At 74.0% G+C, this 97063-nt stretch carries 91 protein-coding genes and 2 tRNA genes; 49 read left to right on the forward strand and 44 right to left on the reverse strand.

Annotated features, from left to right (window positions below; genetic code table 11):
* Positions 1–288: NAD(P)H-binding protein (locus AB0N76_RS13500; RefSeq protein WP_363556459.1), on the reverse strand; the 288-nt coding region annotated here is incomplete at its 3' end.
* A gap of 120 nt (positions 289–408) precedes the next feature.
* On the opposite strand from AB0N76_RS13500, the gene AB0N76_RS13505 reads away from it, so the two are divergent.
* Entirely contained in the window at positions 409–1008 is a 600-nt protein-coding gene (locus AB0N76_RS13505) for a maleylpyruvate isomerase N-terminal domain-containing protein (protein ID WP_363556461.1), read from the forward strand.
* 20 nt (positions 1009–1028) lie between these two features.
* Here the strand turns inward: AB0N76_RS13505 and AB0N76_RS13510 are convergent, their stop codons facing one another.
* The 3 genes from AB0N76_RS13510 to AB0N76_RS13520 are packed head-to-tail and all read right to left on the reverse strand — an operon-like array spanning position 1029 to position 2513.
* Positions 1029–1409, reverse strand: a complete 381-nt coding sequence (locus AB0N76_RS13510; RefSeq protein WP_363556463.1) for a VOC family protein — start codon at positions 1407–1409, stop codon at positions 1029–1031.
* 43 nt (positions 1410–1452) lie between these two features.
* Positions 1453–2043 (reverse strand): GNAT family N-acetyltransferase, encoded by a 591-nt coding sequence (locus AB0N76_RS13515; RefSeq protein ID WP_363556465.1) that lies wholly within the window; start codon positions 2041–2043, stop codon positions 1453–1455.
* Positions 2040–2513 (reverse strand): group II truncated hemoglobin, encoded by a 474-nt coding sequence (locus AB0N76_RS13520; protein WP_363556467.1) that lies wholly within the window; start codon positions 2511–2513, stop codon positions 2040–2042. Before AB0N76_RS13520 ends, AB0N76_RS13515 begins: the two co-directional genes overlap by 4 nt.
* Before the next feature lie 173 nt (positions 2514–2686).
* On the opposite strand from AB0N76_RS13520, the gene AB0N76_RS13525 reads away from it, so the two are divergent.
* From AB0N76_RS13525 to AB0N76_RS13535, 3 genes are read left to right on the forward strand one after another with little or no spacing between them, the layout of a single operon-like run.
* Positions 2687–3472, forward strand: coding sequence for an SDR family oxidoreductase (locus AB0N76_RS13525; protein WP_363556469.1), 786 nt, complete (start codon positions 2687–2689; stop codon positions 3470–3472).
* 55 nt (positions 3473–3527) lie between these two features.
* Entirely contained in the window at positions 3528–3935 is a 408-nt protein-coding gene (locus AB0N76_RS13530) for a MerR family transcriptional regulator (RefSeq protein WP_363556471.1), read from the forward strand.
* A 51-nt stretch (positions 3936–3986) separates the two neighbouring features.
* Complete coding sequence (locus AB0N76_RS13535) at positions 3987–5519, forward strand: AMP-binding protein (protein ID WP_363556473.1); 1533 nt, start codon at positions 3987–3989, stop codon at positions 5517–5519.
* Between the two features lie 180 nt (positions 5520–5699).
* Here AB0N76_RS13535 and AB0N76_RS13540 read toward each other — a convergent pair whose 3' ends face one another.
* The gene (locus AB0N76_RS13540) at positions 5700–6548 is read right to left on the reverse strand and encodes a LuxR C-terminal-related transcriptional regulator (RefSeq protein WP_363556475.1); all 849 of its coding nucleotides are present in this window, start codon (positions 6546–6548) and stop codon (positions 5700–5702) included.
* A gap of 284 nt (positions 6549–6832) precedes the next feature.
* Between AB0N76_RS13540 and AB0N76_RS13545 the strand changes: the two genes are divergently transcribed.
* Both AB0N76_RS13545 and AB0N76_RS13550 read left to right on the forward strand, forming a co-directional pair.
* Complete coding sequence (locus tag AB0N76_RS13545) at positions 6833–7651, forward strand: TIGR03084 family metal-binding protein (RefSeq protein ID WP_363556477.1); 819 nt, start codon at positions 6833–6835, stop codon at positions 7649–7651.
* An 89-nt stretch (positions 7652–7740) separates the two neighbouring features.
* A complete protein-coding gene (locus AB0N76_RS13550) occupies positions 7741–8229 on the forward strand; it encodes a hypothetical protein (RefSeq protein ID WP_363556479.1) in 489 nt (162 codons plus the stop codon).
* A gap of 118 nt (positions 8230–8347) precedes the next feature.
* Here AB0N76_RS13550 and AB0N76_RS13555 read toward each other — a convergent pair whose 3' ends face one another.
* From AB0N76_RS13555 to AB0N76_RS13570, 4 genes are all read right to left on the reverse strand, one after another.
* Positions 8348–9130 (reverse strand): DUF4232 domain-containing protein, encoded by a 783-nt coding sequence (locus AB0N76_RS13555; protein ID WP_363556481.1) that lies wholly within the window; start codon positions 9128–9130, stop codon positions 8348–8350.
* A 68-nt stretch (positions 9131–9198) separates the two neighbouring features.
* Positions 9199–12480, reverse strand: a complete 3282-nt coding sequence (locus tag AB0N76_RS13560) for an error-prone DNA polymerase (RefSeq protein WP_363556483.1) — start codon at positions 12478–12480, stop codon at positions 9199–9201.
* A gap of 62 nt (positions 12481–12542) precedes the next feature.
* Positions 12543–14546: a DNA polymerase Y family protein gene (locus AB0N76_RS13565; protein ID WP_363556485.1), complete on the reverse strand. Its 2004-nt coding sequence runs from the start codon at positions 14544–14546 to the stop codon at positions 12543–12545.
* A 64-nt stretch (positions 14547–14610) separates the two neighbouring features.
* Complete coding sequence (locus AB0N76_RS13570; RefSeq protein ID WP_363556487.1) at positions 14611–15375, reverse strand: hypothetical protein; 765 nt, start codon at positions 15373–15375, stop codon at positions 14611–14613.
* Positions 15376–15488: 113 nt separating this feature from the next.
* Here AB0N76_RS13570 and AB0N76_RS13575 point away from each other — a divergent pair, with 113 nt between their 5' ends.
* A complete protein-coding gene (locus tag AB0N76_RS13575) occupies positions 15489–16610 on the forward strand; it encodes an NADAR family protein (RefSeq protein ID WP_363556489.1) in 1122 nt (373 codons plus the stop codon).
* Between the two features lie 197 nt (positions 16611–16807).
* Positions 16808–18613: a serine/threonine-protein kinase gene (locus AB0N76_RS13580; RefSeq protein ID WP_363556491.1), complete on the forward strand. Its 1806-nt coding sequence runs from the start codon at positions 16808–16810 to the stop codon at positions 18611–18613.
* A gap of 65 nt (positions 18614–18678) precedes the next feature.
* On the opposite strand, the gene AB0N76_RS13585 is transcribed toward AB0N76_RS13580, so the two are convergent.
* Positions 18679–19443, reverse strand: a complete 765-nt coding sequence (locus AB0N76_RS13585) for a hypothetical protein (RefSeq protein ID WP_363556493.1) — start codon at positions 19441–19443, stop codon at positions 18679–18681.
* Between the two features lie 429 nt (positions 19444–19872).
* Complete coding sequence (locus AB0N76_RS13590) at positions 19873–20982, reverse strand: basic secretory protein-like protein (protein WP_363556495.1); 1110 nt, start codon at positions 20980–20982, stop codon at positions 19873–19875.
* Between the two features lie 251 nt (positions 20983–21233).
* Between AB0N76_RS13590 and AB0N76_RS13595 the strand changes: the two genes are divergently transcribed.
* Entirely contained in the window at positions 21234–23522 is a 2289-nt protein-coding gene (locus AB0N76_RS13595) for a protein kinase (RefSeq protein ID WP_363556497.1), read from the forward strand.
* A 45-nt stretch (positions 23523–23567) separates the two neighbouring features.
* Here AB0N76_RS13595 and AB0N76_RS13600 read toward each other — a convergent pair whose 3' ends face one another.
* Positions 23568–26597, reverse strand: coding sequence for a BTAD domain-containing putative transcriptional regulator (locus AB0N76_RS13600; RefSeq protein WP_363556499.1), 3030 nt, complete (start codon positions 26595–26597; stop codon positions 23568–23570).
* Between the two features lie 156 nt (positions 26598–26753).
* Between AB0N76_RS13600 and AB0N76_RS13605 the strand changes: the two genes are divergently transcribed.
* Positions 26754–27347, forward strand: coding sequence for a DinB family protein (locus tag AB0N76_RS13605; protein ID WP_363556501.1), 594 nt, complete (start codon positions 26754–26756; stop codon positions 27345–27347).
* Between the two features lie 49 nt (positions 27348–27396).
* Here the strand turns inward: AB0N76_RS13605 and AB0N76_RS13610 are convergent, their stop codons facing one another.
* Positions 27397–28254 carry a class I SAM-dependent methyltransferase gene (locus tag AB0N76_RS13610; protein WP_363556503.1) on the reverse strand — a complete coding sequence of 286 codons (858 nt, stop codon included), beginning with the start codon at positions 28252–28254 and terminating at the stop codon, positions 27397–27399.
* 161 nt (positions 28255–28415) lie between these two features.
* Here AB0N76_RS13610 and AB0N76_RS13615 point away from each other — a divergent pair, with 161 nt between their 5' ends.
* A complete protein-coding gene (locus tag AB0N76_RS13615) occupies positions 28416–29282 on the forward strand; it encodes an oxygenase MpaB family protein (protein WP_363556505.1) in 867 nt (288 codons plus the stop codon).
* A 34-nt stretch (positions 29283–29316) separates the two neighbouring features.
* A complete protein-coding gene (locus AB0N76_RS13620) occupies positions 29317–29658 on the forward strand; it encodes a hypothetical protein (protein ID WP_363556507.1) in 342 nt (113 codons plus the stop codon).
* Between the two features lie 5 nt (positions 29659–29663).
* Here AB0N76_RS13620 and AB0N76_RS13625 read toward each other — a convergent pair whose 3' ends face one another.
* A complete protein-coding gene (locus AB0N76_RS13625) occupies positions 29664–30152 on the reverse strand; it encodes a MarR family transcriptional regulator (protein WP_363556509.1) in 489 nt (162 codons plus the stop codon).
* A gap of 71 nt (positions 30153–30223) precedes the next feature.
* Here AB0N76_RS13625 and AB0N76_RS13630 point away from each other — a divergent pair, with 71 nt between their 5' ends.
* From AB0N76_RS13630 to AB0N76_RS13640, 3 genes are all read left to right on the forward strand, one after another.
* Positions 30224–31339, forward strand: a complete 1116-nt coding sequence (locus AB0N76_RS13630; protein ID WP_363556511.1) for an ABC transporter substrate-binding protein — start codon at positions 30224–30226, stop codon at positions 31337–31339.
* 109 nt (positions 31340–31448) lie between these two features.
* On the forward strand, positions 31449–32897 hold the full coding sequence (locus AB0N76_RS13635; protein WP_363556513.1) for an APC family permease: 1449 nt from the start codon (positions 31449–31451) through the stop codon (positions 32895–32897).
* Positions 32894–33913, forward strand: coding sequence for an acetamidase/formamidase family protein (locus AB0N76_RS13640; RefSeq protein ID WP_363556515.1), 1020 nt, complete (start codon positions 32894–32896; stop codon positions 33911–33913). Before AB0N76_RS13635 ends, AB0N76_RS13640 begins: the two co-directional genes overlap by 4 nt.
* Positions 33914–33940: 27 nt before the next feature.
* On the opposite strand, the gene AB0N76_RS13645 is transcribed toward AB0N76_RS13640, so the two are convergent.
* Positions 33941–34939 (reverse strand): aminoglycoside phosphotransferase family protein, encoded by a 999-nt coding sequence (locus tag AB0N76_RS13645; RefSeq protein WP_363556517.1) that lies wholly within the window; start codon positions 34937–34939, stop codon positions 33941–33943.
* Positions 34940–35070: 131 nt separating this feature from the next.
* Here AB0N76_RS13645 and AB0N76_RS13650 point away from each other — a divergent pair, with 131 nt between their 5' ends.
* On the forward strand, positions 35071–35778 hold the full coding sequence (locus tag AB0N76_RS13650; RefSeq protein ID WP_363556519.1) for a response regulator transcription factor: 708 nt from the start codon (positions 35071–35073) through the stop codon (positions 35776–35778).
* On the forward strand, positions 35775–37235 hold the full coding sequence (locus tag AB0N76_RS13655) for a HAMP domain-containing sensor histidine kinase (protein ID WP_363556521.1): 1461 nt from the start codon (positions 35775–35777) through the stop codon (positions 37233–37235). The genes AB0N76_RS13650 and AB0N76_RS13655 overlap by 4 nt, the downstream gene beginning before the upstream one ends.
* A gap of 21 nt (positions 37236–37256) precedes the next feature.
* Here the strand turns inward: AB0N76_RS13655 and AB0N76_RS13660 are convergent, their stop codons facing one another.
* A complete protein-coding gene (locus AB0N76_RS13660) occupies positions 37257–37766 on the reverse strand; it encodes an SgcJ/EcaC family oxidoreductase (protein ID WP_363556523.1) in 510 nt (169 codons plus the stop codon).
* Between the two features lie 311 nt (positions 37767–38077).
* Between AB0N76_RS13660 and AB0N76_RS13665 the strand changes: the two genes are divergently transcribed.
* The 5 genes from AB0N76_RS13665 to AB0N76_RS13685 all read left to right on the forward strand — a co-directional run bounded on the left by AB0N76_RS13665 (position 38078) and on the right by AB0N76_RS13685 (position 45619).
* The gene (locus AB0N76_RS13665; protein WP_363556524.1) at positions 38078–38845 is read left to right on the forward strand and encodes a MerR family transcriptional regulator; all 768 of its coding nucleotides are present in this window, start codon (positions 38078–38080) and stop codon (positions 38843–38845) included.
* 397 nt (positions 38846–39242) lie between these two features.
* On the forward strand, positions 39243–40316 hold the full coding sequence (locus AB0N76_RS13670) for a 2-oxoglutarate and iron-dependent oxygenase domain-containing protein (protein WP_363556526.1): 1074 nt from the start codon (positions 39243–39245) through the stop codon (positions 40314–40316).
* Between the two features lie 213 nt (positions 40317–40529).
* Entirely contained in the window at positions 40530–40910 is a 381-nt protein-coding gene (locus AB0N76_RS13675; RefSeq protein WP_363556528.1) for a hypothetical protein, read from the forward strand.
* A gap of 2 nt (positions 40911–40912) precedes the next feature.
* A complete protein-coding gene (locus tag AB0N76_RS13680) occupies positions 40913–44728 on the forward strand; it encodes an AAA domain-containing protein (RefSeq protein ID WP_363556530.1) in 3816 nt (1271 codons plus the stop codon).
* Positions 44729–44875: 147 nt separating this feature from the next.
* Positions 44876–45619: a MerR family transcriptional regulator gene (locus AB0N76_RS13685; protein WP_363556532.1), complete on the forward strand. Its 744-nt coding sequence runs from the start codon at positions 44876–44878 to the stop codon at positions 45617–45619.
* Between the two features lie 15 nt (positions 45620–45634).
* Here the strand turns inward: AB0N76_RS13685 and AB0N76_RS13690 are convergent, their stop codons facing one another.
* From AB0N76_RS13690 to AB0N76_RS13705, 4 genes are read right to left on the reverse strand one after another with little or no spacing between them, the layout of a single operon-like run.
* Entirely contained in the window at positions 45635–47815 is a 2181-nt protein-coding gene (locus AB0N76_RS13690; RefSeq protein ID WP_363556534.1) for a 3-hydroxyacyl-CoA dehydrogenase NAD-binding domain-containing protein, read from the reverse strand.
* 40 nt (positions 47816–47855) lie between these two features.
* On the reverse strand, positions 47856–49070 hold the full coding sequence (locus tag AB0N76_RS13695; protein ID WP_363556536.1) for an acetyl-CoA C-acetyltransferase: 1215 nt from the start codon (positions 49068–49070) through the stop codon (positions 47856–47858).
* A gap of 47 nt (positions 49071–49117) precedes the next feature.
* Positions 49118–50260 carry an acyl-CoA dehydrogenase family protein gene (locus AB0N76_RS13700; RefSeq protein WP_363556538.1) on the reverse strand — a complete coding sequence of 381 codons (1143 nt, stop codon included), beginning with the start codon at positions 50258–50260 and terminating at the stop codon, positions 49118–49120.
* Positions 50261–50290: 30 nt separating this feature from the next.
* Positions 50291–51460 (reverse strand): CaiB/BaiF CoA-transferase family protein, encoded by a 1170-nt coding sequence (locus tag AB0N76_RS13705; protein WP_363556540.1) that lies wholly within the window; start codon positions 51458–51460, stop codon positions 50291–50293.
* A gap of 250 nt (positions 51461–51710) precedes the next feature.
* Here AB0N76_RS13705 and AB0N76_RS13710 point away from each other — a divergent pair, with 250 nt between their 5' ends.
* The 7 genes from AB0N76_RS13710 (at position 51711) to AB0N76_RS13740 (ending at position 59525) form a co-directional block, all read left to right on the forward strand.
* Positions 51711–52193, forward strand: a complete 483-nt coding sequence (locus AB0N76_RS13710; protein ID WP_363556542.1) for a hypothetical protein — start codon at positions 51711–51713, stop codon at positions 52191–52193.
* Positions 52194–52258: 65 nt separating this feature from the next.
* A complete protein-coding gene (locus AB0N76_RS13715; RefSeq protein ID WP_363556544.1) occupies positions 52259–54400 on the forward strand; it encodes a hypothetical protein in 2142 nt (713 codons plus the stop codon).
* 5 nt (positions 54401–54405) lie between these two features.
* The gene (locus tag AB0N76_RS13720) at positions 54406–55473 is read left to right on the forward strand and encodes a hypothetical protein (RefSeq protein WP_363556546.1); all 1068 of its coding nucleotides are present in this window, start codon (positions 54406–54408) and stop codon (positions 55471–55473) included.
* 109 nt (positions 55474–55582) lie between these two features.
* Complete coding sequence (locus AB0N76_RS13725) at positions 55583–56662, forward strand: hypothetical protein (protein ID WP_363556548.1); 1080 nt, start codon at positions 55583–55585, stop codon at positions 56660–56662.
* 23 nt (positions 56663–56685) lie between these two features.
* Positions 56686–57948 carry a histidine kinase gene (locus AB0N76_RS13730; protein WP_363556550.1) on the forward strand — a complete coding sequence of 421 codons (1263 nt, stop codon included), beginning with the start codon at positions 56686–56688 and terminating at the stop codon, positions 57946–57948.
* Positions 57945–58685: a response regulator transcription factor gene (locus AB0N76_RS13735; RefSeq protein ID WP_363556552.1), complete on the forward strand. Its 741-nt coding sequence runs from the start codon at positions 57945–57947 to the stop codon at positions 58683–58685. Before AB0N76_RS13730 ends, AB0N76_RS13735 begins: the two co-directional genes overlap by 4 nt.
* Positions 58686–58868: 183 nt before the next feature.
* Positions 58869–59525 (forward strand): Pr6Pr family membrane protein, encoded by a 657-nt coding sequence (locus AB0N76_RS13740; protein ID WP_363556554.1) that lies wholly within the window; start codon positions 58869–58871, stop codon positions 59523–59525.
* A gap of 44 nt (positions 59526–59569) precedes the next feature.
* On the opposite strand, the gene AB0N76_RS13745 is transcribed toward AB0N76_RS13740, so the two are convergent.
* Positions 59570–59944 carry a toxin Doc gene (locus AB0N76_RS13745; protein ID WP_363556556.1) on the reverse strand — a complete coding sequence of 125 codons (375 nt, stop codon included), beginning with the start codon at positions 59942–59944 and terminating at the stop codon, positions 59570–59572.
* A gap of 29 nt (positions 59945–59973) precedes the next feature.
* Positions 59974–60186 carry a hypothetical protein gene (locus AB0N76_RS13750; RefSeq protein ID WP_363556558.1) on the reverse strand — a complete coding sequence of 71 codons (213 nt, stop codon included), beginning with the start codon at positions 60184–60186 and terminating at the stop codon, positions 59974–59976.
* Positions 60187–60455: 269 nt separating this feature from the next.
* On the opposite strand from AB0N76_RS13750, the gene AB0N76_RS13755 reads away from it, so the two are divergent.
* Positions 60456–61940 (forward strand): S41 family peptidase, encoded by a 1485-nt coding sequence (locus AB0N76_RS13755; RefSeq protein ID WP_363556560.1) that lies wholly within the window; start codon positions 60456–60458, stop codon positions 61938–61940.
* A gap of 44 nt (positions 61941–61984) precedes the next feature.
* On the opposite strand, the gene AB0N76_RS13760 is transcribed toward AB0N76_RS13755, so the two are convergent.
* Positions 61985–63592: an ABC-F family ATP-binding cassette domain-containing protein gene (locus tag AB0N76_RS13760; protein WP_363556562.1), complete on the reverse strand. Its 1608-nt coding sequence runs from the start codon at positions 63590–63592 to the stop codon at positions 61985–61987.
* Positions 63593–64122: 530 nt separating this feature from the next.
* On the opposite strand from AB0N76_RS13760, the gene AB0N76_RS13765 reads away from it, so the two are divergent.
* The 4 genes from AB0N76_RS13765 (at position 64123) to AB0N76_RS13780 (ending at position 68703) form a co-directional block, all read left to right on the forward strand.
* Complete coding sequence (locus AB0N76_RS13765) at positions 64123–65379, forward strand: hypothetical protein (protein ID WP_363556564.1); 1257 nt, start codon at positions 64123–64125, stop codon at positions 65377–65379.
* A gap of 129 nt (positions 65380–65508) precedes the next feature.
* Positions 65509–67146: an ABC-F family ATP-binding cassette domain-containing protein gene (locus tag AB0N76_RS13770; RefSeq protein WP_363556566.1), complete on the forward strand. Its 1638-nt coding sequence runs from the start codon at positions 65509–65511 to the stop codon at positions 67144–67146.
* A 69-nt stretch (positions 67147–67215) separates the two neighbouring features.
* On the forward strand, positions 67216–67917 hold the full coding sequence (locus tag AB0N76_RS13775; RefSeq protein WP_363556568.1) for a nitroreductase family protein: 702 nt from the start codon (positions 67216–67218) through the stop codon (positions 67915–67917).
* Positions 67918–68052: 135 nt separating this feature from the next.
* On the forward strand, positions 68053–68703 hold the full coding sequence (locus AB0N76_RS13780; protein WP_363556570.1) for a GNAT family N-acetyltransferase: 651 nt from the start codon (positions 68053–68055) through the stop codon (positions 68701–68703).
* A gap of 20 nt (positions 68704–68723) precedes the next feature.
* Here AB0N76_RS13780 and AB0N76_RS13785 read toward each other — a convergent pair whose 3' ends face one another.
* A complete protein-coding gene (locus tag AB0N76_RS13785) occupies positions 68724–69680 on the reverse strand; it encodes an aldo/keto reductase (protein ID WP_363556572.1) in 957 nt (318 codons plus the stop codon).
* Between the two features lie 127 nt (positions 69681–69807).
* Here AB0N76_RS13785 and AB0N76_RS13790 point away from each other — a divergent pair, with 127 nt between their 5' ends.
* A complete protein-coding gene (locus tag AB0N76_RS13790; protein ID WP_363556574.1) occupies positions 69808–70488 on the forward strand; it encodes a class I SAM-dependent methyltransferase in 681 nt (226 codons plus the stop codon).
* Here AB0N76_RS13790 and AB0N76_RS13795 read toward each other — a convergent pair.
* Positions 70441–71199 carry an AraC family transcriptional regulator gene (locus AB0N76_RS13795; protein ID WP_363556576.1) on the reverse strand — a complete coding sequence of 253 codons (759 nt, stop codon included), beginning with the start codon at positions 71197–71199 and terminating at the stop codon, positions 70441–70443. The genes AB0N76_RS13790 and AB0N76_RS13795 overlap by 48 nt on opposite strands.
* 81 nt (positions 71200–71280) lie before the next feature.
* Positions 71281–71790 (reverse strand): SMI1/KNR4 family protein, encoded by a 510-nt coding sequence (locus tag AB0N76_RS13800; protein WP_363556578.1) that lies wholly within the window; start codon positions 71788–71790, stop codon positions 71281–71283.
* A gap of 239 nt (positions 71791–72029) precedes the next feature.
* Between AB0N76_RS13800 and AB0N76_RS13805 the strand changes: the two genes are divergently transcribed.
* The 8 genes from AB0N76_RS13805 to fxsT all read left to right on the forward strand — a co-directional run bounded on the left by AB0N76_RS13805 (position 72030) and on the right by fxsT (position 78915).
* The gene (locus AB0N76_RS13805; protein ID WP_363556580.1) at positions 72030–73577 is read left to right on the forward strand and encodes a carbohydrate binding domain-containing protein; all 1548 of its coding nucleotides are present in this window, start codon (positions 72030–72032) and stop codon (positions 73575–73577) included.
* 101 nt (positions 73578–73678) lie between these two features.
* A tRNA-Arg gene (locus AB0N76_RS13810) sits at positions 73679–73752 on the forward strand.
* Between the two features lie 6 nt (positions 73753–73758).
* Positions 73759–73831 (forward strand) — tRNA-Ala (locus tag AB0N76_RS13815).
* Positions 73832–73870: 39 nt separating this feature from the next.
* On the forward strand, positions 73871–75334 hold the full coding sequence (locus tag AB0N76_RS13820; protein WP_363556582.1) for an SDR family NAD(P)-dependent oxidoreductase: 1464 nt from the start codon (positions 73871–73873) through the stop codon (positions 75332–75334).
* Positions 75331–75561: a DUF2283 domain-containing protein gene (locus AB0N76_RS13825; RefSeq protein WP_363556584.1), complete on the forward strand. Its 231-nt coding sequence runs from the start codon at positions 75331–75333 to the stop codon at positions 75559–75561. The genes AB0N76_RS13820 and AB0N76_RS13825 overlap by 4 nt, the downstream gene beginning before the upstream one ends.
* 15 nt (positions 75562–75576) lie before the next feature.
* The gene (locus AB0N76_RS13830) at positions 75577–76050 is read left to right on the forward strand and encodes a hypothetical protein (protein ID WP_363556586.1); all 474 of its coding nucleotides are present in this window, start codon (positions 75577–75579) and stop codon (positions 76048–76050) included.
* 83 nt (positions 76051–76133) lie between these two features.
* The gene (locus AB0N76_RS13835) at positions 76134–76658 is read left to right on the forward strand and encodes a hypothetical protein (protein WP_363556588.1); all 525 of its coding nucleotides are present in this window, start codon (positions 76134–76136) and stop codon (positions 76656–76658) included.
* Positions 76648–78915, forward strand: a complete 2268-nt coding sequence (gene fxsT / locus AB0N76_RS13840; RefSeq protein WP_363556590.1) for an FxSxx-COOH system tetratricopeptide repeat protein — start codon at positions 76648–76650, stop codon at positions 78913–78915. Before AB0N76_RS13835 ends, fxsT begins: the two co-directional genes overlap by 11 nt.
* On the opposite strand, the gene AB0N76_RS13845 is transcribed toward fxsT, so the two are convergent.
* From AB0N76_RS13845 to AB0N76_RS13865, 5 genes are all read right to left on the reverse strand, one after another.
* Complete coding sequence (locus AB0N76_RS13845; protein ID WP_363556592.1) at positions 78912–79247, reverse strand: DUF6191 domain-containing protein; 336 nt, start codon at positions 79245–79247, stop codon at positions 78912–78914. The two genes, fxsT and AB0N76_RS13845, sit on opposite strands and share 4 nt — an antisense overlap.
* Positions 79248–79325: 78 nt before the next feature.
* On the reverse strand, positions 79326–79466 hold the full coding sequence (locus AB0N76_RS13850) for a hypothetical protein (RefSeq protein ID WP_363556594.1): 141 nt from the start codon (positions 79464–79466) through the stop codon (positions 79326–79328).
* Between the two features lie 79 nt (positions 79467–79545).
* Positions 79546–80652, reverse strand: a complete 1107-nt coding sequence (locus AB0N76_RS13855) for a restriction endonuclease (protein ID WP_363556596.1) — start codon at positions 80650–80652, stop codon at positions 79546–79548.
* A gap of 66 nt (positions 80653–80718) precedes the next feature.
* Positions 80719–81735: a WYL domain-containing protein gene (locus tag AB0N76_RS13860; protein WP_363556598.1), complete on the reverse strand. Its 1017-nt coding sequence runs from the start codon at positions 81733–81735 to the stop codon at positions 80719–80721.
* Positions 81736–81819: 84 nt separating this feature from the next.
* Positions 81820–82287: a hypothetical protein gene (locus tag AB0N76_RS13865; RefSeq protein WP_363556600.1), complete on the reverse strand. Its 468-nt coding sequence runs from the start codon at positions 82285–82287 to the stop codon at positions 81820–81822.
* A gap of 238 nt (positions 82288–82525) precedes the next feature.
* Between AB0N76_RS13865 and AB0N76_RS13870 the strand changes: the two genes are divergently transcribed.
* Positions 82526–83086: an NIPSNAP family protein gene (locus AB0N76_RS13870; RefSeq protein WP_363556602.1), complete on the forward strand. Its 561-nt coding sequence runs from the start codon at positions 82526–82528 to the stop codon at positions 83084–83086.
* A 90-nt stretch (positions 83087–83176) separates the two neighbouring features.
* On the opposite strand, the gene AB0N76_RS13875 is transcribed toward AB0N76_RS13870, so the two are convergent.
* The 6 genes from AB0N76_RS13875 to AB0N76_RS13900 form a co-directional block, all read right to left on the reverse strand.
* A complete protein-coding gene (locus AB0N76_RS13875) occupies positions 83177–83542 on the reverse strand; it encodes a DUF1801 domain-containing protein (protein ID WP_363556604.1) in 366 nt (121 codons plus the stop codon).
* Between the two features lie 47 nt (positions 83543–83589).
* Positions 83590–84771 (reverse strand): hypothetical protein, encoded by a 1182-nt coding sequence (locus AB0N76_RS13880; protein WP_363556606.1) that lies wholly within the window; start codon positions 84769–84771, stop codon positions 83590–83592.
* 156 nt (positions 84772–84927) lie between these two features.
* The gene (locus AB0N76_RS13885; RefSeq protein ID WP_363556608.1) at positions 84928–85596 is read right to left on the reverse strand and encodes a class I SAM-dependent methyltransferase; all 669 of its coding nucleotides are present in this window, start codon (positions 85594–85596) and stop codon (positions 84928–84930) included.
* Positions 85597–85677: 81 nt separating this feature from the next.
* Positions 85678–86187 (reverse strand): hypothetical protein, encoded by a 510-nt coding sequence (locus AB0N76_RS13890; RefSeq protein WP_363556610.1) that lies wholly within the window; start codon positions 86185–86187, stop codon positions 85678–85680.
* A gap of 99 nt (positions 86188–86286) precedes the next feature.
* A complete protein-coding gene (locus tag AB0N76_RS13895; protein ID WP_363556612.1) occupies positions 86287–87135 on the reverse strand; it encodes a helix-turn-helix transcriptional regulator in 849 nt (282 codons plus the stop codon).
* Between the two features lie 9 nt (positions 87136–87144).
* Positions 87145–87657 carry a DUF6879 family protein gene (locus AB0N76_RS13900; protein WP_363556614.1) on the reverse strand — a complete coding sequence of 171 codons (513 nt, stop codon included), beginning with the start codon at positions 87655–87657 and terminating at the stop codon, positions 87145–87147.
* Between the two features lie 265 nt (positions 87658–87922).
* Here AB0N76_RS13900 and cutA point away from each other — a divergent pair, with 265 nt between their 5' ends.
* Positions 87923–88249: a divalent-cation tolerance protein CutA gene (gene cutA, locus AB0N76_RS13905; protein WP_363556638.1), complete on the forward strand. Its 327-nt coding sequence runs from the start codon at positions 87923–87925 to the stop codon at positions 88247–88249.
* A 45-nt stretch (positions 88250–88294) separates the two neighbouring features.
* On the opposite strand, the gene AB0N76_RS13910 is transcribed toward cutA, so the two are convergent.
* The gene (locus AB0N76_RS13910; RefSeq protein WP_363556616.1) at positions 88295–88468 is read right to left on the reverse strand and encodes a hypothetical protein; all 174 of its coding nucleotides are present in this window, start codon (positions 88466–88468) and stop codon (positions 88295–88297) included.
* Positions 88449–88937 (reverse strand): ATP-binding protein, encoded by a 489-nt coding sequence (locus tag AB0N76_RS13915; RefSeq protein WP_363556618.1) that lies wholly within the window; start codon positions 88935–88937, stop codon positions 88449–88451. Before AB0N76_RS13915 ends, AB0N76_RS13910 begins: the two co-directional genes overlap by 20 nt.
* Positions 88938–89080: 143 nt before the next feature.
* Here AB0N76_RS13915 and AB0N76_RS13920 point away from each other — a divergent pair, with 143 nt between their 5' ends.
* Both AB0N76_RS13920 and AB0N76_RS13925 read left to right on the forward strand, forming a co-directional pair.
* Entirely contained in the window at positions 89081–89953 is an 873-nt protein-coding gene (locus AB0N76_RS13920; protein ID WP_363556620.1) for a helix-turn-helix transcriptional regulator, read from the forward strand.
* Positions 89954–89955: 2 nt separating this feature from the next.
* Entirely contained in the window at positions 89956–90198 is a 243-nt protein-coding gene (locus AB0N76_RS13925; protein ID WP_363556622.1) for a DUF397 domain-containing protein, read from the forward strand.
* Positions 90199–90231: 33 nt separating this feature from the next.
* On the opposite strand, the gene AB0N76_RS13930 is transcribed toward AB0N76_RS13925, so the two are convergent.
* On the reverse strand, positions 90232–90783 hold the full coding sequence (locus AB0N76_RS13930; protein WP_363556624.1) for a VanZ family protein: 552 nt from the start codon (positions 90781–90783) through the stop codon (positions 90232–90234).
* Positions 90784–90908: 125 nt separating this feature from the next.
* On the reverse strand, positions 90909–91709 hold the full coding sequence (locus AB0N76_RS13935) for an SDR family oxidoreductase (RefSeq protein WP_363556626.1): 801 nt from the start codon (positions 91707–91709) through the stop codon (positions 90909–90911).
* Between the two features lie 141 nt (positions 91710–91850).
* On the opposite strand from AB0N76_RS13935, the gene AB0N76_RS13940 reads away from it, so the two are divergent.
* Both AB0N76_RS13940 and AB0N76_RS13945 read left to right on the forward strand, forming a co-directional pair.
* On the forward strand, positions 91851–92444 hold the full coding sequence (locus tag AB0N76_RS13940; protein ID WP_363556628.1) for a helix-turn-helix domain-containing protein: 594 nt from the start codon (positions 91851–91853) through the stop codon (positions 92442–92444).
* Between the two features lie 327 nt (positions 92445–92771).
* Positions 92772–93371, forward strand: a complete 600-nt coding sequence (locus AB0N76_RS13945) for a choice-of-anchor C family protein (protein WP_363556630.1) — start codon at positions 92772–92774, stop codon at positions 93369–93371.
* A 143-nt stretch (positions 93372–93514) separates the two neighbouring features.
* Here the strand turns inward: AB0N76_RS13945 and AB0N76_RS13950 are convergent, their stop codons facing one another.
* The 3 genes from AB0N76_RS13950 to AB0N76_RS13960 all read right to left on the reverse strand — a co-directional run bounded on the left by AB0N76_RS13950 (position 93515) and on the right by AB0N76_RS13960 (position 96987).
* Positions 93515–94144 carry a hypothetical protein gene (locus tag AB0N76_RS13950; RefSeq protein ID WP_363556632.1) on the reverse strand — a complete coding sequence of 210 codons (630 nt, stop codon included), beginning with the start codon at positions 94142–94144 and terminating at the stop codon, positions 93515–93517.
* Between the two features lie 114 nt (positions 94145–94258).
* Entirely contained in the window at positions 94259–95779 is a 1521-nt protein-coding gene (locus AB0N76_RS13955) for a nickel transporter (RefSeq protein WP_363556634.1), read from the reverse strand.
* Complete coding sequence (locus AB0N76_RS13960; protein WP_363556636.1) at positions 95776–96987, reverse strand: tetratricopeptide repeat protein; 1212 nt, start codon at positions 96985–96987, stop codon at positions 95776–95778. Before AB0N76_RS13960 ends, AB0N76_RS13955 begins: the two co-directional genes overlap by 4 nt.
* Between the last annotated feature and the right edge of the window lie 76 nt (positions 96988–97063).

Raw genomic sequence — 97063 nt, forward strand, 5'->3', positions numbered from 1 at the left:
CCAGAGCACCATCATGACGAAGAATCCCTGCACCAGTACGACGCACAACAAGGAGATGGCCGCCCAGAGCGGGAACTCGACCGCGCTGACCAACACGTCCTGCCCGGCCGCCACCCGGGCCACGTCGGCGGGGTCCAGCACGTCGCCGGTCACGACGGCGGCCGCCGCACCGGCGTACCGGGAGCGGTCGCGGACCACGGCCGTCACCCGGTGGCCGCGCGCGAGCGCCTCCGCGACGACCGCGCTGCCGATGGTGCCGTTGGCGCCGAACACGGCGATCCTGGCCATGGGGGTACCTGCCTGTTCTCCGGGTGGTCAGCGGGATTGCGGAGTCGTGCGGAGTCAGCAGTAGCACCCGGGGCGGGTGGTGATCTGGTGGACACGCGGGGCGGGTGGAAGGGTGGGGTGATGACTGCTGATCCGATGAACGGCGATGATGTCCGGGCGGCGCTCGGCGAGTTGACGGCCGTCCTGGGGCCGGAGGCCGACCGCGCGGGGCCGGCGGACGCCCGCTGGGACGCGCCCGCCGGGCCGCTGGAGTGGAGCTGCCGGGACACCGCCGCCCACATCGCGCACGACCTGCTCGCCTACGCCGGCCAGCTCGCCGCCCGTCCCGCCGACCGCTACCTGCCGCTGGACCTCACCGTGCACCCGGACGCCGGGCCGGCCGAGGTGCTGACCGTCGTCACGGCCTGCGCGCACCTGCTGGCCACCGCCCTGGACGCCGCCCCGCCCGGACTGCGGGCCTACCACTTCGGGCCGTGCGACCCGTCCGGCTTCGCGGCGATGGGCGTCGCCGAGACCCTGCTGCACACCCACGACATCACCCTCGGGCTGGGCCTGGCGTGGCGGCCCGCGGAGCGGCTCTGCGCGGCGGTGCTGGACCGCCTCTTCCCCGACGCGCCCGCCGGCGACCCGGTGGACGTCCTGCTCTGGTGCACCGGGCGCGGAGAGCTCGACGGCCGCCCGCGCAAGACCTCGTGGGTCTGGCGGGCGGCCGTGGAATAACGGACGGGGAGGGGTGGCGGTCAGCCGGTGGCGATCCGCTCGGCGGCGCTGCGCTCGACGCAGAATTCGTTGCCCTCGGGGTCGGTGAGGGTGGCCCAGCCCTTGCCGTCCGGCGTCCGGTGGTCCTCGAACAGCGTGGCGCCCAGGGCGAGCAGGCGCTCGACCTCCTCGTCCCGGGTGCGGTCCTGCGGCTGGAGGTCGAGGTGGAGGCGGTTCTTCAGGGTCTTGCCCTCGGGCACCCGGATGAAGAGCAGCCCGACCCCCGCCGACTCCACCAGCACCTCCGGGTCGCCGGGGCTGTCCTCGTCGCTGACCTTGCCGTCCAGTGCCTTCGCCCACCACTCGGCGAGGGCGTAGGAGTCGGCGCAGTCGATCGTCACGTGTCGTACCAGAGAAGCCATGACGATCACTCTGGCGCCGATTCGCGGTCCGGTCCAGCCGTTATCAGGGGATGTCGGCCAGGCGGTCGGGCAGGTGATCGTCGGCGAGGCGGATGTGCCGGTGGCCGTCGAGCGGGAACGGCGGGAAGGCGGGGAGCAGCGCGTCGAAGCGGTAGCCGGTCTTCTCGGCGACCCGGCAGGACGCCTCGTTGTCCACCTGGTGCAGCAGCTCCAGCCGGACCAGCCCGTCGGCCGCGAAGGTGTCGAACGCCCAGCCGGTGAGCGCCTCCAGCGCGCGCGACGCCACGCCCCGGCCGCGCGCGGCGGCGGCCGTCCAGTAGCCCACCTCGGCGACCGGGGCGCCCGGCTCGGCGCGCTTGAGCACGACGTTGCCGACCAGCGAAGCGGCCTCCGTAGCGGTGTCCAGGACGGCGAAGGAGTAGCGGGTGCCGTCCGCCCGGCCGCGTTCCTGGGCGTCGAGCCAGCGGGCGGCCTCGTCGAGGTCGGTCACCGGGACCTGGCTGAAGTGGCGCAGGACCGGGTCCCGGTAGACCTCGATCAGGGCGGGGCCGTCCGCCGCCCGGAAGGGGCGCAGCAGCAGGCCGTCGGCGACGGGCGCGCCGAGTGCGGTGGCGGGTGGAGGCGTGGTGGTCACCGCAGGCCCTCCCAGCCCCAGCGGGGGGTGGGACCGGGTTCGCCCAGGTCGGTGCCGGGCGGGGAGGCGGAGACGTCCTTGGCGATCTTGGTGCCCCAGTCGAAGTACTCCAGGACCCGGCGGTGGAGCAGCTCGTCCGCGGGCAGCTCGGCGCGGACGGCCTCGGCCATCAGCTCCAGCCAGCGCAGGCGCTGCTCCTCGGTGATGGCGAGGCCGAGGTGGGCGCGGAGCAGCGACTGGTGTCCGCCGAGGTCGGTGGTGAAGCCGTCCGGCCCGCCGAAGACCTCGCCCAGCCAGACGGCGACGTGCTCGATGTGGGTGGGCGTGAAGTTCGCGAAGACGGGCGCCAGCAGCGGGTCGGCGAGGACCCGCCGGTAGAAGGCGTCGCTCAGCCGCCGGAGGCCGTCGAGGCCGCCGACCGCCTGGTAGAGGTTCTCGCCGTGGCGGCTTTCGGAGCGGTGTTCGCTCATGGGTGGGTTCTCCCCCGTGGGTGGGTGTGCTGCCGACCTTCCTAGCAGCGGTGCGGAGGGGGTGCTTCCCCCGTCCCGGGGGTGTTCGCCGCCGGCTCAGCAAGCGAAGTGGCCGGCTCCGGTTCCGGGGCGGCTTGACCTTGCCGCTGACGGCAGGGTCGGAGGCTTGCGGCATGAGCGAGATGAGCGAGAAGAGCGGCATGAGCGAGAACACGCGGGTGGTCGTGGTGACCGGGGCCGGGACGGGGATCGGCCGGGCCACCGCGTGGGCGTTCGCCGACCAGGGCCCGGAGGTCCGGGTGGTGGCGGTCGGGCGGCGGGCCGAGCCGCTGGCGGAGACGGCCCGGGGACGCGCGGCGGGGCGCGTCGTGCCGCTGGTCGCGGACATCACGGCGCCGGACGGGCCGGAGGAGATCGTCCGCCGGACGCTGGAGCGGTTCGGCCGGCTGGACGTGCTCGTCAACAACGCGGGGATCGCCCCGCCCGCGACGCTCGGCGGCTACACCCGGGAGGGCCTCGGCGCGCTGCTGGCCACCAATCTGACGGCGCCCGTCCTGCTCGCCCAGGCGGCGCTGCCCGCGCTGACCGACAGCCGGGGGGTGATCGTCAACGTCAGCACCGCCGTCGGGCAGCGCGGCTGGCCGTCCAACTCGGCGTACGCGGCGGGCAAGGCGGCCGTCGACACCCTCACCCGCAGCTGGGCGGTGGAGCTGGCACCGCGCGGCATCCGGGTCGTCGCGGTGGCGCCGGGCGCGATCGAGACGCCGATCGCCGACCACGCCGGCCTCGACCCGGAACGGCGGGCGGCCCTGCGCGCCTGGCAGCTCGGACAGACCCCGCTGGGCCGGATCGGCGACGCCGCCGAGGTGGCCTGGGCGATCGTGCAACTGGCCTCGCCGCAGGCCTCGTTCGTCACCGGAGTAGTCTTGCCGGTGGACGGGGGCGCCGTGGTCAGGTGACCGGCGCGGCGCCCGGACGGGACGGTGCGGACGGTGCGGACGGGGGGCCGGGCGGGTGCGGATCGGCGAGTTGGCGCGGGCGGCGGGCACGACGGCGCGGGCGCTGCGGCACTACGAGCAGGCCGGGTTGATCGGCTCCGGGCGCGCGGCCAACGGGTACCGGGTGTACGAGGAGTCTGCCGTGGTGCGGGTGCGCAACATCCGCGCGCTACTGGAGGCCGGGTTCACCCTGGAGGACGTGCGGCCGTTCCTGGGCTGTCTGGACCGGGACGCGCTCGGCCCGCCGTCGCCCGGCGCGCTGCGGATCGCCCGGGACCGGCTGGCGGTGCTGGAGCGCCGGATCGCCGCGCAGACCGAGGCCCGGGACCGGCTGGTCGCGGCGCTCGCGGCGGCCGAGGCGAGGGTGGTGGAGGCGGGGGCGGCAGCGGCAGGAGGGGCCGCCGGGGCGGGCCCGTACGGGTGACACCCCCGATCGGGGGTGTGCAGGGGGTGGCGGGCGGAGGACAGTGGGCGCATGCAGATTCCACTCTCCGTGATGGACTTCCTCGACCGGGCCGAGCTGGTCTACGGCGACCGGGTCGGCATCGTCGACGAACCGGTGCAACCGGCCGAATCCTGGGGCGAGCTGACGTACCGTCGGGTCGCCGAACTGGCCCGCGCGCAGGCGGCCGGACTGGACCGGCTCGGGGTCGGCCCGGGTGAGCGGGTGGCGGTCGTGTCGCACAACTCGGCGCGGCTGCTCACCTCGCTGTACGGCGTCAGCGGGCACGGCCGGATCCTGGTGCCGGTGAACTTCCGGCTCAAGGCCGAGGAGGTGTCGTACATCGTCGAACAGAGCGAGGCCTCGGTCCTGCTGGTCGACCCGGAGCTCGCCGAACCGCTGGCCGGGGTGGTCGCCAAGCACAAGTTCGTGATCGGCGCGGACAGCGACGCGCTGCTGTACGACTTCGAGCACGCGCCGCGCCGGTACCCGATCGACGAGAACGACACCGCCACCATCAACTACACCAGCGGAACCACCGCCCGCCCCAAGGGCGTTCGGCTCACCCACCGCAACATCTGGCTGAACGCGGTGCTGATGGGCCTGCACTTCGGCGCGAGCGACCGGGACGTCTACCTGCACACCCTGCCGATGTTCCACGCCAACGGCTGGGGCCTGCCGTTCTCGCTCACCGGTCTGGGCGCGCAGCACGTGGTGCTGCGGAAGGTGGACGGCGCCGAGATCCTGCGCCGGATCGACCGGCACGGGGTGACCTTCCTGTGCGGCGCGCCGGCGGTGGTGCAGATGGTGCTGGACGCGGCCGCCGACTGGGACGGCCCGATCCCCGGCCGGGACCGGGTGCGGATCATCGTGGCCGGCGCGCCGCCGCCGACCTCGGTGGTGCAGCGGATCGAGTCCGAACTCGGCTGGGAGTTCACGCAGATCTACGGCCTGACCGAGACCTCGCCGGTGGTGACGGTCAACCGCACGCGCGCCGAGTGGGACGGCCTGCCGGCGGCGGAGCGGGCGGAGAAGCTGGTCCAGGCGGGCTCGCCGGCGATCGGCAACCAGGTGCGGGTGGACGGCCAGGGCGAGGTGCTGGTCCGCTCCAACGTCGTCCTGGACGGCTACTGGCGGCAGCCGGAGGCCACCGCGGAGGCGATCCGGGACGGCTGGTTCCACACCGGCGACGGCGGCACCCTGACCGACGGCTACCTGACCATCTCGGACCGGAAGAAGGACGTCATCATCAGCGGCGGGGAGAACGTCTCCTCGATCGAGGTGGAGGACTGCCTCTACGACCACCCGGCGGTGGCCGAGGTCGCGGTGATCGGCGTACCGGACGCCAAGTGGGGCGAGACGGTGAAGGCGCTGGTGGTGCTGAAGCCGGGCGCGGAGGCCGGCGAGGCGGACCTCATCGCGCACTGCAAGCAGCGGCTGGCCGGCTACAAGTCGCCCACCTCGGTGGAGTTCCGGGACGCGCTGCCGCGGACGACCACCGGGAAGCTGCAGAAGTTCCGGCTCCGCGAGCCGTACTGGGAGGGGCGGGACCGGAAGGTCAACTAGGGCGTGTCTGACAATTCGCGTCGGATCAGCGCGCGGCGTTTGGGTGCGTGCATCGCAAGGCGGAGGAGGGAGTCCATGCGGAGCATCGGCGACCGACGACAACGCGGCGAGGTGCGTGCCCAGGCGTCGCGCGCCCGGCGGGAATTGTCAGACACGCCCTAGGGCAGGAGCTCCGTGAGTTCAGGCGAGCAGGCCGGACTCCCGGGCGGTGACGGCGAGTTCGGTGCGGTTGCGGACGCCGAGCTTGTGCATGGCGCTCTTCAGGTAGCCGGTCACCGTGTTGCAGGTGAGGCCGAGCTGGGCGGCGATCTCCGGGTTGGTCCGGCCGGTCGCCGCCCAGCGGAGCACCTCGTGCTCCCGCCGGGTGAGCGGGACGGACGGGGTGAGCGGAGCGGCCGGGGCGACCGGGGTGAGCGGCGGTCTTCGCGCGGAGGCGGCGGACGGCGGAATCCCGGCGGGTCCGCGCCAGGCGGCGGCGCCGGCCAGGGCCCGGGTGGCGGTCTCGGCGAGCCTGGTCACGGCGGCGATCCGGACGTCCCCGAACGGGACCACCGCGCGCAGCGAGGCGTACACCACGCCGTGCACGGTGCCGTCGTGCAGCAGCGGCACGGTGAGCATCGCGTAGAGGTCCTCGGCGGTGACGGCCGCGTCGTAGTGGTGCGAGATGGTGGTCGCGGCCCGGTAGTCGGGCACCCAGTTGGGCGTCCGTTCGGCCAGTGCCCGGCCGCCGAGGCCGGTGCCGGCCGGGACGGCGAGGTCGTGCAGCAGGTCCGCCCGGGTGCCGGCCCAGTGCCGCAGCACCATGCCCTCGCCGGCCGGGGCTGTCGAGCCGGCCCCGGGCAGCTTCGGTTCCGGCACGCCGACCAGGCCGACGTCGGCGCCGCAGTCGGCGACCACCCGGCGGGCGAGGTCGCCGAGCACGGCGTCCCGGACCAGTTCGGCGGCCCGGGCGGCGAGGTCGTCCGGGTCCTCGGACGGGTCGTCGAGGGCCCCGGCGCGGCGCGGCGGCGCGGTCGTGGCGGTCGTCATCGCGCGATTGTCACACGGGGTACGGGCGGCGGGGAGGGGGTCGGCACGGGTTTCGACGTGCGTGTTCCGTGGAGTCCGGGGGGAGTTCGCGCGAGTTCACGGGAGTTCCCCGGAGTCTCAGGGCGTCCCGGGGCGTCCCGGGGAGTTCCGCGGAGTTCCGGGCGGGGGCGGGCGGGGCGGCGTAGGGTGCGGGGCGCGAAGTTACCGGCGAGTCACCGGAGTGGTGGCCCGAGACTGCGAAGGGGAGATCGATGATGGACCCGAACGTTCCCGCGGGATCGGCCGTGACGGCCGGACTGTTGGCCGACCTGCGGGCCGAGAGCGAGGTGCTGGACGGGCTGGTCGCCGGGCTGGAGCCGGACGCCTGGGCGCTGGACACGCCCGCGCAGGGCTGGACGGTGGCGCACCAGATCGCCCACCTGGCCTGGACGGACGACTGGTCGGAGCTGGCCGCGCGCGACCCGGAGTCCTTCGTCGCGGAGTCCGCCCGGGTCTTCGGCGAGCTGCTGGCGGCCGGCGCGGACCCGGTCGAGGACGGCGCCGCGCACGGGGCCACCGAGGAGCCGGCGGCGCTGCTGGCCCGCTGGCGGGCCGGGCGGGAGCGGCTCGCGGCCGCCCTCGCGGCGGTGCCGGCCGACGTCCGACTGCCGTGGCTGGGGCCGCCGATGAAGCCCGCCTCGATGGTCACCGCGCGGCTGATGGAGACCTGGGCGCACGGCCAGGACGTCGCGGACGCGCTCGGCGCCGTCCGGGAGCCGACCGCGCGGCTGCGGCACATCGCACACCTGGGCGTGCGGACCATGGGGTTCGCGTTCACCGTGCACGGCCGGCCGGCGCCGGAGGCCCCCGTGCGGGTGGAACTGGCCGCGCCGGACGGCGGATCGTGGACGTGGGGGCCGGAGGGGGCGGCGGACCGGGTGAGCGGCCCGGCGCTGGACTTCTGCCTGCTGGTCACCCAGCGCCGGCACCGGGACGACCTCGCGCTGACCGCCGTCGGCGAGGTGGCCACGGCCTGGCTGCCGATCGCGCAGGCCTACGCGGGCCCGCCCGGGAAGGGGCGCGACGCGGGCGGGCCCCTTCCCGGGACCGGGTCGTCGCTTTAGCCGATGATTCGTCAAGTAGGCCTGCTTTTCAGCTAAACCACACGTTTCGGCGATATGCAGGGTTCGTCGACGAATGATGGAATTCCGGCATGACGAAGCGAATGCACACGGTCCGTAGGTTCCTGGCCGGCGCCGTCGGCCTCCTCGCGGTCGGCGGCCTGGTCGCCACCCCCGCCCAGGCGGCCGCCGCGCTGCCCGCCGTCGCACCCGGTGTCGCCGCCGCACCGGCCTCCGTCCGGGCCGGCACACCGGCCGCCAACCAGGTGCTCACCTTCTTCGGGGAGTACCGGCGGGCGGTGCTCCGCGGCGAGGACCCGCGCGCCGTCCGCGAGCGCTACCTCATCCCGCCGCTGAACTTCCGACTGGACGCCTGGGCACAGCAGAACGACGCCGACCCGGTGTTCCGGGCCCAGAACGTCCCGGCGAACTGGTCCGTCCAGCAGGTGAAGGAGGAGGCCGGCTACGCCTCGGTCCGGCTCACCGAGTTCTGGCGCGAGGGCGGCAGCCAGGAGGTCTGGTACGTGGTCCGGCTCGGCGACCTGAAGATCGTCGACCTCGACGACCGGCCGGCCTTCTGACCCGGCCCCTCCCCCGCGCGGCCGTCCGCCGGACGGCCCCGTGAACTCCGGCGCGGCGCAGGCACCCCCACGACTGCGCCGCGCCGGTCGATCGTTCCCGGGCTCAGCCGGTCGATGGTCAGCCGGTCGGCCTGGTCCAGGGGGCGACGCCGAGCCGGCCGGTGGTGCCGAGGTCGAGTTCGGCGGGGACGGTCAGGCGCGGGCGGCCCGGGAGCGGCGCGACGTCGAGGAAGCGGCCGTTGTCCGCGCCCTTGCTGCCCGAGGTCACGGTGTTGCGCCAGACCAGCTGGAACTCGGCGTACTCCTGGGGCTGGAGGGTGACCGGCCTCGGGGCGGCGTCGAAGTTCTCCAGGGTCGCGATGCCCGCCGAGCCGTGCTTGACGGTGACGGCGAGCGGCGCCCGTTCGGCGTCCAGGACGCGGACGGCGGGGTGGCCCTTGAGGGTGTAGGGGCGGGTGCCGCAGTTGGTCAGCCGGACCGGCAGTACGCGCAGACCCATCGCGGCGTCGGCCGGGCCGACGGTCAGCGCGACGCCCTCGGGGGAACAGGCGGACGCCGGGGCGGTGGCGGATGCGGTGGTGGGTGCGGTGGCGGGCGGCGTCGCGAGGGTGCCGAACGGTGGGGCGGTGGGGGTCGATGCTTCGGGACTGACGACGCCCGGGGCAGGCGCGGTGGTGGGCGCCGGCGGGAGGGGCGCGTCCCCGATCGTGCGCGCCGGGCCAGGCGCTCCCCCACCGGCCCCGGTCGCCGGGGTGCTGCCGCACCCGGCCGCCAGGGCGGCGGCCGCGAGCAGGGCCGCGGCCCGGGCGAGGTGCGACGTCCGGCGGGCACGGGCCCCGGCGGCGGTCGAAAGCGGCGCGGAGGCCGGATGCGGCGCGGAGGCCGGCGGCGTCGGGTCCATGGGGACGATCATGGCACGAACGAAGCCGCCCTTCCCCGGCCGACGGCCGTCACAGCCCGATCCGCAGCTCACAGCCCGATCCGCAGCGGGGCGAGCCGGGTGGCGACCAGGTTGGTGGCGCCCCGGTCGCGTTCGACGTTCCCGTACACCAGCAGCCCGGCCCGGTCGAGGGCGGTGCGGCGCTGGGACTCCCAGACCGGGCGCCCGCAGATCACGTTGATCAGCCCGGTCTCGTCCTCCAGGCTGAGGAAGAGCACGCCGCCCGCCGTCGGCGGCCGCTGCCGGTGGGTGACCAGTCCGCCGACCACCACCGCCGTTCCCGCCGGCACGTCCGGGAGTTCGTCGGCGCGGAGCGCCCCGCCGCGTTGCAGCCGGTCGCGCAGGTGCTGGAGCGGGTGGCTGGTCGCGGAGGTGCCGGTGGCCCAGAGGTCGGCGATGGTCTCCTCGACCGGGGTCATCGCGGGCAGGTCCGGCGCCTCGGTGCCGGGCGTGGTGCCCGGGAGGAGGTCCGCCGTGACGCCCGCGAACGCGCCGGCCGCCCAGAGCGCCTGTCGCCGGCCGAGCCCGAAGCAGCCGAACGCGCCCGCCGCGGCCAGCGCCTCCAGGGCCGACGCGGGCAGACCGGTCCGCCGGGCGAAGTCCTCCAGGTCCGCGTACGGCCGACCGGCCGCGATCGCCTCGGCCTGCGCGGTGCCGATGCCGCGCACGGTGTCCAGGCCGAGCCGGATCGCGGGCTGCGGCTTGCCCGCGGTGAGCGGCGGCACGGGCGTCGGCCCCCGGTACGGCTCCAGGGTCGGCGCGGGACCGCTGGCGTTGACGTCCACCCCGCGCACCCGGACGCCGTGCCGCCGGGCGTCCGAGATCAGGCTGAGCGGCGAGTAGAAGCCCATCGGCTGGTTGGCCAGCAGAGCGCAGGTGAAGGCCGCCGGGTAGTGGTACTTGAGCCAGGCGCTGGCGTACACCAGATAGGCGAAGCTGATCGCGTGGCTCTCCGGGAAGCCGTAGTTGGAGAAGGCCTCGATCTTGGTGTAGACGTCCTCCGCCACCTCCGCCGGGATGCCGCGCTCGGCCATCCCGCCCAGCAGGCGCTCGCGCAGCCGGGCGACGCGTTCGTGCGAGCGCTTGGCGCCCATCGCCTGGCGCAGCCGGTCCGCCTCGGCCGGGGTGAACCCGGCGCAGTCGATGGCGAGTTGCATCATCTGCTCCTGGAACAGCGGCACCCCGAGGGTCTTGCCGAGCGCGTTCTCCATCAGCGGGTGCGGGCAGCCGGCCGGCTCGACCCCGGCGCGCCGGCGCAGGTACGGGTGGACCGAGCCGCCCTGGATCGGGCCCGGGCGGATCAGCGCGACCTCGACCACCAGGTCGTAGAAGTGGTCCGGCTTGAGCCGGGGCAGGGTGGCCATCTGGGCGCGCGACTCGACCTGGAAGACGCCGACCGTGTCGGCCCGGCGCAGCATCGCGTAGACGCCCGGGTCGTCGTCCGGGATGGTCGCCAGGTCGTGGCGGGCCCCGTGGTGTTCGGCGATCAGGTCGCAGGTGTCGTGCAGGGCGGCGAGCATGCCGAGGCCGAGCAGGTCGATCTTGACCAGCCCGGCGCCGGCCACCGACTCCTTGTCCCACTGCAGCACCGACCGCCCGGGCATCCGGGCCCACTCGGTCGGGCAGATCTCGGCGATCGGCTCCCGGGTGAGCACCATGCCGCCCGAGTGGATGCCCAAGTGCCTCGGGAGTCCGTGCAGTTGGCCGGCTAGGGAGAGCACGTCGGCCGGGATGACGGTGTCCGCGCCGGGCGGCGAGTGGAAGTCGGCCTGCCGGCTGAACGCGTCCACCTGCCCCTGCGGGTAGCCGAGCACCCGGGCCGCGTCGCGCAGCGCCAGGCGGGGCCGGTAGGTGATCACATTGGCCACCTGGGCGGCGTGCTCGCGCCCGTAGCGGCGGTAGACGTACTGGATGACCTCCTCGCGGCGGCGGTTCTCGATGTCCAGGTCGATGTCCGGCGGGCCGTCGCGGGCGGTGGAGAGGAAGCGTTCGAAGAGCAGCTTGTAGTGGACCGGGTCGACGGCGGTGATGCCGAGCGCGAAGCAGACCGCCGAATTGGCCGCCGAACCGCGCCCCTGGCACCAGATCGCCTCCCGGCGGCAGAAGTCGACGATGTCGTGGACGATCAGGAAGTAGCCGGCCAGGTCGAGGTCCTCGATGACGTCCAGCTCGCGGGCGAGCTGGCGGCGGGCCGGGCCGTTCCCGGGGCCGAACCGGGCCGGGCCGGCGGCGGCGACCAGGGCGCGGAGATGGCTGATCTCGGTCTCGCCGGGCGGGACGGGGTAACCGGGCAGCTCCGGGTCCAGGGTGGCGAAGTCGAAGGCGCAGGCGCGGGCGAGGTCCACGGTGGCCTCGCGGACGCCGGGGAAGCGGGCCAGCCGGGCCGCCATCTCGCGGCCGGAGCGCAGGTGGGCGGTGCCGGCGGCCTGCGTCCAGCCGGCCGCCTGCCGGAGCGTGCGGCGGTCGTGCAGCGCGGCCAGGCCCTGAGCGAGGCGACCCTGGGCCGGGCCGGCGTGGTGGGCGTTGGTGGAGGCGACGACGGGCAGGCGCAGCCGGGTGGCGAGCGCGGCAAGGGTGTCGTTGCGCAGGTCGTCGCCGGGCAGCCACTGGTCGATCAGTTCGACGTGGACGTTGTCGCGGCCGAACGCCTCGGCGAGGGTGTGAAGTTGGCGTTCGGCATGGCGGTCTTCCGGGATGAGGCCGGGGGCGGCGGGCGTCCCGGACAGGGCGGCGGGGACGCGGCCCAGGCGGCAGCCGGTGAGCACCGCCCAGTGGCCGCCGTGCGCGTCGGCGAGGGCGGCGAAGTCGTAGACCGGCTTCCCCTTGGCCCCGCCCGCGAGTTGGGCCGCGCCGATGACGGCGGAGAGACGGCGGTAGCCCTCCGGGTCACGGGCCAGCACCAGCAGGTGCTCGACCGGGCCCTCGTCCTTTCGTCCCGCCCTGTCTGATTGATGATGGATCGTCAGTTCGGCGCCGAAGACGGTGGCGACGCCCGTCCCCCGGGCCGCCTCGGCGAACCGGACCACGCCGTAGAGGCCGTCGTGGTCGGTGAGCGCGAGCGCCTCGACCCCCAGCCGGGCGGCCTCGGCGACCAGCGCCTCGGGGTCGCTGGCGCCGTCGAGGAAGCTGAAGGCGGAGTGGACGTGCAGCTCGGCCCAGGCGGGCTGCCCGGACAGGGCGGGTTCGGTGGGAGTGGGCGCGGGCGGGTCGGCGGGGCCCGGGCGCGGGTGCAGCGGGACGACCTCGCCGCCGCCGGCCAGGCGTCGGTGCAGTTCGCTCCAGGGGAGGGTGGGGTGACTGGTGAATCCCATCGGGGGTGGTGCCTTCGTGTTCTCTCGTGTTCCTACCCCCCTGTGGCGACGGCCGGCAGCCGTCAGTCGTAGCCCGCCTCCACGGACCAGGCACCCCCCTCCACCGTCAGCAGCAACGCCCGGCCGCCCGCCACCGTCACCTGGAACCGGGCCCGGCGGCGGGCGCGCGCCTGGTCCCACCAGTACTCGACCGCCGGCCAGGGCCCGGTCCAGCCGTCCACCGCCAGCTCACGCCCGCGCACCGCGACGGTGGCCGGCCGGGCCGACACCCCCGCCCGGCCGTCCACCGTCACCGGCCGCCCGTCCGCGTCCAGCACCGCCGCCGGCACCGGGGTGCGGTGCACGACGGCCGGCCAGACGTCCCGCAGGCCGCCGACCCGCCCCGGCCAGGGCGCGTCGGCGGGCGCCGCCGGGTCGTACGGCTCGCCCCACGGCACCCGGACCGCCTGGTCGCCCGGGCCCCGGCCGCCGGCCGGCTCGATCCGGCGCAGCCCGGCGTGCCCGAGCACCGCCTGCACCCGGGCCACCGCGCGCTCCACCCGGTCGTCGGCCACCGCCTGGCCCCAGAGGGCGAGTTGGCGGCCCTGGTCGGGGGTGAGGTCGTCGGGGACGAGGCGCAGCGCGGTGAACCCGCCGGCGGTGAACCTGCCCGGGTCCGGGCCGTCCGCCGGATCGTCGGCGGGGCCGTCCGTGAAGGTGCCGGTGCTCTGCCAGGCCTGGAGCTGCCAGCGGACCCGCTCGGCGAGCGCCGTCGCCGAGAGCCGGCCCTCGTGCCGCCACAGCCGCCCGACCGTCCGGCCGTCGGCGCACGCCACCTCGACGGCGACCCGCTGGCAGGTCAGCCCCGCCCCGGCGAGCCGCTGGTGCAGCCGCTCGGCGAGGGCGCGGGCGACGAACACCAGCGGTTCGGCGAGCGGCTCGGGCGGGTCGAAGCGCTCCTCGACGGACAGGTCCGGCCCGTCGGTGCGCGGCACCAGCGGGCGCGGCTGGAGCCCGCGGGCCAGCCGGTGCGCCGTCGTCCCGGCCGGGCCGAACCGGTCCGCCACCGACTCGGCGGGCAGGGCGGCGAAGGTCCCGACGGTGGGCAGGCCCAGCCGGTCCAGCAGCTCGGCCAGCGCGGCGTCACCGAGCGCGGCCACCGGGTAGGGCGCGAGGAACTCCGCCGTCCGCCCGGCGGGCACCAGCACCCCGGCCCGGGCGGCGAGCACGGCGGCGAACAGGCCGTCGGCCACGCCGACCTGGCCGAGGGGGGACGGGGGTGCGGGCGGGGAGGCGGGTGCGGGGGCCGACGGGGTCGGCGGCGCGGACGGACCGGCCTCGGCGGGAGTCGGCTGAGCCCCCAGCGCGGGGGCCGGCGGGTATGCGGGTGGGCGGGCGAAGCCGCCTCGGGCGCCGTCGCGGGCGGGGGGTGCGGCGGCGAACAGCTCGTCCACCCCGGCGGTCCGCCGCCGGAGCGGCGCGGGCGGACCGGCGGCGGCCGCTACGTCGGCGGGGTGTGCGGCGGACGACGCGTACGGCGCGTCCGCCGGGTGCAGCGGGACGACCTCGGCGAGCCCGCCCCCGGGCCCGCCCTCAGGTCGGACGCCGGCCGTCTCGGCGTCCGCCGGGTGCTCCTCCGAGCCGACGGCGGTCGCCGCCAGGGCGGCCGTCACCGCCGCCTGCACCTTCGCCGCCAGCGCCTCCTCCCCGCCGAAGTAGCGGGCCGGACCCTTCACCGGGATCGCGCACAGCCCCGGGCGCAGCACCTCCACCCGAGGGGTGAACGCCTCCACCGCCGCGACCACCGGTTCGAACCGCCGGGTCTCCGCCTCCGGATCGCGGTCGCGCAGCTCCAGCGCCGGACAGAGCCGCTGGGCCAGCTTGAGCCGCTGCCCCTGCCGCACCCCGGCCGCCCGGGCCGCCGTCGAACAGGCCAGCACCCGGCCGCCCTCGACCACCGCCACCGGCGCACCGCCGTCCCCGTGCCCGTCGCCTCCGTGCCCGCCGTCCCCGTGCCCGTCGCCCGGGCGTCCGACCGCCACCACCGGCCAGTCCGGGCACCAGACCACCAGCACCCGCGGAGTCACCGCTTCACCCGCCCCGCCCACGCCACCCATGCCACCCGCACCGCCCACGCCACCACCGGCCATCTCACACCACCGCCATACGGTCGAGGCCCGTCCCGGCCCCCGACACCACGTCCTCCCCCGCCCCGTACACGTCCTGGTACCCGCCGTCCGCCGCAGGTCCGACGGCCGGCTCCTCCACGGTCCGCACCGCGCCCCGCGCGTCCGGCAGCCAGAGCCGGGCCGTCCGCCCGAGCACCGCCGAGCCGCGCCCCTCGGCCACCACCTCCACCTGCCGCCCGGTGAGCTGTCCGTGGCCGTCCCCCAGCCCGAACCACCGTCCGGAGCGCACGCCCAGCCGCAGCCCGGCCCCCGGCCAGGGCCCGGCCACCAGCAGCACGCACCCGCTGCGCCGCAGTACGGCGGCCAGCCGGGCGGCGAGGTTCGGCGGGACCGGGCCGTCCGGGCGCAGCATGATCAGTTCGACGGCGCCGGCCAGCACCGACACCACCTCGGCCCAGTGCGGGCCGGGGTCGTCGGCCACCAGCAGTCGTCGCAGGTCCAGCCCGTACCCGGCGGCCGCGGCCAGTCCGAGGTCCGGCAGTCCGACCGCCGCCGCCCACCCGCCGTCGGTCTCCCGCACCCCGGCGGCCAGGGCCAGCAGCAGTCCGGCGTCCCCGCCGGCCACCGACACCGCCGTCCCGCGCCGCAGCCCGCCCTCCGGCACCACCCCGTGCAGGGCCGGCACCACCGGCAGCAGCCCCCGCCCGGGGGCAGCCGTCGACGCCACCGGGCGGAGCGCGGGTCTCCGCTCGACGGTGGATTCGAAAACAGATTCGAAAACGGGCACACCCCCAGGATCGAACATTCGTTCGCAAAGATTCAAGTCCGATTACGCCACCCCACCGGTCACGCTCCGTATATCGGGATCCGGCCGGGCGGGGGCTGCGGCACAATCCCGGGATGATCGGCAAGCGCATCACCCATCGCATGTCGGACGGCGTCCGCATACCCGGAACCTGGCGGCACGTCTTCATCCGCAACGGCGGCCGCTACTTCCTCACCGACCTCTTCGTCTACGCGGACGGGCTCATCGACTGCTGGGGCCTGGTCACCGTCGAGGAATTCGAGGAGAAGCTGCGCACCGACTGGGTGGCCACCAGCCTCCCGGAGGGCGGAAAGGCCTCCGTCCACGGGCTGGCGCACTGGAAGTTCAGCGAACCGCGGAGCCGGCACACCCCCGAGCTGCTGCTCGCCGAAATCCGCGACACCATCGACCAGTTGAACCGCCGACCCGACTCGACCGGCCGTTGCCTGGCCGCCGTCGACGTCTTCCTCGCCGACCGGACCGAGGAGAACCGGGCCGCGGCCCGCGCCGCCTTCCTGGCCGTCCCGGAGTCCCAGCGCCGCTACGCGCTGGGCGACATGGACCGCAAGGACCGGCCGCTGCGGGTCCTGGTGGCGGGGCCCGGCGAACAGACCTACCTGTCGTTCGACGGAACGGTCACGCAGGAGGACTACGACGAAGCCCTCGCGTACTTCGAGGAGCGGGACCGCCTGCGGGCCGAGCGGGCCACCAGGGTCCCCGCGGACGGACCGGTGACGCCGCGCGCCCCCGCCGTCCAGCTCTACCACTCGTTCCCGAACGAGCCGCTCGACGACCCCGGCAGGCTGGGGCTGCGCCACGACTACCCCGCCCCGATCACCGTGGGCGGGGCCACCTACCCGTCCGCCGCCCACGCCTACTGGGCCCTGTCGGCCGCCGAGCCGGGCACCCGGCAGGCGGTCGCGGCGGCGGGGACCGCCACCGCGGCGCGCAGGCTCGCGACCGCGGCCCCGCGCCGCGAGGGCTGGGAACACGCCCGGACCGCCGTCCTCACCGGCCTGCTGCGCGCCAAGTACGACCAGCACCCCGAGCTGGCCGAGGTCCTGCTGGCGACGGACGACGCCACCCTGGTCTACGACGACATGGACTCGACCTTCTGGGGCGACAACGCCGGCCGGGGCCGCAACTGGTCGGGGCGGCTGCTCGAACTCGTCCGCTCCGAACTGCGGGCGCGACGGGCGGGGATCCCCGGGATCTGAGCCACCGGGCGCGCCGCCCCGCCGAGCCGTTCGAACCCGGCCGGGCCGTTCGAACTCCGCCGGGCCCGGCCGGACTTCGTCCGTGCACCCCCCACGGCAGGTATGTCCGATCCGTGACATCAGCGGCGCCCCGGCCGGGGGCCGGAACCAGTACGGTCGGCTCGGATCAACGGAAATGCGCTGAGGGAGCGTGGGGGATGGAGCCACTGGAGCCGGATGATCCGCGCCAGGTGGGCACGTACCGGTTGTTGCGGCAGCTCGGGGCAGGGGGGATGGGCCGGGTCTATCTGGGCCGGTCGGCGGGCGGCCGCACGGTGGCGGTCAAGGTGGTGCGCCGTGAACTGGCCAAGGACGCGCAGTTCCGGGCCAGGTTCCGGCAGGAGGTGACCGCCGCCCGGCGGGTCGGGGGCGCCTGGACGGCGCCGGTCCTGGACGCGGACACCGAGGGCGCCGAGCCCTGGGTGGCCACCGGGTACGTCGCGGGCCCCGCGCTCGGCGCCGCGGTCCGCGGGTCCGGGCCGCTGCCCGAGCCGGCGGTGCGGGCCCTCGGGGTCGGGCTCGCCGAGGCGCTGGCCCACGTGCACGGGCTCGGGCTGGTCCACCGCGACGTCAAACCGTCCAACGTGCTGCTGGCGCTGGACGGTCCGCGGCTGATCGACTTCGGCATCACCCGGGCCCTCGACGCCACCAGCGAACTCACCGACACCGGCCATGTGATCGGCTCGCCGGGGTTCATGTCGCCGGAGCAGGCCCAGGGCCTCGCCGTGGGGCCGGCCAGCGACGTGTTCACGCTCGGTTCGGTGCTCGCGTTCGCCGCGACCGGCGTGCCGCCCTTCGGCGAGGGGGTGAGCGGGGCGGTGCTGCTCTACCGGGTGCTGCACGAGGAGCCTGAACTCAGCGCCCTGGAGGGCCCGCTGCGGTCCATCGTGGTCAACTGCCTGGCCAAGAACCCGGCCGCCCGGCCGACGCCGCGCCAGCTGCGGGACCGGCTGGACCCGGACGGCACGGCGGCCGCCCGGCTGTCGCGCGGCGGCTGGCTGCCGTCCGCGCTGGCGGCGGCGGTCGGGCGCAGCGCGGTCGAGCTGCTGGAGCTGGAGACGGACGGGGGGACGGTGCACGGCGCGTCGGCGTCGCCCGTTCCGACGCGGTCCGTTCCACCGCCGCCCGCGCCGCCGCAGTCCGCCCCGCCGCAGTCCGGGTTCGGCCCGCCCGCGGCCCCCGTGCCGCCGCCCGCCCACGTGGTCCCCACGGTCACCGCCCGGACGCCGCCGACGCCCGCGCCCGGGCCGATACCCGGGTCCAGACCCGGGCCGAGACCGGGGCCGATACCCGGGCCGGGCCTGCCCACGGCTCCCTGGCCCGGCGCGACGGCCCCCGTGCCGTCGGCCCACATGCCCTCGGCCCACGTGCCCTCGGCCCACGTGCCGTCCGCGCCCTGGTACCCCGGTCCGGGGGGACCCGGGGTCGCGGTGCTCGGGACCGTGCCGGGCCCGCCCGCACCCGCGCCCGCACCCCGGAAGCGGCGGTACGGCTGCGCGTTCGTCGGCGGCGCGGTGGCCGCCGTCCTGCTCATCGGGCTCGTCGCCTACGGGATCGACCAGTTGGGCGGGAGCGACGCGTCGGACGGCACGACCAGCGCGGCCGGCGCGGGCGCCGTCACCCGCGTGCCGGCCGCCTTCGTCGGCGTCTGGACCGGCGAGGTCCGGCCGGAGGGCGGCGGGACGTCACTGCGGCTGGCCCTCACCATCTCCGCGGGCGCGGTCGGCGACGAGGCCGGCAAGAACCGCCTGGACGACACCACCGGCTGGTGCGAGTCCGCCTGGCGGCTCGCCGCGGCCTCCGACAAGCAACTCCAGTTCACCTCCCGGGTGCTGAGGACCGGGGGCACCATCACGTGCTCCCCGAGCGCCGACGCCCGCATCCTCACCCTCCAGGCGGACGGCACCATCCGCTTCACTTCGCAGAACGGGACGTTCATCTCCACCCTGCGGAAGGTGCGCTGACGTCCATCGGCCGTCGCCACCCTCCGGGAGGACGGCGACGGCCGGCGGGCGACGGGACCCGGCCCCTACCGACGGGTCTCCGCCTGCGCGCGCAGTTGGCGGGCGTGCTCGGCGGTCTTGTCGAGGTCGTAGCCGGCCGCGCCGTCGTTCTCGGTGAGGACCACGTAGGTGTTCTCGTCCAGCCACGCGCACTGGGTCATGCCGTGGACGTCGAGGTCCGTGACGGTCGGCGGGTCCGTCTTCATGAACGCCACCGCGCAGCGCAGCACTCCGCCGAGCGGGCCCGGGTCCATCTCCTTGACCTCACCGTGGGTGATGCGCATGCCGAGCTGGTCCACGTTGGCCGTCGGCATCTGCGCCAGCACCTCGGCGCGGTCCTTCTGGGAGAACGCGGCCTCGCCCTCGAACGCCACGACGCTCACGTAGTTCTCGCCGAACGCGCCGCTCTGGTAGACGGCGGTGCTCGGGTGGAGGTTGGGGTCGTCCGCCGCCGCGGCCTTCGCCTGCTGTTGCAGCAGCCGCCCCGTCTCGCCGTTGTCGTTCCTGGGCATGCCCAGGAACGTGCCGGGCAGCCGGATGCGGTTGAGCGGCTGGTTCGCGGCGGGGGGATTCTGCTTTCCGGCACCCGTGCCACCGGCGGCGGCAGCAGCACCGGCACCGCCGGCCGCACCGCCGTCGGCCGGGGCCGGGGCCGGGGCCGCGGTTCCGTTCCCGGCCGCGGTGGGAGCGGAAGCGGCCTCGCCGCCGGCCGCGGCCGACGGCGTGGAGTCGCCCGCGTTCACCGCGAGTGCCGTGCCGGCGATCGCGGCGACCAGACCGAAGGCTGCCAACCCGATCCAGAGCCCCTTGCGGGAACCGTGGCTCGGGACCCCGGAGGGCGCCGGCGGCGACTGCCACCCGGTGGGAGGAGGACCGTACGCGGGCGGCGGGGGCGGTTCCACCGGCGGTCCGGCCTGGGCCGGTGGGACCGCCGGAACCGGTGGGAGCGGGGGCGGCACCGGAGCCCCGGTCCCGGTCGACGGCTCTGCCGGTATCCCGCGCGGGTCCTCGTGCAACGCGAACTCCAAACTCTTCGTAATGATGTGACGATGTTATGGATGATCGGTGTAGCTACAAGGAATATGCCCAGGTCCCGGGCTCCCGCGCCAGGCGGGCCGATCCTCTGTTGCCGACCTGTAGCAGGAGGGGCGCCCGCACACGCGTGTGCCGAACGACACCGAGGGGTGTCGTCCGGCACACGGAGCATCAGGACCGGGGGACTACTTGGGCATCTCGTCCCAGAGCTGCTCGGGGGTCTTGCCGGTGAGCTGGACCCAGATCTCGCCGTTGCCGTAGGGCCGGGTGTTCAGCAGGTACGGCAGGTCGGGCCGCCCGTACCTGTTCTTGACGTAGTCGATGAACTTGGCGGTGGCGCTGTAGCCGCTCTTGTACCGGTCGCCCGGGGCGAGCGGGTGGACGGTACCGGGCTGGAAGTTGTAGTAGCGCACCCAGTCCGCCAGCCCCTCCTCCAGCCACCCCGGGCGCTCCGGGTGGCCGAAGAACGCCACGTGCGCGGCCTCGTGCAGCAGGAAGCCGGTGTCGTTCGGGTTGCCCCGGGTGTAGTTGATGTTGGCGTGGATCTCGGGAATGGCCCAGGGCCGGGCCTCGGCGGGGTAGTCGGTGATCGCCGGGTCGAGGACGATCTTGAACCGCGGGGCGGGGGTCCAGGCACCCTTGGTGACCAGGCTGGAGATCGTCGAGTAGTAGTCCGCGATGGTCTGCTTCTGCCGCTCCAGCCACGGGCCGAGGTCCGGGGCCCGCGAGTAGTCCAGGTCGATGACCGGGCGGCCGGGGGACGGCGGGGTGGTGCCGGTGGTCCGGTCGAGGTTCCAGTTCTGCGCCGGGTCGCCGGCGTTGCAGGCGGACACCTTCGCGTTCAGGTCCGCCCCGCGGGTGAGGCAGAGGTTGGGGTCGGAGACGTTGCGCAGCAGCCAGCCCTTCCCGTTGCCCATCCAGGTGTTGTGCAGGCTCCACCGCTGGTTGTCCGCGCCCACGTAGTTCCAGGAGCCGACGGTGTTGCGTCCCGTGTCGCGGTCGATCGCGTTGTTGGTGCCGGGCACCTTGACCGACCAGGTGCCGGCGCCCTCGTCCTTGATCGTCCAGACCTGCTGGGCGGAGGACTCGTTCCAGTCCCGGACCACCACGTTGGAGCCGCTGTTCCGGCTGTCCCATTGGAGGGCGCCGCCCGCCTGGCTGGAGACGCGGTACTCGGCGCCGCTGACCGGCAGCGGCAGGTCGGTGGCGCTGGCGGTGCCGGCCCCCAGGGCCGTTCCGGACACCACGGTCGCCGCGACCAGGACCGCGGCGGCGACCGTACGACGGTTGATCATCTCGGAGCCTCCTTTCGGCGGCTCCCCGTCGGAACCGGCCTGCTGTCATGTCACTGCTCGGCTGCACATAGGGTGTTGACAGTCCGTTCACAGAACCATCGACGGACGGCCGGAGGCTTCGGCGGGGAGCCCTTCGTGCTCACGCCAAGTCAGCATTTATCGCCGGCTGGCAGGCTCGGTCGACGCGACCGCGGGGCCACCCTGGGCCCCCCGGCGGCGGTCGCGACGACGCAACGAAGTCAAGGAGAAACATGCGTGGCACCACGCTCGGTGACCGTTATCGGTTGGACGAGTGGCTCGGCGGCGGCTCGATGGGCGATGTCTGGCTCGCCGAGGACCAAGTGCTCGACCGCCGGGTGGCCGTCAAACTCCTGAAGCCCGCGCTGCTGGACGAGCCCGGCTTCGCGGAGCGGTTCCACGACGAGGCCCGGGTCATGGCGCGGCTGCAGCACCCGGGCATCGTCGGCGTCTACGACTTCGGCCCCGGCCGGACCGCCGGGGACGTCCCCTCCTGGGCCGCGGCGCCGGACCCGGCCACCCGCCCGGTCGCCTACCTGGTCATGGAGCTGATCGACGGCGAGCCGCTGAGCGCCGTGCTGGAACGGCGGGGCCGGCTGACCGTCCCGGAGAGCCTCGACCTGACCCTGGAGGCGCTGGCGGCCCTCCAGACCGCGCACGAGGCGGGCATCGTCCACCGGGACGTCAAGCCCGCCAACATGATGGTCCGGGACGGCCATGTGGTGATCACCGACTTCGGCATCGCCCGCCCCGGCTGCGACCCCCGGCACACCGTGCCCGGGATGGTCCTCGGCACCGCCGCCTACCAGGCGCCCGAGCAGGCCTCCACCAACACCGTCACCGCCTCGGCGGACCTGTACGCGCTCGGGGTCGTCCTCTACGAGTGCCTGTCCGGGCGGCTGCCGTTCGAGGGCGAGACCGCCCTGGAACTGATCCTCAAGCACCTGACCGACCCCGTGCCGCCGCTGCCGGAGGACGTCCCGGCCCCGGTCCGGGCCCTGGTGGAGCGGGCCATGGCGAAGGACCCGGCGCTGCGCTGGCCGGACGCCGCCACCATGGCCGCGGCCGTCCGGGCGGCCCTCGCCGGGCAGCCGATCGTCGGCCCGGCGGCCGGGGTGGCCGCGGCGGCGGTGCTCCGGTCGAGCGGCGCGATGGCGGCGCTCCGGTCGACCGGGACCACCGAGCTCCCGAGGGTGTCGCCGGCGGCGCTCCTGGCGGCCGGCTCGGCCACGGGGTCGATGGCGGGTTCGGTGACGGGGTCGGCGATGGGCTCGGCGATGGGCTCGGCCGTGGCGCCGGCGGTGGCCGGTACCGCCGGCGACCGGCCGCGCCGGACGGCCCGGTTGCGGTCGGCGCTGTTCGGCAGCCGGCGCCGGACCGTGCTCGTGGTGGCCGCGGCCGTGCTCTGCTGCACGCTCACCGCCTCCGCGGCCGTCGTGCTGCACCGGGACGAGGAGCCGACCGGGGCCCTGGCGGCCGGCGGGGGCGCGCCGGTGGCCTCCGTCCAGCCGGGCCTGCCGCCGACGATCGCCGCGGGCCTGGTCCCCGACCCGGGCGCGCCGTCCCCGTCCCCCTCCCCCGGCGCGCCGACCCCGTCCGGGCCCCCGGTGGCGCCGGACGCGCCCGGGGCGACGGTCCCCGGGGCTCCCGGAGCCGCGGTCCCCGGAGCGGGTGGGGGCCCCGTCGGCCGGGACGCCACCGCGCCGAACGGGTCCGTGAGCGTCCCCGGCGCGCCCGCGCCCGGTGCGCCCGCCGCCGGAGGCCCGGGCAGCGCCGCCGGTTCCGCGGGCGGCTCCCCGGCCGGATCCCCGGCGGGCTCCTCCGCCGCGGGCACGCCGGGCGGCTCCGCCGGGACGTCGCCCGAGCGGCCTTCGCCCCCGGCCGAGCCCGCCTACACGGCCGCCCCGCCACCGGACCCGGCCTACACCGCCAACCCGCGGCGGACCGTCCCCCCGGACACCACCGCCCCGGTGTACACGCCCGCCCCGACGTACACGAACACCCCGGTCTACACGGTCCCGCCGAAGCCGGTGTACACGCCCCCGGCGCCGTACACCCCGCCGCCGGGCCAGCCCACCGATCCGCCGATCAAGCCGCCGACCTTCCAGACCGGCCCGCTGCCGACGCTCGCCAGGCTCTCCAACGCCGGCTCCGTGCTGTACGACCAGGACGCCCTCGACCGGGACGGCAACCCCGTGGTCACCACCCCGACCGGCGGCGGCCCCGGCAGCGTCTGGCAGCTGACCCCGAACGGGTCGGACGGGTACTCCCTCGCCAACGGCGCCGCCCGGTACGGCAAGTTCCTGGAGCTGGACGGGACGAGCGCCCAGACCCGGCTGACGGCCGCGCTGCCGTCCGGGCCGAACCAGGTCTGGTCGTTCATCCCGGTGTCCGGGGGCTACCTGGTGACCGTCGCCCGGAGCACCAACCGCTGCCTGTCCGCCGCCGGCCTGGGCCTGCCCGCCACGGTCCGCGCCTGTGCGGCCTCCGCCGACCAGATCTGGACGGTCACCGCGGCCTGAGCCCCGGCCCCGGGGCCCCGGGGGTCGTCCCCCCGGGGCCCCGGCTCAGGCCGGGAGCCAGGAGGGCCAGACCTTGCGGGGCGGCCCGGCCGGGTGGTCCTGGCCGAGCAGCGCGACCAGGCGCTCGGCCTCGGGGGAGCCCATCGGGGCCAGGATGTCGTGTGCCTCGGCCCAGCAGGCCCGGGCCCGGGTCAGGTGCTTGGGCCGCCCCGGGCCGTGCTCCGGGTCGCCGTCCGGGCGGTGGCCTGCCAAGGCGTCGCCGAGCGCGGCCAGCGCCAGGCCGCGGCCGCGCTGGTCGCCGTCCAGGGTCATCGCCTCGATCGCGCGCGCCGCCACCGCGACCGCCTCCGCACCGCGCCCGGCCGCGCGCAGCGACTCGCCGAGCCGCAGCAGGATCCGGCCGGTCCGCCGGTGGTCGTGCGACCCGGTCAGGTCCAGCGCGGCCCGCCAGTGGGCGGCCGCCCGGTCGTGGTCGCCGCGATCCCGGGCGATCGAGCCGAGCGCGTCCCGGGCCAGCGCCTCCAGTTCGCGGTCGGCCAGTTCATGGCTGACCAGCAACGCCTGGTCGACCACCCGGCCCGCCGCGTCGAACCGGCCCTGCCGGGCGAACGCCCCGGCCAGCTCCAGCAGTTCGGCGGCCAGCGCCCGCCGGTCGCCGACCCGCTGCCAGACCGCGACCGCGGCCGAGAACCCGGCCACCGCCTCCTCCGGACGCCCGAGCTGGACGAAACAGGCGGCGAGCGAACCGTGGACGCGCGCCAGCAGCGACTGCGGCAGCCCGTGGGTGGTGCACAGGTCACGGGCCCGGAGCAGCTCGGCGAGGGCCGAGGACGCGGAGCCGACCTCGGCCAGCAGCCGGCCGAGCACCAGGCGCACCCTGGCCTCGGCGACCCGGTCGCCCCGCTCCAGGGCGACCCGCAGCAGGGCGTTGGCGGCGTGGCCGAGCGGCCGGGTGGCGCGGCCGGAGTCCGCCACCAGGCAGACGCCGAGCAGGAGTTCGGAGAGCCGGTCGAGGCCGGGCGCCGCCCCCGCGGAGCCGCCGGGGAGCTTCGCGCACTGGCTCACCAGCGCCCCGACGGCGACGTAGTCCCCGACGGGCGCGCCGACCGCGCCGCCCGCCGCGGTCACGGCCGCCACCCGCGCGTGGTGGTGGTCCACCAGCCGGCTCAGCGCGGCCGCGCGCTGCGCGTCGTGGCCCCCGCCGCCGTCGTGGTCCACCCGCTGGGCGAAGGCCCGCAGCAGATCGTGGTAGCGGTAGCGGTCGGCGTGCGCCGAGGCCTCCAGCATCGAGCAGTCCACCAGGGACTCCGCCAGGCCCTCGGCCACCGCCGACGGCCGGTCCAGCACGACCGCGACCTCGGCGGACGACAGGTCCGGCACCTCCGGGACGGCCAACAGGCGGAAGGCGCGGGCCTGTTCGGCGTCCAGCTGGTCGAAGCCGAAGCGGAACGAGGACTCGACGGTGAGGTCCCCGCTGCGCAGCGCGTCCAACCGGTAGCGGTCGCCGCCCAGTTGCTCCACCAGCCGGGCGACCGTCCAGCCCGGGCGGCAGGCCAGCCGGGCCGCGAGGATCCGCACCGCCAGCGGCAGTTTCCCGCAGAGCCGGACGAGTTCGCGGGCCGCCGCGCCCTCGCCCGCCACCCGTTCGGAACCGACCACCCGGGTCAGCAGGGTGACCGCCTCCTCGGCGCGCAGCACCGGCAGTTCGACGAAACGGGCGTTGGGCAGCGTGCCGATCCGGGTCCGGCTGGTGAGCAGGACGGCGCACCCCGGGCTGCCGGGGAGCAGCGGCCGGACCTGCTCGGCGTCGCGCGCGTTGTCGAGCAGCACGAGGACCCGCCGCCCGGCGAGCAACGACCGGTAGCGGGCGGCCCGTTCGGCGGGGTCCGCCGGAATCGCCTCGCCCGGGACGCCGAACGAGCGCAGGAAGACCGCCAGCGCCTCCTCGGGGCGGGTCGGGCGGCCGTCCGCGCCGTGCAGGTCGAGGTAGAGCCGGCCGTCCGGGAACTCGTCGGCCAGGCCGTGCGCGACGTGCACGGCGAGCGCGGTCTTGCCGACCCCGCCCATGCCCGCGACCGCCGCCACGGGCACGCTGGCCGGTTCCCGCAGGGCCGCCCGCAGCGCCTCGGCCTCCGCCGAGCGGCCGGTGAAGTCGACGACGGCGGCGGGCAGTTGGTCGGGCTTGAGGATGCTCGACGGATCCAGGCCGACCACCGGGACGGGGCCGGTCGGCGAAGCGGGCGCGGCGGTGGACGCGGCGGCGGACGCGGCGGGGACGGCGACCGCGGGCGCGACCACCCGGCCGGCCGGCGCCGTCAGGCTCTCGTCCGCCGCGAGGATCCGGGCGTGCAGGTCGCGCAGCCCCGGGCCGGGCGCGACGCCCAGTTCGGCGCGCAGCCGGCGGTCCGCCGCCCGGTACTCCTCCAGCGCGTCCGCCTGCCGTCCGGAGCGGTACAGCGAGAGCATCAGCAGCTCGGAGAGGCGCTCGCGCAGCGGGTGCTCCTCGACCAGGGCCCCCAGCTCGGCGACCGACTCGGCCCACCGGCCGCCGTCGATCTCCGCCTCCAGCCGCGCCTCCAGCACGGCGAGCCGGCGCTCCGTCCACTCCCGGCGCTGGCGCTGCACGTAGGGGCCGGGCACCCCGGACATCGGCTCGCCCCGCCAGAGCGCGAGCGCCGACCGCAGGACGGCGGCCGCCTCGGCGTGGTCGCCCTCCGCGCGCAGCGACCGGGCCCGGGCCAGCAGCGCCTCGCTGCGCACGGTGTCGAGGCTCTCCCGATCGGCGACGAACAGGTAGCCGCCGCCGAGCGAGGACAGCACGTCGGGCCCGAGGATCCGGCGCAGCCGGTGCACGTACGTCCGGATGACGCCGTGGGCGCTGGCCGGGGGCTCCTCGCCCCACAGGTCGTCGATCAGCTGGGGGCCGGACACCTGGCGGCCCGCCCGGAACAGCAGGGCGAGCAGCAGCCCCTGCTGCTGCGGCGGGCCGAGCGACAGCTCGACCCCGTCCCGCCGCGCGCGCACCGGCCCGAGCACCTCGAACCGCAGTCCGCTCGGCCAGTCCTCCTGGTCCACTCGCCTACTCCCCCGTGTCCCCCGTGCGGAAAAACTCCCCCGTCCGCATGATAACCATCGCCGTTCCCCCTGGTCAGACGGCGGGAGGCGGCCCGGGGGACCCCGTGGCGGGAAAACGCGGTGAGCGGAGCGGGCGGCGGAGGCAGACTGACCGGCATGACTGGGACCGATCACTTCAAGAAGGACCTGCTCACCTATCTGCGGGACGCCCGGGACGCCCTGTTGTGGAAGCTCGAAGGGCTCTCCGAGTACGACGTCCGCCGCCCGCTGACTCCGACCGGAACCAATCTGCTGGGACTGGTCAAGCACGCGACGGCGGCCGAGGCGCTGTACTTCGGCGAGACCTTCGGGCGGCCGTTCGACGCGCCCCGGCCGTGGATCGTCGGGGAGACCGAGCCGAACTCCGACTTCTGGGCGACCCCGGAGGAGAGCCGGGAGCACATCGTCGGGCTGTACCGGGCGGCCTGCGCGCACGCCGACGAGACGATCGACGGGCTGCCGCTGGACGCCGTCGGCCGGGTGCCGTGGGGCAACCGCAGCGAGGTGACGCTGCACCACAGCCTGGTCCACATGACCGCCGAGACCCAGCGGCACGCGGGGCACGCCGACGTCGTCCGCGAGCTGGTGGACGGGGTGGTCGGGCAGCGGCGGGGCGGGGAGAACACGCCGCCCGGCGACGCGGCCTGGTGGGCCGGGCACCGCGCCCGGGTCGAGCGGGCGGCCCGGGCGGCGGCGGAGGGCGGGGCGTAGCGGCGGGGGCGGGTGGGGGCGGCGGCTCGGTCCGCCCCCACCCGCCCGCTCACACCCGGCCGGTGAGCAGGGAGACCCGGACGTGCTCCGGGTACCCGGCGGGGGTGGGCGGTTCGGGGAGGGCGGCGAGCAGGCGGGCGGCGAAGGCGGGGCGGTCGGCCGGGGCGGGCAGTTCGGGGGCGGGGATCGCGGAGTAGACGGTGCCGAGCAGCCGTTCGGGGGTCAGGACGTCCTCGTACGCGAGCACGGTCTCCCGGACGTCCGTGAACCCGGCGGCGGTCAACGCCCCGGCGTAGCGGTCGCGTTCGGCGGCCGCGGTGCCGCAGGAGGCGCTGACCGGGCGGCCGAAGTGCGCCGTCAGGGCGGCCCGCAGGGCGCGTGACCAGTCGGTGTCCTGGGACCAGACCGGGGTGCCGTTGGCGATCACCGCGACGCCGCCGCCCGGCCGGGTGAGCGGGTGGAGGGCGCGGAACAGCTCCTCGGGGCGCATCCAGTGGATGGCGTTGCCGATCACGGTGAGGGCGAGCGGGCGGCCGCCGGGCAGCAGGGCGGCGAGGGCGGGGACGTCCGCGTCGGTGCCCAGGAGCCAGAGCGCGTTGCGGACGCCCGCGCGGTCGGCGGCGGCCCGGGCCTCGCGGAGCATGTCCGGTTCGGGGTCCAGGCCGAGGACGGTGCGGACGTGGGCGGCGAGCGGGAGGGCGAGCTGGCCGGTGCCGCAGCCGAGGTCGAGGGCGAGGTCGCCGATGCCGGGGTGGGCGTCGAGGGCGAAGGTGTCGCGCAGGGCGTCGAGGACGGGCGGCGGGTAGCCGCGGCGGTGCTCGGCGTAGTAGGCGGCCACGTCGCCGGAGAAGTCGGGGCGGGCCGGGGCGGTCGGGACGGCGGGGACGGCGGGGGCGGGTGTCGTCATGGTGCGGAGCCTGCCCCTCCGGAGGGCGGTTCAGGCGGCTGATCGCCGTGGGCGGACACGCGTCACCGGCCGCGCGGGGAGGCCGCGTTGACCCGGCCCTGACCAGCCGCCTAGGGTCGGGAACCGTGCAGCGATACGACTGGCTGAAAAGAATTCAGCGCATGGACCCGGAGACCGAGTTCACCGAGATCTACCGGATCAGCAGTTGGTACGAGTTCCCCTGGGACTACGTCCAGTCGCTCAGCTTCGCGCTCTACCGCACCTACGCCGTCCCCAGCGTCGGCCGGCTGCTCGCGGAGACCGGCGAGTTCCGCCACCGCACCCAGAAGCGGTACGACGACACCGTGCTGATCCTGGAGGCGGTGGTCGAGCACGGCTTCGACTCGACGCGCGGCCGCGAGGCGATCCGCCGGATGAACCAGATGCACCGCCGGTACGACATCTCCAACGACGACTACCGGTACGTGCTGGCCACCTTCGTCGTCACCCCCAAGCGCTGGCTGGACGACTACGGGTGGCGCCGCCTCTCCCCGCACGAGATCCGGGCCACCGTCAACTACTACCGCGAGCTCGGCCGGCACATGGGCATCACCGACATCCCGGAGACCTTCGAGGAGTTCGAGCAGCTGCTCGACGACTACGAGCGCGAGCACTTCGCCTTCGACGAGGGCGGCCGCGAGGTCTCGGACTCCACCCTCGGCCTGATGGCCTCCTGGTACCCGGTGCCGCTGCGGCCGTCGATGCGGCTCTCCTCGATCTGCCTGCTGGACGACCCGCTGCGCGAGGCCTTCGGCTACCCGGCCCCGCCGGCCGCGGTCCGGCGCGCCGTGCGCACCGGCATGTGGCTGCGCGGGCGCGCCGTCCGCCTCCTCCCGCCGCGCCGCAGGCCGCAGCTGGCCCGGGACGGCTGGCAGGTGCGCAGCTACCCCGGCTTCCCGTTCGGCTACCGGATCGGCGACCTGGGGACCTTCCCGGCCAAGGACGGCGGCAGCGGCGGCGGCTGCCCGTTCCCGCACGGCAAGGGCTGACCGGCACCCCGCCCGGGCCGCTTAGGCTGGGGCGATGGTGAGGCGGAGACGGATCTGGGCCGAGGTGGCGGTGTGCTTCGCACCGCTGCTGGCGCTGCTGGTGTACGGGTGGCTGGGGATCCGGATGCTGGAGTTCGACCAGCTCTGCTCGCAGGAGTACTACGTCCCCGAGTACGGCCGACTGCTGGGCGTCCGGAGCGGCTGGTTCCCGCCGGACACGGTGTGCGAACACGCGCGCGGGACGGTGTCGACGGCGCCCGCCTGGGCCCTGGCCCTGTTCCACGGCCTGCTGGTGACGACGGCGGTCGCGGCCGTCGCGGTGCTCCGTTCGCGCCGGGCGCGGCCGGTCCCCGGGGCGGTCGCCACGCCTCGATGAGGTGGCTACGCCTCGATGAGGTTGCGGAGCAGCGGCCCCGGGTCGGGCGCGCCGCAGGCCGTGCGGACGGCGCTGTCGTGGGCGGCGGCGAGGGCGTCCAGGCGGGCGAGCCGGGTGTGGCCGCGGCGCGAGAGGTGGGCGGTGATCCGGCGGCGGTCGTGCTCGTCCTGGCGGCGGTAGACCCAGCCGGCCTCGGTGAGCGCGTCGACCAGGCGGCTCAGGCTGGCCTGCGGGATGAGCAGGGCCTGAGCGAGTTCGCCCATCGAGCGGCCGGCGTCGTCGGTGAGGGCGCGCATGACCCGCCACTGGTCGAGGGTGCAGCCCTCCGCCTCCAGCCGGGCGGCGAGGTCGCGGGCCAGGCGGCGCTGGGCGAGGGTGAGGAGCTCGATCAGGAGCGGCTGGTCGAGCGGGACCGCCACGGCATCGGGGGCGGGCCGATCGAGGGCGGCGGCGTCGCGGGCAGTGGCGTCGGGGGCAGTGGTCGCTGCTGTCATGTCGTTCTCCGTCGTCCCCGTCGTCCCCGTCGCTTGGCCGGAACCGGCTGCCATGACGATACTCGCAACCCATGAGCGCCGAGGTGAAGCTGCTGGAGCCGCTCGACGCGCTGCACCTCCCCCGGGAGGCGGCGGCGCTGCGGGTGGGCCTGGTCGTGCCGCAGTCCGGCCCGCTGGGGCTGACCGGACCGTCGGCGCTGGACGGGGCGCTGCTGGCCGCGCACGAGGTGAACGCGGGCGGCGGCGTGCGCGGGCGGCCGCTGGAACTGGTGCTGGTGGACGGCGGCGGCGCGCCCGGGGCGGTGGCCCGGGAGGTGGCGCTGCTGCTGGACGCCGGGGCGGTGGACGCGGTGGCGGGCTGCCACTCCAGTGACGTGCACCGGGCCGTGGAGGCGGTGACCACCGGGCGGGCCGCGTACGTGTTCACCCCGCCGCACGAGGGCGGCGGCCGGCTGCCGGGGGTGGTCTGCACCGGCGTGGACCCGGTGCGGCAGCTGGACGGGGTGGTGGAGCGGCTGACCGCGCGCCACCGGTTGCGCCGGTGGGCGCTGGTCGGCAACGACTACATCTGGCCGCGCGCGGTGCACCGGGCGGCCGGGGCGGCGGTCGCCCGGGCCGGGGCGCGGGTGGTGCTGGAGCGGCACCTGCCGTTCGGGACGGCGGAGCGCGCGCTGGAGCCGCTGCTGGACGCGCTGCGGGCGGAGCGGGCGGACGCGCTGCTGCTGAGCCTGATCGGCGCCGACCTGGTGCGGTTCAACCGGGCGCTGCGCCGCAGTGGCCTGGACCGCCGACTGGTGCGGCTGTCCGGCGCGCTGGAGGAGAACAGCCTGCTCGCGTACGGCGGGGACGCGACCGGCACGCTGTACGCGGCGATGCCCTCGTTCACCAGCCTGGCGGAGGAGCGGCGGGTGCGGCTGGCGGAGCGGCACCGGGCGGTGTTCGGGCCGTACGCGCCGGTGCTGGACGCGTACGCGGTCGGCCTGTACGACGGGCTGCACCTGGTGGCGGCGCTGGCGGCGGGCGGGGAACTGATGGCGGGCGACGGGCTGGCGCTCGCGGCGGCGCGGCTGCTGCACGGGGAGGGCGCGGCGGTGCGGCGGGCGTGGGCGCGGGCGCCGCTGGGGCCGGCCCGGGAGGGGGTGCACCTGGCGCGGGCGGAGGGGCTGGGGTTCACCGTCCTGCCGTGACGTCGCCTTGCGACCCCTGGCCCGACCGGGCGAAAACCCTTCCATTTGGAAATAACTGGCCCTACTGTCTCCCCCACCACCCCTGGGTCGTCACGGAAGAGAGCCCCCCATGTCCGAAGCACCCGCGTCCCGGAGCATCGAGAGCTACGGCTACAGACAGGAGCTGCGCCGCTCCCTCCGCTTCACCGACCTGCTGGTCTACGGCCTGGTCTTCATGGTGCCGATCGCGCCGTTCGGCATCTTCGGCAGCGTGTTCCAGGGCTCCGGCGGCATGGTCGCCCTGGCCTACGTCCTCGGGATGGTGGCGATGATGTTCACCGCCCTCTCCTACGCGCAGATGTCGCGGGCCTTCCCGATGGCCGGCTCGGTGTACACCTACGCCGGGCGCGGGATCGCCGCGCCGGTCGGGTTCCTGGCCGGCTGGATGATCCTGCTGGACTACGTGCTGGTGCCCGGACTGCTGTACCTGATCGCCGGGGTGGCGATGAACTCGCTGGTGCCCGCGGTGCCGGTGTGGCTCTGGCTGGTCGGCTTCGTGCTGCTCAACACCGCCGTCAACTACCTGGGCGTCGAGATGACCTCGAAGGTCAACAAGGCCATGCTGGTGGGCGAGTTGGTGGTGCTGCTGGTCTTCATCGGCTTCGGGCTGGCGGCGCTGGCGGCCGGCAAGGGGCGGGGCTTCGACTTCACGCCGGTCTACAACGGGCAGACCTTCTCCTGGAGCCTGGTGTTCGGCGCGGTGTCGGTGGCGGTGCTGAGCTTCCTCGGCTTCGACGGCATCTCCACCCTCTCCGAGGAGAACCGCGACTCGACGAAGGCGATCGGCCGCTCGATGATCGCCGCGCTGCTGCTGGCCGGTTCGCTGTTCATCGCGCAGACCTGGATCGCCTCCCTGCTCGTCCCGGACCCGGCCGCGCTGATCGCCCAGGGGGACCCGGACGGCACCGCGTTCTACGACGCCGCGCGGGTCGCCGCCGGCGGCTGGCTCGCCACCGTCACCGCCGCCGCGACCGCCGTGGCCTGGGGGTTCGCCAACTCGCTGGTCGCCCAGGCGGCCACCTCGCGGCTGCTGTACGCGATGGCGCGGGACCGGCAGCTGCCCGCGTTCCTCGCCAAGGTCCACCCGCGGCACCGCGTCCCGGTGAACGCCACCCTGCTGACGGCCGGCGTGTCGCTGGTCCTCGGCCTCTACACCGCCTCGCGCGAGGACGGCATCACGCTGCTCTCCACCCTGGTGAACTTCGGCGCGCTGACCACCTTCCTCGTCCTGCACGTGTCCGTGGTGGTGCACCATCTGATCCGCCGCCGCAGCCGCGACTGGTGGCGGCACCTGGTCGCACCCGTCCTCGGCTTCGCGATCCTCGGGTACGTGGTGGTGAACGCGGACATCGCCGCCCAGCGGCTCGGCTTCGTCTGGCTGGCGGTCGGCGGACTGGTCCTGGCCGGCCTGACCCTGGCCGGCCGCCGCCCCCACCTCGCCGTCACCGACGCCGAACCCGCCCCCGTCGCCGACTCCGCCACCGCCACCGACTCCCCCACCAGCAAGGAGCACCAGTGAGCCTCCCCGAACTCGTCACCCTCTCCCCCGCCCCCGACGAGTACGCCTACACCTTCGGCGGCCGCGAACCGCTGGTGACCGTCAAGCCGGGCACCATCGTCGAACTGACCACCGAGGACTGCTTCGGCGGGCGGGTGCGCGGCATCGCCGACCTGCCGAGCGAGGTCTGCGTCTTCCCCTACCTCAACCCGGTCACCGGCCCGATCGCGGTGGCCGGCGCCGAACCGGGCGACACCCTGGCGGTGCACTTCGTCGAGATCACCCCGGCCCGCGACTGGGGCATCTCCAGCACCTTCCCGCACTTCGGGGCGCTCACCGCGACCCACACCACGGCGATGCTGCACGCCCCGCTGGAGGAGCGGGTCTGGGTGTACGAACTCGACGCGGCCGCCGGACTCTGCCGGTTCCGGGCCCGCACCAGCGACTTCACCGCCGACCTGCCGCTGGACCCGATGCACGGCACGGTCGGCGTCGCCCCGGCCGGCGGCGAGACCCTGATGTCCATCACCCCCGGCGCGCACGGCGGCAACCTCGACACCCCCGAGATGCGCGCCGGCACCACCGCCTACTTCCGCGTCAACGTCCCCGGCGGCCTGCTCGCCATCGGCGACGGCCACGCCCGCCAGGGCGAGGGCGAGGTGTGCGGGACGGCCGTCGAGACGGCGATGCGCACCACCGTGGTGATCGACCTGATCAAGGGCGGCGGCCCCGCCTGGCCCCGCCTGGAGGACGACCACCACCTGATCTCCACCGGCTCGGCCCGCCCCCTGGAGGACGCCTTCCGGATCAGCCAGCACGACCTGGTCACCTGGACCGGCGAACTGACCGGCCTCGACACCCTGGACGCCTACCAACTCGTCAGCCAGGCCGGCCTGGCCCCGGCCGCCAACGTGTGCGACACCAACTACACGATGGTCGCCAAACTCCCCAAGTCCGCCCTCGGCCGCACCCCCGCCTACGACGGCCTCCACACCCGCCTCAGGCAGACCGCCGCCACCTACCTCCACCACCGCTGACCCCGGGGGTTCCAACCGGCCAGCCGGTCAGGTGGGGTCGGTGGCCAGGGCGGTGAGGGTGCCGGAGAGGGCGGTCCAGGAGTCGTGGGCGTCGGCGGTGGCGGTGTGCGGGGAGCGGAACCAGTGGAGGTAGGCGTCGACGTCCTCCAGGGCCCAGCGGAGGCGGTAGAGGGCGAGGGCGGCCGGGCGGGGGGTGTGGCCGGTGGCGTCGGCGTAGCGGGCCAGGTCCGCTTCGTCGGCGCCGGTGAGCCACAGGTCGCGTTCGGGGGCGGCCAGGCCGACGGTGTCCCAGTCGACGAGCAGGACGCGGCCGGGCGGGCGCAGCAGGTTGCCGGGGTGCGGTTCGCCGTGGGTGACGACCAGCGGGCCGGCGGCCGGGCCGTCGTCGAGGGCGGCGGCCAGGCGGTCGAAGCGGTGCAGGGCCCGGCGCAGGGCGGTGCCGTGCTCGGCGGTCAGGGCGCGGGCCCGTTCGGCGTACGGGCCCGCCGTCCACGGCCGGCCGGTGTCCGCGAGGGCGGCGTCCAGGCGGGGCCGGGCGGAGAGGTCCGGTCGGCGGCGCGGGGCGGTGGACGGGGCGGGCGCCCGGTGCAGCCGGGCCAGGGCGTCGACCAGGCGGGCCCGGTCGGCCGGGGCGAGCGGCTCGCCGAAGTGGCCGGTGGCGCCGTCGGTGTGCGGGAAGACGCTGAGCGCGTACCGGTCGGTGAGGCGGAGCACCGTCTCGCCGCCGGGGGTGGGCTCGGGGGCGACGACGAGGTCGAGGCCGAGGTCGCGCAGGGCGCGGGCGGTGGCCATCGCGGCGCGCAGGCCGGTGTGGGCGGACTCCGGTTCGGGGCCGCAGTGGCTCTTGTGCGCGAGGTCGGCGACGGTGGCGAACCAGCGGCGGCCGTCGGCGCCGGTCACCGTCCAGTGGTGGTCGCCGTAGCCGACCGGCGCGTACACCTCGCCGTCGCCGTCGGTGTCGATGCCGAAGGTGTGGAGGCCGGTGCGCAGCAGTAAGGCGTCGAGGTCGTCCGGTGGCGTCTTCACGACGGCGAGGGTAGTGCGGGGTGGGGCCCGGCGCGCGTGGATTACCGGACGGGCGCCCCGGGACGACCGTCCGGGCGGTCGGTTCGGTCCCGGTTACCGGCGCGGGCGGGCGGGTCACTAGGGTTCGCCTCGTGCGTGTATTGCTGGTGGAGGACGACGAGCCGGTCGCGGAGTCGCTGCGGCGCGGGCTGATCCGGTACGGCTTCGCGGTGGAGTGGGTGACCACCGGGACGGCCGCGCTGGCCGTCGCCGACCCCTACGACCTGGTGTTGCTGGACCTCGGGCTGCCGGACACCGACGGCCTGGACGTCTGCCGCGCCCTGCGGCGGCGCGGCGACGTGCCGATCATCGTGATCAGCGCACGCAGCGACGAGACCGACCGGGTGGTCGGGCTGGAGATCGGCGCCGACGACTACGTGTCCAAGCCGTTCGGGGTCCGCGAGGTGATCGCCCGGATCCGGGCGGTGATGCGGCGGGTGCAGCCGAAGGCGCAGGAGCAGAGCGGCCCGGACCGGTACGGCCCGCGGCTCACCATCGACCGGAAGGCCGCCCGGGTGCGGCTGGACGGCGCCGAGGTGGCGCTCACCCCGAAGGAGTACGACCTGCTGGCGTTCCTCACCGAGGAGCCGGACGCGCTGATGTCGCGCGAGCAGATCATGGAGGCGGTCTGGGACGCCAACTGGTTCGGGCCGACCAAGACACTGGACGTGCACGTGGCGGCGCTGCGGCGCAAGCTCGCGGGCGCGGTGGCGATCGAGGCGGTGCGCGGGGTGGGGTTCCGGCTGGTCGTGGGTGAAGCGGACCGGACGGGTGACCCGGCCCCCGGGCCGACGCCGTGATCCGGCGGCTGATCGTCAGCTACGTCCTGCTGGTCGGCGTCGCGCTGGCGGCGTTCACCGTCCCGGTGGCGTTCACGCTCACCGCGCAGCTGCGCGGCGACACCGAGGAGTCGGTGCGCCGCGAGGCGACCACGATGGCGCTGCTGCTCGGCGACGGCGACGCGCCCGCCCGGGCGGCGCTGGCCCGGGTCGCCGGGGCGTACGCGGACGAGACGCCCGGCACCGTGGAGGTGGTCGCCGCCGACGGCACCGCCGTCCCGCCGCTGCCGCTGCCCGCGCACCCGGACGACCGGGCGTTCGCCGAGGCGCTGCGCTCCGGGAAGGCCACCGCGGACTGGGGTTCCCGGCTGGTCTGGGGCCGGGAGCTGGTGGTGACCGTGCCGGCCCGGGCCCGGGCGGACGAGTCGAAGATCGTCGGCGCGGTCCGGATCCGCTACGCCACCGCCGACCTGAGCGACCGGCTCTGGCGGATCTGGGGCTTCCGGGCGGTCCTCGCCATCGGCGTGCTGGCGGTCGCCGCCGGGCTTGGCGCGATCGTCGCCCGGCTGCTGACCAAGCCGCTGCGCCAGCTCAACGACATGGCCAGCAAGTTCGGCGACGGGGACCTCACCGCCCGCTCCCCCGTCACCGGCCCGCAGGAGACCCGCACCCTGGCCCGCACGCTGAACCAGGGCGCCGAGCGGCTCGACACCCTGGTCGCCTCGCAGCGGATCTTCGTCGCGGACGCCTCACACCAGCTGCGCACCCCGCTGACCGCGCTGCGCCTGTCCCTCGACAACATCGCCGACGGCGTCGACGACGAGTTCGTCCGCGAGGACGTGGAACAGGCCACCGCCGAGGTGGTCCGGATGAGCCGGCTGGTCAGCGGGCTGCTGGTGCTGGCCCGGGCGGAGGCCAAGGTGTCGGCGCCCGAACCGCTCGCGCTGCGCGAGCTGGTCGAGGAACGGCTGGCCGTCTGGCGGCCGGCCGGCGAGGAACGCCGGGTGGCGATCCGGCTCGACTGGGACGCCGACGAGCGGCTGCACGTGCTGGCCGGGCCCGGCAACCTGGACCAGGTGCTGGACAACGTGCTCTCCAACGCCCTGGAGGTGTCCCCGGACGACGGCACGATCACCGTGCGGGTCGCCGCGCCCGGCTGGCCGGGCGGCGGGTCCGGCGGATCGGCCGGCGGCGACGGGGGCGAGGTGGTGCTGGAGGTGCTCGACCAGGGGCCGGGCATGTCCGCGGCCGAGCAGTCCCGGGCCTTCGACCGGTTCTGGCGCGGCCAGGGGCTCACCGGCCGGACCGGTTCGGGGCTCGGGCTCGCCGTCGTCAAGCAGCTGGTGACGGACGACGGCGGGACGGTCGCGCTGCACGACGCGCCCGGGGGCGGGCTGGCCGTCCGGATCGGCCTGCGCCTCGGGCCGCGGGCGGGCGGGGCGAAGCCCGCCGGCCCGCGCTCGGCCGGCGGCCGCTGAGCCGTTCCGGTACCCGCCGGGCTACTCGGCGGGGAGCACCGAGGAGTGGTGGTTCACGATCAGCCACTTGCCGTTGCGCTTCTCGTACTCGTACGTGTAGCGGGCGTCGAGCGGCTTGGTCACGCCGGTCTTCGGGTCGGTGAGGTGGAAGCGGTAGAGGCCCGCGTCGATCGCCGAGTTGCCGTCCAGGATGGTGATCACCGAGCGGACCTTCTCGCCGCGCGGCTTCTTCAGCAGGAAGTGCTCGAAGTAGTCCTCGATCTCGGCGTGGTTGGTGCGGATCTTCGGCGAGGCGGTCGGCAGCAGCACCGCGTCCTCGGCGTAACGCTCGGTGACCTTCTCCGGGTCGCCGGTCTGCAGCGCCGCGTTCCACTGGTCGAAGAGGCCGGCGATCTCACGCTCGGTGACCTTGCCCTTGCGGCTCTGCTGGTCGCCGGCCTGGGCGACGCCGACGCCGGCGGTGAACGTGCCCACGGCGGCGACGGCGGCGGCCGCGCCGATCGCGACGCGGGTGCGGATCTTACGGTTCATCGGGGGCTCCTGCTCGGGAGAGTCGACTGTGTCGGTTGTGGGATCACTCTCGCGAGGGACGGGTTAGCGCCCGTACAGCGCACGGCCAAGGCGCGGACAAGGCTCGCCCAAAACGACCCCGGGCGGGGCGCGTCGGCCGAACGGGTGTCCACCGGACCGTCGCCGGTGTCCGCCGGACGGCCGCCGGCGTCCACCGGACCGGGCCCGCGGAAGGGACCGTCCGCAGGACTTGAGGTTGCCGCTGCGGCAGCCCCTACCGTCCTGTTCAGGGCCGGAGGGACCGGCCCGGTGAGGTACGTGAGGGAGACCGGATGACTGCCTGGCCGATCGCGGAGGTCGCCCGGATGTCCGGCGTCACGGCGCGGACCCTGCGGCACTACGACGAGATCGAGCTGCTGCCACCCGCCCGGATCGGCTCCAACGGCCACCGCTACTACGAGGAGAGGGAGTTGCTGCGACTCCAGCAGATCCTCGTACTGCGGGCGCTGGGGCTGGGGCTGTCCGAGATCGGCCGCGTCCTGGCCACCCAGGTCGACGAGCTGGAGGCACTGCGCGGCCACCACCGCCGGCTGCTGGCCGAACGCGACCGGCTCGACGAGCTGGCCGGGACCGTCGCCCGCACGATCACCGATCTGGAGCGATCCAGGAAGGACGGCACACCGATGACCGAGATCAACCGACCGGAGAACCTGTTCGAGGGGGTCCGGGCCGCCGACTACGAGCAGGAGCTGCGCGAGTTCCCCGAGCTGGCCGAGGCCGCCGAGCAGGCGACGGCGGCACTGAGCCCGGAGCAGGTCGAGGCGGGGCAGCGCGAGCGCACCGCGCTGATGATCCGGCTCGCCGAGCTCATGGTCGCCGGGCTGCCCGCCGACGCGGAGCCGGTGCGGGCCGAGATCGAGGCGCAGTACCGGGCGCTGACCGCGATCCAGCCGGTCCCGCTCGCCGAGTTCCGGGCGATGGGCCGCGCCTGCGTGGCGAACGCGCCGTGGCGGGCGGCGTACGAGTCGATCGCGCCGGGCCTGGCCGCGTACCAGCGGGACGCGATCGAGGCGTACGCGGCGGGCGGCCCGACGGCCTGAGCCACTAGCCCGCAGACCCCGCACCACCGCACGCCCGCGCCCCCGGCCCGCCCGAGCACTTGCCCGCGCGCCGCCGGGGGCGCACCATCTCGTCATGGACGCGACAATTCGCGCACCGCCATCCGGCCGGGCCATACCGCCGTCCGCACCACCCGAACGGTTGATCTAGGCTGGTGACGTGCCCATTCTCGTTCGCCGTCGCCACGTGGACCTGCTCCGCGTGACCAGCATGTCCTGTCGACGCTCCAGCTGAACCTCGCACCTTTCCACCCTCAGCGCGGCCCCTGCCGGCCGCGTCCCCCCTCCCGGCCCGGGGCACACCGCCGCACCAGGCGCGGCCTCGGCATCCCCGGTCACCACCGGAGCCGGCCGGGACGAGACCCAGCGGATGTCACCCATGACGCAGCAGCACCCCACCACCTCCCCCTCCGACGCCCCCGCCGAGGCGCCCGCCGACGGCCTCGCCGACGGCCCCCTGGACGCCCTCCCGGTGATCGACCTCTCGCTCGCCGACGGCAGCCCGGCGGACCGCACCCGGCTGCACGACGAGCTCCGCGCCGCGGCCACCGGCGTCGGCTTCTTCCAGCTCGTCGGCCACGGCGTCACCCCGGCCGAGACCACCGCCCTCACCGAGGCCATGCGGGCCTTCTTCGCCCTCCCCGAGGCCGACCGCCACGCCGTCGCCAACCTCAACTCCCCGCACTACCGCGGCTACACCCGCACCGGCGACGAGCGCACCGGCGGCAGCCAGGACTGGCGCGACCAGCTCGACATCGGCGCCGAGCTGCCCCCGCACGTCCCGGCGCCCGGCGAGCCCCCGTACTGGTGGCTGGAGGGCCCCAACCAGTGGCCCGCGGCGCTCCCGGAGCTGCGCACCGCCGCCCTCGGCTGGATCGACCGGCTCGGCGCCGTCGCCCGCCGGCTGCTGCACGAACTCCTCACCGCGATCGGCGCCCGCCCCGACTTCTACGACCCCGCCTTCGCCGGCCACCCGCACCTGCGGCTGAAGCTGGTCCGCTACCCCGGCACCGCGCCCGACGGCGCCGGCCAGGGCGTCGGCGCCCACAAGGACTACGGCTTCATCACCCTGCTCCTCCAGGACACCGTCGGCGGCCTCCAGGTGGAGCGCCCGGACGGCAGCTTCCTGGAGGTCCCGCCGATGGAGGGCGCCTTCGTCGTCAACCTCGGCGAACTCCTGGAGGTCGCCACCGACGGCTACCTCAAGGCCACCAGCCACCGCGTGGTCAGCCCGCCCGGCGCCCGCGAGCGCTTCTCCGTCCCGTTCTTCTACAACCCGCGCCTCGACGCCCACATCGAGCCGCTGGACTTCCCGCTCGCCCACCACGCCCCCGGCGCCACCCAGGACCCGGCCAACCCCCTCTACGCCGACTTCGGCTTCAACGAGTGGAAGGGCTACACCCGCGCCCACCCCGAGGTCACCCGCCGCCACCACCCCGACCTCGCCGCCTGATCCCCGGCACCGGCCCCGAGGCGGCCCACGGACAACCGCATGGTGCGCGGCGCGTGCCGCGTACCATGCGCCCCTGCGCACCTCCATGAGGTCGGGTACCGACCATGCCTGCCAGGCAACCGACCCGCCCCCGGTTCCCCGACGGTAGGGTGCACCGCATCAACACGTACCGTCACCGGCCTGCCCCGGAGACGGCATGCACGAGGGGGGACCTTGTCCAGTCCGCACGCGCCCGCACCACTCACCGTCTCGGTGCTCGACCACGATCCGCTCCGGGAAGCCCGAGACCTGCGATCGCTCCGTGAAACGCTCCAGGGCGAAGGTGTCGGGACGGATCTGCGCAGGACGGCTTCCGCGTCCGCGGACCCCCACGCCAAGGGGGCCTCCGAGGTCCTGTCCCTGGTGTTCGGGGGCGGCTCACTGGCCGTTGCCGTCCTCCAGACCTGGCTGGCCCGGGTCCCCGCCCGGCGGCTGCGGATCGAGCGCGCCGACGGCGGAGTCCTGGAGATCGACGGCCGGACGCAGCGCGAGGACGCCGAGGTGATCCGCGCGTTCTGCTCCGTCGACGGTCCGCGCCAGGTCGAGGGCGAATAGCCGTGCAGGACAACGACCGGCACGCCCTCCTCATCGGGGTCAGCGGCTACGACTCGCCCCAGTACCAGGACCTCGCCGCGGTGCGGGCCGACCTGCACTACATGCAGGCCGTCCTGGAGCGCACCGACATCGGCATGTTCAATCCCTGCACCATCGCCGCCGAGCCGACCGCCGCACAGCTCAAGCGTGTCGTCGAGGACTTCCTCGCCGAGCGGACCGGCGCCGACACCGCTCTGCTCTACTTCAGCGGCCACGGCCAGTACAGCGTCGACGACGGCCAGCTGTACTTCATCACCCGGGACAGCGACCCCGAGGACCTGCCCAACACCGCCGTCGCGGCGGAGTTCCTCCACGAGCAGCTCCAGGAGTGCCGGGCCTCCGCCAAGGTCGTCCTGCTGGACTGCTGCGACAGCGGATCCGTCGTCCAGTCGTGGTCCGCCAAGGGCCCCGGCGGGCCGGAGGCCGCCAAGGAGCAGGGCGTGATGCTCCGTCCGTCCGGTGTCTACGTGATCACCGCGTCGGGGGCACGTCAGACGGCCTCCGCCAAGGCTCCCGAGGGATCCACCCTGGGCACGTCCCGCTTCACCGGCGAGATCGTCGAGGGGCTGCGCACGGGCCGGATGACCGACCGCAACTGGGTCACCGCGGACGACCTCTTCGCCTACGTGTCACAGCAACTGCGGGCCTCGGACGGCCAGGTGCCCACCCGGTCGATGCTCGCCGCCACCCAGACGCTGCGGCTCGCGCGCGGCGTCGCCTCGCCCGTCACCCTCCCACCGCAGGCCGGCCGGCCCGCGGTCGGCACGCCCAGCATCCCCGACAAGGCCCTGCGGCGGGCGGCCGAGGAACAGGCCGGCAGCCCCCGCTGGACCCAGCTCACCGAGTACTACCTCGCCTGCATGTCCAAGGAGGCGGCCGCCGACTGGCTGCCGTCCCGCGGGCAGCAGGAGAAGTACCTGCTGCTGGGCGGCCACCCCGAACTCCTCCAGTCGGGCTCCGACGACTCCGTCGGAGCCCCTGACCAACTGCCCGGCTCCGCCCTCCGCGGCCCTTCCGAAGGCACCGAGCAGAACACGGAGATCTGGTACGGCTACCCGACCGTCACACTGCCCGCCCCCGGCGGACGGAGGAACACGGCGGACGGCACCCGGCTCGCCCCACTCCTCATCCAGCAGCTGGAGCTCTCGGTCGACGAAGGGGGTCGACGCATACTCCGCCCCGCCAGCGTGCCGATCCCGCACCCCGGCCTCCTGGCGGAGTTCCTCGACGCGCACGAGCAGGCGGAACTGGTCGCCGGCTGGCAGCCGGACTGGCAACACGGCCACGCCGCCCAGATGCTCCAGAACATCCGCCAGCTCCTGAAGGTCCTCGGCATCGACGAGATCCAACCGCTCGATCCGCAGCTCCTCCAAGAGAACAGCGTCCGTCGCGAGGTCCGGCTGGGCGCCCACAACACCGCGATGCTGCTCACCTCCACGGGCGCCGACAAGATGACCATCGGACTCGTGGACAACCTGCGCAAGCTCTCCGACCGTGCGCACGAGATAGAGCGGACGGCACTCTCCGCACTGGTCTCCGACCGCCACCGCGACAGCCGCCATCCCACTCCGAAGGCGGTCGCCGACCGCAGTGACGCGCCGATCGTGTCGGCGGGCCCGCTGAACGAGCGGCAGGAGGAGGTCATCCGCTCCGTCCTGCGCGACCGTCTCACCGTCGCCACCGGTCCGGCCGGCACCGGCAAGAGCCAACTCGTCACCGCTCTCGTCCAGACCGCGACCCAACTCGGTTGGAAGACCTGCGTGGTGTCCACCAACAACCAGGCCGTCGACGAGGTCGAGCGCCGCTGCTCCGCCCTGGTCAGCGGCCTGCTGCTGCGCACCGGGAACCAAACGGCTCGGGCGCGTGAGGCGGAGACCGTCTCCGATCTGCTCCAGCACACCTCCGCCCCCGAGTGCTCGCCCGCCACCGCGGCCGGGGAGTTGCGCATCGCCCACGCCGAAGTCGCCGCGGCCCGAGCGCGGCTCGCCGACATCGCCCGGAACGAGACGGCCCTCTCCGCCACGGCAGCCGGCCGCTCCGAGGCGCTGAGCCGGATCGGCGTCGCTCCGTCCACGCTGGCCGGCGTCTGGACCGACGGAGGCGACCGGCTGCGCCGCTGGGCCGATCGGGCCGACAAGGCCACCCGAGCCGGGGCATGGCAGCTCGGTCCGTGGCGCAGACGACGGGCCGGCGCCGCCCTCCTCTCCGGCCTCGGGTCGGACGCGCCGGGCGCGACGGCACTTGCCTCGCGCCTGAGCGATCCCGCCGACGGCGCGACCACCCTGGCCGTACTCGCCAAAGCCGCCACGGCCGAGTGGGAGCTGCGGCGCGGGATCCCGCGCTTCCCCCTGAACGCCACCACAGCGGCCTTGTCCGGGCTCGCCGCCGCCCAGGCCCGGGCCGCCGAGGCCTCGGCACGGCTGATGCGCTCGACCATCGCCACCCGGATCCGGCACGCCCGACCGCAGCTACAGGCCCGGCTCGGTGCACTCCAGCGGGGCACCGATCTTCGGCGGACCCAGCGCGAGCTCATGGACGCGCTGGGCGGCTGGGCCATCACCACCCATTCCGTCCAACAGCTCGACCTGACCGCGGCCCACTTCGACCTGGTCATCGTCGACGAGGCCAGCCAGTGCGCGATCCCGTCCGTCCTGCCGATGCTGTTCCGCGCCGAACGCGCCCTCATCATCGGCGACCCGGCCCAGCTCGGGCAGATCAGCAAGATCCCGCACGGGACCGACCGGTCCGCCCGCGCCGGTGCCGGGCTCACCGCCTCCTGGCTGGAGGAGCGCCGGCTCGGCTACAGCACCTCCTCCGCGTACGACGCGGCCGCCCACGCGCACGGCGGACCGATCCTGCTCGACGAGCACTACCGGTGCCACCCGGACATCGTCGACCTTCCCAACCGGGCCTGCTACGGCGGCCGGCTGCGCGTGCTCACCGATGTCCGCACCCTCCGGCGCGCGGGTTCCGCACCGGCGGCCCCGCTGCGCTGGATCGACGTGCCGAACAGCCAGCCCCTGCCTGGTCCGAACGGATCCTGGAAGAACTCCACCGAGCTGCGAAAGGTGATCGAGATCGTGGCCGAGCTGCAGGCCACGCACTCCGAGGACACCCGGATCGGCATCATCACCCCGTTCAAGGAACAGCGAAAGCAGCTCCAACGGCGCTTCGACGGGTCCCCCGTCAAGGTCGGTACGGTGCACGCCTTCCAAGGAGGCGAGTGCGACGTCATCATCCTGAGCCTGGTCGCCAACGCCGACTCACCGCGGACCACCGTCAACTGGCTGCGCAACGAGGCGCGCCTCTGGAACGTGGCCATCACCCGGGCCAAGGCCCAGCTGATCACCGTCGGCGACCGGGCGTTCTGGTCCCAACAAGGGGGAATGGCCGCCGGGTTGGCCGCGCGCGCGGCAGCGGACCCGCCTGCCACCCCGCTGGGCACCGAGGGCGGCGATCCGCTCGGCGACGGCCTGCACGCGCTGCTGCTCGCCACCGGTCACCGGCAGATCCAGCGCGAGGTTCGCGTCGAGGGCCACGCATGCGATTTCCTCCTCGCCACCGACCGGGGGATCACCGCGCTGCTCATCGACCGCGGACCGGAGCCGGATGAGGACCCGGCGCGACAGCTCCGCCTCCGTCAGGCCGCGGCAGACCTCCTCCCCGGCCTGCGTGCGGCGACGTCCGGACCGTTCGCCGGCCCCATCACCGACGCGCTTCGCATTCCCGCCTGGCGAATCCTCGCGGCCGACCACGCCGGGGATCCGCTCAGGGCTTGATCCGCTCACCCGCCCTGCCGGGGTGCCGCTTCGGGCGGCGCCCCGACAGGGCGGGTGTTCGCCACGGCCACTCGATGACCCCGGTGGGACAGTGGTGTCACACTGGTGGTGTCACAGTGGCGGTGGTGCGAGGGTTGGGAGGCGGGGGTGGAGGTGCGGCTGACGGTGGACGAGTTGGCGGCGCGGGCGGGGGTGACGGTGCGGACGGTGCGGTTCTACGGGACCAAGGGGCTGCTGCCGCCGCCGGTGCTGGGGGCGCGGCGGGTGGGGTGGTACGGGGCGGAGCACCTGGACCGGCTGGGGCTGATCGAGGAGTTGCAGCGGCAGGGGCTGACGCTGGCCGCGATCGAGCGGTACCTGGCGCGGCTGCCGCAGGACTCCACGCCGCTGGACCTGGCGATCCACCGGGCGCTGGTGGCGGCGTGGACGCCGGAGGTGCCGGAGGAGGCGGACCGGGGGCAGGTGGAGCGGCGGGCCGGGCGGCGGCTGTCGGAGGAGCAGGTGGACCGGCTGGTCGCGATGGGGGCGCTGGAGCGGACGGCGGACCCGGAGGTGTTCCGGGTGGATCCGGGGCTGCTGCCGCTGGGGGTGCGGATCCTGGACGTGCCGATCCCGCTGGAGACGCTGGTGGCGGCGCGGGCGGTGGTGGTGGAGCACAGCCGGGCGACCGCGCGGGAGTTGCAGCGGCTGTTCCGGGAGACGGTGTGGAAGCCGTACCGGGAGAGCGAGCCGGCGCCGGACGAGGTGGAGCGGATGAAGGCGCTCACCGATCACATCCAACCGATGGTGGCGCAGGCACTGGTGACGGCGTTTCAGAAGTCCTTGCGGGAGGAGCTGGGGGACGGAAAGGGCGAGGCCGCGGAGGGTGATCCGACGGCCTCGCCCGTCTAGCGAACCGCTGGTGCGTCAGTCGGTGAAGGTGCGCCCCTCGGCGGCGATCCGCTCAAGCAGGGCCGGCGGGGCGAAGCGCTCGCCGTACGCGGCGGCGAGTTCGCGGGCGCGCGCCGCGAAGCCGGCCGGGCCGCCCGGGTAGCCGTTGACGTACTGGAGCACCCCGCCGGTCCAGGCCGGGAACCCGATGCCCAGGATGGAGCCGACGTTGGCGTCCGCGACGGAGGTGAGCACGCCCTCCTCCAGGCAGCGGACCGAGTCCAGGGCCTCGCTGAACAGCATCCGCTCCTTGAGGTCCTCGAACGGGATCTCCCGGCCCTCGGGGCGGGTGAAGTGCTCGCGCAGGCCCGGCCAGAGGCGGCCGCGCCTGCCGTCCTCGTCGTACTCGTAGAAGCCCGCGCCGCCGCTGCGGCCGGGGCGGCCGAACTCGTCGACCATCCGGTCCACCACCGCGTCCGCCGGGTGCGCGGTCCACTCGCCGCCGGTGGCCTCGACGGCGCGCCGGTACTCGTCGCGGATCCTGCGGGGCAGGGTGAGGGTCAGCTCGTCGAGCAGCGAGAGCACCTTGGCGGGGTAGCCGGCCTGGGCGGCGGCCTGCTCCACGCTGGCCGGCTCGACGCCCTCGCCGATCATGGCGACGCCCTCGTTGATGAACTGGCCGATCACCCGGGAGGTGAAGAAGCCGCGCGAGTCGTTGACCACGATCGGGGTCCGGTCGATCTGCCGGACCAGGTCGAAGGCACGGGCCAGCGCCTCGTCACCGGTCTGCGGACCGCGGATGATCTCGACCAGCCGCATCTTGTCGACCGGCGAGAAGAAGTGCAGGCCGATGAAGTCGGCGGTGCGCTGGACGCCCTCGGCGAGCAGGCCGATCGGCAGGGTGGAGGTGTTGGAGCAGAGCAGCGCGTCCGGCGCGACCACGCCCTCGATCTCCTGGAACACCTTGTGCTTGAGCTCGGGGTTCTCGAAGACCGCCTCGATCACCGCGTCGCAGCCGGCCAGGTCGGCGGCCTCGGCGGTGGGGGTGATCCGGGCGAGCAGTTCGTCGCGCTGTGCCTCGGTGCTGCGGCCGCGGGCGACGGCCTTGGCCAGCAGGCCCGCGGAGTAGGCCTTGCCGCGTTCGGCGGCCTCCACGGTGACGTCCTTGAGCAGCACCTCGATGCCGGCCTTGGCGCAGGTGTAGGCGATCCCGGCGCCCATCATGCCGGCGCCGAGCACGGCGACCTTGCGGACGGTCCGCTTCTCGATCGAAGCCGGGCGTCCGGCACCGGAGTTGACCGCCTGGAGGTCGAAGAACAGGGCCTGGATCATGTTCTTGCTGATCTGCCCGCAGGCCAGCTCGGTGAAGTAGCGGGCCTCGACCTCCATCGCCGTGTCGACGTCCACCTGGGCGCTCTCGACGGCGGCGGCCAGCACGTTGCGCGGGGCCGGGTAGGGGGCGCCGGCCAGCTGCTTGCGCAGGTTGGCCGGGAAGGCGGGCAGGTTGGCGGCGAAGGAGGGGTTGCTGGGGGTGCCGCCGGGGATCTTGTACCCCTTGACGTCCCAGGGCTGGACGGCGGTCGGGTTGGCCTCGATCCAGGCCTTCGCCCGGGCGGTCAACTCCTCCGGGGTGTCGACGAGTTCGTGGACCAGGCCGTGTTCGAGGGCCTGCGCCGGGCGGTACTGGCGGCCCTCCAGCAGCACCTTGAGCAGCGCGTCGACGATGCCGAACAGCCGCACCGTGCGGACGATCCCGCCGCCGCCGGGGAGCAGGCCGAGGGTGACCTCGGGCAGGCCGATCCGGCTGGCCCCGGTGTTCAGGGCGATCCGGTGGTGGCAGGCGAGGGCCAGCTCCAGGCCGCCGCCGAGCGCGCTGCCGTTGACCGCGGCGACCACCGGCTTGCCGAGCGTCTCCAGGGTGCGCAGGGCGCGCTTGATCCGCATCGACTTCTCGAAGACGGCGGCGGCGTCCTCCGGGCGGGCGGCGGAGAGCATCCTGAGGTCGCCGCCGGCGAAGAAGGTCTTCTTGGCGGAGGTGACGACGACGCCGCGCAGCTCGCCCGAGGCGCCGAGGGCGGCGAGGCGGGCGACGGCGGCCTCGAAGTCGGCCGTGAAGGCCTCGTTCATGGTGTTGACGGACTGGGTGGGGTCGTCGAGGACGAGGGTGACCACGCCGTCCTGGTCCTGCTCCCAGCGGATGGTGGTGAAGTCGCTCATGGGGTGGGGTTCTCCGGAGAGGGAAGGAGGGTGGACGGGGTCAGATGCGCTCGATGACGGTGGCGATGCCCATGCCGCCGCCCACGCACAGGGTGGCGAGGCCGTAGCGCAGGTCGCGGCGCTCCAGCTCGTCGAGCAGGGTGCCGAGGATCATCGCGCCGGTGGCGCCCAGCGGGTGGCCGAGGGCGATCGCCCCGCCGTTGACGTTGACCTGCTCGGGCGAGAAGCCCATGTCGCGGATGTAGCGCAGGGCGACGGCGGCGAAGGCCTCGTTGATCTCGACCAGGTCGATGTCGTCGGCGGTCAGCCCGGCCTTGGCGAGCGCCTTGCGGCTGGCGGGGGCGGGGCCGGTGAGCATCATGGTGGGCTCGGAGCCGGAGACGGCGGCGGAGACGATCCGGGCGCGCGGCCGCAGCCCGTAGCGCTCGCCGACCTCGCGGTTGCCGATGGCGATCAGGGCGGCGCCGTCCACGATGCCGGAGGAGTTGCCGGCGTGGTGGACGTGGTCGATGGCCTCCACCCAGTGGTACTTCTGCAGGGCGACGGCGTCGAAGCCGCCGGCCTCCCCGATGCCGGCGAAGGAGGGCTTGAGGGCGGCCAGCGTCTCGACGGTGGTGCCGGGGCGGATGAACTCGTCGCGGTCCAGCACGACCAGGCCGTTGCGGTCGAGGACCGGCACGACCGAGCGGTCGAAGAGACCGTCGGCCTGGGCCTTGGCGGCGCGGGCCTGGGACTCGGCGGCGAAGGCGTCGACGTCGGTGCGGGAGAAGCCCTCGACGGTGGCGATCAGGTCGGCGCTGATGCCCTGCGGGACGAAGCCGGTCTCGTAGGAGGTCATCGGGTCGTTGAACCAGGCGCCGCCGTCGGAACCCATCTTGACCCGGGACATCGACTCGACACCGCCGGCCAGCACGAGGTCCTCCCAGCCCGAACGGACCTTGGCGGCGGCCGTGTTGACGGCCTCCAGGCCGGAGGCGCAGAAGCGGTTCTGCTGGACGCCGGCCACCGAGTCGGGCAGGCCGGCCGCCATCGCGGCGACCCGGGCGATGTCGGAGCCCTGGTCGCCGAGCGGGCTGACCACGCCGAGCACGATGTCGTCGATCGCCGCCGGGTCCAACCCGGGGAAGCGGCGGCGCAGTTCCTGGATCAGGCCGACGACCAAGTCGATCGGCTTGGTGCCGTGCAGCGAGCCGGAGGCCTTGCCCCGGCCGCGCGGGGTGCGGATCGCGTCGTAGACGTACGCTTCGGTGGTCACGGTGGGAGCCTTTCGGGGCAAGGGGGTGGGGAGGGAGCGGGGGAAGGTCAGCCGAGGATGGAGCGGCCGACGATCTCCTTCATGATCTCGGTGGTGCCGCCGTAGATGGTCTGGATCCGCCCGTCGGTGAACGCGCGGGCGACCGGGTACTCGCTCATGTACCCGTACCCGCCGTGGAGTTGGAGGCAACGGTCGGCGGTGCGCTTCTGCAGTTCGGTGGCCCACCACTTGGCCATCGAGGCGTCCGCCGGGGTGAGCGCGTAACGGTTGTGCTCGGCGATGCAGCGGTCGACGAAGGCGCGGGTGACCGCGCACTCGGTGGCCAGTTCGGCGATCTCGAAGCGGACGTGCTGGAGCTTGGCCAGCGGCCGGCCGAACGCCTCGCGCTGCTTGACGTACTCGGTGGTGATCTCGACCAGGTACTCGGCCCCGGCGATCGCGGCGGCCGCGATGGTCAGGCGCTCCTGGGCGAGGTTCTGCATCAGGTGGACGAAGCCCTGGTCGAGCCCGCCGAGCAGGTTCTCCTTGGGGACGCGGACGTCCTGGAAGAACAACTCGGCGGTGTCCTGGGCCTTCTGGCCGATCTTGTCGAGGTTGCGGCCGCGCTCGAAGCCGGGCATGCCGCGCTCGACCACCAGCAGGCTCAGGCCGTGCGCGCCGCCCTCGGGGGTGGTCCGGGCGACCACCACGACGAGGTCGGCCAGGATGCCGTTGGAGATGAAGGTCTTGGCGCCGTTGAGCAGGTAGTGGTCGCCCTGGTCGACGGCCTGGGTGCGGATGCCCTGGAGGTCCGAGCCGGTGCCGGGCTCGGTCATCGCGATCGCGGTGATCAGCTCGCCGGTGCAGAAGCCGGGCAGCCAGCGGCGCTTCTGCTCCTCGGTGGCGAGCGAGGTGAGGTAGGGTCCGATGATGTCGTTGTGCAGTCCGATCGCCAGGCCGGAGGCGCCGGCCCGGGCGAACTCCTCGGCCAGCACGGCGGCGTAGCGGAAGTCGGCGACGCCCCCGCCGCCGTACTCCTCGGGGACGGCGAGGCCGAGCAGGCCCTGCCGCCCGGCGGCCGTCCAGGCCTCGCGGTCGACGATGCCGGCCTTCTCCCACCGGTCGTAGTGCGGCAGCACCTCCTTGGCGAGGAAGGCCCGGACGGTGGCCCGGAAGTCCTCGTGCTCGTCGGTGAAGAGGTCGCGTTGCACGGCGGCTGGCTCCTTGGGGGGTGAGGGGGTTCAGGCGGTCGGCGGTGCGTCCAGCGCGGGCACGCCCCAGTCGCGGGCGACCTCGGCGGTGTCGGCGCCGGGCGGGGACGGCGGACGGCGCAGCGCGCCGGGGGTGGCGGAGAACCGCGGGGCGGGGGCGGGCTGGGTGACGCCGTCCACCTCGACGTAGGTCGACCGGGCCACCAGGTGCTCGTGCGCATGTGCCTGACGCATCGTCAGGACGGGTTCCACGCAGGCGTCGGAGCCGGCGAAGACCTTCTCCCAGGCGGCCCGGGGGCGGGTGGCGAAGCGGGTGGCGATCAGGGCCCGCAGTTCGGGCCAGCGGGCGGTGTCCCACTGCCCGGGGGCGTCCGGGCCGAGTTCCAGCAGCCGGGCGAACTCGGCGTAGAACTGCGGCTCCAGCGCGCCGACCGCGAGGTGGCCGCCGTCCGCGGCCGGGTAGACGGCGTAGAACGGCGCGCCGCCGTCGAGCAGGTTGACGCCGCGCCGGTCCTGCCAGCGCCCGCCGGCCAGCAGGCCCTGGAGGACGGCGGTGAGGTGGGCGGCGCCGTCGACGATGGCGGCGTCGACGACCTGGCCGGTGCCGGTGGCGCGGGCGTGGTGGAGGGCGGCGAGCAGGCCGACGACCAGGTAGAGCGAGCCGCCGGCGTAGTCCCCGAGCAGGTTGGCGGGGACGGCGGGCGGCGCCTCGGGGGCCCCGTCCGCACCTCCGGCGCCGCTGGCGGCGACCAGGCCGAGCGCGCCGGCCACCGCCGTGTACCCGATGTCGTGCCCGGCCCGGGCGGCCAGCGGCCCGTCCTGCCCCCAGCCGGTCATCCGACCGTAGACCAGCGCGGGATTGCGGGCCAGACAGGCCTGCGGACCGATGCCGAGGCGCTCGGCGACGCCGGGCCGGTACCCCTCGATCAGCAGGTCGGCCCGGGCCGCCAGGTCGAGCACCCGGGCGGGCCCGTCGGGGGACTTGAGGTCGACGACCACCGAGCGCTTGTTGCGGTTGGCGACGTCGTAGGCCGGGTCGATGGCGAGCAGCGAGGGCTCGGGCCGGTCCACCCGGACCACGTCGGCCCCGAGGTCGCCGAGCAGCATGCCGGCGAACGGCCCCGGCCCGATCCCGGCGAGCTCCAGCACCCGGACCCCGGCCAGCGGCCCGCCACTCCCGCTTACTCCGCTGTCGTGCACGACCGCCGCTGCCCCTTCGAGATCAGGTCTGACAGTAAAGCTGTCACACTCGCGATGATAGGGAAGCGACCCGCCGGTAACAAGGCCTTCCCCTCTCGACGCCAGGCTTGACGATTCCTTGACGCACTCCGTGCAACCCCGACCACACAGGGTGCGTCGGTACACCAACGGACGGCCGGGTACGGTCGTCCCCGGCGGGAGGGATCCTGACGTCCCGTCGGAGCCGGAGGAAGGAAGAGAGCACCCGCACATGGTCTACCCAGGGTTCACCACCGGGCCGGTCGCGCCCAGCAGCTCGCCGTTCGCCAAGCCGACCCCCGGGCCGACGCCGACCCCTGGGCCCGTCGCCCCGGCCGCCGGACCGTACGCCAAGCCGTCCCCCACCCCGTCCCCCACTCCCGGCCTGGCCCCGGGCTCGGTCAGCACCCGGCTCGACCGTCCGTACGAACTCAACGCCTCCGCCGGCATCGCCCGGCAGATCGCCGGCGACCTCGACAAGGCCAACGGCAAGGGCGGCAACAACCTCGGCGAGCACGCCTCCACCGCCGCCGGGAAGATCCGCGGCTTCGCCTTCGGCGGCGCCCTCACCGGCTCCACCGAACGCTGGCTCCAGCAGTGCAAGAGCCTGCACGACAAGCTCACCGGCACCGCCGACAACCTGGACGCCACCCAGCGCTCCTACCACGCCAACGAGACCTCGACCGCCGGCCGGTTCACCCAGCCCGGCCGCTGACCGGAGCACCAGAGCACCGGAGCACCGGAGCACCAGAGCACCGGAGAAAGGCAACAGGGAACACCATGGTGTCCTTCAAGGAACTCCACGAGGCCGACTTCGCCGGCGTCACCGAGACCGCCGAGGCCTGGTCGAAGATGGCCACGGCCCTCGACGGCCTCGACAACCGGGTCGGCCGCGACCTCACCGGCACCCCGCAGCGGGCCGGCTGGGAGGGCCCCGCCGCCGTCCAGGCCGGCGCCACCCTCAAGACCGTCGACACCGACTTCACCCAGGCAGCCGGTGTCGCCCGGGCCCTCGCCGCGATCATCCGCGACGCCGCCGAGGACTTCACCGCCGCCCGCAAGGACCTCGACACGGCGATCCACGACGCCGAGACCCAGACCATGACCGTCACCCCCGACGGCGAGGTCCGCTGGCCGCCGATGCCCGGCTCGCGCAACGACCCCGACGCCGGGGCGGCCGTGAAGAAGTACGACGACGAGATGAAGGGCAAGGCGCAGGCGATATCCGACCGCCTCGCCCAGGCCGTCCGGAAGGCCGCCGCCGCCGACCAGCGCGCCGCCACCGCCCTCCGGACCGACATCGGCACCAGCACCACCGCCTTCAATCCCAAGCCCTACGGGGGCGGCGACGCGGCCGACGGCCGGCGCGCCGCCGACCTCATGGCCAAGGGCGGCAGCCTCTCCGACGCCGAGCTCAAGCGGCTCCAGGACCTCATGGCCACCGGCGCCGGCTCCAAGGACTTCGCGACCAGCCTGCTCAACAGCCTCGACGCGGGCGGCAAGGGCGGACCCGAGGCGCTGCTGGACTACACCAAGGTCTACGGCGACCTCGCCCACGGCAACCGCAACGCCCAGCAGTACCAGGACGTCTACGGCAGCCTCGCCCAGGTGCTCGCCACCGCCACCAAGGACGGTGGCATGGGCGGACGCTGGGAGGACGACCTGCTCAAGTCCGCCCGCAGGCCAGGCGGTTCGGCCGCCGGGTACAACGACAACTACCGTGCGCTCACCGAACTCATGGGCACCGGCGGCGATTTCGACAAGCCGTTCCTCAAGAAGGTCGGCGCCGACCTGGTCGACTACGAACGCGGCAGCAAGCTCAAGGGCGAGGAGCTCTGGAGCCCCGACTTCACCGCCGTCACCGGACGCCAGGGCGACCCGGTGCGCGGCCTGATGAAGGCGCTGAGCCGCAATCCCGAGGCGGCGAAGGAGTTCTTCGACCCGGCCGCCGGAAAGAACCTCGACTACCTGCTCAAGGACCGCGCCTGGCCCAACCAGGGCTACGAGCAGAAGCAGCCCGACGCGCTCGCCCGGGACACCTCGCGCGGCGCCCTCGGTGACGCCCTCCAGGCCGCCACCACCGGCCGCGACCCGCACGGCGCCCAGCCGGCGGCGCACCCGCACGACCCGGCGACGGCCCGGATCATGGACCAGACCCTCAAGGCCTTCGGCGGCGGCAAGGCCGGAGGCGAGAACGACCTGCCGGCCGGACTCCGCCACCCGTTCGCCGAGATGATCGCCGACTATGCGCCGGACGTGCACGAGATCCTCGGCAAGGAGCTGCACGGCCCGTCCAAGCCCGACGGCCTCACCGTCAGCCGCGACCAGCTGCTCCGCGTCGCGCGCGGCACGCTGGAGGATCCGGCGTCCTTCGCGATCATCCACCAGGCCGAGACCCGCGAGGTCGCCCGTCAGCTCGACGCCTTCGGGCCCGGCGCGTTCACCCCCGACGCCACCGGCCGGCCGAACGCCACCTACACCAGCGTCGTCCACAACGCCGCCGGCGCCCTCGGCGCGCTGGACGCGATCTACGCCGACAGCGTGATGGACCACGCCGACGCGGACAAGGCCGAGAACGCCTGGAAGGCCAAGATGGCCTACCACGTGATCGGCACCCCGGTGAACATGATCACCCAGCCGCTCGGCGACATCGGGCAGCGGCTGGTCGACGTCGGGACCTCCAAGTGGCTCGAAGGCGCCAACGGCGGCATCGACACCGCCGTCCAGGGCGACCTCAGCACGCGGTTCTCGGTGGGCCGGGAGCAACTGATGGCGATGATCGACGAACGGGCGCTCCAGACCGGCTACACCGGCGACCTGGACGCCGACTGCGGCATCCCCAAGCAGCTCCGGGACGAGACCAAGGTGTACTACAACACCTCGATCGACCAGGCCTACCGCTCCACGCTGGGCCGGGGGTGACGGGGATGAGGGGAACGACGACGGAACACGACGGTCCCGGTCCGCTGGAGCGGGCCGACGAGGCGCTCAGCCGGCGCGGGTTCACCACCCGGGGGCTGCGGCTGCGGGCGGCGGGGGTGCTGCTGGCGATCGCGGCCGGGGCGTCCGGGGTCCTGCTGTACAACCTGACCAACGCGTTCGGGCCGGACACCGTGTGCGGCGGCGCGGCGACCGCCGACGCCGTGCACGACGCCCTCGGGCCGGGGCGGATCAGCGAGGACAAGTCCGCCGGGTACTCGCCGACCGCCGTCGACCCGGCCGGCTCCTGCGTCGCGACGGTCCGGTACGGGCTGTTCGGCACGTCCGAGCGGAACATCTCCTTCAAGACCGTCATGGACACCGGCACCGGCCCCCGGACCCCGCCGACGGCGCGCCTGTTCTCCGGCGGCGGCACGGCCGGCGCGGTGACCGGGTCCGGCGCCTGGGCGCTCCTCCCCGAGGGCTGCCCCACCGGGCTGCGGACGGCGGTCGGGCTCGACGGGAAGAAGCCGGACGGCGACCGGTCCACGGAGCTCGCCCGGCTCGCCGTCGCGTACGCCGACCGGGCCGCCAAGGCGCGCAACTGCGGGACCGGGGCGCTCACCGGCCCGAAGGAGCTGTCCCCGGCGGGCGCGGAGCAGCCGGTGGACCCGGCGAAGGTGTGTGGCCTCCCCGGCTTCGCCCCGGTGCGGAACGAGGCCGTCCGCGACGAACTGCGGCAGCGGTCCTCCGGCGCGCTCGCCCCGGTCTGGTCCTGCGAGCTCGGCCGGACCTGGGGCGACGACGTGCTCGTGTCCTTCGGGATCACCACGGACCCGCGGGTCATGGGCCCGCAGCCGCCCGGGCGCGGTGGGCAGGCCTACGGGCGGTCGACCTGGTTCGGGCGGGACACCGTGGTCGCCGATTGCCAGGGGAAGCCGACGTACTTCCACCTGGAGTCCGAGCTGGTCGCGTCGACGGGCCGGGACAAGGTGTTCCAGGACGACAAGGCGCTCTGGACGCAGTTCCTCGCCGCCGGTGGTGCGGCGATCGGTTGCGAGCCGATCGTGCCGTAGCGGTCCTCCCCCGGGACTGCGCCTCCCCCCGCCGGATCCCCCCGGCGGGGGAGGCGGATCCGGTCTGCGGAGGACGTGCGGGCGGGCGGGTGCGCGGGAGCGTGGGGGCATGACCTCGACACTCTCGCTCACCCCGGCGGCCCCGGCCGCCGCCGCTCCGGTCGGCCGGCTGCGGGCCGTGACTGCCGGTCTGGCCGTCGCCGCGACCCTGCCCTATCTCACCCTCAAGCTGCTCTGGCTCACCGGCCACCCGGTCGGGGCCGGGGACCCCGAAGCCATGGACGACCTGTGGCTGGTCAACCTGCTGACCTTCGGCATGGACGCCATCGCCGTGCTCCTCGCGCTCGCCTTCGTCCGGCCGTGGGGGCGGCGGGCGCCCGCCGGGCTGCTGGCCTTCCCGATGTGGGTGGCGACCGGGCTGCTCGGCACCATCCTGGTCGCCATGCCGCTGTTCCTGCTCGTCACCCTGGTGCTCGGCCCGGAGCAGAACGTCCCGGCCGACCCGGCCGGCGGGCTGGACGACTGGGTGTTCCCCCTGGTGTACGGCGGGTTCTCGATCCAGGGGCTGGCGCTGATCACCGGGTTCCTGCTGTACGCCCGGCAGCGCTGGGCCGGACTGCTGCGCGAACGGATCGGCGACCTGCCCGGCTCCCCCACGCTCACCGTCCAGCGGGCCTTCGCCGGGGTGGCCGCGCTGCTCGCGGCCGGGGTGGCGACGGCCCGGCTGTACTGGGCGGGCGGCGGGACGGCCGGGCTGCCGCTGGAGTGGCGGGAGCACCGCGGCCGGGGCGTGGCCGTCATGGACGTGGTGACGGCGGTGATGGCGGTGGCCGCGGTGGCGGCGCTGCTGGTGCTGGTGTTCCGCGCCCGGCCGGGGTGGCGGGTGCGCGGGCCGCTGGCGGTGGTGTGGACGGCGGCCGGATCGCTGTTCGGCTGGGGGTCGTGGCAGTTGGTGGCGTTCGGGACGACCACCGACGTGGCCGATCTGCGCCGGGCCGTGCCCGGGCTGCTCCCGCTGGTGGAGTCGGTGCAGGTGCTCACCGGGCTGCTGGTGCTGGCGGTGGGTGCGGTCGCGCTGGTCGAGCGGGCCTCGGCTGCGGCGGCCACCGCCGCCACCGTTCCGGACACCGCCTGGGACCTCGTGACCGCGGCCCCCGCCGGGCGTGCTGACGTAGAGTCTGCTCAGTGATCATGGGGGCGGGGGCCACGGACATGAGTGGGACGGCGGTACGGCGCGCGGTGGGCGCGCTGGTCGGACGGCGGGCGCGGCTGCGCTGGGTGCACCTCGTCCTCGGCGGCGCGCTGCTGATGCCGTACTGGCTGCTCTCGGCCGTCGCCCTCGGCAGCCTGAACCGCGACCACCCGCCGCTGACCCAGCTGATGCTCCAGCTCGCCGCGCTCGGCACCTCGCTGCCGATGGCCGCCGTCACCGCGCTGGTGCCGACCGTCCGGGCGCTGGAGGGTGCGGCCGCCCGGGCGCTGTGCGCGCCGGAGCGAGCAGAGGAGGTGGCCACCGGTCCGGCCCGGTCCTGGGCGGCCCGGCGGCGGACCGCCGGCTGGTACGTGCTGCACCTGCTGTTCGGCGGTGTGGTCAGCGGGATGACGCTGGCCGGGACACCGTTCGCGGCGCTGCTGATCCTCCGGCCGACCGGCCTGGCCGAGTTGGTGCGGTACTGGGAGGACCGCGGCATCCCCGGCTGGCTGCCCGGTCCGCTGCTGGGCCTCGCCCTGCTCGCGCTGATCGTCGGCACCAGCGCCGGTCTCGGCGCGCTGTTGGCCCGCTGGGCGCCGGTGCTGCTCGGCCCGACCCCGGACGAGCGGCTGGCCGTCGCCGAACGGCGGGCCGCCGTCCTCGCCCAGCGCAACCGGCTGGCCCGCGAACTGCACGACTCGGTCGGCCACGCGCTGAGCGCGGTCGGCATCCAGGCCTCGGCGGCGGCCCGGGTGCTGCGGTCCGACCCGGAGTTCGCCGCCGAGGCGCTGGCCGCCATCGAGGAGACCGCGCGCGGCGCCGTCGCCGAACTGGACGCGGTGCTGGGCCTGCTGCGCGAGGAGGAGCAGGCCGAGTCGACCGTCGCCGGGCCGACCCTGGCCGGACTGGACGACCTGCTGCGCCAGCTGGCCCGGACCGGGGTGGCGGTGGACGCCGAGCTGGCCCCCGGCCTGGACCGGCTGCCGGCCGCGTTCTCCCGCGAGGCGTACCGGATCGTCCAGGAGGGCCTCACCAATGTGCTGCGGCACGCCGGGCCCGCGCCGGCCCGGCTGCGGGTCGGGCCGGCCGGCGGACGGCTGGAGATCGAACTGACCAACCCGCTCGGCCCGGCCCGGCCCAGCCGCCCCGGCGGCGGGCGGGGGCTGCGCGGGATCGGCGAACGCGCGGCGGCGCTGCGCGGCGGCTGCGAGGCCGGGCCGGCGGACGACGGGACGACGTGGCGGCTGGCCGTCTGGCTGCCGGTGGGAGGAGAGCAAGGATGAACGGGTCGAACGGGTCGGGCGGAGTCGGAGCGCCGGGTGGGTCCGCGGACGCGCCGGTGCGGGTGGTGATCGCCGACGACGAGCGGCTGGTCCGGATGGGCCTGCGGGTGGTGATCGACGCCGAACCGGACCTCACCGTGGTCGGCGAGGCCGCCGACGGCGCCGAGGTCGTCCCGCTGGTGCGCGAGCTGCGGCCGGACGTGGTGCTGATGGACGTCCGGATGCCCGGCATCGACGGCATCCGGGCCACCGAGCAGCTGGTCGGCGGGATGGCGGAGCCGCCCCGGATCCTGGTGGTCACCACCTTCGAGCACGACGACCACGTGTACGACGCGCTGCGGGCGGGGGCGGCCGGGTTCCTGCTGAAGCGGGCCCGGGCGGAGGAGATGGTGCAGGCGGTGCGGCTGATCGCGCGCGGCGACTCGCTGCTGTTCCCGGCGGCCGTGCGCGAGCTGGCGTTGCGCTACGGCTCGTCCGGCGGGGCTTCCGGGGGCCGGGACGGGAGCCGGGACGGCGGCCGGGCGCAGGGGCCGGTCGGGCGGCTCACCGAGCGGGAGGGCCAGGTGCTGCGGCTGATGGCGGCCGGGCTCAACAACGCGGAGATCGCGGCGAAGCTCGTGGTCAGCCAGGAGACGGTGAAGACGCACGTGGGCAGCGTGCTCGCCAAGCTGGGCGCGCGGGACCGCACCCAGGCGGTGATCACCGCGTACGAGTCGGGGTTCGTCCTGCCGGGCTGAGCAGGGCGGGGCCGGGCTGAGCAGGGCAGGGCCGGGCAGGGCAGGCGGGGCCGGGCTGACGCAAGGTGTCCGGAAGGTTGACGGAACGTTTCTTTCATCCCACCACTACCGGCGGGTAGAGTGCGATCTTCCCCCCGACCGTCCGATACCTCCCGTATCGCCTGAAACGAACCTGGTGGCCGTATGACAGTCCGGACCAGCCCGGCGCTCTGGTGGCGCGCCGGCATCGTGCTCTCCGCGTTCATCGGCCTGACCCTGCAGACCTCGCCCCTGGTGTACTTCACCATCCAGAGCAATGTGATCGTGCTCGGCTACTTCATCGGCGCGGTCTACTGGATGGTCAAGCGCGGCACCACCGACGCCCCCGCGCCCCGGCTGCGCGGCGCCGCCACGCTGTACATCCTGATCACCGGCCTGGTCTCGCACGTCGTGCTGCAGCACGGCGCCAGCCCGCTGCCCGGCCTGTTCGACGGGCCGGACAAGCTCCAGCACTGGTCGTCGTTCTTCGTGCACTACGTGACGCCGGTGCTGGTGATCGTCGACTGGCTGGTGTTCAAGCCGCGCAACGCCTCCGCCTGGCGGGACATCCCGCTCTGGCTGGCGTTCCCGCTCGGCTACGCCGCGATCGTGCTGACCCGCAACGCGCTGTTCTCGAACTACCCGCTGCCGTACCCCTACTTCTTCTTCGACCCGACGACCGAGGGGTACGGCTACGTCTGGGGCCAGATCGCCCTGCTGACGGTCGAGTTCACGGTGCTGGCCGCCGCCGTGGTCGGCCTGGACCGGCTGGGCACCCTGATCGCCGGCAAGCTTCGCCGGGACGCCCCCGCCGAGGTCTGACCCCCTCCCCCGCCCCCGCGGCGGCCGACTCGGATCCGCCGGGCTCAGATCCGCCAGGCACGGATCCGGTCGGCCGCCGCGAACACGTCCGCCCGTCCCTCGGCGACGTCCCGGGCCAGCTCCACCAGCGCCCCGTACGGCGGGTCGACGCCCTCCCCGGCGGCGTGCATGTACGCCGCCGTGGTCATGCAGGCGTAGAGGTTGTTGCGCACCGGCAGCGGCCGCAGCAGCACGATGGTGTGCATCAGGGTGGCCGCGCACCAGGCCGGATCGGCGTCGTGGCCGAGCTGCGCGGTGTTCACCCGGTGCCGGGCCACGGCCGCCTGCAGGGCCGAGTAGTCCCGCACACTGAGGTCCTCGGGCGAGGCCTGTTCCTGGACGTCGAGCAGCCAGCGCAGATCGACGCGCAGCAGCGTCAACGCGGCACCCCCCACCCGGTCGTTCCCACTCAGGCGGCCGGCGCGTCCTCCGGGAACGCCTGGTCGAACTCCTCGCGGTGCGCGTTCCAGAACGCCACCGCGTGGTCGACGAACTCCCGCCGCTGCTGCTCCCGCACACTCAGGTCGTGCACATAGGCCTTGACGCTCTTGCCGTCGGCCGCCGCCGCCGCGCGGATGGCGGCGAGTTCATGCTCGGTGTACTCGATATTGAGCGCTGGCATGGCGCCGATGGTACTGGAGCGTACGGGAGTTGGGTACCGAGCCGGCGACCCTGACGCCACCCCCGAGCCCTCCCTGACGCACCGTCCGGTCCCCGTACGCCCTCCGGCGGAGCCGGGCGGGGTCCGGCGTACGCCCCGGGTCCCGGTGCGGACCGCTCCACGGGTGGACGTGCGGGCGCGGGGCGGATCCGTACCGTCGGTGGTGGGCGGCGGACGGGTTCCGCGGGGGAGGCCCGAACCTGGTGAACGGCACACGGCGGAGGGCCGAGATGGGAATCGGGAGCAGGACGGCACGGACGGCCGGGATCGCGGCGGTGGCGCTGGCGATCACGGCCGGGACGGTCGGCGCGGCGGGGGCCGCACCGTCCGGGGACGAGGCCGGGGACGGGGGTCGGCCGGGCGTCGGCCGGCTGGACGGCGTCTGGCGGACGGACGGGTACGGGACGCTGGTCGAGATCCACGGGACCACGCTCACCACGTACGACACGACGCGGATCAGCTGCACGCCGGGCTGGATCGGCGCCGAACAGGTCGGCGCGCCCGGGCCCGGCGGCGGCGTCCGGTACGGGCGGACCGGGGTGAAGTACGGCGAGTTCACGATCACGCCCCGGGGCCGGGACCGGGCCGTGTACAAGGAGGACGGCGCCCCCTCGATCAGGAACCTGGCCCGGCTGCCCGGCGGCCTGCCGGCGCTCTGCGGGCAGGCCGCGCCGCAGGACGCGCTCTCGGTGTTCGACCGGTTCTGGGCGACCTTCGAGGAGAACTACCCCTTCTTCGCCGCCAAGGGGGTCGACTGGCGCGCCGAGGGCGCGAAGGCCCGGGCCCTGCTCAACCCGCGGAGCAGCACCGACGACCTCCAGAAGGTCATCGCCGACCTGCTCCGGCCGCTCGGCGACGCGCACACCGGGCTGGGCCGCAAGCAGGGCGAGCACTGGAAGGGCGTGTTCGCCGGGATCCGGCCGGGCACCGAGGAGCCCACCGACCGGGTGCGGGAGCAGGCGGCGCAGGCCGTCGCCGCCCAGCTCCTCGCTCCCGAGCGGACCTTCGGCGGCGGCCTGCTGGGCGTCGGCGAACTCCCGGGCGGCGTCGGCTACCTACGGGTGAGCGGCTTCGACGGGTACGTCGAGGACGCGAGCTACCAGGACCAGGCCGCCGAGCTGGACAAGGCGCTGGACGCGCTGCTCGCCCACCCCGAACGGCTGACCGGCCTGGTGATCGACCTGCGGCTGAACGGCGGCGGCTCGGACTCGCTGGGCCTGCGGATCGCCGCCCGGCTCACCGACCGGTCGTTCCTGGCCTACCGCAAGGTGGCCCGCAACGACCCGGCCGACCCGACCCGCTTCACCGCGCCCCAGTCGATCCGCGTCCACCCGGCGACCGGGGCCACCCGCTTCACCGGGCCGGTCGCCCTGCTCACCGCCGGGTCGACGGCGAGCGCGGGCGAGACCTTCACCCAGGCGATGGCGGAGCGGCGCCCGGCGCCGGTCCGGATCGGCGAGAACACCCAGGGCGTGTTCTCCGACATCATGTACAAGCCGCTGTCGGCGGAGCTGACGGCCGTGCTGCCGAACGAGGAGTTCCGCACGCCGGCCGGCAGCACCTACGACGGCCCGGGCATCCCGCCGGACGTCCGCACGCCGGTCTTCACCCCCGAGGAGCTGAACCAGCGCCGGGACTCCGCCCTGACCGAGGCCCGGCGAATCCTCGCCGGCGGACAGACCGCGTCCGGCACACCGGCCGCGTCCGCCCGGTAGGGGCCGCGCCCGACGCACAGGCCGCACCCGTCGGGTAGGGGCCGTCACATCGGGTCCACCGCCCTCAGCTCGCCGTCCAGCTCCAGCCAGCGGGTGATCCCGAGCCCGCGCAGGAACGGCACGTCGTGGCTGGCCACGATCAGCGCGCCCTGGTAGGCGGCGAGCGCCTGGGTGAGCTGGCGGACGCTGGCCAGGTCCAGGTTGTTGGTCGGCTCGTCGAGCAGCAGCAGCTGCGGCGGCGGGTCGGCCAGCAGCAGCGCGGCCAGGGTGGCGCGGAACCGCTCGCCGCCGGAGAGCGTGCCGGCCGGCTGGTCGGCCCGCCCGCCGCGGAACAGGAACCGGGCCAGCCGGGCCCGGACCGCGTTGTCCCCGGCGCCGGGCGCGAACAGCTTGACGTTCCCCACCACCGTCAGCGCGTCGTCCAGCAGGTCGAGCCGCTGCGGGAGGTGGCGCAGCGGCACCGGGGTGGTGACCTCGCCCGCCGCCGGGGCGAGTTCGCCGGCGATGGTGCGCAGCAGGGTGGTCTTGCCGGAGCCGTTGCGGCCGACCAGCGCGATCCGCTCGGGGCCGCGCAGGTCGAGGTCGGCGAGGATGCCGTGCGGCAGCCGGACCTTGTCCAGGGTGAGCACGGTGCGCCCGGCCGGGACGGCGGTGCGGGGCAGGTCGATCCGGATCTCGGCGTCGTCCCGGACCGCCTCCTCGGCGGCCGTCAGCTTGCGCTTGGCCTCCTCCAGCCGCTCGGTGTGCATGCCCTGGAGGCGGCCGGCCGTCTCCTGGCCCTGCCGTTTGAGCTTGCCGGCGAAGATGTGCGGGTCGTTGCGGGTGACCGAGCGCTTCTTGCCGTAGCTGGCGCTGCGGTCCAGCCGCAGCCGGGCGTCGGCCAAGTCCCGCTTCTGGCGCTGGACGTCCGCCTCGGCGTTGCGCAGCAGCCGCTCGGCGGTCTCCTGCTGGGCCGTGACGGTGCGCTCGTACTCGTCGAAGTTCCCGCCGTACCAGGTGACCTGGCCGTCCCTCAGCTCGGCGATCTGGTCGACGTGCCGGAGCAGCTCGCGGTCGTGGCTGACGATCACCATCACGCCGCCCCAGCCGGCCACCGTCTCGTAGAGCCGCTCGCGGGCGGCCCGGTCGAGGTTGTTGGTCGGCTCGTCGAGCAGCAGGACGTCGGGGCGGCGCAGCAGCAGGGCGGCCAGCCGCAGCAGGACCGCCTCGCCGCCGGAGAGTTCGCCGGTGGTGCGGTCGAGGCCGAGCCGCTGCAGGCCGAGCCGGTCGAGCAGGGCGCGGGCGCGCTCCTCGACGTCCCAGTCGTCGCCGACCGCATCGAAATGGCGCTGGTCGGTGGAGCCGGCCTCGATGGCGTGCAGGGCCTCGCGGGCGGCCCGGACGCCGAGCGCCTCGTCGACCCGCAGGCCGGTGTCCAGGGTGAGGCCCTGCGGCAGGTAGCCGAGCTCGCCGGCCACCTTCACCGTGCCCGAGGTGGGGGTGAGTTCGCCGGCGAGCAGGCGCAGCAGGGTGGACTTGCCCGCGCCGTTGAGCCCGATCAGCCCGGTGCGGCCGGGGCCGACGGCGAGGTGGAAGCCGTCGAGCACGGGCCTGCCGTCCGGCCACTCGAAGGAGAGCTCGGTGCAGAGGAGTGACGTGGTGGGTTGTGCCATGGAAGCCTCCCGGGGGTTGCCGGATGAGCCCTTGGGGTGCCGGGGCGCGTGGGCGCCGGTCACCGGGCGTGGTCGTGGAGCAACACGGGGAGACACCGCGGGTGCGGGCGGGACCGGGGAGGGAGGGCCGGAAGGGGCGCCGGGATCGTCAGGAGGACGGGCGTCGCCGGGCCGGCTCACCACTGAGGTCGGGCACTCGCACACTCACGGACCGCGCCGGGCGACATGCTGGGCATGCGCGTGGCGCGTCGGGGGCGGTGTCTCGGGACCTCAGTAGAGCAACGGCCTTCTCCTGTTCTGGCGGGTGGCGAGGACCACGCTACGGAGGCCCCCGGAGGCGTGCAACCGGTTTTTTCAGTGCCGATCGGTGCCGATCGCGTGCCGATCCGGTGACAGCCCGGTCGCGGTCCGCCCGGGACGGCCGGGAGCGTCCGCCGCGCATGGCAGACTCCTCCCCTGCCACACCCGTCACGCCTGCGGCCCGTCCGCCGTACGGCCCGTGGCGTGCATTCACAGGGGGAATTGAACTCATGTCACCGATATCCCGGGCGACGCGTGCCGCGCTGGGCGCCTCCGTCGTCGCGCTGACCATGGTCGTCGCGACCGCGTGCGGCCCGGAGAACAGCGATCCGGCCGCCGCCCCGTCCGGCGGGACCACCGTCGCGGCCACGGCCGGCGCCACCGACAAGCCGGGCCTGCCGCCGATCAAGCTGCCCACCGCCGACGAGCTCAAGAAGTGGAGCTTCGAGGACTGGGACAAGTGGGCCCAGCAGAACGTCATCACGCCGGCGGTCAAGGGCTTCTGGGACCTGCAGAAGATCCTGAAGGCCAAGCCGTACAAGCCGGGCCCGGGCAACCAGCCGACGGCGCAGCCCACCGCGCAGCCGACCAGCGCGGCGCCCGCCCAGCCCACCAGCGCCGCGCCCGCACCCGCGCAGCCCACCAGCGCCGCACCCGCGCAGCCCGGCGGCGGCTCCGGCGGCGGCCAGAACGACCCGCAGCCGAAGCTGGTCGAGATGAAGCCCGTCCCGCACCCGTTCGCCAAGCCGGCGCACGTGAACGGCAAGCTGTTCTTCCAGGACGGCAAGCAGGAGTACGTCTGCTCCGGCACCGTCGTCTCCGACCCGGCCAACCCGGGCAAGAGCAACCTGGTGTGGACCGCCAGCCACTGCCTGCACGGCGGCAAGGGCGGCAAGTACCACACCAACATCACCTTCGCCCCGGCGTTCAACAGCAGCGGCGCGGTGAGCGGCGGCAAGCAGGCCTCGCTGGCCGACGCCGAGCCGTACGGCGAGTGGGGCGCGGTCGCCGGCATGGTCGCCCCGCAGTGGACGGCCGAGGCCGACCCGGAGAACGGCGGCCCGTGGAGCCAGTACGACTTCGGCATCCTCAAGGTCGCCAACCCGGACGGCAGCGCCAAGTCCCTGGAGGAGGTCGTCGGCGGCTCGGTGCCGGTCTGGTTCAACGCCCCGCGTGAGCAGATCGCCTCGGTCAGCACCTACGGCTACCCGGCCGGCAAGCCGTTCGACGGCATGGAGCTGGAGCACTGCGAGGCCGGCAAGCCCGCCCGCCGCTCGATGGACCCGGCCCGCCCGACCATGCTGATGACCGGCTGCAACGGCACCGGCGGCGACAGCGGCGGCGGCTGGTTCACCACCAAGGACGGCAAGCAGGTGCTGGTGTCGGACACCTCCATCGGCGGGTCCGACAACACCTGGGAGGCCGGTCCGTACCTGGACGACGTCGCCCAGCACGCCCTGGAGTACTTCTCCAAGAAGAGCAAGTGAGCGAAGGGCGAGTCGGCGAAGAGCGAGTGACGTCGGTCACCAACTGAGCCGCGGGGCGGGGCGGACACCACCGGGGGATGTCCGCCCCGCCCCGCACCGCGTCCCGGCCCGCCTAGAATCGGGACCATCATGAGCGCCACACTCGTCGTCAAGGACCTCGCCGCCGGCCACGGCGAGCGCACCCTCTTCTCCGGCCTGGACCTGGTCGTCGCCCCCGGCGACGTGATCGGCCTGGTCGGCGTCAACGGAGCCGGCAAGTCCACCCTGCTGCGCCTGCTGGCCGGCCTGGACACCCCGGAGGGCGGTTCGCTGCGGCTCAGCCCGGCCACCGCCAACGTCGGCCACCTCCCCCAGGAGCCGGAGCGCCGCGACGGCGAGTCGGTCCGCGACTTCCTGGCCCGCCGCACCGGCGTCGCCGCCGCGCAGGCCGCGCTGGACGAGGCCACCCAGGGCCTGGTGGACGGCGTCCCCGGCGCCGACGACGCCTACGCGGCGAGCCTGGACCGCTGGCTGGACCTGGGCGGCGCCGACCTGGAGGAGCGGGCCGAGGAGGTCGCCGACACGCTCGGCCTCAAGGTCTCGCTCGACCTGCCGATGACCGCCCTCTCCGGCGGCCAGGCCGCCCGGGCCGGCCTCGCCTCGCTGCTGCTCTCCCGCTACGACGTCTTCCTGCTCGACGAGCCCACCAACGACCTCGACCTGGACGGCCTGGAGCGGCTGGAGTCCTTCGTCAAGGGCCTGCGCGCCGGCACCGTGCTGATCAGCCACGACCGCGAGTTCCTGGCCCGGACGGTGACCAAGGTGCTGGAGCTCGACCTGCACCAGCAGCAGGTCAACCTGTACGGCGGCGGCTACGAGGCCTACCTGGAGGAGCGCGCGACGGCCCGCCGGCACGCCCGCGAGGAGTACGAGGAGTACGCCGACACCAAGGCCGGCCTGGAGGCGCGGGCCCGGATGCAGCGGGGCTGGATGGAGCACGGCGTGCGCAACGCCCGCCGCAAGTCCTCCGACAACGACAAGATCGGCCGGGCGCAGCGCGCCGAGTCCACCGAGAAGCAGGCGTCGAAGGCCCGGCAGACCCAGCGGATGATCGAGCGGCTGGACGTGGTCGAGGAGCCCCGCAAGGAGTGGGAGCTGCGGATGGAGATCGCCACCGCGCCGCGCTCCGGCTCGGTGGTCGCCACCCTGCGCGGGGCCGTCGTCCGGCGCGGCGACTTCGCCTTCGGCCCGGTGGACCTGCAGATCGACTGGGCGGACCGGGTGGCCATCACCGGCGCCAACGGCGCGGGCAAGTCCACCCTGCTGGCCGCCCTGCTGGGCCGGCTCGAACTCGACTCCGGCAGCGCCGTGCTGGGCTCCGGCGTGGTGGTCGGCGAGGTCGACCAGGCGCGCGGACTGTTCCTCGGCGGGGAGCCGCTGGCGGACGCGTTCGCCGCCGCCGTCCCGGAGCTCACGCCGGAGGAGGTGCGCACCCTGCTGGCCAAGTTCGGCCTGAAGGCGGTGCACGTGATGCGCCCGGCCGGCACCCTCTCGCCCGGCGAGCGGACCCGGGCGGCGCTCGCGCTGCTCCAGGCGCGCGGGGTGAACCTGCTGGTGCTGGACGAGCCGACCAACCACCTGGACCTGCCCGCGATCGAGCAGCTGGAGTCGGCGCTGGGCTCGTACACCGGGACCCTGCTGCTGGTCACGCACGACCGGCGGATGCTGGACACCGTCGCGGTGAACCGGCGGCTGGAGGTCCGGGGCGGGCGGGTGCACGAGCTGTAGACGCCCGTTCACCGGGGAGGAGGTCCAGACCTCTTCCCCGGTGCGCCGTCATGTGCTGTGCTGTCGGCCATGGTTGACAGCACAGTTGACAGCGCCGTTGACGGCGCAGTGGCCGAGGGGACGCCGTACCCGAGCGTCCCGCTCCGCCCGATGACGGTGCCCGCCCACGAGGCCGAGGCACGCAGCAGGTCCTTCCACGACGTGATGGCGCAGCGGCGGACCGTCCGCGACTACTCGACCCGGCCGCTCCCGGACGGCGTCGTCGAGTGGGCGATCCGCACCGCCAACACCGCGCCCAGCGGCGCGCACGTCCAGCCCTGGCGGTTCGTGGTGATCACCGACCCGGAGCGCAAGCGCCGGCTGCGCGAGGCCGCCGAGGCCGAGGAGCGCGAGTTCTACGCGCACCGGGCCTCCGAGGAGTGGCTGACCGCGCTGGCGCCGATCGGCACCGACTGGCACAAGCCCTTCCTGGAGGACGCGCCGGCCGTGATCGTCGTCTTCGAGGTGCACAAGGGCCCGCACTCGCCGCGCCCGTACTACACCAAGGAGTCGGTGGGGATCGCGGTCGGCCTGCTGCTCGCCTCCCTGCACCAGGCGGGCCTGGCCACGCTGACGCACACGCCGAGCCCGATGAAGTTCCTCAACGAGGTGTGCGAACGGCCGTTGGAGGAGCGGGCGGCGTACGTGATCCCGGTGGGCTACCCCGCGGAGGGGGCGCGCGTGCCGGATCTGCAGCGCAAGGAGCTCGACGAGGTGCTGGTCCGCCTCTGACGCGCCCCCGGGCGTGAGATGGTGTAACTGTTGCGATGCATCGCAACGGACGCGATGTCGCGTAACTTGCGCAAGGCGGTGGTAATAGGCGCAAGGCGGTGGTGACAGGTACAGGACGTCGACATAATCGCTGCCATGAGCCACGTCATGCCACAACCGTGCGGCAACGTGCCCGCCGCACCGCCCCAGGCCGTCGCACCGCCCCCGGCGCCCGTCGCGCGGTACTCAGCCCCGGTCACCCCCGGCCGGCCGCCGGAACTCCTGCGGCCGGCCGGCGGGATCACCCTGACCCGCCGCTCCCCCGTCCACGCGCCCGCGCTCAACGCCGCCGTCCGCGCCAACCTCGACCACCTGCGCCCCTGGCTGGAGTGGGCCACCGAGGCCCCCACCCCCGCCCTCACCGCCGAGCTGACCGAGGCCGGTTCGGCCGCCTGGGACGCCGGCACCGACTTCATCTACCTGGTCGGCCTGGACGCCGAACCCGGCCGGGTGATCGGCTCGTTCGGCCTGCACGGCCGGATCGGCCCGGGCGCGCTGGAGCTCGGCTACTGGGTGAGCGCCGAGCACGGCCGCCGCGGCATCGCGACCGCCGCCGCCCGGACGGTCACCGAGGCGGCGCTGGCCCTGCCCGGGATCGAGCGGGTCGAGATCCACTGCGACCAGGCCAACGACGCCAGCGCCGCCGTGCCGCGCCGGCTCGGCTTCCGGCTGGACCGGGTGGTGGCCGCGCCGGTGCGGGCGCCGGGCGAGACCGGCCGGAAGCTGATCTGGGTCACGGAGCGCTGAACGGCACCACGACGCGCCGGTCAGTACCGGTCGCCGGTGGGCGCGGGCAGCGCGTCCAGCTCGGCCAGGTCCGCCGGCGACAGCACCAGGTCGGCCGCGGCGGCGTTCTCCACCAGGTAGCGCGGCGTCTTGGTGCCCGGGATCGGCAGCACGTACCGCCCCTGCGCCAGCACCCAGGCCAGCGCCACCTGCGCGGGCGTCACCCCGACCCGGGCCGCGAGCTCCCGCACCTTCGCCACCAGCGCCAGGTTGGCCTTGAGCGCGTCCTGCTGGAACCGCGGCAGGGTGCGCCGGAAGTCGTCCGCCGGCAGCTCGTCGAGGGAGGTGACGCCACCGGTCAGGAAGCCCCGGCCGAGCGGCGAGAACGGCAGGAAGGCGATCCCCTCGGCCTCGGTGTACGGCAGCACCTCGGCGAGCGAGTCCCGGGTCCAGAGCGACAGTTCGTTCTGCACGGACGCCACCGGGTGGACCGCCCGGGCCCGCTTGATCTCCTCCACCGTCACCTCGGAGAGCCCGATCCGGCGGGCCTTCCCGGCCGTCACCGCCTCCGCGAGCGCGCCCCAGGTCTCCTCGATCGGCACCTCCGGGTCCACCCGGTGCAGCTGGTACAGGTCGACGTGGTCGGTGCCGAGCCGGCGCAGGCTCTCGTCGATCGCCCGGCGGACGTGTTCCGGCCGGCCGTCGCGGCCGATCCGCTCCTCACCCGTGCCCGGCACCAGGCCCACCTTGGTGGCCAGCACCGCGCGCTCCCGGTACGGGCCGGCCAGCGCGGCGCCGACCACCTCCTCGTTGCTGTACGGGCCGTAGATGTCGGAGGTGTCGATCAGCGTGACGCCGAGGTCCAGCGCCTGCCGGATCACCCGGACGGACACCTCGTCGTCACGGTTGCGCAGGTCGTAGGCCCAGGTCATCCCCATGCAGCCGAGACCGACGACTCCGACCTCGGGACCCTCGCTGCCGAGCGTGGCGTTGCGCATGACGTACTCCTCCGTGACGTTCCCACCGTGTTGCGGATCAACGAGGAACAGCCTCTCCCTTAGAGTGCGCTCTAGGTCAAGCGATTCGTTCAAGACCCCGCGCCACCCCCCGGCCGACACTGCCCGCATGACGGAACAGAACTTCACCCCTGCCCTCGGCCGCCTCGGCCCCACCCGCCTCTACGACCCGCTGATCACCCTGACCCGCGACCGCCTGTGGCGGAGCCTGCTCGCCATGCACGTCGCACCACGGCCGGACGAGGTGATCGTGGACGTCGGCTGCGGGACCGGCAGCACCGCCCTGCTCCTCCAGCGCGTCGAACCGCGCGCCCGGATCATCGGTGTCGACCCCGACCCGGCGGTGCTGGCGGCCGCCCGCCGCAAGACGCCCGCCACGGGCACCGGCACCGGCACCGACCCGGAGTGCGCCGGCCCGGAGTGGCGGGTCGGCTTCGGGGACGCGGTCGCCGACCTCCTCGGCGCCGGGACGGCCGACACCGCCGTCTCCAGCCTCGTCCTCCACCAGTGCCCGCTGCCGATGAAGCGGGCGATACTCGCGTCCATGCACGCCGTGCTGCGGCCCGGCGGCCGGCTGGTGATCGCCGACTACGGCTGGCAGCGGACCCCGGCGATGCGCCTGGCGTTCCGCACCGTCCAGTTCGCCGACGGCAAGGCGGACACCCAGCCCAACGCCGACGGCGTGCTGCCCGGGCTGATCACCGAGGCCGGGTTCCGCGATGTCCGGGAGGCCGAGGTGGTCTCAACGCTCACCGGCTCCATCTCGGTCCACGTCGCCCACCGCGGCTGACCGGCGACCGTCCTCGGCCACCGCGCGCAGTGCCGCCGAGACCACGGACGGGGTCAGCCCCAGCATCTCGCGCATCCACCGCCCGAGGTGGGCCTGGTCGGCGAACCCGCCGGCCAGGGCCGCCTCGGCGGGCGTCCGCCCCTCGTCCAGCGCCCCGACTGCCAGCGCCAGCCGCCGCCAACTCCGCCACCGGGTCAGCGGAATGCCCAACTGCGCCTGCGCCAGCGCCCGCAGCCGCTGCGGCGAGAGCCCGACCCGCGCGGCCAGCTCGGCCGCCGGCAGCCGCCCGTCCGGGTACTCCGCCAGCCGCTCCGTCAGCAGCTCCAGCGCCGCCCGCAGCCGCGGGTCCAGCCCGGCCGACGCCACCGCCCCGGCCGGCCGGAGCTCCGCCTCGTCGAGCCCGCGCAACTCGGGCGCCACGGTGACACCGCCCCCCGCGCACCGCGCCCGCAACCGGTCCGCGAACGCGCAGTGCGGGTCGACGAAGTACGTCACCACCATCGGCGCCCGCTCCAACCGGTGCCACACCATCGGCGGCACCACCACGGCCGCCCCCCGATGCCGCACCCCGTCCGCGTCCGCCACCACCACCTCCCGCCCCGCCCCCACCACGACCTGGAACGCGCCATGCCGGTGCGCCGAACCATCCCCGACCGCCCCCCGGTACACCGCGTACCCCTCCCACACGGCGAACCGCCCCGATCCCGTCATGCCCGCAACCTTAAAGTCCGGCGTCCCGCCCAACTCGGCGATCAGCCGGGGCGGTCGGCAGCTGCGGATCCGCCCGCGAGGTCACGACCGGCGCTGTTCGCCATCCGCCCACGGCCTCGGCCGGTGCCATTCGCTCTCCGGCGGCACGCCGTCCGGCCAGGCGAAGCTCAACTCGCCGCTCATCGCGGCGACCAGCCACTGGGCGAGGCTGACGCCCTGCCGCCAGCAAGCACCGTCGGCGTTGGACCACATCGCGCCGTCGGGGTCACGGAAATCGATCATCGACCACATCGTGCAGCCCCAATCGTAGAGCGGCACCACTCCGGCCGGCACTCTCCCCGTGGGGTCCGGCCCGTGCTCGTAGGCCTCCGCGATGTGCTCGTGCCACTGCCCCACATCGACCGGTAGGACGCCGTCGCCGGGCCCGAAACCGCCGTTGGAAACCTCGGTGTAGAGGCGCCGAAGGAGGGCAGGGAAGGCCAATCCGATGACACGTTCCGCCTCGACGACGGCCCCCGGTGGCACGGGCGGGGCCGCCTTCCGTTCGCTGGCGATCCTTCGGCAGGCTTCGATGATCTCGTCGTCCGTCACCGGGCGATCGTAGGTGCCGGCTCCGACGAACGTCGGAAACCTTAAAGTCCGGGTAAGGCTTGCCGTGAGCGGGCTTTGATGCCCCGAAGGTTCTTGACGTGCCCAGGTGGTCTAGTCCAGGTTGATGGTCAGCACCGCGCACTCCCCCACCGGACCACCCCGCTGACGCCGTCCGCCCCGCGCCTCCTCCCCCCTTCGCGCGGCGGGTGGCGGGCCCCGTCCCCCCGAGAGGCACCCCCATGCCACGCGCGCCCCACGACGCATCCGTCGGCGTCCCCGTCGACGCACCCGGCCGGCACCGCCGGTCGGCCGCCCGCACCAAGCTGATCGGTCTGGCCGCCGCCGTCACGCTGGCCGGTGGCGGTCTCGCGACCCTCGCCGGGAGCGCCGGCGCCGCCGACGGCAACCTGCTCGGCAACCCCGGGTTCGAGAGCGGCTCGCTCGGCCCGTGGAGCTGTTCGGGCGCCACCGGGAGCATCGTCAACTCGGGTGCGCACAGCGGGACGTACGCGCTGCGCGGGAACGTCGGCAGCAGCGACACCGCGCAGTGCGGGCAGAGCGTCGCGGTGAAGCCGAACACCACGTACACGCTGAGCGCCTGGGTCCAGGGCCAGTACGTCTACCTCGGCGCGACCGGCAGCGGCGTCACGGACCCGGGCGTCTGGACGCCCGGCGGCGCCGGCTGGCAGCAGCTGTCCGCCACCTTCACCACCGGGCCGGCCACCACCAGCGTCAACGTCTACCTGCACGGCTGGTACGGGCAGGGCGCCTACCTGGCCGACGACGTCACGCTCGGGGGCCCCGGCGGCACCCCGACCACCCAGCCGCCCACCACGCCCCCGACGACGCCGCCCACCACGCCGCCGACCACTCCCCCCACCACGCCGCCCACCACCCCGCCGCCGAACGTCGCGCTGCCGGTCGCCCCGTACATCGACATGGGCGCCTGGCCCACCCCGTCGCTGCCCGCGATGGCCAAGGCCGGCAACCTCAAGGCCTTCACCATGGGCTTCGTCACCGCCGTCGGCTGCAAGGCCAGCTGGTTCAACGCCTACGACCCGCGCACCGGTTGGGCCAAGGACCAGATCGACGCCCTGCGCGCCGCCGGCGGCGACGTCAAGCTCTCCTTCGGCGGCGCCAGCGGCACCGAACTCGCCGCCGCCTGCGGCACCGTGGACTCACTTTTCGCAGAGTATGACGCGGTCGTGAAGGCCTATAACCTCCGTTATGTCGACTTCGACATCGAGGGCGCCGCGATCGCCGACACCGTCGCCAACGACCGCCGCTCCGCCGCCCTCGCCAAGCTGCAGAAGGCCCACCCCGGCCTCAAGGTCTCCTTCACCCTGCCCGTCCTGCCCGAGGGCCTGACCAGCGAGGGCGTCGCCATCGTCCGCTCGGCCCGGGACGCGGGCGTGGACGTCGACATCGTCAACGTCATGGCGATGGACTACTACCGCGCCGGCACCGACTACGGCGACGCGGCCGTCCAGGCGGCGCAGTCGCTGTTCGGCCAGCTCAAGGCGCTGTACCCGGCGAAGGGCGACGCGCAGCTGTGGGCCATGGTCGGGGTCACCCCGATGCTCGGCGAGAACGACGACCACCAGATCTACAACCAGGCGGACGCCCAGCAGCTGGTCGCCTTCGCCCGCCAGCACCACCTCGGCGAGCTGGCCTTCTGGGACGCCACCCGGGACGCCAACGCCTGCACCGGCGGGCTGTTCAAGTGCACCAACATCCCGCAGCAGCCGTACGAGTTCGCGAAGATCTTCGCCCAGTACACCGGCTGACCAGGCCCGACGCGCGCGCCGGCGGTTCCGTTCGCGGGACCGCCGGCGCCGTTTATTCGAGCATGCGTTCCCGGAAGATCGGTTAAAGTCCTCCCCAATGCCCGGGAGTAGCGCAGAGGCGGCGCGTCACCTTCCGCAGGGTGGAGAACGTCGGTTCGACTCCGACCTCCTCGGCAGAGCCGGTCCCGTAGCGCAGCGGCAGGCGCACCACCTGAGCAGGGTGGGACACGTCGGTTCGACTCCGACCGGGACCGGCACCACGGAACAGCGCACGGCAGCCCGGGGGCGAAGACATGACGGTCCACGACGACGACACGGACACCCCGGCGGGCGGGGACCTCACCACCCACGACGACCTCACCGCCGACGACCTCACCGCCGAGGAGCTCGCCGCGTTCAGCCGCACCCTCGGCCGGCTGCGCGCCCTCCCCCTCCGCAACCGGACCAGACTGCACGCCGAGCGCCAGCTCCAGTCCTTCTACCGCGAGAGCCGCAAGCTCCGCCGCCAGGAGGCCCGCGACGAGACCCGCGCCGCCGACGCCGCCCTGCTCGCCACCACCGCCACCGGCGCCACCGACCGCCGCGAGGACGCCCCGCTCGCCGCCCTCGCCCCCGCCGCCGCGCCCGTCGGACGGCTCCGCGCCGGCCGCCGCTGCTACGTCTGCAAGCAGCCGTACCGCGAGGTCGACGCCTTCTACCACATGCTCTGCCGCCCCTGCGCCGCCGACAACACCGCCCGCCGCGCCCTCTCGACCGACCTGCGCGGCCGCCGCGCGCTGCTCACCGGCGGCCGGGTCAAGATCGGCTTCCAGCTGGCCCTGATGCTGCTGCGCGACGGCGCCGAGCTGATCGTCACCAGCCGCTTCCCGCACGACACCGTGCGCCGCTTCCGGGCCGCCGAGGGCAGCGCGGACTGGTGGGACCGGCTCACCGTGGTCGGCATCGACCTGCGCGACCCGCGCCAGGTCCTCGGCCTCGCCGAACAACTGCGCGCCGAAAGACGGCCGTTGGACATCCTGGTCAACAACGCCGCGCAGACCCTGCGCCGCCCGCCCGAGTCCTACGCCCTGCTCGCCACCGGCGAGCACGCCGCCCTGCCCGCCGCCGACACCGCCACCGTGACGCACGCACCCGGCTTCCGGCCGATGCCCGCCCTCGCCCCCGCCTGGCCGACCACCGAACTCACCCCCGTCGAACCGCCGTCGGCCCTGCTCCCGCTCCCGCTCCCACTCCCCGCGCAGACCGACGAGGCCGGCCTGCTCCCCGACCTCGCGCCCGCCAACTCCTGGTCCGCCCAGCTGGGTTCGCTCGACCCGGCGGAGGTCCTGGAGACCCAGCTGGTCAACGCGCTCGCCCCGGCCCTGCTCTGCGACCGGCTCCTCCCCCTGCTGCTCGCCTCCCCGCACCCGCGCCGCTACATCGTCAACGTGACCGCGGTCGAGGGCCGGTTCGCCGTCCGCAACAAGACCACCCGCCACCCGCACACCAACATGGCCAAGGCCGCCCTCAACATGCTCACCCGCACCAGCGCCGAACAACTCGCCGCCCACGGCGTCCACATGTGCGCCGTCGACACCGGCTGGATCACCGACGAGAACCCGGCCCCCAAGAAGTCCCGCCTCGCCGCCGCCGGCTTCCGTACCCCCCTCGACATCATCGACGGCGCCGCCCGCGTCTACGACCCCATCGTCCGCGGCGAAGCCGGCACCCCCGTCTCGGGCGTCTTCCTCAAGGACTACCGAGAGGCCGCCTGGTGACCGAGCACTCCGCCCACATCCCCGTCCACCTCACCCACGACCCCGAGGCCGACGCCGCCTACCTCCACCTCGTGGCCCCCACCCGGACCCCGTTCCACGCCGCCCGCCAACTGGTCATCGAGGACGAAACCGGCGACATCGTCCTCGACTTCTCCCCCGAAGGCCACCTCCTCGGCATCGAACTCCTCGCCCCCACCCACCAATTGCACCCCACCCTCCGCCCGTAACACCGCACCGCCGGCGTGACCGACGACCTCAAGGAGGTGACAAGACAGATGGACGACGACCTCCGGCGCGCGTGCGCGGCAGCACTCATCGGGCTGGCCCGGAGCGACGACTACCGCGACCGAGCCGACGCGGGTCGCGCGCTCGCAAGCTTCGCCGAACTTCCGGAAGCCAGCGGGCCCCTGCTGAAGCTCGTCCTCGACGCGGACGACACCTTTGTCACCCTGACGACGGCCGAGGCCCTGCTCCGGCGGAAGGACACGGCGGGGCTCGCCATCGTCGCCTCCGCGCTGGCAGTCACCGCCTCGGATCACGAGGACTGGATCCACACCGCCGCCGTCGACGTGTTCGGCGTCCTCGCCGCCGACCGGGACAGCGCGGCGGCGCTCTGCGAGGACTTGATACGGAGCACCGACGGCGCCCCCTCCCGGGGAGCCGGTCGGTTGCTGGACATCCTGAACGCGATCGACCCCGTCCTCCGCCCCGCGTAGGCGACGAGCCCCGGGCAGCCACGCGAAGGCCGCCCCCGGGCGTACATTGGGCGCCACGCCGATGAGCACAAGGGGTGGGGACCATGCTGGAGGACGCGCTGATCGCACTGGCCCAGGCGGGCGGCAGCGCCGTCGTCCAGGCGGCCGGCACGAGCGCCTGGAACGGGATCGCGGCCCGCTTCCCGGGCCTCTTCGGACGGCGCGGGGGCGATGAGCAGTCGAACGAGCCCGTCGAGGCCGAACCCGCCCGTCTGCGCCGGACCCGCGAGGCGCTGGCGGCGGCAGAGGACCCGTCCCGGGCGCGGGCCGTCCAGGAGGGCGTCTGGCAGGAGCGGTTCCGGGAGCTGGTCGAGGAGGCCGACGGCACCGAACGCGCCCTTTTGGCCGCCGAGTTGCTGGCTCTCGTCCAGCTCGCCACGGCGACGACCGGCGACACCGCGGCAGCCACCGGCAGCGCCCGCGCCACCGACGGCGGCCTCGCCGTCACCGGCATCCGCCGCACCGGCGGGACCGGCCCCGCCGGCCCGGCCCGCGCCTCGCACACCGGACCGGCCGTCGCCGAAGGCGCGGGATCGAAGGCGATCAGCGGCATCTCCCATGAGTGCTGAGCCACCTTCCGCAGCGCCGGCCACCTGGCAGTCCGTCCTCCACAGCGGCTCGGCCACAGCCGGTCCGGGCGGCACCGCGGTCAGCGGCATCCTCACGCAGATCCTGCTGCCGCCCGAGGCCCTGCGCCCACCCGCACTGGTCGACGCGCCCGACGACATCGACAACCTCCCCCTCCCCAGCCACCACTTCGTCGGCCGCGAACGCGACCTCGACCACCTCGACGCGGCCCTGCACACGCCCGGCGCGGCCCTCGTGCAGGCGGTGTCCGGCCTCGGCGGCATCGGCAAGAGCACCCTCGCCGCGTACTGGGCAGCCACCCGCCCGCACGGTTGCCGCCCCGTCCGCTGGCTCAACGCCGACGGCCCGGCCGGCGTCCAGAAAGGGCTCGCCGACCTCGCCACCGCGCTCCAACCCACCCTCGGCACGGCCCTGTCGGCGGAACAACTCGCCGAGTACGCGCTCCAGTGGCTGGCCTCGCACACCGGCTGGCTGCTCGTCCTCGACAACGTCAACGACCCGGCCGACATCGCCACCCTGGTCGCCCGCGCCCCCGGCGGCCGGTTCCTGATCACCAGCCGCCTGGCCACCGTCTGGACGGACGCGTCGACGCTGGTCCGCCTCGACACCCTGAGCCCCGACGAGTCGCTCGCCCTGCTCACCGGGGTCGTCACCGTCCACGGCCCGCGCGAGCTCGACGGCGCGGCCGAACTCTGCGCGGAACTCGGCCACTTGCCGCTCGCCGTCCACCAGGCCGCCGCCTACCTCGCCCAGTCGCCGTTCCTCAGCCCGCGCGACTACCTGGCTCTCCTCGCCGAGGACCCGCACACCCTGTACGCCCACGGCGGCGCCACCACCCCCGCCGACCGCACCATCGCCCGCATCTGGCGGCTCACCCTGGATCAGTTGCACGCCAAGCTGCCGCACACCACCTACTTTCTGCGCGCGCTCGCCTGGTTCGCCCCGGACCGCATCCCCGTCGAGCTGGTGGGCGGTTTGGGAACGCCCGCCCAGATCAACACCGCCATCGGCCTGCTCGCCGCATACGGGATGATCACCCTCGACCCGGAGACCGGCACGTTGTCCGTCCACCGCCTCGTCCAGGCCCTCGCCCGGACCCCGGACCCGGCCGACCCTCACCGGACGGCCGACCTGGTCCGCATGGCCGCCGGTCTTGCCGCCCAGCAGCTGAGCACCTGCTCCCCGGAGGATCCCTCAGACCCGCTCAGCTGGCCAACCTGGCGCACTCTACTTCCACACGTCCAGAGCCTCGCCGAGCGCACCCCGGAAAACGACGCCAGCACGAGTTTGCTGACCCTGCTGTCCGATCACGGCAGCGCCCTCGACCACCAAGGGCTCAGCCACCTCTCCGTCCCCCTGTTCGAACGCTCCCTCCCCCTTGCAAAGCTCCTCCTCGCCGACGGCCATCGTGAGATCCACAGCGTCGCCAAACTGCTCGGCTCGGCCCTCTCGAGCGCAGGTACCCACAACCGGGCACTCGAGCTGCTCCACATCCTCCTCCGCACGCAGGAAGAGCACCTCGGCCCCGACGACCCGACAACCGGAGAGACGCGCCGAGCACTTGCGGTGGCGTACCTGCGAGCAGGAATCCACCACAACGCGGTTCCCCTGCTCGTGCAGTGCATTCAGGCCGCGCAGCGAATCAAGGCCCCCAGCGAACCCACGCTACTCGCCCTCGAACGCGACCTTGCGCATGCCTACCAGCTCGTCGGCGACCATACTCACGCGCTGACCATGCTGCACAACCTCGTCCCCCGAACGGCCGCCTACTTCGGCAACGACGACCCCCGCACCTTCGCCGCCCGCCACAACCTCGCCACCACCTGGTTGGACATCGGCGACTATGCCCGAGCGATCCCGCTGCTCCGGTCACTCCACGCGGACCGGACACGGATCCTCGGCCGAGACCACCCCAGCACCTTGACCACCGAGGCCCATCTCGGCGCGGCCTACCAGGCAGCAGGAAATCACCAACGGGCCGTGCACTTGTTCCGGCAGGCTTTCGACGGCTTCGAGCGAGTCCTCGGCATCGACCATCCCACCAGTATCCGGTTCGGCTGCGACTTGGCCGACGCACTCGTACTGACAGGCGAGTTTGCAGCAGCGGTCGCCCTCTACCGGCACACCCTCGATGCCTCCGCACAACACTTCGGCTGCGACCATCCGGAGGTCGAGGCCATCAAAGACAACCTGGCTCGCACTGTCGAGTTCGCCGAGCGCAGGGAATCCGCGCGTTAGGCCTGCTTCCCCGTACGGCGGATCACTGCCGTTCCCGCTTCCAGGTCTATGCCCATGCGGGGTGGGGCGGCGGAGGAGTGGTCGTCGTCGCGGAGGAGGAGTTGGGTCTGGCGTTGTTCGATCTGGACGCGCTTGTTGCCGTTGAAGAAGGCCTGGAGCTCCTCGACGGCCGTCATGCCGAGGCCCGGGGTGCCGGACGGGCGGAGGTGGGCGCGGGCGAGGATGCGGCGGTGCAGCCAGGCGGGGCGGCCGAGGCGCAGGATGGCCGCGCGGGCGGCGGCCAGGAGGAAGGGCAGGACCACCAGGAACGTCATCAGCACAGTGCCGGTCATCGCCATCACGGACACTCAACGCCCGGGTGGGCCGGGGCCGTTCCCGTGGGAACGGCGCGGGAACGGCCCCGGTGCCGGCTACTCCTCGTCGACCGGGCGGATGAACTCCAGGGTCCAGGTCTCCTGGAAGTCGGGCTTCGGCTCGGTGAGGCCGATCTGCGCGCCGCGGTGCTCGGCGGCTTTCCGCCATCCCGAGGACGGCGCGGACTGTTCGATCATGCTTCCGGCCTGGCGAAAATGAATTCGACCCCGCACAGGAAGTCGGACCCGCCGACTTCCTGTGCAGCGGCCGACCGCGCTACGGCGCCGCCACGGGTTCGTCGTCGTCGACCTCCAGGCCGTACGCCACGACGGCCTGGCGCAGCCCGCCCGGGTAGCCGGCGAGGGCGGGGGTGAAGTCCCAGTCCCCGGCGGCGTCGCGGTCGAAGCGGCCCAGGCGCATCGCGGTGTTGGTCCCGGCGCCGTCGGCGAGGTGGACGATGGCCGCGTCCTGGTCGGCGCCCGCTTCGAGGATCAGCGCGGGACCGGCGAATCCGGCCATGGAGGCGTCCGGGTGGTTCTCGGTGTCGGCGGCGGCGATGACGACGAGGCGGTCGGCCTCGGCGGGCAGCGCGTCGAAGTCGACCATCAGGCAGGCGTTGGCGTCGCCGTAGCCGGTCACGAGTCGGACCGAACCATCGGGCGTGGAAGCGTTGTTGTAGAAGACCAGGTGGTCGTCGGAGAGGGCGCGGTTGCCCTGGCAGACCAGGGCGGCGATGTCGTACTCCTCCTCGCCGGTCCAGTGCAGGAGGAGCCGGGCGGGCTCGGCGGCCACCTCGATGGCCGCCTCCTCCCCAACGGCCTCCGCGCCGGCAGCCTCCGCCCCGTCGGCGCCGAACTGGGCCGCCGCGAACACCTCGTTGAAGCCGTGGTGCTTGAGCAGTCCGACCAGTTCGGCCCCGTTGATCAGCGTGATCGGCTTGCCCGACACGAACTGGTGCGAGCTGGGTCCGAACTTGCTGGTCGTGACGAGCACGGCCTTCGTCGCGGCCTGGTCGTGCTGCAGGGTGCCGTAGAGGTCCCGGACGGCGGACGGCGTCACCGTGTCGCGGTAGCGCTTGACCTGCACGATCACGTTCCCGCCCCGGAACGGGTCGGTGTCGATGCCGCGGACGTCCACCCCGCCGTCCCGGGAGCGCGCGGTCAGCTCGACCTTCATGCCCATGGCCTCCATCAGCCGGGCGATCAGTCCCTCGAACTCCACCGGGTCCATCTCCAGCAGCAGTTGGAGCTCACGCACCCGCTTCGCCATCCGACCGCGGTTGGCGTTGGTGTCGTCCCGGAGATGGCGGAACAGCATGCGCTGCGCCCGCCGTTCGGAGGTGTCGGGGTTGCTGAGGCGGTGAAGCTTCCGGCTCCGGGACATGTGGTGGCTCCCTCGATGGTGACTGCTGTTCGCAGCCGTCACCGTAGGCGAATCACCGACGCTCCGTCAGTCTTGTGGCCGAACCGAAAGCTTCGGATCGGTCACGGTCGGCGCGGCTCCCCGCAGTGACTCACCTCCGTAGCGGGCGGCCAGCATCCGGGCGGTCTCCGCGATGCGCGCGCGGAGTTCGGCGGGCGCCAGGACCTCGACGTCGGCGCCCAGCCGCAGGAACTCCCCGTGGGCGTGGTCGACCGACTCGATCGGCACCCGCGCCTCCGTCCACCCCCCGTCCGCCGCCGGTGCCACGCCGAGCCGGCGCGCGCCCTCCGGGGTGAGCCGGACGACGGCCTCCCCGGTGTGCAGCCGGGCCCGGAAGTCGGCGAGGTAGCCGGCCCAGTACGCGGTCAGGTCGAAGCCCTCCGGGGCTGCGAACTCCTCGTCCAGCGACCGGAGTCCGAGGATCTGGTCGACCCGGTAGGTGCGGATCCCGGACGGCCCGCCCGCGACCAGGTACCAGCGCCCGGCCTTGAGGACGAGCCCGTACGGCTCCACCCGCCGTTCGATCTCCGTCGGCGCGCGCCAGCGGCGGTAGTGCAGCACTACCGCCCGCCGCGCCCACACCGCCGCCGCGACCCCGGCCAGGTGCGGCAACTCGTCCGGCTCGCCGCCACCGTACCGGTCGCCGCCGTACCAGCCGGGGGCGTCGAGCAGGAAGCGTTCGTGGACGCGGGCGGCATGCTCGCGCTGCTCGGCCGGCAGGGCGGCCCGCAGCTTGAGCCGGGCGGTGGTGAGCGCCTCGCCGAGGCCGAGTTCGGCGGCGGCGCCGGGGAGCGCGGTGAGGAACGCGGCCCGCGCCTCGTCCGGGGTCAGTCCGGTGAGCCGGGTGCGGTAGCCGTCGACCAGCCGGTAGCCGCCCGCGTGCCCGGCCTCGCCGTACAGCGGGATGCCGGCGGCGCCGAGCGCCTCGACGTCGCGGTAGACCGTCCGGACGGACACCTCCAGCTCCTCCGCCAGCTCGCGGGCCGTCATCCGGCCCCGGTCCTGGAGCAGGAGGAGCAGGGTGACCAGCCGACTCGCACGCATGCCGCCCAGTATCGTCCGTCCCAAAACGCTCCGGGACGCGGTACCCGCCGCGGTCGGCCCGGGCCGGACCTCCCGCAGTACTGCTCACCCCCCAGGGGTCACCTGGCCCGGGAGGGCACCCGGGCTACCCGGACCGGAGGGGAGCATGGCCAGGAGCCCGTCCTTGTCGACGGTGAGGGGGTTGGACAGGGTCGCCGCGCTGCAGAACCCGTAGGCGTACATGTTGAAAGGCTGCGAGCTGCTGTTCCGCCCGCCGACGAACCACCCCCGGGGGCCCTGGTCCCACCACGGGGTGCTGGCGGTCAGGGTGAACGCTCCGGGCCCGCCCCCCGCGAACGCGCCGCCGCTGACGGCCAGTTCGCCGGGCGGACACGGATTGGTCCTGACCGTGCCCTCCTGCCCCGGCTGCAGGACGAGGTAGCCGCCCACCACGTGGATCTCGGTCGGTGCGGCGGCGACCCGGGCGCGGTCGGTCTGCTGCGCGTAGGCGATGCCCGATCCGGCGGCGAGCACCGCCGCGACCGCGACGACGATGGCGCGATGGCGTTTCACGAAGACCTCCCGTACGGCTGATGTGTCGCGAGGCTCCATTGCCGCGTCGGGGGTCTTCCACCCGCCCATTCACACGGATGCCGCAAGAGTGAACGATTCGCCGTCACCCGTCCGAGTGTGTCCACGGAGCCCGCAGCCGCACCCGCAGCACATCCGCCGCCGCACCCGCACCCGCCGCCACATCCGCCGCCGGTCCACTGACAGGAGGTGTCAGTGGACCGGCCCTAGCCTGCGGCGCATGAGCATCGTCGAACTCCGGCAGTACACCCTGCACCCCGGCGCCCGCGAGACGCTGATCGAGCTGTTCGAGCGCGAGTTCGTGACCGGGCAGCAGGCCGTCGGCATCACCCTCGGCGGCCGGTTCCGCGACCTGGACGACCCGGACCGGTTCGTCTGGCTGCGTGCCTTCCCCGACATGGCGCACCGGCGGCGCGCGCTGGAGGCGTTCTACACCGGGCCGGTCTGGCGGAAGCACCGCGAGGCGGCCAACGCGACCATGATCGACAGCGACGACGTCCTGCTGCTGCGCGGCCCGGGCTTCACGCCGCCGCCCGGCGCCCGCGAGGTCCTGGCCACCGTCTGCCACCCCGCCGATCCGGCCGCCTTCGACGCGTACGCCGCCCGGCACCTGGGCCCGGAGCACGCGCTGCACCGCACCGAGCACGCCGAGAACGACTTCCCCGCGCTGCCCGTCCGCACCGGGGAGGACGTCCGAGTCTGGTTCGGCCCCGCCGCCGAACCGGCCCTCGAACCGGCCCCGTGGCCGACCCGGCCGCTGCGGCTGGAGCCGGTGGCCTGACCGGTGCGGTGAGACCACCGGTGTTCGCCGTGGTGGGATGTGGCGGCTTGCCGCGGCGGGAGAAGCCCCCCACCCCGGCGCCCGGCGGTGTCAGCAGATCTTGCCAGGCCGGGCCGCGGTGGCCTTGAGCAGATCCCGCAACAGGCCGAGGTCGACGTTCTCCGGCCTGCGGAACCGCAGACAGCCCTTGCCCATGTCCTGCCCGGCCAGCCGGTCCCCGAACGCCTCACGAACGTCATCGCGCATGAGGTAGAAGGAGATGTACCGCTTCTGGCTGGCGAACGCGATCTCACAGACGCCGTCCCGCTCGTACGCGGGCATCCCGTACGCCATGACCTCGTCGAAGCCCTCCAGCTCCCGCCGGCACAGCCGCCGCATCTCCGCCAGCACAGCTCGGCGTTCCTCGGGGACCTCGGTCAGGTAACCGTCGACATCGCTTGCCTTGCTCTGCACCACTTTGTGAGGCTATGCCGGATCCGGGGGCCGTACCAACAGGTCGACACCTAGGAGATCGGGCCGAACGGATCGACCGTGAGCGCCCGCCCCCGGACGGCGGAGTCGGCGGGGTCGGTCGGGGCGGCGCCCCGGTCGGCCCAGGCCAGCAGCACCCGGGGGCCGACGGCCAGGTCGAGGAGCGAGGCGCCGGCGAGCTGGAAACGGTCCTCGGCCGTGCCCTCGCTCACCTCGATCTCCTCCGCGACGGTGCCCTCGTCGGCGCCGAAGACCTTGGCCCGGACGGTCGGAACGGTGCTGAAGGTCTCGGCGCTCTTCTGCACCCAGCCGAGCACGAACCGCCGGTTCGGCAGCGGCGCGAGCGCCGGCGCGGAGGCGTTGATCCCGTCCGCGTCGGTGGCGAAGAGGCTGACCTCCTTGCTGCCGTCCGGCCGGAACACGGACGCCATCACGTTGCTCAGCTCCACCCCGATGTCGCTCTGCCCGAGCTTCCGGACGTGGGCGATCACGAACCGGCCGTCGTCGAGCAGCGTGACCGCCTTCCCGCCGTGGAACCCGGAGAGGTTGGGCACCACCTCACCGGCCGTCGGCGCGCCCTCGAAGTCGAGCACCCGGAGTACCAGCGCGCCGCCCGCGACGGCGGACGGGTCCCGGCCCCACAGCGCCACGTGGCCCCCGGTGGTCCGCTTGACCAGCGGGTTCTCGTGGAAGCCGTCCGTCGCGTTGACGGTGAGCTCGTCGCCCGCCTTCGACCCGTCGGGCCGGAACCGCTGGACCCGGATGCGCCGGTCGGACCGCGCGTCCGCCCACACCACCAGGCAGCCCCCGTCGATGGTGCTGGTGACGCCCGGTCGCTGGGTGGGGTCGACGTCGTCGGTGCTGACCTGGATCTCCGGACCGGCCTTGCGGGCCTCCAGGTCGAACCGCTGGAGCTTCACGTGCGGCCGGGGCCCCGGCGGGTTGATCGCCGCCTCGACCCAGACGACCACCGGACCGTTCCCGGTTGAGGTGGCGGCGGGGAACCTCCGGTCGGTGTTGGACGGGTCCGCGCTCGGCCCGTTGACGATGAACTCCTCCCGGAAGCGACTCCCGCCCGCCCCGAGGAACTGGCCCCTGATCGCGAACGCGCTCGCGTCCTGCCAGGCCACCAGGTAGTGGCTCTGGAGCAGCTCGGCGACCGCCGGCTGCTGCTGGATCCCCGCCGTCGTCGTGTTGATCAGGATCTCGCCCATCGGTCACCTCGCGGTGTTGTCACGCTCCGTCGCCACCGATGGACCCCTATCGGGGCGCTCCTGGTTTCCACAGTGGCACACCCGAGCCGTGCGGTCCTCCGGAGGCGGAGCCTGAGGCTCGGATGCGCGCGACCCGAACGATTCAGGGGGTTCTTGTCAGGCCTTCGGAGTCCTGGCCGTGACGATCAGGGTTCCGATGTGCCCCTGGGTCGGGGCGTCGAGAACCGCGGCCTTCACCGACTCGAATCCGCTCCGTCGAAGCATGTCGGCCCACCTGCGGGGCGTGTAGGAGTAGCGGTACGTGTACAGCGCCCTCCCGGCGAACCCTCCCTTGTACATGCCCTGCGGGCCGTAGGCACCGGGGATGGCGGGGGGTTGCGAGAAGGCCAGGACGCCGCCGGGGTTCAGCCGGGACGCGATGAGGGGGAACAGCTTCAGGGGATCCGTGAACCAGACCGCTCCGAATACCGAGTAGATCGCGTCCCATGTCTCGTCGGTGCCGCTCAGGTAGTCCAGGACCTCGGCGCAGTGGATCCGGACGCCGGAGGGCCCCCAGCGGTCGGAGACCTTCTCGACCATGACGGGCGAGAGATCGACGCCGGTGACCTTCACCCCCCGCTCGGCCAGCGTGGCCAACGCGCGGCCGGTGCCACACCCGATCTCCAATGCACTGGCCGGCGATCCGAGCAGCTCCGGGCCGGGCCCGTGGTCGGCGTACTGGGTCCAGCGGAAGACCGGCCCGGCGTCGAAGACGTCGTCCTTGATGCCGGCCGCGTACGTGTCCCAGAGTTCGCGCTCGGATTCGATGTCGTGCTGTGCAGGCAACGGGCTTCCTTTGAAGAGGAGTTGGAAGGATGGTGCCCCTGCCCCCAAGATACGGGGGCAGGGGCACCTTGGGTTTTCCGATCAGTGGCTGTCGGGGACCTTCGAGTCACACGGGGAGCAGTCCGCCCCGTCGACCGCCCAGAGCTCCTCGTCGGCGTCGAACCCGTTGCCGCGCAGGAACTCGGCGGTGCGGATCACGAGGCCGTCGCCACGTCGCTGGATCAGGGGGGCGTGGTGCTTGTACCGGCCGGCGTTGTACGCCTCGCAGATGGCGAAGTACACCGGCGTGTCCAGCAGGAGCTGGTGGACCCCGATGTCCACGACCTTGCCGACACCCAGGTGCACCTCGGGGTGTTCCATGGCGGTGATCGTGTACGCGATGGCGTTGTCGAGGATCCGCTCCGCCATGTTGCGGACCATGGTGTTGTCGCGGAGCAGGAGCGCGATCTCGCGGTCGTACAGGTCGCCGGTGTTGCCGGGGCCCTCGAACACGTTGTACGTCAGCTCCTTGACGTACGGCCGAACCGCGTTGAGGAGCGCGCGGGGGTCACGGAACTCGGTCTCCGCAGGCGCTTCCAGCGCAACGGTCATGGTTCGTCCCTCTCTCTTCGGTGGCGGTGGGGGTGTGTGATAGACCGTAGGGAGTCGACTACAGCCGGTGCCAGGAAGTTGCACGCGGTTGCACGGCAGTCACCCGAGAGAGTCGATCGCCTCTGTGATCAGGGTGCGCGCGGCGGAGCCGTGCACGGCATCTGCGGACAGCTCCCCGAACCGGCTGACGTACATGGCCACTTCGGAGGGCTGTGTGATCTGGAGGTACCCGGAGACGAGTTCGACGTTGACCTGCGACGAGTCGTAGAGCGAGAACGCTTCGACGTGCATCGAGTGACGCAAGTAGCCCCTCGGGACGATTCCCAGGCTCACGTTGGCCAGGGACGCGACAGAGATCAGGTGGGCAAGTTGGCCGGCGGCCACCTCCGCACCTCCAAGGCCGTGGTGCAGGCATGCCTCTTCGATGATGAAGGCGAAGGTCTTCCCGTGGTCCTTCAAGATCTCCTGCCGCTCCATGCGCACCTGCACGGCCGCTTCCACGTCGTCCACAGCAACACGCCGACGTTGGGTGGCCCGGAGTACCGAGCGGGTGTAGTCCCGGGTCTGGAGGAGACCGTGCAGGATGCCAGGCGTGTACGCCCGGAACCGCGTGGTTCGCTCGTACAACGGCAGGACCATCTCCTGGGCGCGCTTGAGCCCGCTCCGCTCCATGCGTCGCCACTCGGTGAACATGGTCTCCACCGAACGGAGGGAAGCCACCAGGTCCGCGGCCTGGCCATCGGCTCCGCAGGCCCGGCACCAATCCCTGATGTCCTGCTCGGACGGTGCGGTGATCGCGTTCTCGATGCGGGAGCACTTCGACTTGCTCCAGCCGCAAGCGAGGGCGAGAGCAGGCCCGGTGAGCCCGGAGTCCTTGCGGATCTCCTTGAGCCGTTCGGCCAGAGCTTTCCGGGCCTGCTGAACGCTCGACGAGCGAGAGGTACGCATCTCGTTCGACTACTTGAGCACGTAGTCCTCGTGCGGAGTCGCCCTATGCCACACGGTCTCGAAGGCGTTCTTCACGAGTCGAACGATGTCGGGTTCGCTCGTCCACTCCCGGTCCACCACATCCCCGTCACCCGAGAAGAAGGTAAACATGATCCTGGAGTCGTCGAACATCCACAGGTCGGTTCCGGGCAGAGCAATGTCTGCCGCCAACCGGCGTGGAAGCCAGCGGACCTGCTCGCCGATGGCCACGTTGAGGAATGTCACGTGGTGCTCGTAGCGGATGTACTCCGTGACCGGCTCGGAGACGAGACGAGCCCGGCGCATGACCACGCCGCGGTCGATCGCCTCTCCGGCGAAGTCGGTCCAGTTCCGGAACCACGCCGGCCGGTCGTCGGGGCCGTAGCGAAGGCCCTCCCGATAGCGCTGGAACTGCGGGTCGTTCGGCGTGTAGGTGTCGCGCATCTCCAGGTGCACGGCGGAGAACTCGGCCTCCGCCATGGCGGTGGCGATCGGGTTGGCCACGCTGCTTCTTCTCTTCCTCTTGCGTGGCCAGCCTTGCGGCGAGGTCCACGACGAACTTGATCGTTTCTTCCGGGAGGCGGATCACGGTCTCGTGGTCGGGCACGCCAGCCGAGTGCCCCGCGTAGTTGCACAACCGATGGATTCATCCTGGCGCGCACACGACCGGCATGTCAGGCGTTTCCGATTCCGACGGTCCGACATGCCGTGCTGTCGTCGAGTACACCGAGGGGCACGTCCTAGGCCCCCTAGGCTGCTTCGTATGACGATGAGAAGCGGTGACGTCCTCGTGGTGACCACCACGCACGACGACGAGGCGAAGGCGCGGGCGCTGGCGGCGGACGTGGTGCGGGCGCGGCTCGCGGCGTGTGCGCAGGTGTACCGGATCCAGTCCGTGTACTGGTGGGAGGGCGCGGTGCAGGACGCGGCCGAGTGGCGGATCGACTTCAAGACGCGCGCCGGCCTGGCCGAGGCGCTGGAGCGGTTCATCGGCGAGCGGCACGAGTACGACACTCCGGAGGTCGTCGCCGTGCCGGTGGTGACGGGGAGTTCCGAGTACCTGGAGTGGGTGCGGGCGGAGACGGCCGGCGAGTAGCACAGGAAGTCGGCGGGCCCGACTTCCTGTGCGGGGGGGGGAGTTTCAGGGGGACGGGGCGATGGTGGTGACGGTGGGGTTGGGGGTGGGCGGTTCGGTGGGGTGAGCAGTGCGGTGGGGGAAGGCCCACGCGGTGAGAGCGAGCAGGAGGGTGAGCGGGAGGACGGTCAGCGCCGCCACGTGGGTGGCGCTGGGGAGTTCAGACGGCGTCGGTTGCATGGGTGGGGGCGTCGGTGGAGGTGAGGTCGATCTCGGCCCAGACGGTCTTGGCGCTGGGGTCACGGGGGACGGTCCCCCAGCGGGAGGCGAGGGCGTCGATGAGCGTGAGACCGCGCCCGGACTGGGAGTTGGGGGAACAGGCGCCGGGGAGGACGGGGTGGCGGTCGCCCCGGCAGTCGGACACCTCGATGCGGAGCACGGTGGTGCGCGAACGGCGCGCGGTGGTGAGGGAGAGCGCCAACTCGAACCCGCGCCCCGGCACGCGCCCGTGGGTGGAGGCGTTGGTGGCCAGCTCCGCGACGATCAGGAGCGCGGAGTGAAAAGCCTCGGGGGCGCGGGAGTTGATACCCCAGGAGGTGAGGTGCTGCCTGGCGATGCGACGGCCGATCGCGGCTCCTTTGGGGGTGGAGGAGAGGAGCGCGGCGTGGGCGCGCGGGGATTCGTTATCCCGGGGGAATTCGGACTTCATGGGTAAAGCGTGACGGCCCGGGCGTACGCTGACCATGCATTCGATCAGTACTCAGGGTTATTGGTCGGATGCGGAGCGCTTACCTGCGGGTGGGTCGTGATTAACCGAGCGAACGTACGGGCGAGCAAGGGTGGGTGGATTCCATGGCCGGGATCGAGCGGACGGTGTTCGAGGCCGACGACATGCCGGAGGGCTCCGAGGGGGTGGCGGAGTTCTTCAGCGCGGTAGGGAAGTTGGTGAAGCTTTTTCGGGAGCGGGCGGGCCTGACGCAGCGCCAGATGTCCGAGAGGATCGGTTTCACCGAGGACCACATCGGCTCGGTCGAGCGCGGCCGGCGGACGCCGAGAATCGAGTTCCTGACGGCGGCGGACGAACTGCTGAACGCGGGAGGGGCGTTGATTGCCGTCGCCGACGACGTGATGAAGGCGAAGGTGAGGGTGACCAGCCGGCACCCGGCCTACTCCAAGGCCTTCACCAGCGAGGAAGCGAAGGCCATCGAGATCCACGACTTCAGCACGATGGTCGTGCCGGGCCTGCTTCAGACTGAGGCGTACATTCGCGCGCTGTACGAGATGCGACGCCCCCTGCTCTCCCCGGAACAGGTGGACGAGTGGGTGGCCGCCCGACTGGAACGGCAGAAGCTCCTCACTCGCTGGCCGCTGCCCGTGATCAGCTGGGTGATCGACGAGGGCGTCTTGAGGCGTCCGGTGGGCGGCCGAGAGGTGCACGCAGGACAGTTGGAGCACCTGCTCAAGGTCGGCCAGATTCGCGGTCCTGAACTTCAGGTGATGCCGACGAGCAGGACCGAACACTCGGGGATGGGCGGCTCGTTCATCCTGCTCACGCCAGCCGGGCGGCCGCAGATCGGCTATGTTGCGGCGCAGCATGTCAACAGGTTGATCACGGATCCCGAGGAGGTCCGTAATATGGCCGCACGGTACAGCAGCATCCGGGCTGAGGCGCTGAGCCAGCGGGAGACCCTGGCCCTGATCGAGCAGATTCTGGGAGAACTGTGAGCATGGCCGAGTTTACGTGGTTCAAGAGCAGCTACAGCACGAACGAGGACGCTGCCTGTGTCGAAATCGCCTGGCACAAGAGCAGCTACAGCAGCAACGAGGGTCCCGCTGAGTGCGTCGAGGTAGCGGAGATCACCGCCGCCGTCCTCGTCCGTGACTCCAAGGACAAGGGCGGCCCGCACCTCACCTTCAGCCCCGACGGGTGGCAGGCCTTCGTCGCCTTCGCCGCCACCGCCGAGGTCTGACGACCCGCTCCATCCGCACGGCCCGTCGCTTCGTCAGCGGCGGGCCGTACAGATTCCCGCTGTACGGCTGAGCGGGCGAGCCAGGGCACCGACCACCGCGCCCAGTACCAGGCCGACGAGGCAGTCACAGACGTCCTGCGCGTCGCAGGCACGACCGATGGCGGGGGCGGCGTATTGGGCGGCCTCCAAAACAAAGGGGAGGGCGGCACCGGCGGCCAGCACCGCGACCGCCCTGCGGCGGGAACCGGCGAGCGCCGCGACGACGCCGATCGGCGCGAACATCAGAATATTCAGATCGGCCTGCCGCGAGGTGAACCACTCCCCCGGCGGACGAACCCGGATCACACCGAACGTGCAGTGGTGGACGACGCCGTCCCACCCCAGGTCCTGCCAGAACGCGCGCGGCGTCGTGGGCAGCAAGGTCAGCGTGGCCACCCCGCCCAGCGCGAGCAGCAGCAAGAAGCCCACGCTCCAGTGCGCGCGCAGCAGCCGCCCCACCGGCCGGTTCAGCAGCGCGGCCGGCACCAGTGAGGCGAACAGCCCGGGCCAGAACATCGGCAGCCCGTGCAAAACAGTCTTGATCACGCACCAACGGACGCCCGCAAACCACCAACGGTTCTGGCAGAAATCGAAAAGGTCTGTTCACGATCACACCAAGTGTGGTCCAGCCGGGTGCACTTGAAGGGATTTCGGAGTTCGAACGGTGAAGCTCACCCTCCTTGCCGGGCGTCGCGGACGCCGCGCGACATGCGTTCGGCGATGGCCGCGACGAGGACGCGCGGCCGGCGCGGCGTCAGGTGGGCGTTGAGGGCGTTGCTCAGCCCCGGAGTCACATAGGCGCGGTCGGCGGCGAGCGCCTTCAGCGCGGCCTTGACCACCGACTCGGGGGTGGCGAAGGAACCCGTGACGGCGGCCTTCCGAGTGCCGATGACCTCGAAGAACGCCGTCTCCACCGGCCCCGGGCAGAAGGCGAGGACGCGAATCCCGCGGCCCCGGTACTCCTGGCGCAGCGCCATGCTGAAGTTCAGCACGAAGGTCTTCGACGCGCCGTAGACGGCCAGGTACGGGGTCGGCTGGAAGGCGGCCGTGGACGCCACGTTGATCACCGAGCCCTTGCCGCGCGCGAGCATGCCGGGCAGGAGCTCATGGGTGAGGTCGACCAGGGCGACGACGTTGACCATCAGCTGGTCGTGGTCGCGCTGCCCGTCGATGGCCTCGAAGCGCCCGCTGGTGCCGAAGCCGGCGTTGTTGACCAGCAGGTCCACGGTGAGGCCGCGCTCGTCGAGCTCGGCGCCGATGCGGCGGGCGGCGTCCGGGACGGCGAGGTCCTGGACGAGGACGTGGGCCGTGATGCCGTGGGCGTCACCGAGGCGCTTGGCGAGCTCCTCCAGGCGGTCGGCCGAGCGGGCGACCAGGACGAGGTCGTGGCCGCGCGCGGCGAGCTGGGCGGCGAACTCGGCACCGATGCCGGAGGACGCGCCGGTGATCAGGGCGGTGGAGGCGGTAGGCACGGTGTTGCTCCTCTTGTCAGCTCGATCTGTGACACGAGAGTATCGGATAATCAGAGATCTGCAACACCCTTGTTGCAGTTAGTGGACGAGCCGTTCCCCCGCTGTACCGTTCCCCGGTACGGCAGAGCTGGAGGCACACACATGAGCAACACCGCCGGGCGTCCGCTGCGCGCCGACGCCGAACGCAGCGTCCGCGCGATCCTCGCGGCCGCGGAACGCGTCCTGGCCGCCAACCCGGGCGCGTCCATGGAACAGGTCGCGGAGGCCGCCGGGGTCACCCGGACCACCGTCCACCGGCGGTTCGCCAACCGGCAGGCCCTGGTCGAGGCACTGGCCGCCGAGGCCGCCGCCAAGCTCGCAGAGGCCATCGAGGACGGCTACCCGGAGACCGCCCCGCCGCTCGTCGCCCTGCACCGCGCGACCGCCAACGTGCTGCGGGTGAAGGGAGCTTGGGGCTTCGCGCTCGGCCCGGCCGTCCTCCAGAGCGAACAGGCCGCCCGCACCCACGCCGAGATCGCCCGCCGCTGCGTCGAACTGCTCGGCCGAGCCCAGGGCGAGGGCGTGATCGCGGCGGACGCGGACCTGGAGTGGGTGCGGCGGGTCTTCTACGCCCTGATCGGCGAGGCCCTGCACGGCGGCGAGCACGGCACCGAGACTCCGGACCAGGATCCCGACGTGCTCGCGACCCGGATCGTCGACACCCTCCTCCACGGGGTCGGTCCACGCCTGGGGTGACCTTGGCAAGACGGTCGTTTCGTATGGTCATCGCCCCGGAGAAGGGGTGCGGGAGGGGCGCGCGAGCCCGCTCTCACCACCCCGATGCGGCGGGCCCGCCGCCCACCCTGCACCGCCCTCCCCACCCCGTTCGCCGGGCCACCACAGGCTCCCCTCCCCCAAACCGGCGCGCGGGAGCCCGTCCACGAACCTTCCGCACCACCGGGCGCCGCCCGTCCGGTCTTGGCAGCGGCTGCCACGACGGTCGACGCTCTGTGCACAGCCGATCATCGGCTCGTCGGTTCATTACCGGACTCGTCCGTCCACATCCGTTCGGGGAGGAAACCCATGAAGCTCTCGCGCACCCACGCCACCGTCGTCGCCCTGCTCGCGGCCGCCACCACCGCGCTCGCCGTCCCGGCCCACGCCGCCGGGGGGAACCGCGCGCTCAGCCACTTCGACGACGGCAGCTTCGAGTCCCCCAAGGCCCCGGCGAACTCCTTCACCGGCCTGGCCGCCGGTCAGGTCATCGGCCCGTGGCGGATCACCGCCGGCAGCGTCGACCTGATCGGCGCCGGCTTCTGGCAGGCCGCCGAGGGCGACCAGTCCGTCGACCTCAACGGCGGCAACGCCGGCACCATCGCCCAGACCTTCACCACCGTCCCCGGCACCACCTACTCCGTCACCTACGCCCTGGCCGCCAACCCCGCGGGCGGACCGGCCGTCAAGACCGGCCGGGCGCTGATCGACGGCCAGGACTTCCAGGACTTCTCCTTCGACTCCACCGGCAAGACCATGGCCGCGATGGGGTACGTGGGGCGGCAGTTCAGCTTCGTCGCGCAGAACACCTCCACCACCCTGACCTTCGCCAGCACGGTGGCGGGGGCGTACGGGCCGGTGCTCGACAACGTCCAGGTGAAGGAGTGCAAGCCGTGTTGCGGCGGGTGACGGGCGGATGACCGGCGCGGGCCCGCGCCGCCACCACCGCTGAACCCACCGGAACCGCACCGGACCGCCGCCCGCCCCGCGTCTCCCCCCTCGCGGTGCGGGCGGCACCCGTGTTCCGTCGGGATCCGGGCCGACCAAGGGCCTCAGCGGCAGACGTCCGGCTCCTGCTCCGCGCGCAGGGTCTCCGCCAACGCCGCCAGCTCGCGCTTCTGCGCGGCGACGGCCGACTCGTCCGCCCGCGAGGGGAACAGGCCGGGGTCCAGCATCACCGAGACGAACGCCACTCGGGTCGGGTCGCTCGCGCAGCGGTCCACCGCCGCGGCGGTGCCCAGCTCCGTCCTGACCCCGCGGCCGGCCAGCTCTCCGGCCGAGACGCCGCCCTGCGAGTCGCTGACCTCGGCCTTCGAGCTCAGCAGGCGGACGGTGAGGGCCTCCTCGCCGTCCACCGTGATCGTGCAGGTCCGCAGGGCACCCAGGTCACCCTCGGCCGGCGTCTCCCGCCGCTCCTCCACCCCGGCCCGGCCCTTCGGCAGCAGCGCGTTCAACGGGGTGCCGGACGCGCGCGGCAGGCCGCAGAGCGTCTGCCGCACGACGGGCTCGGCGTCGTCGCCCCCGACCAGCACCACGCCCCCGGTCACCGCCGCCACGGCCACGACGGCGACAGCGCCGACGAGCACCCGGCGCCGGGCGGACGGGCGCCGACCGCCACCCTGCAGTTCCTCCGGCTCCTCCGTCGGCTCGACTGCCGCCGCCTGGTCCATCGCCTGGTCCATCCGGACCTCCCCCGTCCCGGCGGGGCGCACCCCGCGATCTCCGCGCCGCTCGTCGGCGCAGCGCAGCGTACCGGCCAGGGGCGCACGAGGACATCGAGTATCAGGAGTACGACCTCACCACAGCGCCACGCTCCGGACCACCAACCCCAACCCCACCACCAGCACCACCAGCGCCGTCACCAGGCTCCCGTAGGGCGTCCAGCGGCGGAGGGCCGGGAGGCGGGTCGTGCCGAGGGCGGCGAGACGGGTGCCGGTGCCGGAGAGGAGGAGGCCGGCGGCGGTGAGGGCGAGGGCCATGCCCGCCCCGTAGCCGAGGACGAGCAGCACACCGAAGGACGTCCGGCCGAGGGCGACCGCGCCCAGCAGGATCACCAGGGCCGACGGGCTGGGGACGAGCCCGCCCGCCAGCCCCACACCGAGCAGGGACAGCCTGCCGCCGTGGTGGCGATGGTGGTGATGGTGATGGTGATGGTCGTGCTGCCCATCGTGGCCGTGATCGTGATCGTGATCGTGGTCGTGGTCGTGATGATGGTGACGATACCCGCCGCCCGCCAGGCCGCGGAGGGCGGTGACCACCAGCCCCGCCCCGATCGCCGCGATCAGGGCGCCACCCGCCGCGCCGAGCCAGCCGAGCAGGTGCTCGCCGACCAGCGTCATCGACGCCGTCAGCACCAGCCCCGTGATCAGCACCCCCGCCGTGTGGGTGGCCGTCACCGTGGCCCCGACCGCGACCGCCGCGCGGACCCCGCCCCGGCGCCGGGCCAGGCAGGCGGCGACGGCGAGCTTGGCGTGACCGGGGAGGGCGGCGTGACCGGCCCCGAGCAGCAGCGCGAGGCCGAGGGCGAGCAGGCCGACCGGGACGGTGAGGTCCGTCGTCGTGGCGAGCGCGGCCAACCGCCGTTCCAGCGCCGGGAACAGTACGGGTTCCCCACCGGGCGGCGCCTGCGCCGCGCCTCCGGAACGCGCCGCCCGCCCCGGAGCGGCCGTCCCCTCCGCCGACGGCTCGGTCCGCAGCGCCGCCGACACCACCGCCGGCGGCTGACCCGCCAACTCCTCCGGATAGACGCGCAGTTCGTCGCTGACGCTGGCCGCCGGGACGTCGGAGGCGGACAGCCGGACGTGGTCGCCGCTCGCGCTGACCTCCTTCCAGCCCACCCGGCCCCGGTCGGCCCCGGAGTCGAAGGTGACGGCGGCCGGGCGGCTGAGGTCGGCCGGCGCGCGCAGGGTGCAGCTGAGCCGGGCGGTGGGGAGGTCGGCGGCGCCGGGGCGGTACTCCAGCGCCGCACCGGCGACCTCCCAGCGCACGGCCGCCCCGTCCACCGACCCCCGTGCCGCGACGGCCAGTTCGCCGCACCGGACGCCCGCCCGCGCGGCCGCCTCCGGTTCGCTGACCCGGCCGTCGCGGTCGGTGTCGGTGGCCGTCTGCTCCTGGGCGGTGGGGATCTCGGCGGTGTCGACGACGGCGGTGTCCTCGATCCGGTCGGGCAGCAGCCGCAGGCCGTCGTACCGGTTGACGGTGAAGTTGCCGAGCGGGTGGGCATGGGCGGCGGGTGCGGGGCCGGCGGCGGCCACGACGGCGAGCAGGCCGGTCGCGAGTGCGGCGCGCAGGCGGTGCCGGGCCGGTGGGCGGGTCATTCGGGCTCTCCTTCGGGGAGCTGGGCGAGCAGCGCGGCCGCCTCGGGCGCGTGGTACGGGGAGAACCGGGGGTTGCGGGCGAGCGCGGCGCGCAGATGGTCGGCGGCCTCGGCGCGGTGGCCGAGGGCGTGCTCGACCACACCCAGGTGGTAGTCGAACGCCGCGCTGTGCCAGCCGGTGCGCGCCGCCTCGTGCAGCAGGTCGAGGGCCTCGGCGTCCTGGCCGGCCCGGTGCAGGGCCCAGCCGAGGGCGTCGGCGACCAGCACGCTGCGCCGGGCCGCCCACTCGCCGCGCAGCAGGGTGACGGCGGTGGCGGGGTCGCCGTGGTCGGCCAGGTAGCGGCCGAGGTAGGGGTCGACGGGTGCGCCCGGTCCGGCGGATCGCAGCAGCCGGACCTCCGCCGCCAGCGCGGCCAGCGGTTCGGCGGCTTCCGCCGCCCTGCCGTCTGCCAGCAGCAACTCCGCCTGCTCCAGCAGGAATTGCGGGACCGGCGCGCGGGCGGCCAGCGCCCGGTAGCGGGCCGCCGCCTCGTCGACGGCGCCCTGCGCGGCGAGGACGCGGGCGAGGCCGGCCTCGGCGTTCCGGTCGGCGGGGGCGGCGGCGAGGGCGGCCCGGTAGTGCTGCCCGGCCTCCTCGATCCGGCCGTCCTCCCAGGCGAGGTCGCCCAACCGGTGCTCACAGAAGGCCTGGTCGGCGGGGTTCGTCGCGCTCTCGCGGGCCCGGTCGAGGGCGATCCGGGCCTCCGCGGCACGCCCGTGGGTCTCCAGGTCGTACGCGGCGCGGGTGTAGCCGGCGACGGTCGGGGCGAGGTCGAGCAGGCGTTGGGCGGCGGCGGTGGCGGCCGGGTAGTCGCCGAGCTGGATCTCGGCGTCGGCGAGGACGGCGTAACCGGCGGGGCGGTCGGGGGCCATCACGGTGGCCTGCCGGGCGTACTCCTCGGCCTGCCCGAACTCATGGCGGGCGGCGGAGAGTTGGCCCAGGCCGAGGACGGCGTCGTAGTTGCGCTCGGGGCGCAGGGCGAGCGAACGGCGCAGGGACTGTTCGGCGGCGGCGAGGTCGGCGGCGTCCAGGGTGAGGCGGGCCCGGTCGATCTCGGCGAGCGCCAACCGGGCCCAGCCGTCCGGGTCCTGCGGCCGCTGCTCGGTCGCGGCGCGGGCGGCGGCCACCGGGTCCGGCTCCGCGACGGTGCCGGAAGTGGACGGGCTCACGGCACCGGGACCACCGGGCGCGGCCGCAGGACCCGGACGGCTGGGCCCGGTTGGCGCTCGCCGAGATCGACCGGGC

The sequence above is a fragment of the Kitasatospora sp. NPDC093806 genome, assembly GCF_040683335.1.
Lineage (GTDB): Bacteria > Actinomycetota > Actinomycetes > Streptomycetales > Streptomycetaceae > Kitasatospora.

Excerpts from the sequence above, each read along its gene's own strand:
- AB0N76_RS13505 (WP_363556461.1), top strand. The coding sequence starts at position 409 with ATGACTGCTGATCCGATGAACGGCGATGATGTCCGGGCGGCGCTCGGC.
- AB0N76_RS13510 (WP_363556463.1), bottom strand. The coding sequence starts at position 1,409 with ATGGCTTCTCTGGTACGACACGTGACGATCGACTGCGCCGACTCCTAC.
- AB0N76_RS13520 (WP_363556467.1), bottom strand. The coding sequence starts at position 2,513 with ATGAGCGAACACCGCTCCGAAAGCCGCCACGGCGAGAACCTCTACCAG.
- AB0N76_RS13525 (WP_363556469.1), top strand. The coding sequence starts at position 2,687 with ATGAGCGAGATGAGCGAGAAGAGCGGCATGAGCGAGAACACGCGGGTG.
- AB0N76_RS13535 (WP_363556473.1), top strand. The coding sequence starts at position 3,987 with ATGCAGATTCCACTCTCCGTGATGGACTTCCTCGACCGGGCCGAGCTG.
- AB0N76_RS13540 (WP_363556475.1), bottom strand. The coding sequence starts at position 6,548 with ATGACGACCGCCACGACCGCGCCGCCGCGCCGCGCCGGGGCCCTCGAC.
- AB0N76_RS13550 (WP_363556479.1), top strand. The coding sequence starts at position 7,741 with ATGACGAAGCGAATGCACACGGTCCGTAGGTTCCTGGCCGGCGCCGTC.
- AB0N76_RS13555 (WP_363556481.1), bottom strand. The coding sequence starts at position 9,130 with ATGGACCCGACGCCGCCGGCCTCCGCGCCGCATCCGGCCTCCGCGCCG.
- AB0N76_RS13560 (WP_363556483.1), bottom strand. The coding sequence starts at position 12,480 with ATGGGATTCACCAGTCACCCCACCCTCCCCTGGAGCGAACTGCACCGA.
- AB0N76_RS13575 (WP_363556489.1), top strand. The coding sequence starts at position 15,489 with ATGATCGGCAAGCGCATCACCCATCGCATGTCGGACGGCGTCCGCATA.
- AB0N76_RS13580 (WP_363556491.1), top strand. The coding sequence starts at position 16,808 with ATGGAGCCACTGGAGCCGGATGATCCGCGCCAGGTGGGCACGTACCGG.
- AB0N76_RS13590 (WP_363556495.1), bottom strand. The coding sequence starts at position 20,982 with ATGATCAACCGTCGTACGGTCGCCGCCGCGGTCCTGGTCGCGGCGACC.
- AB0N76_RS13595 (WP_363556497.1), top strand. The coding sequence starts at position 21,234 with ATGCGTGGCACCACGCTCGGTGACCGTTATCGGTTGGACGAGTGGCTC.
- AB0N76_RS13605 (WP_363556501.1), top strand. The coding sequence starts at position 26,754 with ATGACTGGGACCGATCACTTCAAGAAGGACCTGCTCACCTATCTGCGG.
- AB0N76_RS13610 (WP_363556503.1), bottom strand. The coding sequence starts at position 28,254 with ATGACGACACCCGCCCCCGCCGTCCCCGCCGTCCCGACCGCCCCGGCC.
- AB0N76_RS13615 (WP_363556505.1), top strand. The coding sequence starts at position 28,416 with ATGGACCCGGAGACCGAGTTCACCGAGATCTACCGGATCAGCAGTTGG.
- AB0N76_RS13620 (WP_363556507.1), top strand. The coding sequence starts at position 29,317 with ATGGTGAGGCGGAGACGGATCTGGGCCGAGGTGGCGGTGTGCTTCGCA.
- AB0N76_RS13625 (WP_363556509.1), bottom strand. The coding sequence starts at position 30,152 with ATGACAGCAGCGACCACTGCCCCCGACGCCACTGCCCGCGACGCCGCC.
- AB0N76_RS13630 (WP_363556511.1), top strand. The coding sequence starts at position 30,224 with ATGAGCGCCGAGGTGAAGCTGCTGGAGCCGCTCGACGCGCTGCACCTC.
- AB0N76_RS13635 (WP_363556513.1), top strand. The coding sequence starts at position 31,449 with ATGTCCGAAGCACCCGCGTCCCGGAGCATCGAGAGCTACGGCTACAGA.
- AB0N76_RS13660 (WP_363556523.1), bottom strand. The coding sequence starts at position 37,766 with ATGAACCGTAAGATCCGCACCCGCGTCGCGATCGGCGCGGCCGCCGCC.
- AB0N76_RS13665 (WP_363556524.1), top strand. The coding sequence starts at position 38,078 with ATGACTGCCTGGCCGATCGCGGAGGTCGCCCGGATGTCCGGCGTCACG.
- AB0N76_RS13670 (WP_363556526.1), top strand. The coding sequence starts at position 39,243 with ATGACGCAGCAGCACCCCACCACCTCCCCCTCCGACGCCCCCGCCGAG.
- AB0N76_RS13690 (WP_363556534.1), bottom strand. The coding sequence starts at position 47,815 with ATGAGCGACTTCACCACCATCCGCTGGGAGCAGGACCAGGACGGCGTG.
- AB0N76_RS13710 (WP_363556542.1), top strand. The coding sequence starts at position 51,711 with ATGGTCTACCCAGGGTTCACCACCGGGCCGGTCGCGCCCAGCAGCTCG.
- AB0N76_RS13715 (WP_363556544.1), top strand. The coding sequence starts at position 52,259 with ATGGTGTCCTTCAAGGAACTCCACGAGGCCGACTTCGCCGGCGTCACC.
- AB0N76_RS13720 (WP_363556546.1), top strand. The coding sequence starts at position 54,406 with ATGAGGGGAACGACGACGGAACACGACGGTCCCGGTCCGCTGGAGCGG.
- AB0N76_RS13725 (WP_363556548.1), top strand. The coding sequence starts at position 55,583 with ATGACCTCGACACTCTCGCTCACCCCGGCGGCCCCGGCCGCCGCCGCT.
- AB0N76_RS13730 (WP_363556550.1), top strand. The coding sequence starts at position 56,686 with ATGAGTGGGACGGCGGTACGGCGCGCGGTGGGCGCGCTGGTCGGACGG.
- AB0N76_RS13735 (WP_363556552.1), top strand. The coding sequence starts at position 57,945 with ATGAACGGGTCGAACGGGTCGGGCGGAGTCGGAGCGCCGGGTGGGTCC.
- AB0N76_RS13740 (WP_363556554.1), top strand. The coding sequence starts at position 58,869 with ATGACAGTCCGGACCAGCCCGGCGCTCTGGTGGCGCGCCGGCATCGTG.
- AB0N76_RS13750 (WP_363556558.1), bottom strand. The coding sequence starts at position 60,186 with ATGCCAGCGCTCAATATCGAGTACACCGAGCATGAACTCGCCGCCATC.
- AB0N76_RS13755 (WP_363556560.1), top strand. The coding sequence starts at position 60,456 with ATGGGAATCGGGAGCAGGACGGCACGGACGGCCGGGATCGCGGCGGTG.
- AB0N76_RS13760 (WP_363556562.1), bottom strand. The coding sequence starts at position 63,592 with ATGGCACAACCCACCACGTCACTCCTCTGCACCGAGCTCTCCTTCGAG.
- AB0N76_RS13765 (WP_363556564.1), top strand. The coding sequence starts at position 64,123 with ATGTCACCGATATCCCGGGCGACGCGTGCCGCGCTGGGCGCCTCCGTC.
- AB0N76_RS13770 (WP_363556566.1), top strand. The coding sequence starts at position 65,509 with ATGAGCGCCACACTCGTCGTCAAGGACCTCGCCGCCGGCCACGGCGAG.
- AB0N76_RS13775 (WP_363556568.1), top strand. The coding sequence starts at position 67,216 with ATGGTTGACAGCACAGTTGACAGCGCCGTTGACGGCGCAGTGGCCGAG.
- AB0N76_RS13780 (WP_363556570.1), top strand. The coding sequence starts at position 68,053 with ATGAGCCACGTCATGCCACAACCGTGCGGCAACGTGCCCGCCGCACCG.
- AB0N76_RS13785 (WP_363556572.1), bottom strand. The coding sequence starts at position 69,680 with ATGCGCAACGCCACGCTCGGCAGCGAGGGTCCCGAGGTCGGAGTCGTC.
- AB0N76_RS13790 (WP_363556574.1), top strand. The coding sequence starts at position 69,808 with ATGACGGAACAGAACTTCACCCCTGCCCTCGGCCGCCTCGGCCCCACC.
- AB0N76_RS13795 (WP_363556576.1), bottom strand. The coding sequence starts at position 71,199 with ATGACGGGATCGGGGCGGTTCGCCGTGTGGGAGGGGTACGCGGTGTAC.
- AB0N76_RS13805 (WP_363556580.1), top strand. The coding sequence starts at position 72,030 with ATGCCACGCGCGCCCCACGACGCATCCGTCGGCGTCCCCGTCGACGCA.
- AB0N76_RS13820 (WP_363556582.1), top strand. The coding sequence starts at position 73,871 with ATGACGGTCCACGACGACGACACGGACACCCCGGCGGGCGGGGACCTC.
- AB0N76_RS13835 (WP_363556588.1), top strand. The coding sequence starts at position 76,134 with ATGCTGGAGGACGCGCTGATCGCACTGGCCCAGGCGGGCGGCAGCGCC.
- fxsT (WP_363556590.1), top strand. The coding sequence starts at position 76,648 with ATGAGTGCTGAGCCACCTTCCGCAGCGCCGGCCACCTGGCAGTCCGTC.
- AB0N76_RS13845 (WP_363556592.1), bottom strand. The coding sequence starts at position 79,247 with ATGACCGGCACTGTGCTGATGACGTTCCTGGTGGTCCTGCCCTTCCTC.
- AB0N76_RS13850 (WP_363556594.1), bottom strand. The coding sequence starts at position 79,466 with ATGATCGAACAGTCCGCGCCGTCCTCGGGATGGCGGAAAGCCGCCGAG.
- AB0N76_RS13855 (WP_363556596.1), bottom strand. The coding sequence starts at position 80,652 with ATGTCCCGGAGCCGGAAGCTTCACCGCCTCAGCAACCCCGACACCTCC.
- AB0N76_RS13860 (WP_363556598.1), bottom strand. The coding sequence starts at position 81,735 with ATGCGTGCGAGTCGGCTGGTCACCCTGCTCCTCCTGCTCCAGGACCGG.
- AB0N76_RS13870 (WP_363556602.1), top strand. The coding sequence starts at position 82,526 with ATGAGCATCGTCGAACTCCGGCAGTACACCCTGCACCCCGGCGCCCGC.
- AB0N76_RS13880 (WP_363556606.1), bottom strand. The coding sequence starts at position 84,771 with ATGGGCGAGATCCTGATCAACACGACGACGGCGGGGATCCAGCAGCAG.
- AB0N76_RS13890 (WP_363556610.1), bottom strand. The coding sequence starts at position 86,187 with ATGACCGTTGCGCTGGAAGCGCCTGCGGAGACCGAGTTCCGTGACCCC.
- AB0N76_RS13895 (WP_363556612.1), bottom strand. The coding sequence starts at position 87,135 with ATGCGTACCTCTCGCTCGTCGAGCGTTCAGCAGGCCCGGAAAGCTCTG.
- cutA (WP_363556638.1), top strand. The coding sequence starts at position 87,923 with ATGAGAAGCGGTGACGTCCTCGTGGTGACCACCACGCACGACGACGAG.
- AB0N76_RS13910 (WP_363556616.1), bottom strand. The coding sequence starts at position 88,468 with ATGCAACCGACGCCGTCTGAACTCCCCAGCGCCACCCACGTGGCGGCG.
- AB0N76_RS13915 (WP_363556618.1), bottom strand. The coding sequence starts at position 88,937 with ATGAAGTCCGAATTCCCCCGGGATAACGAATCCCCGCGCGCCCACGCC.
- AB0N76_RS13920 (WP_363556620.1), top strand. The coding sequence starts at position 89,081 with ATGGCCGGGATCGAGCGGACGGTGTTCGAGGCCGACGACATGCCGGAG.
- AB0N76_RS13925 (WP_363556622.1), top strand. The coding sequence starts at position 89,956 with ATGGCCGAGTTTACGTGGTTCAAGAGCAGCTACAGCACGAACGAGGAC.
- AB0N76_RS13940 (WP_363556628.1), top strand. The coding sequence starts at position 91,851 with ATGAGCAACACCGCCGGGCGTCCGCTGCGCGCCGACGCCGAACGCAGC.
- AB0N76_RS13945 (WP_363556630.1), top strand. The coding sequence starts at position 92,772 with ATGAAGCTCTCGCGCACCCACGCCACCGTCGTCGCCCTGCTCGCGGCC.
- AB0N76_RS13950 (WP_363556632.1), bottom strand. The coding sequence starts at position 94,144 with ATGGACCAGGCGATGGACCAGGCGGCGGCAGTCGAGCCGACGGAGGAG.
- AB0N76_RS13955 (WP_363556634.1), bottom strand. The coding sequence starts at position 95,779 with ATGACCCGCCCACCGGCCCGGCACCGCCTGCGCGCCGCACTCGCGACC.